This is a genomic window from Pseudoalteromonas sp. AWH4_217 (genome assembly GCF_056161105.1).
Genome location: NZ_JBSWYM010000006.1, coordinates 57,672 through 173,014, shown reverse-complemented (window position 1 = coordinate 173,014; position 115,343 = coordinate 57,672). Strand labels below are relative to the sequence as shown.

The window sequence follows — 115,343 nt, the reverse complement described above, 5'->3', positions numbered from 1 at the left end:
GCAACAGAACTTGCCAACTACATTGTGTCCTTACAACAAGGTGAGTTGGTTAAAGATCTCAACCTCTTATGGACACCCGTTAAACTTAATAACGGACGTACTGAAGGGTTTAACAACAAAGAAAATGGATATGCAATGGGCTGGCAGGTGAACCAGCGAAAATACCACAGTGCAGTCAGCGCAAGCGGTGCGAACGCCGTTACCATGATCATATATCCAGAAGACAAGGTTTCAGTGGTAGTACTGACTAACCTATTAGGCAGCTTGCCCATTACTTTTGTCGACAAAATTGCCGCTTACTACATCCCGGGTTTCAACGATGAGCACAAGCAAATTGCCTACCAACCCATGACTTATTTAAAATCTCTGACAGATAAACAAGGGTTTAAAAACTTCGCCACTGTATTAGCAAAAGCGCAGCTAGACACAGGCGTAACATATGATTTGGAAATCCTGGTTGAATGGGGTAATAGTCTGGTTAAAAGTGGTCGAGTTGATGATGGCATTGCCGTTTTTGAATTCGCGCTGATGCAAAATAGTGAACAAGTTTACTACCACAGTAGTGTTGCTGAAGCCTATGAGCTAAACAAGCTATATGCACTGGCATTAAAGCACTATCAGCAAATACTTGAGATAAACCCACACAGTGCGTATGCCAAGAATAAAGTCACTGCTATCAAGGGCTATTTATAACCCAGGCATTTTTTACAGGTCCGTAAAAGGCAGGGCCCACTACATATTTTGCCGCCGTGGAAGATACGCGCAACATGAGCTTGAATGAGTGGCGATATAGCCCCGCCACTCATTTTGGCTATAACCGTATAACAGCGGCCAGCCGCTTTCTAATTATTGGGTGCGTTGTTGTTTGATAAAATTCCGTTAGCTTCTCAATATTCTCTTTGGATAGCGCATAGTCTGCCCGTTCATACACTCTTATAAATGCATCGATGGCATTAACATCAGACGTACCTGCCAGACTGGCAATGACCTGATCCTGATACGCTTCGTTGTGTGCAAGCGATTTAATCGCATTTCGCCTGACTTGAGTATCCACGTGGTGCAAATAGTCAGGTAGCTTTTCGATCAGGGCTGGATTTTTGCTATTCGCAACCGCGAGTATGGCCGTTGACAGTTGGTGAGGCTCTGTCAGTTTACGACTCAGGAAACGCGCTACCTGCTGAGATTGCTGCGGTGAAAACTTGCTCATTGTGCCAATACTGAGCAGTGCCACATCGGCAAGCGCCTGCTCGGCAGTATCGTCTGCAACTGATTGCAAACTTGCAAATGCGACATTAGATGCATCTTCTATTCGCCCAAGCGCCATCGCGACTTTCTGCAATGATGACTGGCTAAGATCGCGCTCCGTCAGCAGATCAGCAAGCGTTTGCTCAGCCTCCAATGTCTGCGCTTTTTGCAATGAGTAAATCAGTGCTGAGCTCAGGTCTGCGTGTTCCTTCAGGTACGCTTTTAGAGTGCCGTAATCATAATTTTCCAACATAAACTGACCTATCGCTTTTGCTAAAGCGGGATCTAAAGAGTCAGCCAATTGTTCCAGCTGCTTCAGAAAGTTTTCAGCGGTGATCACAACAAGAGCCGATTGATTATCCGGTGAAATAATGCCTTTATTATGAAAGGCGTCCCAGTTCGTTTGACCTGTATGCATATGCTCGATAGGCAGGATAGTGACCGTCTGTATGACTTCATACTGTTGAGTACCCTGGTGCAAAATTTGTTGATTGCTATAGTCCAGCTTTTTCAGATTGGGCTGATTTGCTACCCTGTTATCTGAGGGTTTTAAGGTAAGTCCCCAACTTTCTTGCTCCTGTTGATCTTGCTGTCTTTGTTGTTCAATTTTTACCCGACTTATTGTATTACCACTCTTTTGAAAACGATATGTGCTCTTACCCAACGCATCTGTAAACGTCAGTGGCTCTGTTAGTGAATAACTCATTAAATCGAGCACTTTAGGCAATACCCACAATGGGTGCGCTTGAGTCAGCCCGAGCATATCTGATTGGGTAAATTGTTGCCCGTTATAAGAAAAGTAAAAAGGCAGCTGCTGGGGCATCGGCTGTATTTTGCTGTCAGAAATAAACTCAATATCCGTTAACAATGCGGGCGATACTGAAGTGGGATCGGCATTGGGATAAAAGTACATTTTCCAGGATAAATCCGAATGCGCAAACGCAGTGCCTTTCTCGCTCAGTACCGCAGATTGAATAACGACCTGATAACCTGAAGTCTGTACCTCACCTAAGGTATTTTTAATATCACCAGTTCCGAGCGAATCAACTTCTGAATGCTCATTAACACGCTGGTATGTCCCACTGAATACAAAAAACACGATCCCCAACAGACTTAAGAAAGCCAGTGTAATAAATATTCTTTTCATAACGCAATCTCGACGTGGTGGCCTAGTTCAGGCCACCCTTAACAACGGTTTATAAATTTTCCCAAACAGGGCTCGCGTACTCGTAAAGGACGGTTTCACGCTGGTACAACGGATCCCATTTCATTACATCTACGTTAAATTGCAGCAGCCCCCAGAGCTTTTTGCAGTAAGCCTGAATTTTGCCGTCTCCACCTGTCAATTTAGTGCTTACCTTTAACTCCAAAAAGCCTTGCTCTATCACCGCCTCGTCTTCAACGATACGGCGCACACCAGCCTCTACATATCCTTTGCCTTTTACTTTAAGCAGATTAACCTTACCTTTTACGCCGGCCTCTGATATGCCGTGACCGAACGAACCATAAGCGGAACTAGATACAACACCACCAACAAATGGCTCTACAGATGCATAGATATAATCTGGACGTCTGACGCCTCCGGCTTCGAAAGGCACTTCATTTCCATGCCCACCAATTACTCCACCTACTGTGAATTCAGCACCAGCTTCGATACCCGCACCAAACTTCACGCCAAGCTTTAGCAAGCCCAACGGGTCTAGTGGCAATTCCACTTTAGGCTTAACCGGTTCAGGGATCAGATCAAAGTAGTACTCAACGGGGTAGGTGATCGAAGCATCCAACAAATCATCGCAGTTTGGTTTAATACTCGCGACAGTGTCATCTCCAACTGTGAAGTTGAAGCTCATGCCCTGAGTACAATCAAGCTTGCTGGGATTAAATGAAAACTCCAGCTCACCAACCGACATCTTAAAATCACGATTGTGCAGCTTTAACCAGTTCCCTGCTTGATAAAACCCCTGTGTTGCCCCATTCTCAACCTTATCAACATACATCCAGCCTTGTTGATCTCGATATTGATGAGACTGGCCGATTACCCGATTCTTCTGAATGGTCCGGGCGTTACGTTCAACATAACCCGGGTCTTTGTACAGATACGCCTCCGCTGCCGGAGATAGTGTGGTTGCACAGAGCATGCCCAACAGTGCAGCAAATTTAAACTTCATAAGTTCCTCATTAATTTATTAGTATTTTCGAATTTCATTTCTACAGATGTTGCGCAACGGGAACAAAATAACCCACAATCTTTACATTTATTTTTCAAATTTACCTTTTAATGGGAAATGAGGTGTTTGTATATATGATGTGCAAAAAAACTAGCACTATAGTGCCACACTTGTTTTCTTTTGAATTTATTAGAGTTTTTATCCTACCGAATACACTTTCAGCAGCGCTGTGCCGTCACTTTTGTAGTATGCAGCCTTGCAGCCAAACCAAAAGTTGCAATAAAAAAAACAATGCTCAATTACAAAACAGCATGGCATAGGTTTTAATTTTCAAAGACACCCAGCCTTAAATTCACAGCCTAGTTGGGAGCGTGACACCAACAAAAATACAATTGGTTTGCTGCGCCACTATATAAGCCACTGATTTGATTAAAGTATGTGATGCTGATGTCGCGGGACAAATTATCGGCCAATAAAGTGCTGGGTTCTTAGCGGCCTGCTGTGTTGTTCAGGGAAATGAAGCTGGCAGCTTAAATTTGGTATATAGAGTGTCTCACTGCAGATTAGAATGAAGGAGAACCTAATTTCTGGTTTCTGATAAACCGACCAGTCTCTTCCTTGTCATTGGTACAATCCATCACCCTCAATCCATGAGTATTGTCTAAAGGTAGACGGCGTACATTATGTACGCCAATTTGGGGTGGCTGTCCGTGTAAACTGCTCTACTTACTTTGTAACTTACTTGTGCCTATCTGCGAGTGTGGTCCCTTAATTTACAATAAATGTAACGAAAGAGTCCGGACAAAACAGCTAATACCAGACCAATAATTAAAGGTTCTATGAAGTCGTCACATATCTTAGTTTCAGTATGTTTACACCCTACTTCCTCACCACTGTAAATAGCGTAAGATACGTAGAAAAAACCCAAGCTAGCTGCAAACGAACTAAAAGAAAACCTTCCAAAGATTTTTATAACATCACTAACTTTATTCACCTTGCCTAAATGCCTTTACTCTGTTGTCAATGGTTCTTCTAAAGCTTAAATCGCCGGGTAGTGTTGATACACTGTACCATTCATAACATTTTTGGCACCGACAATTTTGACTCCCAGCAATTGAACCAATCCATATTCATGTGTCAGCTCAAAAAAAGTAATTCGCTTCTGGCTGCGATGAAGCAGCTACAGAAGCCGAGTAGTCATAAAACAAGCCACTGAATAATAAAATAAAAATTTCTAAATCAGTTTTACGAAGACCCAGTTTACTCCACACCTTTGTCACCTTTGCTACCAACCTGTCAGTCAGTGATAGCTCTCCCTTGTGAAGCGTTTTGGAGTTCATAACAGCAGGTATTAAGGAGATTGTTTTACCCGCGCCTTTATGAAAGTCGATAAACGGATGCAGGCAACTTAGCAAGCAGAGTTTGTAAGAGGCAACGGCCACCAGGGAGAGTGACCGCCACCGAATACTGATGACCGGAGATCCGGTGTTAGTGATTAGAAATTGCTGTAACTCGCAGTCGATTGATTAAATTCAAACACTGAGATTTGTCCGCAACGAGCGAAATGGTTATTACTGCTGTATGGGGTGTCGGTCTGGTTGATATCACCTTCCCAGCCCTGGCCATTTTTCACAAAGGCTTTGATCTCAAACCAGCCATTGTGTGTCTGAGCGCAGTCCATATCAACGTCCAGCATCCAGTAATGGGCACCCCACTGGTTTAATGGCGTTTCGCCATATCCATTGCTTTCAACCGTAGCTTTGGCTCCCCACTCTGCGGGCCACAAGTTGGTGGTCCAGTCCAGTGCGCTACCCTGCGCATCAGTGCTTTGTGTGGCCTCAGCTCCGTGCCAGTCGAGGTAACTATCGCCCTGTTTCCAGCCTTGTGTTGTTGGATTCTTCAGGTTGTTATGGCGGATCGGCATCGCACATTGCATCGGGTCTTGTGCACAGTCTCGGCCCAATGTCGCGGCAAAAGCATGATCCAGTCCGCCGCGGACAAACATATCCTGCCCTGCCGCCGTTTCGGCTTTAATGAAGACCACAGTTCGCTGCCAGTCACCCGCAGGAACATCCGGGGTATCACCAATTTTACTGTTGTGGTGTATTGCAACTGCACTCATGGGGCTGACATTGATGCTGGCAACGCCACTTTGCGATACCGTAATTTGACTACCTAAGCAGCCATTACCTGCAGTATTTTTTCCACCGCTCAGTACATCGCAGTACACACCTTCAGCAAGACCGGTTTGTAACGTTTGATTGAGCGACCCACCTTCACGGTTAATCGCGACAAAGCCTTCACTGCCACGCGAAAATGCAATCTGGTTATTACCATTGTCCCACCAGTTGTTTACGGTCCAGTGGCCCGTGGTGTTATTTCTGAAATCCATGGCTCCTGCGATCATGCCGCGACGGTGCTCACACTGCCACTCGTTAGCAAAGCAGTTAAGGGTGCTCCCCTGGTGTACAGAGCTTCCCGGAGGGCCAGCATCACCGTCGTGGTTAAAATCATAGCTCGACATCACTTTGGGGTAGCCATATGGGAAGGCAAGCATAAATACGTTAGCCAGATCATAAAGTGCGCCATCCTCATAAGTCACCACATTTCCGGCCCCGCCGTGACCTCGTTGGTTATCATGATTGTCTACAAAGACCACAGCAAGATGACTTGGCATCATACCCCAGGCTTCACCAAAGCTGTTTAGCCAGGCCAGTTTGCCCGACTTAAACGTATCCCCTAACTTGGTGCTGTACTTGAATTCTGTCACCAAGCCATTACCAAAGTATTCATCTGCTCGCACAGCCTGACCACCCTGGTCGATCACTTCCTGAAAGACCAGAGGCTCACCATTAACCTTGTTCATGATTGTCGCAATGTCCGATGCAGCCATGTGCTTACTGGCATCGAGTCTGAACCCGGCTACACCGATTCCAACCAGATCGTTTAGGTAAGCTGCCAATGTGTTTTGAACATAAGTTGAGGAGGTGTTTAAGTCGGCCAGACCAACCAGTTCGCAATTCTGTACTCGCCATGCATTGTTGCCATAATCAGCGTCGTTAATTGCACACGTCTCGTGGAAGTCCTGCGGACTGTAAATAGGGTAATGTTTGTCACCAAAAGTGCTGCCAGCCACACCCGTGCCACTGCCGTGTGCCATATGGTTGATCACTGCATCAACGTAGATATTTACACCAACAGCTTTACAACGCTCCACCATATCGGTGAACTGGGCACGGTTGCCACTGCGGCTCTCAAGCTGATAGCTGACTGGCTGGTAACGTGTCCACCATGGCGCTCCGGTAATGTGTTCACTCGGCGGAGAAACCTGAACCGCAGCATAGCCTTTTGGACCAAGGAAAGTTTCACATTCGGTGGCGATGTCCTGCCAGGACCATTCAAACAAATGAACAAAAGTTGTGGGGGTTGCCAGTGCCTGAGCGGACATGCCCAGTCCAGCAGTGATCAGCGCAGTGTTCAACGCTTTAAGTGACTGTTTAATCATTGTATGCTCTCTGTTGTTGTCATAACGATATTATTTACATCACGGTAACAATATAGAGAGATCCGATTAAACGTCTATTGAATACGTATGCATAAAAACACGCTAGTCTATTCACCACACAATTCGTTCAAAAAGCACACAGGAAGGTGCTGTTTCAGCCAAACCGGATATTTTGAGCAGCCGAACGATGTAGTTCTGGAACGCTTAAAAAGCTTGGTCTATTTGCCTGATTAAGTATTTAGGAAAAACCTTAACCTACTGATATTTATACTTTGTCACAAAAAAGCCGACTGTAATTTCTTGCCTGTTGCAGAGCTTCTGGTCACACTTTTCAACATCATCGTGTAGCGAGTCACTTATGATCCTAAAACAACTCAGATTAAGCAAGCACCTGACTCAGGCCCAACTGGCCATGATGTCGGGGCTAAATATCAGAACCATTCAACGCATCGAACAGGGGCATAAGCCAAGCATGGAGTCATTAAAATGCCTTGCTGCTGCACTGGAGACCGATATTGATACATTACAAAAGGAGTCATTTATGCCAAATCAAGACGCATCTATCCGCCCACTGCCTTTATGGCTCAGAGTGTGGTTTTTTCTGGGGACGTTTCAAAGCCAACCCGACAGACAACTTCTGACACGCCTTGAGTTTATACTACATGGCTTTGGTTTGAGCTTTTGCCTTATGGGGCTGTTCAGCGAAGCGGCGCTTGTTGGTGGATTGCTATTGCTCGTCAATGCGTATTTCATTCGCTACAGCAAATATCTGGGAGATAAATTCGCAATCTGGCAGGGAAGCTAAGTTAACAGGCAATATGTTTTAAATACTTATTTCACTTCCCATCTGTACCTGTAGCGATTACAAATTTATACACTTATTAACGGAATATTCCGCCCACACCTATTAACTTAAGACGCACTGAACGTGCAAGTGGGAACACTAATGAGTAAGCGGATCCATGGTATTGACCTTGCCAGAGCATTGGCAATTTTTGGTATGGTGGTCGTTAACTTTAAACTCGTTATGGGCGCGACCACGGGCAGCACTTTGTTGATATCAGCAAGTGCATTATTCGAGGGTCGCGCTGCCGCTTTGTTTGTGATACTTGCCGGAATTGGTCTGGCACTGAGCTGTCGAAAAGCCCATCACCACACCCTGCTGCAAAGGAAACAACTGCAAAATAAAGTGGCCATGCGTGGCATCTTACTACTCTGTTTGGGGCTGCTTTACCTGCCCGTCTGGCCTGCTGATATTCTGCATTTTTATGGCTGCTATTTTATTCTGGCGTCCTGGTTATTATTTGCGTCCCATCGTACCTTGCTTGTGCTGTGTGCAGTGATTGTCTCAACGTTTCCAGCTCTCTTACTGATCATTGATTATTCCCAGGGCTGGCACTGGGAGACCCTGACTTACCTTGAACTTTGGACTCCCGAAGGGATGCTTAGACGTATTTTTTATAATGGCTTTCATCCTGTTTTCCCCTGGTTCGCGCTGCTGCTGTTTGGCATGTGGCTTGGCCGCCAGCCTTTGCATCAGAGCGCAACCCAGAAGCGATTGTTTAAAGTTGCACTACTGGTGTTGATACTCATTGAAAGCGCATTTTACCTCTTACGTATGATGGCGCAAAACGTGGGTATACAGGGGGAAGAAATCGCCTTTTTACTGAGTACAGGCCCTATTCCCCCCTTACCCCAGTACCTGATCTCTGCTATCGCCAGCTCAGTGATCGTCCTAATCGTATGCATCAGGCTGGCACAAAGCTATCACCACACAGCGGTATTTCGCTCTCTGGAAGCGACTGGTAAGTTATCACTCACATTCTATATTGCACATATTCTAATTGGTATGGGTACATTAGAAGCACTGGATATGATTGGAGGCCAATCCATAGAAAATGCCTTGGTGAGTAGTCTGCTTTTTTGCTTGTCATCCTGGCTGTTTGCCACTCTATGGCACCGACGATTTACTCAGGGACCCGTCGAGTGGCTATTCAGACGCCTCATTGCACGCGCAGAAGCCTGTTCAACCCGGATCATGCGCGTAAATAATACCGAGTAAAATATTCTCACACTGAGTAAACGCTCCCTGAACCAATCTTCACAAACACCTAACATCATGATTAATAGATATATTTTATTTGGCAAGCCACTTGCAGCCTGAGTATGTTAATTCTCGCAATCAAGGAGTTATTATGAGTACTAATAAATCGGCTGCTAACCGTCAGACAAGCAACGACCCCACACACCCTGTTTCAGATCAATTGGCTGAGTCACTACATTCCACCGTCGATGCCTTGCATAACACGGCAGCCAAAACGGAAGAGCAGTTAAGAAGTAAAAGCGATGCATCAGGTCAGGCCATACAAGCACAAAAACGCCTTCTCGAGAAAAAATGGAATGCCTCGGGGGTCAAACAATACGCAACAGAAAACCCAGTGAAAACCGCGGGTATTGCATTTGGTGCCGGTGTTCTTCTTACCATTTTGTTACGGAGTAAGTAACATGAGTGCGTCATCAGATAATAGCGCAAAACAACACCGCTCGGTAAGTGTAGGTGCACAGTTGAAAGGGCTATTACGAGAGGGTAAGTCTGTTACCACCAGTTATGTTGATGTCACCCGCGCTTGTGCAGCATTGCTGAAGGCCAAACTTCGTGCCCATTTTAAAACCATTCTGGCCTGTATCATCCTGATGATGATATCTGCACTACTTATCACTGCAACCTGGTTGTCTCTTCAGGGCTTGGTTGCCTATGCAATGATACAGGCCGGCCTGAGCTGGTTTGTATCTGCCGGGCTACTGATGGCGCTTAACCTGGCACTGATTTACTACCTGATCGCAGCTGCAATACAGCTGTTCGATAAAACCACCAGCGATCTGCTTGATGTGTTTTGATTCATGATTTTCAAAGGACGCTATGATGAACAGGCTGGCACGTTTCATTTACCAAAATGCACACAAAGAGGCACAGCAACAACAACTGCGCCTGATGAAGCAGTTGTATCATGCGCAGTTTAATAAAAGGCGCTTTTGCCACAAAGCCAACGCTATGGCGAGCACACCTGAAGGTATTGCATTGTTGGTACTTGGCGGTGTGCTGTTGTTCAAAAGCAAACACAAAATTTCAGTATTACGAAAGCTGGTCATGCTCAGGCGCTTGATCCGGCAAACATAGGCGGCCATGCGATTCTACGTCTGCAGTCTAACCCTTAACAGAACCTGGCCTGAGCATTTTATAAGCTATCTACATGATATAAAAACTAATAAAATGTACCTTTATTGCTCCAGATCAAAAGGTGCTGTTATTTCACCTTATCGATTAATACTTTTTTCTGTCATTATTAATGGGTAATTTTAGTCTCAACAGATTACAAAACCCGTTCTTTATCATTAATGTAACTAAAAGGAGTATTAAGATGTATTACATTAAGTCTCTCACAACCACGCTGATCGCCAGCACCGTTTTTTGCACTTTCTCTGCCGCAACTTTGGCTTCTGAGTCACCCTCATACCGATTTATCGATCTGGGTACACTGGGAGGAAGTGAATCGGCAGCGCTCGATATAAACGACCAGGGCGTTATAGTCGGTTGGTCCACCCGTGATAACAATATGGACTGTACTTCCCCGGTCAGTAAACCAATGAACTGTGAATATGCGTTCAAGTATCAAAATGGCGCCATGATTGATCTCGGCCACAGCCAGGACACAGTACAGTCTTCACATGCAGTAGCCATAAACAATCACTCAGTCGCCGTGGGGTATGAGATTTTACGCGGCGTTAACGATGACACAAAAATGGGGGAAAGTTATCATCAACCAGTCAGGTTTGAGCAAGGCGCTCCCCAAGCTCTGCCGGTACTGAGTAGCAAACCACTGGACAGTGCCATGGCTGTTGATATCAATGACCAGGGCAAAATCATTGGCTGGGCAGACAATCAGAGCGGCCAGGATACTTTAGTATCCTGGCAGGACAATGCCATTTCGGCAGAAGCACCACACAACACCTATTATCGTCGTGCAACTGGCCTGAATAATCTGGGTGATGTTGTCGGCTTTGAATATGAAGCCTGGTCGTACAAACCCAACAGAGCCTTTATTTATAAACACGGACAGGTATCAGTGATAGATGAACGTGAAGGCGTTATGAGCGAAATGAATGCAATCAATGATTATGGCATGATTGCCGGCGCTAAGATGGTCCGTGCCATGACTCCGCTGAAAGCTACCATCTGGTATCCCTCTATGCTTGGGGGTGTTGCAGAACATGTTGTAGGCGGACTACAGCAAACATCACGCGAAGAATCAGCCTTCAATGACATTAACCGCTCAGGTACTGCCGTTGGTTTTTCATCGACCTCTGACACCATACAGGCCACTGTTTATTATCGAGGCAAGCTCTATGATTTAAACCGCCTGGTTTCAGCGCCGGGCTGGCTGCAAACAGCTGAAGCTGTGAATGAACGTGGAGACATTGTGGGCATTTACGTTAGCAAGGACAACCAGCGCCGTGCCTTTTTGTTAGAAGTACTGTAATCACGCGCCTCTGAGGCGTTAATTAGCAACTGGATCCCTGGCCGTGAGGTTTGGTCAGGGATCCCACCATACTCCCTACTTCCCTCCTCTCTCAAATAAAAAATTTTCGACTAAACTGAAATGAAACTTGGTCAGGGCAGGTCTTGTCGTTACAGCAGCATGTTCAGGTGGCAATTGGCTACCAATAAGTACGGGCATTGAACATGCTGCTGAACTACCTTTCCACGCTATGACAACAGTAATTATGGATCGGTAACCGCCATACTCTGTTTGGCACACACTCAATGAGGAAGATAAAATGAAAGCACTAACGGGGGCCGCTATGGCGGTCATGGTTGCAGGCCTGGTAGGTTGTAATGCAACAGACAATTCATCATCCAATGCAGCAAACACAGGTACGAGCGGTGCAAGCACCGATCTGGTACATTGCTATGATGTGAACGTTTGTGGTGGTCACAATGACTGCAAAACTGCCAACAATGCCTGCTCAGGACAAGCCAGTTGTAAAGGAACTGGTTTCGTCGCTATGCCAGGTAAAGCGTGCGCAGATGTGGGCGGTAAAGTAAAAGACAAATGGGTCGGTTCTGTTGCCAAGTCAGATCTGGTGAAGTGCCATGATGTTAATATCTGCGGTGGCCATAACGACTGTAAAACTGCCAATAACGCGTGTGGTGGTCATGCCTCATGTAAAGGCACGGGCTTTGTAAAAATGCCTGTCAAAGCTTGTCAGGATATCGGCGGCAAAGTCGAAAGCTAATCGTTCCGTATTACATTTTACGGCCCAGTTTTAGCTTGCGATACTAATAATTCGCATCGCAAGCTAAACAAAGCCACTAGCCCAAATGGACCTTACTTTGAACACATCACCTCCCTATCTGGGTTTTGGCCTGGGACTACGCACCTGCTACTTTGAAGACATCATAGACACTCAGCCTGAAGTCGACTGGTTTGAAATTATTTCAGAAAACTACTTTGTTGAGGGTGGCAAGCCCTGGCACTATCTTGATCAGATAAAAGAGCGCTACCCCATAGCCATGCACGGTGTCTCGATGTCAATTGGCAGCACCACAGAGGTCAATTTCGGCTATCTGAGAGATTTGAAGCGCACCATAGAGCGTATCCGCCCTGTCTGGGTATCTGACCATCTGTGTTTTTCGTCTATTGGCGATTTTAATAGTCATGACTTGTTGCCACTCCCTTACACCGAAGAGGCACTCACACATTTATGCGATCGCTTGCGAATTGTTCAGGACTACCTGGAGCGCCCACTGATTCTGGAGAATGTCTCCAGCTACCTGACGTATCATCAATCTCAGATGACTGAATGGGATTTTCTCGCATCGTTACATCAACAATCGGGCTGTCAATTTTTGCTCGACATCAATAATGTCTATGTCAGCGCCAGAAATCATGGCTTTGATGCCATGGATTACCTCAATGCGATTCCACAGCAGGCCGTTGCACAGATCCACCTGGCAGGCCACAGTGATTTTGGCAGCCATATTGTGGATACACATGATCAACCAGTCTGTGACGCAGTATGGCAATTATTTCAGCGTTACGCACAATCTCGCTTACCTATCAACACGATGATCGAAAGAGACGATAACTTTCCGTCTTTTGATTCTCTGATGGCCGAGTTAAATCAAGCAAGAAAGCTTGCCCCTTTGAATTGGAGATCTAATGACTGAACTGGCCAGAATTCAACAAGCGTTTATGGCCTTGCTTAAAGGCACTGATCAGGATTTGATTAACCATATTGCGCCACAACCCGGTTTGGATGCCGAGCACCGAGCCCTGATATACCAAAATGCTTACCGCATCCGCCTCACCAAAGTATTAGAGCAAGATCATGAGATGCTGGGGCGCTATCTGGGTGACGATTTGTTTGATGAAATGGTGACAGGATATTTGGCTCAGTATCCCTCAAATGACCCTTCTTTACGGCATTTTGGCGACAAACTTCCCCACTTTCTTGCCAGTCAGCTACCCTTTTCTGAACATGGGATCCTGAGCGAAATCGCGTTGTTTGAGCGCCAGCTGCTACAGGCGTTCGATGCCTCTGACACAAAACGCCTGACACTGTCTGAAATTCAGCAGATCCCCTCAGATTTATGGCCGAATGTTGTTTTTTCTTTGCACCCAAGCGCACGACTGCTGCGTTGTCAGTTTGCCGCGATTGAAAGCTGGCAGGCACTTAAACACGGGAATCCGCCCCCTTCGCCAGAGCTTGAGTCTGAACACTTTTGGCTGGTTATTCGCGAGGCCGATCTGCGCACTGCCTTTCATCCTTTATCTCAACATGAGTATCAATGCCTGCAATCGATGGAACGGGGTTTGCCCTTTAGCTTCGTATGCGAGGCCGCAGCTAATATTCATCAAGATGCTGAGACAGGTACACTCGCAGTCATGCAGTTATTACAAAAAGCCCTCACAGCAAAATGGCTAGGTGACTATCAGCTGCCATAAAACGCCACTTTTAAATGGACCAGGAACTCTATGAAGCTTAGTGAAAAAATCCGTCTATATCAGCTCAGCCTTATCGCCAGTATGTTATTTGCCTTTGTCGGTTTTGCCTATAATGCCTGGCGGCTGGAAGTCTCGGAGCAAAACAACAATATACGTACCGCTTGTTTCGAGATGTTGAAGGAGCTCGCACAATTAGAGCAGCTGATTTATGTCGCCCATTACGATCAAAATAAAACAGAGGGTAGCCCGCGAAAAGGGTGGATCAGTGTCGGGTTAATCAATGACTTCAGTTATCTTACCAATGGCGATCTGCAACAAAGTGCCAGAACACTGAAAACGACCTGGAATAACAACTGGCAAAATATTTACGCCAGCACCCAGGCTGTCGACCTGGTCGTTAAGGACATAGATAGTGCTCGCAGTGAAATCAAACTACTACTTAATGACCTGGAGTGATTTGACCATGTGACTCGTTCATTACCGGCAATCTGACTTCAAAACATGCACCGCCCAGTTCAGCATTTTCGTCACTAACCCGAACCGTGCCATGATGCTTTATAACAATCGACTGAACGATTGCTAAGCCAAGCCCACATCCACCAGAATCTCTGGAGCGACTAGGATCCAGCCGAGTAAATGGCTCAAAAATGCGCGCCTGTTTTCCAGGTGGAATGCCTATGCCATCGTCAGCTACGCGAACAACGACTTCGCCCCCTTGAATCCCAGCCTCTATGCGCACGCGAGATCGAGCAAAACGGCCCGCATTACGCATTAAGTTGGTGAACAGACGTCTCACCTGTGCCTCATCCCCCTGCCAGTGTATATCGACGCTATCCAGTTCAAAACCGATATGGGGGTAAAAAGGCACGACTTTGTCCAGCGTTTCCTGCAATACAATATCCATATTCAGCGCGGTCAGATTTGGTTTGACTGAGTTGTCTTTGACTCTGGCATAATACAACAACTCACTGACCAGACTTTCCAAATCGTTCAGTGACTGACTCAGGCTGGTATGAAGCTCACCTCGTTCATCTTCACCGGCTTCCTCCAGCATATCCAGTGCAAACTGCATCCGCGCCATTGGACTACGGAACTCATGTGCCACGCCATGAAGCAGATCTCGCTGTAAAGTGATCCTGGCTTCTCCTTCACTGAGCTGAGCATCAACAAGCTGCGAAAGCTGTTGCAAACTGGTGTTCAAATCCTGTGGTTGGCTCAAAGGTACAGGCATCGTGTTCAATCGTGCCACTAAAGCCTGACGCTCTTTATTGATCACATACCAAAATATCAGGAGTAGTAACAGGTTAAGGCAAGCTGATACCAACCAGTCAAACCAGTCGACCAGAAAATAATACATGTTCTGTTCTACCAGTGGCCCAACCTCGAGCACATCCCTATCGTTTAACACAAAATAGACGGTTGCGTTTAAGTAATCCACCAGCCCATGCTGATTGTGAGGCAAGGCTAACTCGGCCAGTAGATCCTGTGGGAAGTACTCATCATCACGCGCCACCAGTAGCGCGGATGTGTCATATTGCGCCTCCAGCTGCATTTGAATACCCGATAAAGGTAAACGCTCAGGGTCTGTAAGGGCTGCAGAAATCTGAGCTTTCACATCTTCCAGAAACTGATTTTGTGTTTCGATATACTGGGTTTCTATGTCAATAAGTAAGGTATTACGTACCGTAAAAGCGACCACACTATTAAGCACAATTGCTACGGCAATAAAGGCGAACACCCGTAAAGTGTTAACTTGCAATCAAATATCCCTTGTTTCTTATAGTTTTAATTATTTTAGGTTCCTTAGGATCGTCGCCAAGCTTTTTACGCAACCTGGAAATACGTAAATCAATCGAACGATCCATGCCGTCAAATTCCAATTTAAAGAGCGTTCGATACAGCTCATCCCGCGATAGAATTCGCCCGGGTGAGCTGGCAAGTAACCACAGAAGCTCAAATTCAGCACTGGACAGAAGAATTTCTTTATCACCACAGGTTGCCTTACGTTTGGTCAGATCCACGCATATCTCGCCTTCATGGATGGTTCTGATATGCTGACTGCTTTGCGCCAAGAGCATATCATGACGCCTGAGCTGAGCCCGAATATGTGCAAGCAGTACCCGGGGTTTAACTGGCTTACACAAGTAGTCATCTGCACCAACTTCCAGACCGGTGACTTCGTCTATGTCGTCTACCAACGCAGTCAACATGATAATTGGCCCACTGAAACTCCCTCTAATCTGACGACAGATACTTAAGCCGTCTTGGCCTGGTAACATCAGGTCAAGTACCAGTAAGTCCGGAGCAAATTCTCTTACACGCTCCACTGCGCCGCTCCCCTGGGCATAACATGAAACACAGTAGCCATTTTTTTCAAGAAATAGAGACATCAACTGGGTCAGTTCTGTGTCATCATCTACCAGTAGTATTTTTTGTTCTGTTGTCATTTATCGCCTGTTCAAACACGCTTCGTACATTTTGATATTAAACTCCCTGGCGTATCGATAAGCCTCTGAGCGCGCTTTTTTATCAGCTTCGCTACGTAGGGTATCTCCTGTTCCGGGCATAACTTTAACACCGCACTGAGCCTCCAGTTCTTTGAACGCTAGCTGCTCAAACCCCGGCACAACAGGTCTTCTTCCCGTCGTATAGTACAGGCGGAAATCTTCCACGGCCAGGGCCTGAGACACCGCCTGCTCCAGTTTACTGTCTGTATTGGTAGCGTGTTTGCTCATGCCCTGACACCCCGTTGTTATGCCTGCGGCGAACAAAGCGATCGCTGTCGCAAGTTTACCTGCCATACTTTTTTGCTCCTAATCTGATACCACAACACAAAATCACGATCCACAGCACACCAAATAAAGTACCTCCAGAGCCCCCATTATCAAGCGATTGCGCTGGAGGTTCAGGTAGCGGCTCCGGATCTGGCTCTACTGGGGCTGCCGCCACTGTCACTTCAACCTCGCCAGTAGCACTGCCGCCATTGCCATCGCTCACTGTATAGCTAAAGGTCTCTACGCCTGAAAATGTGCTGCCTGCGGTATAGACTAAACTGGCAGACGCAATCGTTACTGTTCCCTCTCCCTGATAATCCACACTTGATATGCTCAATATATCGCCATCAACATCACTGTCATTACTGAGCACAGGCAACACAACCTGACTGGCCTGAAACGCAACTTCGACTCTGTCGTTTAGCACTGTCGGCTCATCATTCACCGCAACCACTGTGATTGTTATGTTGAACTGCTCACTGATTTGATTGTCTTTGGTCGCAGTAGCAGGCACAAGCAATTGCCCATTGAAATGCTCATCCGGGATCACTGTCGTACCGTCAAGGGTATAATTGTCGCCCGCCATCAAAGTGACAGAGTCAATAGCTAAGTCAAGCGCAAAGGTTAAGTCCTCTTTCTTGACCGTTAACCGCTCATCCTCATTAACTGAAAGCGGATCCTGTGACTGAAATACAGGAATGATGGGCTCTGCCGGGCCATCAAAGTTAACGGTAAAATTTCCTGAATTGATCGCAAAAAAGATATTGTCCGAGCAATTCACTCTTACTCTGGCTTGATTTGTACTGATGGCGGACGTGATCAACACATCCTGTTGCCCATCATTATCTACTCCGTTTGCCAGTGAAGTCGGAAAGCTCGCACCACCATCCGTTGAGAGGCTAATGCTGACTCTGTTGCACGACACCGGTGCATTTTGGGTATTTGCTGTATCCCAGGTAACAGAATGAGTTGCGGAGTCCCACTGGCTGCTGCTATCAGGCTGCGTCACTCTGAATCCGTTGGTCGAGTTCACAACGGTCACCTGCATCGCATCACTTGCAACGTGCCCCTGACCATCTCTCACAGCAAGCCGAAAATTAAGCGTTCTGTTGGTCGTCGGGTAAGTCTCACCAAGCACGGTGCTGTTGGTCAGAATATCTATTAATCTGGGAAAGGTTCTTACAGGTTCAGAAGTTGGGTCAAACACCCTGAATAATGGGCCCGTCCCTCTGTCAATGGCGTCCTGATCAGGACTGCTGGTTGACGCTCCCAAATCGAATTGTTGCCAGCTGAAACTGAGCGTGTCTGAATCAGGATCTGTTGCACTGCCAGTCAGGGTAAATGGTGTACGTGCCGGAATGAAATAATCACTCCCAGCGTTAACCACCGGGCTTTGGTTTGTCAATCCAGTTCGGCTACCACAGGTATTTCCAACCCCCTGACGAGTGACTTCAACCATCTGTTCGATAGAGTGCAAATGAAAAAAGGGATCTGAGTTTTTTTGTAGGTCCTGAGTACCACATATACCTGTGTATCCCATAATGGTGGAACCACTGGCCGGCTCAAACGCAGAAAGTCCGGAGCGATTTCCCTGGCAGGCTCCTACTAAGCCGTTGAAGGTATGCTCAGCGCCAAGTTGATGACCAATTTCGTGGGCTACATAGTCGATATAAAATGCGTCTGATTCAGGTACGGGGCTACCAGTCAGGCCCGCTGCTTTTTGAGAGGTGCACACCACCCCTAAACCTGCGACTCCACCCCCCTCGGTTACCACTAAATGCCCGATATCATAATCTGACGCACCAATCACCGCCTCTATGGCATCAGTAATGGTATCACCATCAATATCCTGGTCTGAGTTAGTAAAGGGATCAGTCGCTGCATCAAGAAATATCAGTTGATCATTATTTGCCACCAGTTGGAATGTAAGTCCCACATCTCGCGCATATACCTGATTGACCCGATTCACCATAGTGACGAGCGCAGCCAATGCAAGTGCGCGTGTGCCGCCATGATAGGCGGTATATTCCCCCGTCGCTGTAACAGCCAGGCGATAGACAATCCGTTCAGTGATCTGGCTGGTTTGCATCAAGTCGTCTGGTCTTTTTTCTAAAGCTTCTGATAACTCAGGGAAACGTATTGGTGGATGGCGCTTAATTTTAACCGGATTGGCCTGCTTCATAGCATGTGTGAAATAATAACTGCGGTACTGTTCAGTCCCTTTTACTGGGTCAATGTATACCGTTTTTCCACCATGCTCAAACATCCCAAAGAACCCTTTTGGTGATATATCAAAGGATCCCAGGTTATCCGGTTGGCCAACTTCCGCCCCATGAAATGTCATTATCTGGGGGTATTTGCGAGCAAGTGCCGGGGCCATAACCTGGCTGGGTTTAAGTCGATATGTGACGAACTGACCTGAGGGTAAAGGGAGTGCCATATCAACAAAGTCGGAGGTTGTAAGCAATGCCTGGACGCTGGCTTTATCTAACATCAGAGTTTGCTCTGTACTCTTAAGATTGATTTGCGGGTTTTGCTCAAGCAAGGTCCAGTGAGCCTGGCCGATAGAATGGACCGCGATTGCACTTTGGCAGGTGAAAATCAAAAGCAGGCACATCAGTGAGAGTTTATTCATGGTAAGCCCCGTCGGATTGTTGTCATTGCGGTCATAATTCAACCATACAACTACAAGCATAGACTGTAAGTAACCATTTGTAGGCGCTTTGTATCAGGATTGATAAATGTACCTAAAGCAATAACTAACTTGATAATATTACGCAAACCGACTAAGGCGTATTGAACCCTTTTCGTTGACAGCCCTCAATAAGGAGTTGCATTTTACTGCACAACGCCCTTCATTTCTGAGCTGCCTTTATCAACCTCACCAGGTGCCTTGCACCTATTCAGACTTCTGACCCCTGTAGAATTTTTCGCGGGCGAACGACCTACCGGTAGCGACGTTTAGTAATGACTAACCCAATAGTTCCGATAACTGTGGGGGCCAACCAGGCCATCAGTATCGCTTGTTCACCAAGTAGCTCAACGAACAGGTAACGCCCTCCAACTGCACTAAATGCGGTGTAAGCAGCAATGCCAGATCCAATCATCGCACTGAGATGTTCAACCACCCACTGGTTCTGTTTGACCGTCTGAGCAAACGAGTAACGCATCATCCTGATAACAATAACGAGACTGACAACACTAAATACCGTATACAAAACATGGCCGCTGCGGCTTCCAAGATATCCAACGTAGAGTGCACTGCAGCATAGCGCAATATAGTTGGCTATCATATCCGGTCGCGTCAGCGATTGACGAGATGCCTTATCTTGGAGCACGCGGACACCGTGCATGACCGAAGTTAACACCAGGAAGGACAGCATAAGTAAGAAACTGGCTCGCTCACGGGCTGTCTCGATAAAGAGTCCCTTATTTTGAGCCTGTGAATAGCTCGCCTGATATATCGTAATCGGGTCGAGTAACACCAAAAAACAACACAAGATGCCAGACAATGCGACCAACTGCATACTGTATGTATATGCTCTGCCAGCCTGATTATGAGTCTTTGATCCCTTTTTAGCCAGAATTGGCACCCAAAACAGAATTAACGCACAACTGCCAACAATAATGTGAATAACGAGAGAAAACTGATGAAGATATTGCATGATTTATAGTCCTCAAATTGATGTGCATTCAGACTATGAAAAAGCGATACTTTGTTCATGTCACGAATGTCATGAAAAATCAGTGACATTCGTCATGCTTTTTTTCATGTCAGGATCTGATATAAGTACAGAGTCTCAATACAAAATATGAAGTTATCGTGCAGTCTTACTTTAAATATCAACCGTCTATGCTAATTACGGCACTCGTCACCTGGTGCGCTGTGGCCATTCCAAGCCTGCTAGCCTTGTCTGCTTTGCCAGCCTGGGCCTGGCTGCCACATGTCTTACTGTTGCCTTTCATTCTGTTGGTCACCAATGAATCACAGCACAGTTATGGTTACACAGTCAGGTATTGGCTACTCGCTGTAATGGCTATTTTAATTCATAGTGCTGGCTTCTTATTACCCAGCTCCGTGTACCTGATATACAGTGTGATGTTCATTGCAATCCTGACCTTTTATCTCACACCCACGCTGTCTTACTGCTACATCCTGCTTGCCTGCCTTGCTTATTTGCTTACTCAAACCCTATTTTGGGAGCGCTCCTGGCCTTGGGCAGAAGCTGGGATGTTTGCTTCATTTCACCTTTTTTCCTTCGTAGTTAGCCACAGAATGCGGCAAGAGCGCCTTGCCAAAGAGCAAGCACAGCTCGCCAACAGCCAGCTACTGGCTACACAATCTCTGCTCAGTCAGTCTGTTTCCAGACAGGAGCGGCTCCATTTAGCCAGAGAGCTGCATGATGATGTTGGTCATCAGTTGACCAGCCTAATCGTGAACCTTGACGTTGCCAGACGAACCGCTGAAGAACCACAGAAATCTCAATTACAACAAAGCTATACTCTGGCACGAGAAACATTAGAGAAAATCCGGACTCTGGTCAGTGACAAACGTACTGAACAACCGCTTGACCTGGAAGCCGTGCTAACAGAGCTGATTGGCCATATACCCAGAATTGACGTCTCTTTGCAGTTTCGTACGCACCCACTTTTGCAGAGCTTAAGCCACGCACACTGCATCTTACGAGTCTGCCAGGAAAGCATCACAAATACACTCAAACACAGCAATGCAACACAAATGCGCATTGAATTTAGTGACTCTGACAGCATGCATTGGAGCATGAAAATTGCTGACAATGGGAATGCAACCCAAGCCTGCCAACCTGGTAATGGCTTACTTGGTCTGCAGGAGCGTGTAACTGCGCTGGGCGGCCGGTTCGATTGGCAAAGCACTCGTGAAGGTTTTGAAATACAAGTTCATTTTAGGGAAGTCCAGCAACATGATTAAAGTAAAAGTCCATATCGTCGATGATCAGGCATTAGTAAGGCAGGGTATGCAAGCACTGCTGGGACTATGTGAAGATATCCAGTGCAGTGGTAGTTCGGCAAATGGCCTGGCGTTTATCAACGACTATCAAGCTGGTCAGATTGAAGCTGATGTTGTGCTACTGGACATGCGTATGCCGGAATTGGATGGTCTGGGCGTGCTTGAACAACTGAAGCACACGCAAAACGCCCCCAAGGTACTCATTCTGACAACCTTTGATGACACGACCAAACTCCAGCACGCCCTTGCACTCGGCGCAAACGGCTGCATGTTAAAGGATGCCGAGCTGGAGGAGCTGCACTCAGCCATCCATTCAGTGCACTCAGGCAAACTGGTGATCCAAAGCGCTCTGAGCACCGTGTTCTCTCGCACAGCAACCATTCTTGACGACCTGACAGAGCGAGAAAAGCAAATACTGGTGCTCATTGCACAGGGTCACTCTAACAAAGAAATCGCTGCCCAACTTTTCAAAGCCGAAGGCACGATCCGCAACCATGTGTCCAATTTACTCAGCAAGCTGCAGGTCAGAGATAGGACCCAGGCCACGCTCAAAGCCGTCGAGCTGGGTCTGGTGCAGCAAAGTGGATAACGTCAGCGTAACAAACTGTGAGACATAACCTACACAGTTAGTGAGAAAAATAGGTTAAACCTGTAATTTTTTCATTTTGGGGACAATTGGCTTGCAAGATTAGACCTCAAGCTCTAGAGTACAGCATGACTCTACTATTGCAACGGACGCATTATGACGTATTTATTAAGATGGATCGCGAGTATCGCATTGTTCACTCTGGCAGTGCTCACACTCACAAAAGGACAATGGGTAAATTCCGGCCTGCTCGCCACTTTAGGATTGCTGACCTTTCCACGACGCAATCAAACACATACTAATATCAACGCAGGTTATGGGCGCCAGTTATATCATAAGCATCTGGTCGCAGAATCTAATGAACGCTCTACACCAACGCTTTACTTAATCGTTTGTGTGTCACTTATTCTGATAGTTGTATTGTATCGGCTACTGGCAAATTCACCGGCATGAGGCCTGCCCGCAGACAGGCCCCATTAACCATGGTTAAGGTTTACGGGTGTCTAGTCAAGTAAGTGAGTGCCATTATGGAACTCCAGTACCAAATTGTCACCTTCACCACAGACGCCACCTTGGTCGTATCGACATACCTCTAGCGAATCCCGGGTTGAATGCGTGATTTCCAGAGTGTGTGTGCCCTGAGGTGTTTCAAGCTGTAACTTACCGTCCACAACTGAGAATTTCCCCTCTACATTGGAGGGCGTCCCCTTTGAATACATATATTCCCAGGCGCCGGTTGCTGAGGGCATCATTGCAAAAAAGTAGGGAGTCGAATCACTCTCCGATTTGAATGTCATAGTCGTCATACCCAGCCAGCTATAGTCAAAAGCGGATACGCGCTGATGTGGTTTAACTTCGAACTTTGCAACCGTTTTACCCATAAAGAAATGTGGACCACCTTCGACTAGCTCTGAGTCAGTCTGTATCGAGACATACATAGCTTCTTCGTCTCGTGCCAGGAGTTTTAGTGTGAAAGTGCATGACACATAACATGTGTCGTCCGGGCACACAGGCACAGTGCCCAGCACAGGATGGACTATTTTCTGCCGCTCTATTTCGCCTGCCTGAGTGAATGTCCAGGTTGCCGCCTGAAAGGCAATATTTGGGATATATACATGATCGTCATAATAGTCATAGCGAACAGTACCATTCAACCAGGTGCCTACCGCATTCTCATAACTAAACCGCGTACCTTGATCTTGGAGCATCAGCCCAGTGCGGACCATTGGCGCTGTATCAGTTTGGCTTTTTACATGCATAACAACACGTAACCCAATATCCGCCAATGTCTCTGCGATCCTGAATGAAAGCTTCCTTTTCAGGCCATCCTGCCGATATTTCAGCACTAACTGATTGCCCTTTATACGCCACTTAAAACGGCTCAAGCGCTTGTCGTGATGCACCATTTGACCAGTTCCGTCGACGAAGAAGCGCGCGTCAACAGCACCAAACGCTGGAATATTAAACGCATTGTAAAAGGCATAATCTACGGCCGGAAGTGACCAGGTTCCCTGTGTCAGATCAACCTGCCATTCATTCATTTCGTGCTCTGGCAACAAAGTCCCGACAAAACCTCGTTCCGCAGTATCCACAACGTCCATTGTATCTGTGCGAACTACCCGTGTATGCTGGACATACTCGACACCCTTACGTGTTTGTGCTGGATGAATACTCCATTGATAAACTTCAGCACGAAATACCACTCCCTGCTCAGTGTACTCCCCCAGAGTTTCGGGAGATAGTAACCTTATCTGAAGCCCATCAGAGGTTTTGTACCATTCAATCGGGCTTACGATATTACCTTCATATTGACCCACTTCGTGCTTGTTTAAGACTAAACGCACCACCGGTTCAACGAGTCCGTCACCAGTAAGAAAAAACTTTCCCTTCTTAATTTGGTGTAACTCGGACAAACTCATTGCCATCCCGTTGAAGGCAACAGCCACTACCATACATCCCAGCAGCGGGAGTATTGTTCTAACTATATTCATTCTCTGACTCCTTGATTATATTTTTATATAACGACAACAATGCTTGTTGCTTTGCCACTGTGACAGAGCTACAAACATTGTTCAATAATCAGACTACCTAAGTAATAGAGAAAGCGAAAATACGGTACTTTAAGGACCAATATAGCGACGGTTGTGCTCGGCCAGTGCGCGGCGTACTTTGTTAATAATTTCACTGTCGGTGTTTGGATGAAAAGCCATACAGGCTCTTTCTCCTGATCTGTCGCGTACCTCCAGCGCAGAGGTGACCACCTCATATGGCTGGTCAATCAACCGTAAGGCCTCATAGATTGTAAACTCAGTGGTCATCAAAAAATCGACCCGCCCTGCCAGCAGTTTTTTGGCAAGTGAGCTGGGGTCAGCTGATAAATCCAAATTCACTCCCCCTTTAAACCCTCTGGCAATCAGATATTCGTGTGTCACACTGCCTCTTACCATGGCGGTAATATAGCGTTTGGCATCGTCTAAAGAGTTGAGCTGTATATCATTACGAGAAGTTAATCTAAACAGATGCTCTTTGACAGGTCTTAACAAGGGACATGCCCACTCAAATCTTGCTTCGCGCTCAGGGGTGCGAAAAATTGAATAGATCATGGTGTTAGGCTGAGTTTGTGCTATTTTCATCGCTCTGGTCCAGGGAAATAGCAATATTTCATACCTGATCCCGGTGGCATCAAGCACTTCGCGCACTTTCTGAGTGGCCCGTCCGTCTACTTCTCCCTGCGGGTTGATAAAGTTATAAGGTACCCACTGCTCTGTAACAACATGAAGCTGAATATCAGGTTCTGAGTCCGGCACAAGCACAGGGCGTGGTTCAAGACTTGCGAAGGCCAAGTGACTGAAAGACACTATGGATGCCAGTAAGGTGAAAAATACTCCCCGAAATACTGTGCAATTCGTCATGCAATCTACTTAACCTCAATACCCGCTGTCTCGACCAGATTTTGCGCAAACATGCCAACCATCTTTGCAATTTCTAAGCCTCTCATGCACCATGCTAGACCAAACTCTCAAACAGATCACTGCTATGATTAAAAATATCCTTCTTTTCGTCTCTTTGATGTATTGCTGGACACTTTCAGCAAACACTTCATCCCCGACAACCACTCTGACTGAACAGCAGCAAGAACAAGCATTACAACAGCTGAAAGAGCCCATGTACCGACCGTTGATGGAACGCTATGTTCTTGATGAATTAAAATCCTTACGGCAGGATCAGCAAAAATTACGTGAAGATGTCACCTTACAGCTTACTCACAAACAGCTGGATGCAGCTGACCGAGCACTAACCTATACCACCGACACCATTAACAACGTGCTGTTTATTATTACCGCCACCGCATCACTGTTGGTCCTGGCCGGTTGGAATTCTTTACGTGATATCAAAAATAAAGTAGAAGAAACGGTCAATGACCGGGTAGGTGATATCACGGCAGAGTATGAACAAAGATTAGGCACTTTAGAAGAAAAACTCAAAGAGCGCTCAGAAGAGATACTAAATAACCAGCGGAAAATCACCATTACCAATGAAATCCACTCACTATGGATGCGAGCTAATCTTGAAAGTGATATGCAGGGTAAGATTGAAATGTACGACGAAATTCTCAAACGCCATCCGGATGACGTTGAGGCGCTGGTGTACAAAGCCGATGCACTGCTGGAGCTGGAACAAACGGGCCCTGCGATCAACTTGTGTAATCAGGCACTGGAAATAGACAGTGACTATGGCTACGCCTACTGGCAACGTGCCTGTGCTTACGCCATGCTGGAACAACAGGCAGATGCCATAGCAGACATTAAAATGGCCCTGGCTTACTCACCAAACCTGAAAAACGAACTAACACACGAGCCGTCATTTAAGGTGCTGGAAAGTAACCCAAGCTTTAAGGAGCTGGTAGAGCACTGGTAAGTCTGTCTAGCACATAGTCAACACTTGCTCAGCGCATCAAAGGTACCTATTCTGGTAGTCAGAAGGTGCGCTGAGAGACTGGGACTAACGAAAAAACACGACCTTTTTAATCTTACCGTCTTCAATCTGATAGCTGGTCACAAATTCAGAACGCTTATCCACAACGCCAGCTTCTTTACTACAGATTTCAGATGTTTCATGGTCAATAACAATGGAGCCATGCGTGACCCGCTTTATGGATGTTGCTTTAAGGCAGTGCATTTTCTTAAACATCAGCCCGTAGCGCTCAATCAGTTTTTCTTTTCCCGTAAACATCAGCGTTTGCGGATACATATAAAACTCGACATCTTCCGCATACAGTTCAAGAAACAAACGTATGTTTTGTGCGTTATATGCCTGTATAAGTTTGTCTACGACCGCCTCGGCAGCAAGTTCCTGCTCTGTCTTTGCCAACTGGTAATCACTAGCCTGATCATCCAGCGCGGGGTTGGCGCTTCCCATAACTGAGTAAATAAGTAAGATCAGGGCGCATAGGTATTTCATAAATTACCTTTTGATGGGACAAGTTGCCCAGCAAGATAGCAAATTCGGCCAATAGAATACAGGTTCTGGGCCAGCTGGGCGCAACATTCACAGAGCTAGGTGTCAATATCGCGATACATGATTACCAGCTTACCAATACTGTTCTACCGTGATGTGCCCGGGTTTTGCACGGCGATTGCGTGTAAAGCCTAAGCTCTGTAACAATGTCGCTGTATCTTTCACCATATCTGGATTACCGCACAACATAAACTGACTGTCCTCGGGTATCTGGTCAAACCCACAATGGTGACACAACTCTCCACTCTCCAGTAAGTTTGTAACTCGTCCGGTCAACATGTTCTCGACTGGCTCGCGGCTAACTAAAGGCACATATTTAAATTGCTTAAATATTTTTTCAGTATCCAGCAGCATATCCTGATAACACAAGTCCTGTGCATAACGTACGCCGTTAACCAGCACGACTTTATCAAACCGCTTCCAGAGCTTGCCATCCCCAATCATAGACAAAAACGGACCAATCGCAGTACCGGTGCTTAGCATCCACAACACACTGGCGTCGGGCACCTCATCCAGCGTGAAAAACCCACTCGGCTTTCCTGCTACCAGAATATCATCACCAATGTCCAAAGCGGCTAACGGAGAGGATAACTGACCGTCCGGGACTTCAATCAAAAAGAATTCAAGCAGCGGGTCCTGAGGTGCATTGACGAAAGAATAGGCACGAGATACTTTTTTGTCCTCAACGGGTAATGCCAGTTTAGTAAACTGCCCTGCACAAAAAGGGTCTATGTCAGCCGCTACCTTGATACTAAACAGGCTGGGTGTCCACCACAGCTTTTCGACCACTTTACCATTTACCCAGTTCGCCATATGTGCTCCCGTTCATTTTGTTATGTCAGCCTCTTAAATCTGGCATAAAGTGGGGTAAAAACAAATTTTTAAGTTAAAACCGTCAAAACGCTATGTCTTTACATCGACGCACACCAGTGTCTGGCAAGCGCGCCTGATAAAGGTAAATCGTGACTTCTTTTTAAAATACGTTGCGCCACCCCCTGATTCAGGCCGTAGCGCGACGACAGCAATGCGACAAATTCGAGGTAATCAGCTGCAATAGCCTCTGTTTGCTGCAACTTTTGCTGCTGCATCTTACTCAGGTTTTTAACAGAACTATATGACCGAAAAGTGTCCAGCCACTGAATAAAGCGCAATCCATGGTCTGAGATTAGATCAGGTTCAAACGTACTCAACGGACGTAATTGATCATAGGTACTTAGATCATGAGTGGCCAGCGCCACAACCAGCATATTGGCAACCACAGCCTGGGCATTACGATTGTCTTTCATTGCAAGATAATGGTCGCGCGCTTGCTGATAAGCATGTTTTGCCTCGTTATATCGGTTTATCTGCAACGCCGTATTCCCCTTGGCAACATGTAATCCAGCCAGAATTACACTTGGTAAATACCCTTCTTCTATGCCTTCTAACAAGCGAAAACCAATCGCGGGCTGTCCTGCATTACGATGAACTATCGCAATGTTAATTTTAATCAGCGCTCTGGCATCATGGGTATGAGCATAGGTTAAGGCACAACGATAATGCGCCAGCGCATCATCAGTTTGACCTGCCTTACGATATGCAACACCAATGTTATTAATGATGTTGAGCTCTTTTCCTTCCACATCAGAAGCCAGTTTCTCGGACTGAAGTGACTGCACTACCTCCTCCACTATGGGCCAGTTTTGCAGTCGAATGGCAGCCATCAGAACATAGCGATATAACAGTGCCGTTTCAGAGCAAATTTCTCGTTGCAGGCTTTCTTTGTGGTTTTGGTAGGTTTGTATTGCTTGATGCGGCTGGTTATAGGCCTGTATTTTAAGCGGTTCAATGGGTATAGCACATGTTGTAGGTATGGAAGTGGCCATCCCCCAAGCCAATAACATCATCGAAAAAGCCATTCTATCTGGACCTGATATTAGATACATTACCCTGAGTTTATAGCAGAGATATTAGAGCAACAAATTTCAGGCAAAAAAAAGCCGCACCAAGTGCGGCTTTTTGGGTGTGATTCGCGTTGTTTTAGGCGTGTCTCCAAAACTCTGCGATTACGTTACCAAGGAACAGGGAGGCCCTGTTAAAGGACCAAATTCTTTAAATTGATTCTAGTGCAATTTTAACCATTTCATTGAACGTGCTTTGACGCTCTTCAGGCGGCGTTGCTTCACCAGTGATCACGTGGTCACTTACTGTGAATAATGCCATTGCCTTTGCACCGTACTCAGCTGCAACGCCATACAGACCCGCCGTTTCCATATCAACAGCCAGCACGCCCAACTTATCAAGCTCAGGGTAAAAGCTGCTGTCAGCCTGATAGAAAGTGTCTGTGGTGTATACATTACCCACTTTCGCTTCAATACCAAGGCGACGTGCTGCGTTAACACCGTTCTCAAGCAGGCCAAAGTCAGCTAGCGCTGCAAAATCATAACCACGCACACGAGCGCGGTTTACGTTTGAATCTGTACTGGCACCTTGTGCGAAGATCACATCACGGATTTTTGTATCCTGATTGATACCACCACATGTACCGATACGAATTAGGTTTTTAACACCAAAGCTGACAATCAGCTCGCGAGCGTATATAGACATGGATGGAATACCCATACCTGAGCCCATAATACTAACTGGCTTACCATTGTATGTGCCGGTAAAACCAAACATGTTGCGTACGTCCGTTACCTGACGTGCGTCTTGCAAAAAGTTTTCAGCAATGTACTTGGCACGCAGTGGGTCCCCTGGCATTAGCACCGTTTCTGCAAAATCACCTGGGTTAGCATTAATATGCGGAGTACTCATAACATGTTTCCTTTAAATCAAGCCTTAGCGAGTTTGGCTGCAAAGCCGTCACCATAATCACAAGCAGATAAGTTAAACCATTGAGCCAGTGTCTGGCCCATATCTGCGAAGCTGTTTCTTTCACCTAACGGAGTATTGTTCATTCCGTTGCGATACGCCAATACTGGCACATATTCGCGGGTGTGGTCTGTGCCCGGTGCGGTCGGATCACAACCGTGATCCGCCGTAATAAGCAGCAGATCATCGTCTTTTAACTGGTCGAGTATAGTCGGTAAATAGGCATCAAATTGTGCCAGCGCTTCTGCATATCCAACCGCATTGCGGCGGTGACCGAACTTTTCGTCAAAATCCACCAAATTGGTGAAGATCAGGCTATGGTCAGGTGCACTGTCGATGACTTCGCTGGTTTTTTCCAGCAGATTCATCAACCCAGGTGCTTTATGCTTTTGCGTAATGCCCTGATGTGCATAGATATCAGCGATTTTACCTATACTAATTACTTCACCACCATCATTCGCCAGCTTATCTAACACTGTTGGCGACGGTGGCAACACTGAGTAATCGCGACGATTACCAGTACGAATAAAGTCGGCACTCGAAGTGCCTATAAATGGCCGCGCAATCACTCGTCCTATATTCATTTCATCAAGCAGTGCCCGTGCGATTTCACATACCTGATAAAGTTTGTCAAGGCCGAATGACTGCTCATGTGCGGCTATTTGAAACACACTGTCAACTGAGGTATAGCAAATAGGCATGCCAGTTTTGACGTGCTCTTCACCCAGTTGCTCTAATATAGTTGTACCTGATGCATAGCAGTTGCCCAAAATACCTGGGATTTCTGCACGCTTGCACAACTCATCAATAAACTCTTGCGGGAAACAAGGCTGTGTATTTGGGAAATACCCCCACTCAAATAACACAGGTACGCCTGCCATTTCCCAGTGTCCAGACGGTGTGTCTTTACCGCTGGATAATTCTTTTGCGTAGCCCCAGGCAGCTTGTGGCTCTATGCGCTCGGCGACTTCACACGTTTCTTTGCCTGCAGCTTCACATGCGGCAATCAAACCTAACTTACTTAAATTAGGTAAAGATAAGGCTTCGCCTTTCTCTTTTTTATAAGCTGCTAACAGATGAGCTAAGGTATTGGCACCAGCATCTCCAAATTTATCGGCATCAGGTGCAGCCCCTATTCCTAAGCTGTCTGCCATTAATATGATTGCTCTTGCCATAATCTACCTCTTATCTGTTTATTCTGACGCGCTGCGATTTTGTTTTTTTATCATCGATTCTCGTCAGAGGGTGTTACTTTATTTGTAGCCAAAATTAACGTACAGGACATAAGTCCGCTGTCATAAAAGCATAACAAAAAACCATTTGTACCTATATTAATTAAATCTCATCACTAATTGGACCAGCGGACATAAGTCCTGTTTTGTTATAACCAAAACAATTAAATTTGATCCTTAAGCGAGGCAAAAGAGATTAATCGTGTCTTTTTTGCTATTGTGATCTTCCAACATTAACAACTGCTGGGTGTGAACTTTAGTGACACGAACAATTATAGCCATCGCCGGCGCATCTGCGTCCGGTAAGTCTCTTTTTAGTCAAACTATTTATAACGAATTAGTAAACGAACTTGAATCGGGTGCAATCGCCGTTATAGAAGAAGACGCCTATTATAAAGATCAATCGCATTTGCCGTTTGAACACAGAACTCAAACGAACTATGACCATCCGGATGCGTTTGAACATGCGTTAATGAAAGAGCATCTGACGCAACTGCGTCAAGGTAAGTCTGTACAAGTACCGACTTATGACTATGCTCAACATACACGCAGTAGTGAGACACGCACGGTAAACCCGGCAAAGATTTTAGTCGTTGAAGGGATCTTACTGTTAAGCGATCCAGCATTAATCGAAGAATTTGATATCAAGGTTTTTATTGATACGCCGCTTGATATCTGTCTGCTGCGAAGAATGCAACGAGACATAGAAACTCGCGGTAGAAGTATCTCTTCGGTGGTTGAGCAATATCAGGCAACGGTAAGACCTATGTTTTACCAGTTTATTGAGCCTTCAAAGCACAATGCCGACTTGGTCGTTACCCGTGGCGGTATGAATCGCGTTGCGATTGATATTATTAAAAGTAAAATAAAATATTTACTGCAAGAATAATACGGGAACAATCTGGCATGACAACAATAATGAGCTTAGTCGGCATGTTAATGCTACTAGCCATCGCCTACGCAGCTTCCACCAAGCGTAGTGCCATTAATTATCGAACCGTGGGTATCGCATTTATCATGCAAATACTCATTGGTGGCTTTGTACTTTTCGTAGAAGCCGGTAAAAACGCGCTTGCGGCCATGTCGAAGGCGGTTTCATCTGTCATCGGTTACGCCAATGACGGGATCAGTTTTCTGTTTGGCCCGTTAGCGGGAGCAGACAACATAGGGTTTATTTTTGCGATCCAGGTATTGCCTGTAATCGTATTCTTCTCCGCCTTGGTGGGTGTGTTATACCACATCGGCATTATGGAGTGGATCATCAAAATCTTAGGGGGTGGTCTACAAAAGCTGCTGAAGACGTCCAGACCAGAATCTTTGTCGGCAACGGCAAATATTTTTGTGGGACAAACCGAAGCACCTTTAATTGTAAAACCTTTTATCCCTAAGATGACCCAGTCAGAGCTTTTTGCCGTCATGGTAGGTGGTCTGGCAACGGTAGCAGGGTCAGTCATGGCTGGCTATGTAGCTATCGGGGTTGAACTTAAATATCTGATCGCGGCCAGCTTTATGGCGGCGCCAGGTGGTTTCCTGATGGCCAAGATGATTGTGCCGGAAACCGAAAAGCCGAAAGAAAACCTGGCAGAGGTTGATAGCGGCGACGACAAACCGGTTAATGTGATCGATGCGGCAGCAGCTGGCGCGTCAAGCGGTATGCATCTGGCACTGAATGTCGGTGCAATGCTACTGGCCTTTGTTGCTTTGATTGCACTCTTAAACGGTTTATTAGGCGGTATTGGTGGTTTCTTTGACCATCCGACACTGACATTACAAGAGATTTTAGGCTATGTATTTGCTCCGGTTGCCTGGATGTTAGGCGTACCTTGGGCAGAAGCCACTCAGGCGGGCAGCTTTATCGGCCAGAAACTGGTTGTGAATGAGTTCGTTGCTTACCTGGACTTTATGAATTATCGCGACACGTTAAGTGAGCACACACAAGCGATTGTCACATTCGCGTTATGTGGATTTGCTAACTTGTCATCGATAGCCATCTTACTAGGCGGACTGGGCGGTATGGCGCCAAGTCGACGAAAGGATATCGCACGCTTAGGGCTCAGGGCGGTTTTAGCAGGGTCTATGGCTAACCTAATGAGCGCAGCAATTGCAGGGTTTTTCCTCTCGCTAGCTTAGAAACTTAATGAGATAAGCCTCAGTTGCAAAACAATTGGTTGGTTGCTTTAAGGGGTTAGAGTAACCAAACTAACTTGAACGATACTTCACCAAAGGGCCTTTATGGCCCTTTTATCGTTTCTGAAGCACTATTCTTCACCATCCGATAGGTTTCCTGTGCATGCAGGTACAGCCCTTTCACAATACGATAAAACCCCCAGATAAGCAGCAATGGCATTAAGATCAGGTCAAACAGGTTCACCGCCAGTGTACTCACCAGGTAGTGTGACAACGCATTTTGCTGATATCTGACATGCTTAGGCGATACTTTCTCCAGCTCATGGATACTCGACTCTGCTTTATCTTTTAGTGACGCTTTGTTTTGCCCGTGCGTGACATCCTGATGATATTGCAGTAATGCTGTGCGACCCGTAGTTTTGTAACTGGCACTGACGGAGTGACTAATGGCCCCACTAATATGAATAGCATAAGGCAGCATCAGGTGGAGTAAAACAAAAGTGAGCAGTAAGCCTTCACACACCCGCTTAAGCACCGCACACATAACGAGGGGCAAACCAAATAGTTCAGCACACAGCCATATAGTCGAGCCGCTCAAAGTGACCACCAATAACGGCATAACGATGACATGGGCCGCTTCACTGAGTAAGGATAGGATCTCCACGGCAACCAGTGACGCAAGGTTCAGGTTGATGCCTTGTTGCAGATAGTGTGTAACCGTCGCAATCATATTGCCAACATCCACTTTAAACTCGGCAATAAACGACACTCCAACCTGACTGCTTTCGACGACTTTAAGCAGACCATTGATCTCGGCCAGATAAAACAAATCGTCTAATGCCTGCACCTCCACATGATGCAGATACGCCTGATTGCTGAGGTATAACGCATCCGGACGGTGCTGCCAGTCATGGTAGTGAAGCATGACCAAAGTTAAAAAGCTCACCACAACCAGCAGTAAAAGAGCCCGCATTATTGTGTGCTCATGTTGCCAAAGCTGTTTTGCAAAGTTCATGATTTTGCTCCCTTACTTGAGCACTTCATTGCAGCAAGCCCTGATTCACCGGCTATCACCACATCAATATCAACCTGAGTCTGCACCCCGGCAACTCGTGCAGAATCTGAATATTGCCACAGCCACCAGGCATGCGCCTGCTCTGGCACACTGGGACTGTCGGCGTAATCGGCTAACCAAAAAGGCTGGTTGGCAAATTGATCCGATAAATTCTGTTGCCAATAATCTCCATAACTATAGAGGATAGTCTGACACCCGATACGCTGCTCAACGGCCGCAATGAATTTGGCAACTCCGCTGCTGATCTGCTGTGAAGATCGATTACTGGTGATCTCCACATCCAACATAGGCATCAATGTCAGTTCAAGCCCCTGCACGGTCGTCACAAAGTTGTCTACCTGCTTAATGGGATCATCATCTGGTTCAAAGAAATGGTACGCCCCGACCTTCAGGCCTGCCGCCTGAGCGCCTTTGAAATGTGAATAGAACTCCGGGTCCCGATAAGTAATGCCATCAGTCGCCTTGATATAAACAAACTGCACTCCGGCTTGTGCCACCTGCTGCCAATCGACAACCCCCTGATAATGTGACACATCGATCCCCAACACGGCCTTGGTATCTGGGTTACTGAGATAGTGCTGCAAGTTTTTTGGAAACAGGACCGGACTGGGTTTGTCTGTCTGTGGCGCTGGCGGCATAAACCCAGGCCGAAAAAAATAGAAAAAGCAGGCAATGACCGTGAAAAACACAAACACCATAGGTGAGTCGTGTTCAAGGGTTTTGCTGGAGAGCATTGTGTATCCTTATTCTTAAAATTGTGCTACCACGCGGTTAGCATCTAGTTTAGTCAAAGGAAACAAATTTGTCTGATGAGAAGTCGGAAAAAATTCGAGCACCGAACAGGCTGGATAGGATCTCCAGCCCATTTGTACTGATGTGATTACTTATTGTTTAAGCTGTGCTTTTGCTTGCTCAACTTTATCATAATCAAGACCAAGCTCCTGTACTGCTTCTTTTATCAGTGCTGGATTTTGCATCACAAGCGCCATCAACTGCTGAAGTTTGTCAGCAGGAATGTTCAACTGCTGAACAACGGCCATGGCCATTAGCGGGTTTTCGGTCAATGCCTGAAATACTTCATTGATTTTTTCGTCACTGATGTTGTGCTCTTTGAGCAAGGCAATAATTGGATTCATGTGTTTTATCCTATTTTAATCTTGTGTTAGTTCGTTACGGCACAATACGGCGCCATAAAATCCGTCAAACTCTGAGTTTATTCCCGGCAGCAAACTCAGTTCCTGTTGTAGAATCCAGTCAGGATTTGCATCCAAAAACTGAGCGACTTGCTGTTGATTTTCAACCGGCAATACTGAACAGGTTGCATACACCAGCTTGCCACCTGGGCGGCACATTTGACTGTATCTTTGCAGCAGATCAGCTTGTAGCGCAATAAGCTCATCAACACTCGGCTCCGTCAGGTGCCATTTACTGTCTGGGTTGCGTCGCAAAACACCCGTTCCTGAGCAAGGCACATCAAGTAAAACCCGGTCAAATTTATCTTTAAGACGTTTAATGGTCTTATTATTTTTAATAAGCCGCGTCTCTATCATATGACAACCGGCACGCTTGGCCCGCTTTTTCAGATTATCAAGCTTGTGCTGATGAATATCCATAGACAATAAACGGCCTTTGTTTTTCATCAAGGCTGCCAGGTGCAGGCTCTTTCCTCCCGCTCCGGCACAGGCATCAACAACCTTCATGCCTGGCGCAACATCTAATAGAGGGGCAATCTGTTGAGACCCCGCATCCTGCATTTCGCATTCACCCGACTGAAACGCGCTGGATTTAAACAGCTTATCGACTGCCTGAATAGTCAGTGCATCCGGCAATTCTGGAGAAACTAACTCACAGGAGATTTGGTCCTGCTCTAACTTACTGACCAGGGCGCCTGCCGAGGTTTTTAAGGTGTTAGCCCTGAGGTAATAAGCCGTTGGGCGGTTTAAAGCTTCAGCTACAACAGGCCACTGCTGTCCAAGTTGAGAACCTCCCAGTGTATCCAGCCAATCAGGATAACTAAGCCGGATCGCCTGCGGTGCATTCTGAAATCGCTCTTGCAGGTCAGCCTTTGACAAGTCGCGCATTTCTGGCCAGTCAGGGATGTGCTCATCATTGAGCAGCTGATACGCCTGCCAGATGGGCCAAAACTCCTGCTCACTAACGTTACTAAGGTATGCCAGCTTGCGTACAAAACGCACTAAATCATACAGGGTCGTTACAAAATAGCCTTTGTCTTCACGACGCCAATGCGGATTATCATGTATATGGTGCTGAATGACTTTATCGGCATATAAAGATTGCTGGAAAATACTGTTAAATGCGGTGTGTAAAGTACTGATAAGTTGACGATCAACGGTCACGCGGTGTTCTCTGCCTGCAAATACTGAAGGGGAATTGTAGCGCTTTTATCGAGCTCAGACCATATGTGGTTTACTGCCAGACAGTGCCATATTTAAAGGACCTATGTCTTTTCAAAAATCTCCTCAGCAAAATTACGTATTCGCTCTCACTGAAACAATTTGACAACATATCGAATATCATGCCAAATTAGTTGTACCTACAGCAGGAAAGTCGTAGGTTACTTATAATATGAATAATTAAGGAAATAAGTCATGAAATTACAAGTAAAAAAAACCAAGCTAAAGGCGTTATCTCAGTCTCAGCAGTTAAACCTGGCACAAACGCCTAACGTTGCAGGCGGCAACATCGAACCTGATAGCAGCTACCCAAGCTACCGAAATTGCCCGCCACCAACCGACACAGACACCATTGCGACAAGCCCGGGCCCTGGTCAGTATTGCGTAGTCACGGGTCCGTGCACTGACTTCAACTAATCACCGGACAATGCAACTTCTGCCAAAGAGGTTGCATTTCCAGAGTCTTGCAGAGTATCCCCGCCAGCAAAGTGAGCGCCTATTACCTTTCCTAACCTACTCAGTGAACAGTGTATCAGCACCTGAGCAAGCTACTTCTAGCATGCTCTAGGATCCCTGCAACGAGTTTTAATACCAATTTGCTTAATTAAGTGTTCTGTTTTGAGGCGAGAAAATATCGTCGATAACCAGGCAAAAATTTGTGAACTCATACCTTAGGTAAAGGTTCTAAATGAGAAATTTTTAACGCCGTTAGCGGCATATTTGCTCCTTTAAATTGAACAGGTATTAAGTGAAATTGGTATAAGTCCTAACTGATTCAAACGACACGAGAGGCGGCGTTTATTGGTATTTCTCATACGCTGCCTTCATTTACATCTGAAAACAAATCAGCCAGCTTTGAATACAAATAAAACCTTTTGTCCACAATACAAGAACATCCATATCTGTTAGAATGCTATTTAGCTTTAATGTGCACGGAAATAACTATTATAAATTGGAGAAAAGATGAAGTTTAAAGGACTTTTTTTAGCTGTCAGTACTGCAATTACGCTCTCTGCTTGCGGTGGATCATCCGGCGATAAGGCAGTTGTGGGTAATGAACAACAAACAAAAGCCAATGCCTCAAAACCGGATCAAGGCAATTCAACCACAGCGTTTTCAGTGACAACTACGCTCATCAACGACTGTAGCGCAATTCCTAACCCCACAGTTGCCGATGTCATTTTCCATAATGCCAGTGGCCAGGTTCTTGCCAGTGCTAAAACAGGTGCAGACGGCAAACTCGCGCAAACGCTACCTGAGAACACACATCATGTCTCTTTAGTTGCCAAGAGTACAGATGGCCAGACACTGCACACTCAGCTCTATACCTTACTGGATGTAACCAACACAGATTACGGCATAATCGAGTTTGATCAAAAGCCAAGCTGTGACTGCCCTAGGAAAAATGTGGACCTCAGTGCCCTTTCTGCCAGTCAGCCAGACTACTATATTAGCGGCTTTATCGGAGACGAGATCTCGTTGCAAAACCCAAATCCAGCTACGGCCTATTTATGTACCGATAGTAAGAATGCAATCCTGCATATCAGCAATGAAGACTACAGTGATGTACGTGGCGGCCTGTTTAATCTGGAAGGAGACGGGCTACTTGAATTGACCGATGACGCCTTTGATAGCCAAGGTGTGAGGGTAAACATAGCCGCTTTACCCTTCGCGAACACAGATTATCCCAATTCTCGCGTATTTCTGAGCTCATTTGATGATAAAGAAGAGCTCAGCGCTCAGTTCACCCTGGGCTCAAACCAGCGAAATAAGTTTATCTTCCCGGACCTTGCCACCATCAGCTATGCTTACAACTCAGTTACTGAGCATACTTATTTGCCGGGCTTTGATATGTACACCTCATCAGCGACCGTAAACACCATTGCTGATGACGGCCAGCCTGGTAGCACGGCGCCTTTGCTATTCAATAGCGCTTTTCAAAATGCGTTCGAGCAATTTGCACAGTCCATGGCGGACCAATACAGCGGGAATCTGTTCGATTATGATTTTTCGGGCGTGGATTCGCGAGTTAACATGGTTGCCATTACATTGCTATGGGAAGACACTGTCAATGGTAAAGTCCGATGGGAAGTCATGAGTAAACCTCAGGCGACCATTCCCGATTTCGAATTTGGTACCAGTGTGAATACCAATATCACCTCAGTTGAGGGGATTGAGATAAACCTGGATGTCGCTGCCCTGAATTTTTCGGGTGAATTTGAGGCTCTCAGGCGGGAGTTTCAAAAAGGGAATGCTGGTAACGTATACACAGATACATCGCTCTTAAAAGGTGCAGCCGTTTACAGTTTTGAAATCGAAGTATCTGAATAATTGTCTAACTGCACCAAAATATATGACATTTCCCGACACCAACAGGGTTGCTGATTAAATGAACACGACACACTAATGACGGGATAAAGACGGCCAGATCGCACAACGACTGGCCGTTTTCTTTTATGTGCTCCAGCCGCGTTTAGCAAAGCCCGGTAAAACTGGCTTAGCCCTATCACATCACCGTAAAAAAGACATGCTATCTTGTTGACACAGCTGGTACCTCGACGCCATTGATAAAAAATGAATGTGACGATGCGCTGTTGCGCTTGCTAAGATTAACTGAACGGGGCACAACAAGGACAAAGACATGCCATCTGCATTGATCGAAATCGGCTTACCTGTCGCACTGATATTTATTATGGCTGGCGTGGGCCTTAGCCTGAAAATGGCAGACTTTCAGCGCGTTTTTTTGCAACCTAAAAGCTTTTTCATCGGGGCACTGTGTCAGTTGATTCTACTTCCCTTGCTTGCCATTGCTGTTATTGCGATCACAGGGCTTACAGGAGAGCTGGCAATTGGCTTATTTATTCTGGCTTTATGCCCGGGTGGGACAACCTCCAACCTCTATTCGTATCTGGCCAAAGGGGATGTGGGTCTGTCGGTATCTTTAACTGCCGTGATAGGGTTTATCACCCCATTTAGTTTGCCATTTTTGGCTGCATGGGCAATCGGATATTATGGGCAAAACGATACCCAGATTGAGTTCCCTATTTTAAAGGCCTGGATGCAGCTTATTGTGGTCGGTGTTCTGCCAGTTCTGGTTGGCATGGCTGTCAATGCAAAGTGGCCTCGCTTTGCTAAATCAGCCAGCCCCTATATCAGCTGGTTTTCAGTCGTAGTATTGCTTCTGGTGATAGTCAGTATTTGTATTCAACTGGGCGATAAGTTGGTTGATTACCTGATCAAGGCGGGTCCTTCTGTGATCACCTTAAACCTGATTTCTATGATTATGGGGTTTTTGGTCGCGCGTATTTTATTGCGCTGCGATACACAGACCCGCACCATTACCCTTGAGGTTGGCCTGCAAAATGGCACTCTCGCCCTTTTGGTAACAACTGGCCTGTTGGGCAATGAAGTGATGTCTATTGCACCAAGCATCTATAGCTTGTTTATGTTTATCAGTGCCGGGCTGTTTACCGCCTGGGCAGTCAGGCAGCAAAAACAATCCTAGTACACAGTGCAATTACTCATTGTCACAGCAACCCGTGCAGGAGTTTTGGTCTGGCTTCATACCAGCATTCAAAGATATGGGGCTGGCTGTGAGGCCATATTTTTCCCTCACGTCATCAACGAAACGACGCCTTGAGCTTCTGTCCCGCTCGTGCGGAGCAAATGGAGCACTCACACCGTCTAGTAAATCAACGGCAAAAGCTAAAGCTTCACGGTCTGCTTGGCCCAACTTCTTCAGGTCACAAAGCTCGTTTATTTTGATAATGGCAAACTCTTTAGCAGCGATGTCTTCTGGCAAGCCAGTGCAAGTGCACAAGCCATAAGTGCCATCTAAAAAGTGTTGCCACTCTTGTGCAATATGATCAGAAAGAAAGGTCGTTAACTTAGGGTGATTTGAACTATATCCAAGACAATTAAGTCGGATAAGCATATTTCGGTAACGGGCAGAAAATATCTCATAGGCCTGTGCTTTATTTTGTTCCTTTCTAATAACATTCAACCACAGCGCGTAGCCCTTCGCGTAATACTCCAGTGTGTGATTTTCTTTAAAATGACCAAAGAACGAATCACAGTTTAAGTTGAGACTAAGCGTATAAGAAGCTCTGGGCATCAATTTGTTATCTTGGAGTGCTTTGAGCATTTGGTCAGAAATATCTGCTATCTCAAGCAACTTTTGTGTCGTGTAAAATGTGGTATCTAGGTATTTAAACAGTACCAATGTCATTACTCCTTTGTGCCTCAATTAGCCTCGTAAGCAAGTGTTCAAACGGGCTGTATTTTTTACAGTGAAACTCAACTGATCAGCGAAGTGAAAGCGTCATAACCACCGAGCTTTTTGACAGTCTACAAAATGACTCAGACCATGCTTCGATGGTGGTCGTACTATGGCTGGATGAAAATCGGATATAGTCACGGCCAATGCTGTTATTAACTTACAACCACCAACCCAAGTTTGGGACATGACAGGCACGATTAGGCAATACCGCGATAGATTGGCCGCAGCTATTGATAGCAGAGCTTAAAGCGCTAAACTTAGAGAAAGCTTGGCAAATCTTTTGGGGTGAGTACGCACGTCAAACCTGTTGCCGTCTCAATACTGACATGACTCAATGGCTAAGGAGGCTGTATGACGGTGAATAAATCAGACCAACGACATGCTCATGTTAAGCAGCTCCTTGGCAAAATGGACCCTGAGATTGCAGCAAGCTTTACTTATAAACAACGCAAAGCACTGCAAAAAGCAATCAATACCCGGGACTGGAACAATCATAAAATAGATTTCAGACCCACTCTGGCATTACCCTTTTTACCCTGGAGCTTTTATTTTGTCTTTCTGGGTGGGGTGAACAAACGTCGCCTGAGCCACACAGAAAGAGTCACAGCAGCAATTATGTTTTTGATTACCTTATTAGTTGTTGCCATGATCTTGTTGGGTATTATACTCGTTGTTCTTTATCTGCTTAAATCCTGGTTAGGTATAGATATTTTTGCCAATGAGTCGCTGGGCCTGTGGGATCAGTTTAAAGAGTTATTTTGGTAGAGTGCGGACTTACATCTAAGTTTAATGGTTGCTCATTTAACTGTAAGATTGATACACCTTGCGGCGAACTGTGCTCTGACAGTAAATCAGGCTTTTCTTCAATAATCCAAGCACAATCATAAGCACTTAGTTACAGCTATACAGACCCCTAAAACTGCTTTATTTTATTAGAAAAAAGCTCGCTGACACACGCGGTTTCATAAAAATGCCGCTCACCCGCATTACTTTAATTGTCTCGTTAAAATTTATCTTTCGCTATTAGATCAGGCTTACAAGCCACCACGACTAAAAATAGAAATATGGCAGCTTTGAAAGAAACGGCCAGAACGAATTCCATTCCATCATGTTCAAAACTCAAAACCTTATATTTTGTCTCTATTTCACCAGTCAAATAACACCCATATAGCACTTTCCCAATTACGGTACTATAGGTTAAGCACAAGGCTCTAAGAGTGAACCCAAGACCTCTATTCATTTTTCTGATAGCCTTAAGTTGTTGTTTAAGTGGATTTTACCATTCAATTCACTTTCTGACCACCGACCGGAACTCCATTTACGGTTATTCCAGAATACTCTTCAGGCAATTCAAATACCCTATAATAAGAGCACCCTATCACTGTTTTAAACCTATCTAATACCTGACCATTAACTGTGGAAATGACGTTTATTTCATAAGGTTTAAAGTTGCTCATGTAGAGGGAGACCTTACCACCATCTTGAGCGTCAATATGATGCCAAACATTGTTATCATCGCAGAGCCCGGGGTAGTAAGTTTCAAAGAGCTCCTGCTCACCGTCATTCACATAATATAACTCTACAAATGACACGCTTTTTGAGACATCACACCTGTCTATTTTAAACTTCGTGCCCATTGCACTCGTACTTTTTTCATATACCTGACCACAAATGTGAAACTTAAGCACCTGTGAACCCGGGCGGCCAGCAAATACATGAAGAGCATAGATGTCATATTTTCCATCAAAGCGATCATACACAACAAAGTCTGTCACCCCAACCTTACTACTTGCATTAACATTCAGTGAGTAAGCCAAAATAGCAAATAGCGTGCTTAATTTCGCAATTACAAACAAATTAGGATATACAATCATAAATCACAATTTATAGTTTCAATATATATAGTGTCAACATGAGGGATCAACGTACCCTTTAACAAGTGACAACCTTCAAAATCCAACTCATAATCTTCTTTCTTAAACCCCATAGAAGCTAACATGCTAAAAATACTCAAATGGTGCTTGCTTCCCATGTAAATTTTATTAAGCCAAACTTTATTGCAAGGATTGAAATCTTGGTAAGTGACATAACGCTCAACGCTGGACGCCAGAGATTGCCAACTTTGGTCATTCAGCGTAGGCCGTTTAGACCTAAACGCGATTCCATGCAAAGGTTTTAATCCATTGCTAAGCGCATATTTCACTAATACCCTTAGTTCTCGAAGGGAAGTGTTTACCTCCACACTATACACATTCATATAATCAAGAGAGCTGCTATCAAACTCAATTGAATTATTATAATTGCTTTCACTGCCTTTAACTCCCTTTTCAACTTCATTAAAATCATTAACAAAGAAAACACCACCTCCCAAGTCTAATTTGGCAAACGTGGCTTCACTGAAGAGCAATAAAAAACTTCCTAACAACTTAAAAAAATTAAAAACCTGACTCCTGCCAGAACTCAACATAAATATAACCCTTAACAATCCTCAAACCATTAGAAAATTTTAAGAAAACACACTAACACACCTGAGACAAACTCCTGTAAGATAAGTGCTGTGATAAAACTTCTCTACCACCTTGATTTTAAGTCATAAATAGTGATTTTTAATCAGTGTGTGGATCGGCCTGATTTCCCATGACCAATTGCCAGATACGAGATACATCAAAATAACGATAGCACAGAAGACAAAGACTGCTTTAATTAGCAACTCCACACTCACGAGACCAAAGCTGGCATGGTTAACTTCTCTGCACTTTATAACCTCAAACAATATAGGTACTGACCCTATCAACAGTATTATCAGGACACACCCAAAATACTTTGAAAAAGCGATGCCTAAGATTCCGGGCACGATCATGAGCCAAAGCATAAATAAAAATGCAGTCATATGAAGCGTAAAGTCTAACGGCAGATTATCCTCTTGCTCAAAGTATCCAGTTATCTTTTCTGAGTATAGTAAGTACAGAAAACATACAAACACCTTAACATTGAACAAAAATTCAAAGTTCAGGGTTTGACTCTCTCCATAGAACAATAATTTAATATCTAAAGCCAGGTAAATTAAAGCAATTACGAAGCAATGCACGGAAGCTCTTTTATTGAAGTAGTTTTCTCTAATCAAGGATACCTCCGATTTAGTCCCACAGTGTCTAAGTCGTCTATTTAAGCAATAAGGCTTATTGAACGATATACATCCAAACCTGAGTGATGGCTGGCCCCTTGCGCATGCCTGCACTTACTTTCACTGCACACCGCGTTGGTGTTATTACACAAAAACGTTCAATGAGCGCCAATTTTGAATAGATGTCTCGTTAAGCCATTGGGTCACTTTGCTTGTTCGATAAACGCCAAATCCTTCTCTTCCAAACCTTGTTTTACTTCTCCAGTCTTTGTGTTTATATAGAAATAGCCTAGTTCATCTTCATTTCTATCATTGTGATCAGGATGGTCAGAAAAAACCCTTTCCCCAATAATAAAGTCACCTCTTATTTCTGTATATACGACATCAGAATTTATCACCATGCCAAATCCCTTTGTAATATAAGTGTTACTCGCATTTGTAGATGACAGGTAATAATCATTCAGCAACTCCTGAGGAACAGGATCTCCACACCCCGACAAATTAATAAAGACAAATAAGTAAAAAGCTCTCTTCATTTACATTTAACCTCTCGACTAAAACCATATCGCACCTCATATTTACTTGAAAATGGCACGCCCCTTGGAGCGGCCAATATATACTGTGATTAAAACTAATTATACCTTCAAAATAATCTAAATATGAGAAGCTAAAGTTACATGCCCCTCCACTACAGGTGCCAGTTGATTTCATCCACTGGCTCCCAAAACCATACAATGAGTAACTTCTGTTTTGCTCGTCCATTACGTTACAAACTGTTGCTGACAGACAACAGTTCACCAAGGTAAGCTGTTGTATCCGCTTAGTTTAGAGAGGTGCCCATGTAACTCTTCCTTCGAAGTAGCTCAGTTTTCTTACCTTGACATCGCAGAAGCTTTCATACAATTCATTGTTGCTCAAAATAAAAGTAAACAGGATCTGCACATATGATGACACTTATTGTTCTGCCTTTTCCAAAAATACGCAGTCGGACCTCGAAAATTTCAGATTTATATAATGCAAAGCTTAAACAATTTATGTTTCTATAGAGTTCATCTATATTCATATGATATGTAAATTGATTTTTTATGACTTTTTCTTTAGCAATAGACTTTAAACCCAGACTATCTTTACTGGCAAGCTCAACACTCTCAGACTCATCAATCAGGAACTTACTTTTTGCAAGATTAAATGCTTTCTGAAATCCATTCTTAAATCCACTTTCGTGTTCCTGCTCTCCTACATTTCTCAGCTCATCGAATTCTATAGAAAGAGAATATAGATGCTCATTTATTTCCATCTCTACGCCGTTCTGCTCTTAAGCTATTGCTTATAAATTAAATTTCCTTACTGTGAAGAGGGTATCTTGGCCCGACATGCCGGCCAGGAATATATCGCTCCAGCAGTGTCACGTTAAATAAGTTTTCGGTAACTACATCACCCATGTAACTTCATTACTCAATTGCAATTCAAAACAGCATTGTATTCAAAGCCAATGGAGTAATATTCCTTATTGAGGTTATCACCTGTCAAACCATAGAAATCTAACAACTTGCTCCTTTTCACTAAATACATTCTTCCGTCTCCAACAGAATCATAGCCAGGAAACGACGTTATTTCGCATCCATACATCGAAAAAAATGATTTCAAGCCAACAAACCAGGAGAAATGTGACAAATCCCCTAAAAACACCTCTTTATATAGGGAGTTATAAAGTAAAACTTTACCAGAAAGCGCCTTAACTCTTTCCTGTTCTTTTAGGTATTTCAGCAAATTTTCATTAACCTGTTTATTTTTAGATTGATGAAAGCTATGAAAACCAACCATTATGTAGGTTAAATAAAGTTCTCTATCAAATAAACTTTCGTCAAACTTTTTATGAAGCTCATCAAATAAGGAAGCGCTTTCACATCTAGTGTTAACAGTAATCCTGGCACTCCCAAAATCGCTCCTCGACACATCAACACCACAGCTTTTTAATACGCCTCCATTAATCTCCTTCGTTATTGCTGGCAGGCTTAACGAAAGAAGTGCCAGAATACATAAAAAACCTTTAATCATTTGACCTCCCTGAAGCCAACAACCTTGATTGTATAGTCAGATTAACCGTAAATTCCGTATTACCAACCAAAACTTTCCCGCCCCATAAACCCACAGGGTAGCTTTCACAATATATCCAGCCAACTTCACCCTTAACATTATAACAGCCTATTATTACAAAACCCTGGATCATATAATTTGACTGGCCTATTTTAAAACTTCCTGGCTCCGTAAAAATAGTTCCCGTTGTCAGAAACGAAAATTAGTATGTCACTTCTATCATCACTAGAATGGTTGGGCTAGGTATACCTGAATATCAGGAAAAAGCTGAAATTAAAGTGTTGCCTAATCTATCTGGATTTGTTCAACAAGACCATAGAATAGACGTGCATATCGAATCATTTCTTCAATTAAGTTTACAGCTCGATATATCTGTAAAGAAACCACCCAATGCTCGATATACCAACAAAAAGGCCTTCAAAAGATAGAAGGCCCTTAAGAATGAGAGGGCCTAAAAGGCCCGCAGTAAAAAACGTGATAGATTACTGTGCTGCCGGTGCCAGCTCCCAAGGCCCAGTGCCGTTTGGCTCATCACCGCGAGTCCACCACTTCGCAACATACACTTTGCCGTTGAAGCTGGCTTTATCACCTTTCAGGTAAACCTTATTCGCTTCCCATGCAGCAACATTATCAACCGGAGGTTTGTCATCTGGCGGCGGCAAGTTATCAACCACTGTGACAACCGGCCATCCTGTGTGTGACCCATAGAAGTTGGTCACGCATTTTTCATAATCGCCTTCGACAAGCGCAGAGTAAGCCGTTTGATAACCCACCAGCTTACATTCAAACGAAAAACCACCGGGACGATCGGCATAATATTCCCAGTTTGCTTCCCAGTTGGTGTAAAGCACTTCACCGGCACCATCCAGATTCAGACTACCAAATGGCGTTTGCTGCCAGCAGGTATTTTCTTCATCGCTTTCTAGCGGAATATTGTAATAGTGAGACAGGCCCTCCCAGTAACGAATACGATTGACTGGCTGGCCTTTATTTTTGTTGTGCTCGCCACATTCAATACCGCCATTAATCACGTTAATGGTGGTACCAAAACCGTAGCCAATACCGGCATTCAGCTCAGTCTGAGACGGCACCCAGGTACGGTCAATCACATGTAGCATTGCCGGCTTTGGTGCCTGCGGTGTCAGGAAGAACCAGATTGCAGAGGCCAGGTTGAGCCAGGAATCAGCAACCAGGGCCGGATTATTCAGCAGCACAGTCGCATCACCATCAAACATGGCTTCAGAGAACATGCCATAGTTAAAATGGTAAGACAGCTGTTTAGCGCCGCGACCAAAATACCCTTGCCCGTCTGCACAAGGCCAGCGCCGGTTTTGCCAGTCATTCTGACCACACCCTGTAGTATAGCCAGGTTGCCCTTCAGACCAGCCCATTTCACGCACATGGACCAGCGCCTGCTGCCACTCTTCTAATCTCAGCGGGTTATCAGAGACATTATCTTTCGCAATGTGACCACCGGTTTCCTGCGCAAAATGAGCAAACGCGGTGACGATAGACTTTTTACAAATGGCGTCCGCATTGCGACCATCTGTATAGTCACCACAAAACGCCGGAAACTTGCCTATAGCACGCAAAAAGCGCGTATAAGTGTATTCAGGTGCAGCCATTTGGGTCAGAAAATCCCACTCACTCTGGCCAAATACCCGCTCTACGCGCTTGACGTTTTCGGGGTTAGAGGCAGCACCAGGCACAATGGCGTCAACCACAGTATTGCTGCGGGTTTTTAGTGCCTGTGCCCACACGCTATACATTGGGTTTGAGGTCAGGGCAGCTTCGGCTGCCTGAAGCCCGGTTCGATCCAGTAGATAAGCACCAGAGTTGTTCGGATCTGGCTGAACATTGAGTGCCAGTGCGGGCGTGCTGATACACGCCATAACCGCCAGGCAAACGGAGTTTAGTTTTTTCATAGGACATCCTTTACATGTTGTTGTGGCTCAGGGTGCGAAAGTCATATCGCGCCCTGAATTATGTTGTTATCGTTCTGTTTAACAGTACGACATCACGGATAATTGCAGCGTACGCAACCATCATTCAGACACACCATTGTCACAATTATTACCAAGATGACATCGCTGTCAACGGCAAATGAACATAAAACACACTAATTTTGTACCTATTATGTACAGTTTTTTTTGAACGCCTTTGTTTTCAATTAATAAATGCTGCAAAATGACAACTCAGTAAATGACACTAGGCAGTAGCGCATGATTTCTATCCTTCCTCTCGATACCTCCCATTATCAGGCAGTCATCGACCTCGGCAATCTGGTCCACGGGGACAATTACCTCGATATGGCGGGTATAAAAATGATGCACCAACGGGGCACAAAAGATGATTTGAATGCCTCATTTGTGGCGCTCGACGAGTCGCAACAAGTAGTTGGGTTCCGAACTTCCTACAGCGCAGGTCAGTGGCCTGTCGACAAGTGGTGCTCACCTGCACTGTGGCCAGTTGATGAGGAGCACATGGCATACTTTAAGTGTATTGCCATTCGCCCCGAGGCGCAGGGACAAGGGATTGGACCTAAGTTACTCAACGCATCTGTCGAGGTATTGAAACAACAAGGCGCACAAGCCGGGGTCTCCCATCTGTGGATGCAAAGCCCGGGCAACGGAGCCGTGAAATACTTCACTAAAGCGGGTGGCAAGCTCGTTAAAGTTCACGATGATCGCTGGTTAGATCTGACCTTATACGAGGGATATCGCTGCACGCTTTGCGACACTGAATGCCATTGCCAGGCTGCTGAAATGGTATTGGAGTTCTGATGCAAACTTTCGATCCCCTAAGTGCAGCCCATTGTCAGGGTCAGGATTTCGCGCCAAGTTACTGGGCCGCAACACAGTCCCTGCCAACAGCAAACCCCGCACCCGAAACATCAGAACATTTTGATGTGGCTGTCATTGGTGGCGGATTTAGTGGGTTATTAAGTGCTTACTATCTGGCCAAAAACTATCAGCAAAAAGTGTGTGTACTGGAAGCCAACCAGGTTGGTTTTGGCGCCAGTGCGCGTAATGCAGGGTTTGCACTGCCCGGCTCGGGACGGCTTGGTTATGGCGATTATGCAAAACGTTGGGGGCTAGACGTTAGCCGTGGCATTTACGATGAGTTTCAGGGTGGCGTCAACCGAGTCAGATCACTCATTGATGAACACAAAATCGACTGTGACGCACAGGCATCGGGTTATCTGAAAATAGCGCATAATGCTCAGGCTTATGCCAACTTGCAAAGTGCTGCGCGATTTATCTCAGATAATTTTGGCGGTGAAAGTAGTCAACTGCTCAGCAAGGCAGAACTTGACGCGCAGTTTATGCTGAATCACCACGCTCATGGTGCCATGCGCTATGAGAATGGCTTTGGTTTGCACCCGCTCAAGCTCCTGCTTGGCTACCGTGACATGGCTATTAAAGCTGGTGTTACCTTGTTTGAACAGAGCCTGGTCAGCCAGGTTAAACACGGTCAGCGCCACACGCTGAGTGTAAACGACCAGGTAATAAGTGCAGATAAACTGCTATATACAGGCAATGCTTACAATAATAAACACAGCCATCCGTTTATCGATAACCGCTATTTGCCCATTCTCAGCAGCATTTTCGTAACTCGCCCTCTGAGCGAGCAAGAGCTGATGCAAAGTGGTCTGAAAACACACCAGGTAGTAATGGATACGCGCAGGCTGAAATACTATTACAGGCTGCTACCTGACAACCGCCTGCTCTTTGGCGGCAGAGGTGCAGTGTTTGCAAAAGATCAGAACAAAGCCAAATACCTGAACCACCTCAAAACCGCACTTTCGGCATGCTTTCCCTGTTTATCGGGAATTAAACATGACTACTACTGGCATGGTTATATTGCAGCAGCGCTGGACGATATGCCGCATGTCTTTTTTGAGGATAATGTCGGATTTATTTTGGGGTACTGTGGCTCAGGTGTTTCGTTTAGCTCACAGGCAGCATACAGGCTGGCACAACTAGCAATGAACGATACCGTGCCTGATTTACCCCTGTTCCAGCGGCCTTTGCCCAGGATCCCCTTTCCTCAGCTTCGCCGCCTTGGTCAGCTGGGTTACTATCATTTGGCGCAAGTGCAGGATAAGTTTTCATAACAATTATTGACCACGCATCAATATAAGGTTAATGTGAATTGCGAAGTTTTTTCGCTAAGGAAAACACAAAAACCATTTGGAGGTGAAATAACAATGTTAAAACTAAACAAAAAACCACTAAAAAGCTTATCTCATAAACAGCTGCAGCATGCAGAGAAGAACACACCACATGTTGCAGGTGGTACGGGCACGACAAGCTGGACTTGCCCCGGCTCACGCCCGTGTCAGGATAAATATGAGTAATATTATCTAGCGTCGGTAGCTGGCTGCTCGCAAAGCCCAGCTACTTTAAATTCATGTTAAAAAAAGGTCCATCTGCGAGACCAATTCAAACATCGCAGCATTACTCCAATTCTATGCCTAGGAATTAAACCAGAGGTATTTGCTACCAAGGTATTGCTAACCCCTGATAGTCATAAAAGCCACCACTTTGCGCTTCGTGTAATTCATCCAGCACCTGTTTCAGGCCTTTTGCAGATTCTTCGGCAGAGATCAATGCATTAGGGCCACCCATATCGGTTTTAACCCAACCCGGATGCAGCGCCACGGTTTTTATTCCTTCAGGTAACAGGTCATTGGAAAGGCTCTTGATCACCGAGTTTAACGCCGCCTTTGAGCTGCGATAGATATACCCGCCCCCTTTAGTGTTGTTGGTCATGCTGCCAACTTTCGATGAGAGTACAGCAAACGTCTTTAACTTACCCAGTCTTAGTTGCGGGGTGAATGCCTCCGCCAATTTAAGCGGTGCAATCACATTGACTTCCATAACACGTTGCCATTGCTCTACATCACAGTCGCCAAACGCATAGCCTTTGGGTCCATAAATGCCTGCATTGTTAATCACCAAGTCTATCTGTACGTCATGCAATGTACCAGACAACTTAGCCATCTGTGCATAGTTGGTAATGTCCAGAGCAAGTATTTGTAAGTGACTAAACTGCTGTTCCAGCTGCCACAATGCTTCGGCAGCTTGTGGGGCTCTGCAGGTTGCCAGCACCCGCCAACCTTGTTCGAGATATAACTTGACGAGTGCCAGCCCAATACCACGATTTGCACCTGTGATGAAAAGTGTATTCATAACTTTATGTCAGCCTTAACATTACCACTATATGTTTCATTATATACGTTTTACTTGGCAGCGCAGCCCACTCAGTCTAGCAACCAGGATAGGGCTTGCCCTTTTTCCTCAAAGTACCGGGACTCCCCTTCTACAAACCAATTACCGACCATGGCTGCAAGCTTTTGCCAACGGCTATTGCCAAGCACCGCAATCTTATAGAAGTCATGACTATGACGCTGGGCCAATGCTACGTCGTCCCAGGCAGCATGCAACTCCCACCCTTCAAACTCAGTCACATCAACCAGTACTCTGATCTTTTGCCCTACAGCCGCTCTTAACGCACTGTCGATTACAGCCTTAATGGCCATATAATCAGCATGGTTTACCCTGCCCAACGCTGTAAAGCTCATGAGCAGGTCACCATTTACTCGCTCCGTATCAACAGAGATTGAATGAAAGCACGCCATCACTCCCTCAGCTAAGAATTTGCGTCGTAGTGATCCAAATTAGCAGAGAGGTTAACAAAAAGGCAAAAAACAAACGTAAAATACGCAGCTGTTCGGGAGTTTTTATGAATCGATGCAGTACACCGCCAAGTACCAGCCACAGACTATCCACCAGAATAGCAATGACAAAACACGTTATTGCTGCAAGTAAAGCGCCGATAAACGGGCTGGTATCGGGCACACTGTTGTTAGCAAATATGGCAATACAAGCTGCGTAGGCTTTGGGGTTGAGCAGGTTCAAAATAAAGCCATCCCGAAACCCAACCTCACCGCCTTCTACATGAGATAATCCACTGCGATTGGTCGCAATTTTATACGCGACATAAAACAAATAGGCGATGGCTGCAATCTGACATCCGGTGCTCAAGCTCGGGTAGCTTAAGAGTAATGCACCCAGGCCCGTCGCCGCAGCCATAATTGCCACTAATAATCCGAGTAAGATACCAGATAGAAAAGGGACTCCCTGCCGCACACCTGAGCTGGCACCAACAGCGGCCAATGCTAAGGGTGCAGGACCCGGCGAGCCAAGCAGCAGCGCAGTGGTCAGGGCAATAGAAAGTAACGCTTCATACATCTTTTTCGTTCCTTAAAAAACAAGGCCCGGACTAACCGGGCCAATTTTCATCACTAAATTTGCTCTTGCGGGACTCGCACATGTCCCTCCATCACCACTCGAGCGCTGCGGCTCATCACCGCTTTTTTTGCCAGCCAGCGGCCATTTGCCAGTTCGGCTTCTGCGCCCACTTTCAAAGTGCCCGAAGGGTGGCCGAAAGTAACGCTGTTACGCTCACCACCACCTGCCGCCAGGTTCACCAATGTACCAGGGATAGCAGCAGCCGTGGCAATCGCCACTGCGGCCGTACCCATCATGGCATGGTGCAGCTTACCCATTGACAGAGCCCGAACTGACAGATCAATATCCTGCTGCGAGATGGCTTTACCACTGGATGCAGTATAAGCCTTAGGTCCGCATACAAAGGCAATTTTAGGGGTGTGCTGACGTACCTTAGCCTCGTCAATGTGGTCAATCAGACCCATTTTTACGGCACCGTAGGCGCGGATCTGCTCAAATCGCGCCAAAGCCGCGTCGTCACCATTGATCGCTTCTTGCAGCTCCACACCGGTGTAACCCAAGTCCTCGGCACGGAAAAACAAGGTTGGGATCCCAGCATTGATCATAGTCACATCAAATGTGCCAATCTCCGGTACTTCCAGTTGGTCGACCAAATTACCGCTTGGGAACATATCTGCATCGCCGTCGGCTGGGTCTATAAATTCCACCACCACTTCGGCAGCAGGAAAAGTCACGCCATCAAGCTCAAAGTCGCCACATTCCTGCACTTCACCATTTGCCATAGGCACATGAGCAATAATGGTTTTTTCTATATTGGCCTGCCAGATCCGTACTACGGCAATGCCGTTTTCAGGTATTCTGCTGGCATCTACCAGACCATTGCTAATGGCAAACGCACCCACCGCTGCGGTCAGATTGCCACAGTTGCCACTCCAGTCGATAAAAGGTTTGTCTATCGCGACCTGGCCAAATAAATAGTCGACATCATGGCCCGCTTTATCACTTTTCGACAGGATCACGGTTTTGCTGGTGCTGGAGGTCGCGCCACCCATACCATCGGTTTGCTTGGCATAAGGGTCCGGGCTGCCAATCACTCGCAGCAGCAGTCTGTCGCGCGCTTCACCCGGCACTTGTGCCGCCTCGGGCAGGGAGCTGAGATTAAAGAACACGCCTTTGGAGGTACCACCGCGCATATAGGTCGCTGGCACACGTAGTTGAGGTTTGAAAGTCATAGTTTTCATCCTAAATAGCAGAGTAGACACCCTTTGCGGGTGCACTCTGCTCAGACAGGCTCCACATTTAGTGCGGAGCAAGAATGCAGTGGTTAAGCGTTTGCTTCCAAAAAGTCTTTGGCAAAACGCTGAAGCACGCCACCGGCTTCGTAAATTGACACTTCTTCTTCCGTATCTAGGCGACACAACACCGGCACTTCAAGCTGAACGCCATTGCTGCGATGGATGATCAGGTTCAGTGTAGCGCCTGGAGTACGTGTGCCTTCGACATCGTAGGTTTCAGTACCATCCAGCTCCAGCGTTTTGCGCGTTGTACCATTTTGGAACTCCAGCGGTAACACGCCCATTCCGATTAGATTGGTACGGTGAATACGCTCAAAGCCTTCAGCCACAATGACTTCTACACCGGCTAAACGCACGCCTTTGGCTGCCCAGTCGCGAGACGACCCCTGGCCATAATCAGCACCGGCTACGATGATCAGCGGCTGCTTGCGCTCCATATAAGTTTCGATGGCTTCCCACATGCGAGTGACTTTGCCTTCGGGCTCAAGACGCGCCAGAGAGCCCTGCTTCACTTCACCGTTTTCCAACACCATTTCATTAAGGAGTTTAGGGTTAGCGAAGGTAGCACGTTGGGCCGTTAAATGGTCACCTCGGTGGGTTGCATACGAGTTAAAGTCTTCTTCAGGCAAGCCCATTTTCGCCAGATATTCACCGGCGGCACTGGAGGCAAGAATCGCATTCGATGGAGACAAGTGATCTGTGGTGATGTTGTCACCCAGAATCGCCAGCGGTCGCATACCTTTCATGGTGCGCTCACCTGCTAACGCACCTTCCCAGTATGGCGGACGGCGGATATAGGTACTCATCTCACGCCACTGATAGAGCGGGTCATTGTCTTCACCATAGTCGACGCTCAGGTCAAACATAGGTTCGTAAACGGCACGGAATTGCTCCGGTTTCACGCTCTGTGCGATTACTGCATCAATCTCTTCATCGCTTGGCCAGATGTCTTTTAACGTAACCGGGTTGCCAGCCTGGTCATGACCCAGCACGCCATTTTCGATATCAAAACGCACTGAACCGGCAATGGCATATGCTACAACCAGAGGCGGTGATGCCAGGAAAGCCTGCTTGGCGTATGGGTGAATACGACCATCAAAGTTGCGGTTGCCCGATAGTACGGCAGTGGCATAGAGGTCGCGGTCGATCACTTCTTGCTGAATTTTTGGATCCAGTGCCCCACTCATGCCGTTACAGGTGGTACAGGCAAATGCCACGATACCAAAGCCCAGTTGCTCAAGCTCAGGCAACAACTGCGCTTCTTCCATATAAGATCGCACCGCTTTAGAACCCGGCGCAAATGAGGTTTTTACCCACGGCTTGCGGCTCAGGCCCAGTTTGTTGGCATTACGTGCCAGCAAACCGGCTGCCACCACGTTTCGCGGGTTACTGGTGTTGGTACAGCTGGTAATGGCTGCGATGATCACCGCACCGTCTGGCATTTCGCCCTCTCGCTGCTCATAATCAGCCACAATGCCTTGCTTGGCCAGGTCTGCCGTTGCAACACGGCGATGCGGGTTTGACGGGCCGGCCAGGTTACGGCCAACCGAAGATAAATCGAATTTCAGCACACGCTCGTACTGCGCACCTGTCATGGCATCGGCCCATAAACCAGTGTGCTTGGCATATTGCTCAACCAGCTTGATTTGCTCGTCATCACGACCGGTCAGGCGCAGATAATCAATGGTTTGCTGATCAATATAGAACATGGCAGCCGTCGCGCCATACTCAGGTGTCATGTTCGAAATAGTTGCCCGGTCACCCAAAGACAAGCCCTCGCAGCCTTCGCCGAAGAACTCAAGGTACGAAGAAACCACGCGCTCCTGACGTAAAAACTCCGTGATGGCCAGCACGATGTCTGTGGCGGTGATCCCCGGTTGACGTTTGCCGACCAGCTCTACACCCACGATATCTGGCAGGCGCATATATGAAGCACGACCCAGCATCACGCTTTCGGCTTCAAGACCACCGACACCCACAGCAATTACACCCAGTGCATCAACGTGCGGGGTATGGCTGTCGGTACCGACCAGGGTATCCGGGAATGCCACGCCATCACGCGCTTGGATTACCGGTGACATTTTCTCCAGATTGATCTGGTGCAAAATACCATTGCCCGGCGGGATCACATCAACGTTTTTAAACGCTGTTTTGGTCCAGTTGATAAAGTGGAAGCGATCGTCGTTACGACGGTCTTCAATCGCCCGGTTTTTCTCAAAGGCATTTTCTTCATAGCCGGCGTGCTCGACAGCCAGGCTGTGATCAACGATCAGCTGAGTTGGCACCACCGGATTTACTTTGGCCGGATCGCCGCCTTTTTCAGCAATAGCATCACGCAGACCCGCAAGGTCTACCAGGGCCGTCTGGCCTAAAATATCATGACAGACGACACGCGCCGGAAACCAGGGGAAGTCCAAATCGCGACGACGCTCAATAATTTGGCTCAGATAGTCGTTGAGTTTTTCAGGCTCGGCGCGGCGCACCAGGTTTTCTGCCAGTACTTTAGAGGTATAAGGTAAGCCATCATACGCACCGGGCTTGATGGCTTCGACCGCTTCGCGCGTGTCGTAATAACACAGCGAAGAGTCAGGTAATTTTTTACGAAATTGGCTGTTCATAACTACTTCCAGGATTGCTCATTGGCTCAACGGCACAGATCTTTATGATTATTGTCGGTGATCGGTGCCATACTGTGACGGTGTGAACGTTCAGGTATTAACGCTCAGACATAGCAGGAACCGGACGCAGTTCCTCGCCTGTATATTCCGCTGACGGACGGATGATGCGGTTGTCTGCTCTTTGCTCCATCACGTGACCTGCCCAGCCTGTCAGACGCGACATCACGAAGATAGGCGTGAACAACTTAGTTGGGATCTTCATAAAGTGATAAGCCGATGCATGGAAGAAATCTGCATTACAGAACAGCTTCTTCTCGCGCCACATAACCGCTTCACAACGCTCAGAAACCGGATAAAGTACGGTATCGCCAACATCAGCTGCCAGCTTTTCAGACCAGCCTTTAATGATTTCGTTACGGGGATCAGACTCAGAGTAGATAGCGTGACCAAAGCCCATGATCTTTTCTTTACGCTCCAGCATACCCATCATTTCCTGCTCAGCGTGATCGGCCGACTCGAAGCGCTCGATCATTTCCATTGCCGCTTCATTGGCACCACCGTGCAGAGGACCACGTAGCGAGCCGATAGCACCTGTGATACAAGAATGCATGTCTGACAGGGTAGACGCACAAACACGAGCCGTGAAAGTAGACGCATTGAACTCATGCTCTGCATACAGAATAAGTGAAACGTGCATTACACGCTCATGCAACTCACTTGGCTTTTCGCCGTGCAGCATATGCAGGAAGTGTGCACCGATTGAATCGTCATCGGTTTCAACATCAACACGTACACCATCATGGCTAAAGCGATACCAGTAACAGATAATGCTTGGGAAACACGCCAACATACGATCTGTGATGGCCTGCTGTTGTTCAAAGCTGTGCTCACCTTCCAGGTTACCCAACATAGAACAACCGGTACGTAACACGTCCATTGGGTGTGCATCGGCCGGAATGCGCTCCAGCACCTCTTTTAGTGCCTGTGGCAGGCCGCGCTGAGATTTTAGCAGTGCCTTGTAGCTATCCAGCTCCTGCTGGTTAGGCAACTTACCTTTTAGGATCAGATATGCGACTTCCTCAAACTGACAGTTTTCAGCCAGGTCTTTTACGTCGTATCCACGATAAGTCAGGCCTGAGCCCGATACACCGACGGTTGAAAGTGCCGTTTTACCTGCAACCTGACCGCGAAGGCCTGCACCGCTCAATACTTTAGCCATTTTGTTGTCTCCTGAATTTTACCTGCTGGTTAATTTCATTGTGATAAAAGCCGCAGAAACGCGGCTTCATCTTTAGCTTTTAAACTGTTTATTTGTTCTTACCTTGCGCAAACAATGCGTCGAGCTTTTGCTCATACTCGTGGTAGCCAAGATAATCATACAAGTCCATACGTGTTTGCATGCTGTCGATGACGGCTTTCTGATCGCCGTTTTCTAAAATTGATTGATACACCATTTCTGCTGCTTTGTTCATTGCGCGGAACGCACTCAGCGGGTAGAGCACCATATCGACACCCCACTCGCCCAGCTCTTTTTTGTTCCACAGCTCTGTTTTACCGAATTCGGTGATATTCGCCAGAATAGGCACATCCAGCGCTTCGGCAAATGCACGATAATGTTCTTCTGTCTGAACAGCTTCTGCGAAAATACCGTCTGCACCGGCTGCAACATAGGCTTTGGCACGCTCAATAGCCGCTTCAAGGCCTTCCTGTGCGAATGCGTCGGTACGAGCCATAATAAAGAAGTCTGGATCGGTACGCGCATCTACGGCCGCTTTGATGCGGTCGACCATTTCGTCTGTCGACACAATCTCTTTGTTAGGACGGTGACCACAACGCTTTTGCGCTACCTGATCTTCCATATGCACGGCAGCGGCCCCCGCTTTTTGCATCTCCTGAATGGTTTTAGCAATGTTAAATGCACCGCCCCAGCCTGTGTCGATATCGACCATCAGGGGCAAGTCACAGGCAGACGTAATACGCTGAACATCTGCAATTACATCGTTTAAAGAGGTGATGCCTAAGTCCGGCAGACCATAAGAGGCATTCGCAACGCCGCCGCCAGACAGGTAGATAGCCTGGTGACCGATTTTTTTCGCCATGATGGCACTGTAGGCATTAATGGTGCCCACGATCTGTAGTGGCTGATTGGCTTTTAGCGCGTCACGAAATCTTTTACCTGCGCTGATGATCCCTGTACTCATAAGTGTGTCTCCCCGATTATGACTGATGCTGTTTGGTTAACTTGGTGGCAATATTATTTTTAGAATATTGAATATGGCGGCGCATCAGCATTTCTGCCAGTTCGGCATCCCGATTTGCGATGGCACGCACTATGTGTTTGTGTTCGTCGTAGGCCGTTGTAACGCGTGGCCCGGCCATGCCGAGTTGCACACGATACATTCGCGCCAGGTGATAAATACCATTGCTCAGCATAGCAATAAGCTGCTGGTTTTGGCTGCCGACAATAATGCGGTAATGAAAGTCCAGGTCGCCTGCTTCCTGATAATAAGATTCGCCGCCTTTGACTTCGTCGAACTGCTCGTTCAACAGGCTGTTGAGTTTGGCGACCTCTTCATCTGGCATGTGTTGCGCTGCCAGACGTGCAGCCATGCCTTCGAGGGCTTCGCGCACCTGATACAACTCCATCAGGCCTTCTTCGCTCAGCGAGACCACTCTGGCCCCCACATTCGGACGACGTTCAACCAGATGGCAGGCCTCAAGGCGATTTATTGCCTCACGAACAACCGCTCGGCTTACCTCATACTTTGTCGACAATTCCATTTCGCTCAACTTAGAGCCAGCCGGAATATCACCTTCAACAATCTCTTTTCTAAGCCGGAAAAATGCTTTATCAGAAGCAGTTACGGCACTTTCATGCATAAAGCTCATTATGTCTTTGCCTTCCGGTCTTGTTAAAAGTTGTAGACAATATAGTGCTGCTTTACGTGTACGTCAACCTGATCCGCAGTAGATTGTCGACAATTTAGAATATAGAGGGTATTCATGAAATTTATGGTTAATGAGTGTAAATCTTAGCCATCGCATTTGATAATCGGTTTAAATAACCGGAAACAGTCACACTCTTAGTCGCGCACACCCCGCAGGAAAAACGCTCTTTGTATGGTGCAAGAGATCCCTCAATGACTGTTACGGGCTCAATATCGATAGTTAACAGATAGAAATGCACCAAATCCTTCTCGGGCAGGTAAAGTATTGAGGGGATAAAATACGGGCGTGTCATTAGGTTGATAGACTTGTTCATCCAACAGGTTTTTGAGTTCGAGTGACACTTGGAGATTACGGTTTTGTTTCAAGGTGAACTTACGACTTACCTTTAAAGTAAGCCAATCGTACCCGTCTGCGGGCGGATTAATTAGCTGCCGATTAGGATCAAACACAATATTGTCATGGTATCTTGAGTAGCTTAGCAGGTAGGTGCCGACTTGCCACTGAGAATCATGATACGCCAGCCCTATCTTAAAGCTGTTATTCGGGGATAGATTGATATTATCTATACCCGCATTATCTTCATTCCGTTGGTGAATGGCCGACCATTCTGTATACCAGTTTGAAGTGAGCTGGTGCTTGTACTCAAACTCAATACCGTAGGAAGTAATTTCGCCACTGTTTTTATTTTCTAGCGCGAAATTGGGGTCATCAGACGGTCTCACTAAAATCAGGTCATGTTCTTTACTTCTGTATACTGTCGCACTAATCAATTGTGCTGCGGTTTGATAGAACAGCTGAGCCTCGGTAGTGTTAATTGTTTCCGAATTTAAGTCCGGCGTGCCTTTTTGTATACCGGGGGTTTCTATCGTGCGCTCTCCGGAAGAGGGGTGCCGAAACGCTTTTGCGTGGCGCAGTTTAATACTCCAAACATCATTCAGGTGATAAGTGACACCAAGGCGAGGGATAAAGTTCGATTGATTATCAATGCCATCAATCAGCCGAATGGAGGTGACATACTGTCCGCCAAGTTCAACCTGTAAATTGTCCGTCACTAAATGTTTTACTTGCCCATAAATACTGGCATATCTTTCTTTCGCATCAGGGATTGTACTTGCACCAAACACCCTACGGTGTTCATGGTTGGCACCAATGAGCAAAGTCGTTTTATCCGTTAAATTACCCGTTAGATTAAATTCTAGTAACCTGATATTTAGCGGGGAACGTATGCGGATTATGCTATCAGCGATACCTTCGCTGCTCCATTCCATAATTTTATTAATGTTGGTGTAGTGACTGCTAAGTTGCCATTGCTCACTCAAAGAATAGTCATAACTTAAATTGGTTAATGTGGATGGATGACGCTTGGACCAGGGAATATATCTCTCTTGCGGCGCATCCCAAAAATTCGCAAACCTATCCTGCAAATTTCTGAAGTGAGAAAAAGACAACCCCTGATAGTCCATTTTAAAGTGCATGGTTTTATCAGTTTGAAATGCCTGCCTGCTATAGGTGTTTTGAGTTATCGGGTCAAATGTTTTGGCATGCCATCCATCTACATCTGTATACAGTAAACTCAAACTACTCGTAAGCTCTCCTCGTTTGTAGAGATAACTGGCATCGTATATTTGCGTGCCAAAACTCCCCAAAGTCAAGCCGTGATCAACTTCCCAACCTTCAGCTGACGCACTGCGAGTGATGATGTTAAAAACGCCTTGATAGGCATTTGTGCCATATAGTACCGAGCCAGGCCCGCGGATATATTCAATGCGCTCAATTGAAGATAATGGTACAGATGTATATAGGCTATGAGCGCCAGACAAGTTCCCAAACGGCCTGCCATTCAACAACCCTAAATGCTGCAATAAGCCAGTCCAGGGCTTACTTCCCCGAGTTGTAATAGCAGTAAGTACGCCAAAATTACTGTTAACTGAAACAATACGTTCAAGCACTTCAAAAAGGTTATGTGCACCAAATTGTTCAATCTGTTGGCGCGAGATTACGCTAATACTGGCGTTGGTATCTCGGAGTGTTTCTGCCCGCTTAGAGGCAGTCGTGATTTGCATACTTAACAACTCTTCCAGCGACATGTCAAAAATCACAGGATCATCATCATTTGCCATCGCGTCAGTACACATCAGGGCAGAAAGTATCACTAAATAAGATGACAAAGCGTCTAACTTGAGCATGAAATTCTTCTAAAAATAAGGTACTTAGAAAATATAGCAGAGATCACGCAAAGCAATGCTTAATTTTGGCAATAATGCGAGGAGACCTGAGCCGCATTGCTGAGGAAGTTTAATAATCAGGCAAGAAAACCGGACCCTGCTACACTTTTATCCGTATGTTGATTAAAAGGTATGTTTTTGATGGTAAAAACAGTCGTTACCCTGATGCTAGTCACTCTACTGAGTAGTTTTCACTGTTGGGCTAAATTCACCGTAGTCACTGAGTTATCCCCGCCCAATCAAACCTGGCTCAACGACCAGGTCGCCGGAGTAAGCACCGAACTGGTAAAAGCTATTCTGGAGACAGCTGCACTTGAGGGGGAGTTTTATATGTATCCCTGGGCACGCGCGCTGAACAGTGCCAAAAGCAAACCCAATATGCTCATCTATAGCATGGCAAAAACCCCACAACGAGAGACATCGTTTCACTGGATTGGCCCCGTAGCGCTGTTTCACCTCGGTTTTGTAACAAACCAATCGCCCCAAAAAATCCAAATTGAAACACTGGAAGACGCCAAGCAATATCGGCTTGCCGTACAAAGAGAGGATGTGGCAGCCCAGGTATTGCATAAGCTGGGGTTTGAATTCATCGAGACCGCAGATATTCAACAATCCTACCACTTACTGGCGGCTCACAAAGTGGACCTGGTGGTGGATGACCCGCGCTATATCAGCGCTATGGCGCAGGCAATGAAGTTGCCCGACGATCACTTTCGCTATGTGCTGGATATTGAACCGCTCAGTATCAAAGGCTACCTGGCAGCCAGTTTAGCCACAGATCCGGAGCTGGTTGCTCGGCTTCGCACCGCCTACCAACAGTTGGTTGATACGCCCTTATATCGTAAAGCGCTTTTTGAGTAGGAGAAGCTCATCAGGACATAGATGGTTTAAATTTAGCCCATTTAGTGTGATTTTTCAGTATTGCTTCCTGGACAGGTTTAATCTGTGTTTCACCTGATATTCTGCGAATTCCAATGCGCCTAAGTCACACAACCCTCTTCACTAATCCCACACAAATATTGTATTTCAGGCAAATGTTGGCTCTTCCTGCCATCGCTTAGATCATTTTTATATGTGGGTATTGGCATGCCATCAGTGCGTGTAATGCCACTTTTTCTTGCTCGCTAGCATAGCCTATTACTTCAAGCTGTGTCACACCATTCGCTATCGAAAAACTTATAAATTCAATATACTTACCGGAAAAATCAGATAAAGTTAAACACTGAGGTTTGAAGTCCAAAATTAACGTTTTAATCTCTTGTTCTAGCTTTTGTGCGTGCTCAGAGCACCCAAAGCTAAAGCCCTCGAGAGAGATTGAATTATGCTGGCGAAGATTGTCAATAACACTGTGATATGGACAAATCAGAAGATCACTATTGTCAGCTACCAGCGTGAAATTACCTCCAACTGAGAAATAGCGTAGGCTCCGATCTTCATTCACGGCAAATGAAATATTGCCTGATTCAGCTTCGTCCTCGGAGTTTTGAAATGCGACTTCCCATGCTATTACTTGACCCTCAGAATCCCATTCGTAGTATTCACTTACAAGTAGGCGATCTTCAAATTTTGATTTCAGATAAAGCTCATATCGTATGTTTGAATCATAGTGATAATTGACTCCCTCATATTCCACCCCTTCAACAAATACGTTTTCCCCTGATATCCGGCCATTAAGGGAAACCGTGTAAATGATGCCAGAGTATGGTTGGCCATTCACATGAACAGGCTCGAGTGCGTCTTCCACAATAGTGTCGAGAATTGCCTGATCCGTTTGTTTTAAATATGGCGGAGTATAATCATCAACCTGCTTACCTTTCTCAAAAATAAGCCTGCCAACCACAACCCCATTATTGTGTTGGATTGCGATCCCAGTAAAAAGCTGGTCGTTATAAAAATAACCCGCTTCTTTGTGGGTCAGCGCCTCAAAAAGGACCATCCAATGACTCTGTGCATTCATGTTTTTCCCAGTTTTATAATTTATAAGTGCGCTTAGCGCTTCAATGCTTCGAGGCGCAAATCAATATTGGCCAGATACTCCAGACCATAATGGGGATGATCAAACTGAGCAATTAATGCCTGAGGCAGATCTTTTTCGACCTCGTCATAGCAACTTGCTATACCACAACTGATTGCCGCTACACTATCTGTGTCGCCGCCTAATTTTACTGATAGTTCAAGTATGTGACTCAAACTACGCGACTGGCTCAGCACCATTAAAACCGCGCTCAGCGTATCTTCTGAAATAGCGCGCACTGGCCCTTCCCAGTGAGCATCAAACACACAACCGAAATCAGTAAGATAATCTGGCAAAGTATTCAGCGTTGCCTTTTTATATAAGCCCGCATGAGTGGCCAGAGCAATACACTTGGCCGCGTTAACCGCAATATCGTGGTCGTGTGTTACTCGGGCCTGCTGCTCAGCTCTGCTCATAATTTTTTGCTCGTCAACCAGATAACCCAAAGGCAGAGCACGCATCATAGCGCCATTACCAAAGCTATCGGTCTTAACCAGTCTGGCAAACGCTTGTGCATTAGGCGCCTCGGCAAAAGCCTGCTGCAATCGCTTGGCATAGCCATGAACCGGATCCCTGTGGTACGTATCGTAAAAGGCAGCGGCAATCATTTCGCTGTCCCAGGGTTTGTCACTTAACATCAGCTCAGCCAAAGCCAAAGACATCTGCGTGTCGTCAGTGTAGCAGGCAGACTCACCCGATAATGCATGTGCCCGATAGCCACTGAGATCATTGTGTGTCCGGATAATATCTTGTGCCACAAACTCAAACCCGGCACCGTATGCATCAGCAATTGCCATTTCAACCAACACCTGGCTTCCTTAAATATGTTAAACAGCCCTAATGAGCTGTTGTTATAATTGTCTATTTTAGTTCAGTCAGCCACTTAAATAATAGTTACCCTTTCTATTGGCTCAACCTTCTCTTGATAACCTTCATCATACCGTGTATGCCCATTTATGGTACACCCCCCTATGAATAATGAGTAAAGGTACGTTAAAATTGCAGAGCAATACAAAGAATAAGGCGTTAACATGCAAATAGAGCATCCCAACTCTGAAACAGAAGCTCAAGCACTGCAAGAAGCACTCGCAGCGCAGGTTGTCAGTGAAGATCAATTTGACTCCATCACCACCATTGCTGGCACTGATGTGGCTTATGACGACGCGACAAACCAACTGGTTGGTGCCACTGTGGTGTTAGATGCCAGCACACTGGAGATCATAGAAACACAAGTCGTTACCGAAAGTGTGCGTTTCCCATACATTCCCGGTTTGTTCTCATTCAGGGAGCTGCCGCCATTGCTGTCCGCGTTTGAACGACTCACCCACAAACCAGACATGATAGTGTGTGATGGTCAGGGCCTGGCTCATCCAAGGCGCTTTGGTCTGGCCTGTCATCTTGGTGTCGTACTGAATATTCCCACCATAGGGTGTGGTAAAACACGACTCACAGGCACGCATGAAACGCCACTTGAAACTCGCGGCGCCAGCGTGCCGCTGATAGATGATGGACAAGTAATCGGTGAGGTTTTGCGGACTCAGGACAACATTAAACCTGTGTATGTCTCTGTCGGCCATAAGGTTAGTCTGAGCACTGCAAAAGAGTGGATCCTCAAACTCACCCCGAAATATCGCCTGCCTGAAACGACCCGTCAGGCCGATCAACAAGTGAACAAAGCGCTTAAAGCGCTGCAAGTACAGGGCTAAAAAATACGCCCTACACAATCGGGATTGGCAGGACGCGGATTGGGTACTTTGAAAATAGCAGAGCCTGATAACACAGGCTCTGCCAGCATTTAGACCATTTTGATATGCGGGTATTGCTGAGCCATCAGTGTGTGAAGCTCTGACTCTTCTTGCTCATTGACGAAAGTAACCACTTCAATCTGTGTTACACCATTCGCGATCGCAAAATGTATAAATTCCGTGTATCTACCTGAGAAATCATATAGCTTAAGGCTATTAGGCTTAAATTCCACAATTAACGTCTTGATCTCTTGCTTTAGCTTTTGTGCGTGATCAGAGCACCCAAAGCTAAAGCTCTCGAGAGAGTGTGAATTGTGCTGGCGAAGATTGCCAATAACATGGTGATATGGACAAACCAAACGGTCACTATTGTCAGCTACCAGCGTGAAATTACCTCCAACGGAGAAATAACGTAGGCTCTGATCTTCATTCACAGCAAATGAAATATTGCCTGACTCAGCTTCGTCCCTCGCGTTTTCAAATACTACTGCCCACGCGATTACTCGACCCTCGGTATCCCATTCATAGTATTCATCAATAGACAGGTTGTCTCCTAGCTTTGATTTCAAAGACAGTTCATAACGCATATTAGAATGATAATGGTAATTTGCCCCCTCATCCTCAAGCCCTTCCACAAATACGTTTTCCCCTGATATCCAGCCATTAGATGAAACCGTATATATGATGCCAGTGTAAGGCACTCCATTAAAAACAACGGGTTCACCCACACAATCAAGGATACTGTCTAATATCGCATGCTCTGTTTTTATCAGATAAGGAGGTTCGTACTGTCCTGTCTTTTTCCCATTTTTAAACAAAGATCTGGCAACTACCAGGCCATCAGCATGAGTAATTGCCACCCCCGAAAAGGGAAGGTTATTAAAGTAATAACCTTCTTCCTTACATTCTAATGCTTCAAACAGCACCATTGCTAAACCATGTGCGTTCATTCACTTACCGCTAAAACCTCTGTACCCGTGAAAATACCACTACAATTTTGATAAACTTATACGGATATAAATGGAACCTCAACAATATACAGCCGCTAAGCTGAGTTGGAGGATGATAAGCCAGACACTTAATTAACAAAAAAGCCAGCTAGTAAGCAGGCTTTCGAATCGCAAAATAGCTATTTAAGCAGTGTAGTCAAATGACGATGTATCTGCTGATGTAGGCACTATATAACCGGGCAAGGTTTCTCCCGGGAATAAGACATCCCAGACACAGCACTTGACCAGCAACTTGAGCATCTCAGGATGGTACTTATCAGAGTACTCATCAAGCTTATCTTGATCCATGAACTCCTTACCCAAACCAAAATATTCAACCCAGAAAAAAACACAAGCCCCTTGCACGCCTTGATCATCCTCTTCTTGAGCTTCATGAAGTGGAGGCTTCGCATTGAAATTACAACAATTAAAACGCCACCACAGTTCAATATCTGACTGATAAGCACAAAGCAATACCTCCTTTAAATCTGCGACTCGATGTCGGCCCCCCTGAATATCAAACCCCTGAAGATAATCGTCGATGCCCTCCTGCATCATGCCCATTGGGGTTTCTTCACATTCTCCAGGCACATAATAATCTCTGAATGCTAATATAACCCAATAAATAATTTCTAACTGTTTGGAATCGAGCATACACTTAACCTCTCGGTACAGGGCTTACGCCTTTATTACTTAGATACATGGTATTGATGCACCATGTACCATTGTTATCTTATCTGTAATGAACAACCACTTTAGTCAGGTTACTGACCTTTTTCATTTGGCCATTTACCTTTTTATAGCCCTAACCCATGCTCTTGCCTGCATCAAATGAAACCTTGATAGATCTCGTTGAAGCTTCTACGCCATTGTCACTAGACACCAAGGACATCCAGTCTAATTTTGGCGTATGGGTAATAGGCTATCCTGTACGCCAGTTTGAGGTGGGTGCCCTCGCAACCCTAGCAATAATTAATCATCATAATCTGTTGCCCTCAATTCATTGAGTATTAGCTAACGGTAGACGGCATACATTCTGTACGACAGTTTGGAGTATTTATACACAGCCCAACAACAAAAAAGCCAGCAAATAAGCTGGCTTTCGAATCGCGAAATAGCTACTTAAGCAGTGTAGTCAAAGGACGATGTATCTGCGGATGTAGGCACCGTATAACCGGGCAAGGTTTCTCCAGGAAACAAAACATCCCAGACACAGCACTTGACCAGCAACTTGAGCATTTCAGGGTGGTACTTGTCCCTGTACTCAGCAAGCTTTTCACGGTCCAAAAATTCCTTACCCAATCCAAAATATTCAACCCAGAAAAAAACACTGGCACGCTGCACGCTTTCTTCATCTTCTTCTTGAGCTTTATGAAGTGGAGGCTGCGCATTGAAAGTATAACAATTAAAACGCCACCACAGTTCAATATCTGACTGATAAGCACAAACTAATGCTTCCTTTAAATCTGCGACTCGATATCGGCCCCCCTGAATATCAAATCCCTGAAGATAATCGTCGATGCCCTCCTGCATCATGCCCATTGGGGTTTCCTCGCACTCACCAGGCACATAATAATCTCTGAATGCTAATATAACCCAATAAATAATTTCTAACTGTTTGGAATCGAGCATACACTTAACCTCTCGGTACAGGGCTTACGCCTTTATTACTTAGATACATGGTATTGATGCACCATGTTCCATTGTTATCTTGTCTGTAATGAACAACCACTTTAGTCAGGTTACTGACCTTTTTCATTTGGCCATTTACCTTTTTATAGCCATAGCGCAAAATTTGAGCGACACTCACCCATAACATATGCCAGCTCGAAGGCCGTGTTCTAAATTGAAGTGCACCACTATAGTTTAAGTTAGCGCTATGTACGCCAGTTTGGGGGGCTGTCCATGTAACTTCTAGCTTGGGGTGTGTGCCTACACATCGACACACAATTCTAAATAAATGTATCTGGCTAGTTTGAGGCTAATTTATCTCAGACAAGAGCACCGGCTTCAAAATGGAAAAGTCGAATACAGTCACGGTTTTCAACTGGGTCTTTGATACCATACTTTTCTATACTTTTAGTGCGTTTTTCCAGCATATCTGAAATAGAGTCGAACTTTTTGTAGAGTTCGTCTGCATTACTGTTCAAGTAATAAACACCATCATCGTGCTGCGTATAAAATAAGAAGCTATCAAGTTCTTCATCAAAATCGAAGGCAAATACAGCTTCGGCCAAGTCAGGCCTATCGAATTCTTCCAGCCACTCTCTCAACTCTGTCATTGCATCCAAGTATGAAGACATATTATTGTGTATGGCTGGTATTGGAGGTAGCGCTCCCCCTTGATTTATACCCATTGTATAGAGAAAAAGAAGAAGCTCATCTTTCACTTCAATATTATATACCGCCTCCATTCTGGCTATCTCTTGCATACTGTACCCTTTCAGGTTGGCTATGCCTGGAAAGACCTGTGTATGATTCATCAAATTCAGAAAGTCTGAGACTTGCTTCTCAGTAGGCGCTTTTTTTATGGCTGGCAGTTGCTCAGGAAGAACCTCCCGATAGCGGGTGCAACGTTTAGCGTGATGAAGTTTGGATTTATCTACAGCACAACGTGTATTCAGATATGTGAAGAAATCCCAGCCGGAATCACGAATACTTCGATTTTTATCATCATATACATATACATATACATATACATGCTGATTTTCCTTATCAAAATCAAAGTAAAAATACTCTCCATCAGAGATTTCCAGCAAATAGAAGCCAGCTCTAGGGAGTGAACCAATACAACGTATTTTTTCGTAAAAGTTACGAAACACAGGCATTAAATTAAGAAAACTGTGCCTTGGGTGAAAATGCAAAAAAGTTTCTGAATCCAGTAACCCGCCATCAGCTACCCCCATCTCTGATAGAAACGTAATAAATTGTGTGTACTGTTTCATCGCTGGGGGAATATACGTGAGAACTTCATCGATATCTTGCATTGAAAAGCCGATGCAATTCACCTTAGCCGGGTCCCGAGGACCCAGCAGTTTATTCACTAACACTTTGGACTCACCTATATACTATGTTTCCTTTCAATACAACCCATTAGCCAGAAAGGCGATGTTATTTTTCTTCTACTCCATTAAACTCATCGCTTCAAGTCTTCAAGACGTAAATCAATATTGGCCAGGTATTCAAGGCCGTAATGAGGATGATCAAACTGAGCAATTAATCCCTGGGGCAGATCTTTTTCGACCTCGTCATAGCAACTTGCTATACCACAACTGATTGCCGCTACACTATCTGTGTCGCCGCCTAAGTTTACTGATAGTTCAAGTATGTGACTCAAACTGCGCGACTGGCTCAGCACCATCAAAACCGCGCTCAGTGTATCTTCTGAAATAGCGCGCACAGGTCCTTCCCAGTGAGCATCAAACACACAACCGAAATCAGTAAGATAATCTGGCAAAGTATTCAGCGTTGCCTTTTTATATAAGCCCGCATGAGTGGCCAGAGCAATACACTTGGCGGCGTTAACCGCAATATCGTGGTCGTGTGTTACTCGGGCCTGCTGCTCAGCTCTGCTCATAATTTTTTGCTCGTCAACCAGATAACCCAAAGGCAGAGCACGCATCATAGCGCCATTACCAAAGCTATCGGTCTTAACCAGTCTGGCAAACGCTTGTGCATTAGGCGCCTCGGCAAAAGCCTGCTGCAATCGCTTGGCATAGCCATGAACCGGATCCCTGTGGTATGTATCGTAAAAGGCAGCGGCAATCATTTCGCTGTCCCAGGGTTTGTCACTTAACATCAGCTCAGCCAAAGCCAAAGACATCTGCGTGTCGTCAGTGTAGCAGGCAGACTCACCCGACAATGCATGTGCCCGATAGCCACTGAGATCATTGTGTGTCCGGATAATATCTTGTGCAACAAACTCAAACCCGGCACCGTATGCATCAGCAATTGCCATTTCAACCAACATCTGGCTTCCTTAAATATGTTAAACAGCCCTAATGAGCTGTTGTTATAATTGTCTATTTTAGTTCAGTCAGCCACTTAACCTGTTTTCTGAACTAATTAATCAGAGCAAGACCTGCCAATACGCGGGCTTTCAAATACCTGACCCGCTATCTAGCCGGTGTAGTCAAATGACGATGTATCTGCTGATGTAGGCACAGTATAACCGGGCAAGGTTTCTCCCGGGAATAAGACATCCCAAACACAGCACTTGACCAGCAACTTGAGCATCTCAGGGTGGTACTTATCAAAGTATTCATCAAACTTATCTTGATCCATGAACTCCTTACCTAAACCAAAATATTCAACCCAGAAAAGGACACTGGCGGATTGCACGCCCAAATCAGGCTCGCGTTGTGCTTCATGTGGGACGCGGTCAGTATTAAAGCTATAACAATTCAGGCGCCACCAAAACTCAGTACTCTCCTGATAAGCATTAACCAACGTCTCCTTCGCATCGACAACTCTAAAACGACCTCCTTGAATATCAAACGCCTGAAGATGGTCATTAATCGCCTCCTGCATCATGCCAATTGGTGTTTCTTCACAATCGCCTGGTACGTAGTAATCTATAAAAGCCGAGAGCACCCACTCCAGAATTTCGTGTTGCTTCGATCCAAGCATTTTCTTAACCTTTATCAACTGGGCTGACGCCTGTATTACTTGAATACATGGTATCGGTGTTCCAAACACTACCACAGGACAGCTATAAGCCAATGTATATGTATGCCTCCGTCGGAGAAAAAGTTAGTCTGAGCACTGCAAAAGAGTGGCTCCTCACACTCACTCCAAAATACCGTCTGCCTGAAACAACCCGTCAGGCCGATCAACAAGTGAACAAAGCGCTTAAAGCGCTGCAAGCACAGGGCTAACAATACGCCCTGCGCAATCGGGGTTGGCAGGGCGTTGGATTAGGAATTCAAAGAGTTGCAGAGTCTGAAGGCATAGACTCTGCCACCACTTAGACCATTTTAATATGTGGGTATTGGCTTGCCATCAGTGTATGTAAGGCAGCTATTTCTGGTTCGCTGCATGCGGACACAACCTCGAGCTCAGACATCCCCTCTTTCGCGGCAAAAGCAATCAACCCATTCCACTTGCATTCATAACGACTCATCGCTAGTCGTACTGGCTTCAATGCTGATATCAATGCCTGCAACGCTTTTTGCTGAGCGTAAATAAGTTGGCTACACACTACATGTAACTCAGAGATTGAACCTGTATTAAAACCGATAAGCTCCTCTACCACCTTGTTATATGGACAAACCAATTTTTCGCTGTTGTCGATAATTAAGCAAAACTCTCCGGTAACAGTAAAATGAGATATCTCATTCGATTGACCAACTTTAAATGCAATACTACCTTCAGACTCATTGAGTTTATTTGTTAACGCCACATCCCAAGACAGAATTTCCCCCGATTCATCCCACTCATACATCTCTTTAAGTAAATCCCCTTCACCCAGCATAGAATCAAGTGCAAGTTCACGACGAATATTGCTATCGCCATGGTAATTCGTGCCCTGGCCTTCCCACCCATCAACAAATACATTCTCACCACATACATGGCCATTCTCTGAGACGCAATATACAATCCCGGAATAGGGTTCACCATTAACGCAGATGGGCTCAAGTACACTTTCCAGCATTGTGTCCAGAATCGCGTGTTCTGGTTGATTCAGGTAAGGCGGTACATAATCACCTAGCAGCTCTCCCTCTCGATAAACCAAGCGGCCAACGACCAGGCCCTGCTCATGCTTAATCGCGACCCCGCTGAAAAGCTGGTCGTTATAAAAACAACCAGCTTCGTTGTGAATCAGCGCCTCAAAAAGCACCATCAAATGACTAGCTGCATTCATATTATCAATCTACCCAAAATAACAAAGGCAAATACCTATGATGAAAATGCCTATTTACCATAAAACAAGATTGAGCTAGTAAAATAGAAGAATATACAGTGAAAATGACAAGACCAGCTAAAAGGCTTGCCTTGTCAAAATACAAGATGGATCCAGTATTATTTCATTATGCTGTAATCCAGTAGGGATAAATCACCGGATGTGGGCTCCGTATAGCCGGGTAGGATCTCACCGGGAAATAGTACATCCCACATGCAGCGTTTCACCATGAGTTTTAGCATGTCGATATGAAACTCTTCTTCTGGGTCAATACTGTATAATTGAACTTCTTCTGAAAATGTTTCTTCCCAAATACAAATGGCACTCGGCTGGATTCCGTAGTCAATATCCTCTAGCTTTTTGTCACCAATTCGTGTTGATTCTGAACACATGCCAAACCAGTCAGCTTCTTCTGCGTTAAAAAGGCTAAAGAACTCCTGACGTAAGCGCTCGAAGTCCTCCCCTGTACCATAAAGCTCATTAAACATACTCTGCATATCATAGATGCAAAGTGTTAATTCTCCATAGTAAGCCCGATCAGGAAACTCTCTCTCAAACTCATCTTTTCGACAAATTCCAGGACCCCACCCACCTCTAAAGGGTTTAGAAATATGTGTAATAACAGGATAGTGTTGAGAAAAATACTTCATAACAAAATTTGCAATCCTTAATCCTGCTTTGTTGGAGTCATTGTATCAATGTACAATGATTTAGTTGAACTATCATAGGCATAGTTGACCTGTACTTTATCCATATAATGTCGGTTTTCCGGTGTAACGGCTGGTGCAGGTTTAGTTTGACCAGCTAAAAAGCTGGCATTGTAGAAATGCAAGATGGATCCAGTATTATTTCATCACACTGTAATCCAGTAGCGATAAATCACCCGATGTGGGTTCCGTATAGCTCGGTAAGGTCTCACCGGGAAATAGTACATCCCACATGCAACGCTTCACCATGAGTTTTAGCATATCGATGTGGTACTCTTCTTCCGAGTCAATACTATTGTTTTCAATTTCATCGAAAAATGCTTCTTCCCAAACACTTACTGCGTATGGTTGGATGCCATTGTAGTCCGGATCTTCCTGCTTTTTATCTCCAATCAACCCAGAGTCAGAATTCATCCCCAGCCAATGTACCTTATCCGCATTAAACAGCTTAATAAGCTCCTGTCTAAGACGTCCTCTATCTTCATCACTGCGATAGTTTTGGTAGCATAATTCCTGCATTTCATAGATACACAAAGACAGCTCACCTAAGAAAGCCTTAGATGGGAATTGGCTTTTAAATTCATCTTCATAGCATATTCCAGGACCCCACTCACCTCTAAACGGTTTGGAGATGTGTTTTGTAATAGGGTAAACCTCTGAAAAGTATAGATTCATACTAAAACCTAAACTACTTAGTCTGTCTTTGTTGAAAACATAGTGTCTATCGTAGCAAGATTTGCCTAAACTATCATAGGCATAGTTGACCTGTACTTTATCCATATAATGTCGGTTTGCCGGTGTAACGGCTGGTGCAGGTTTAGCTTGGCCAGCTAACGGTGCAAGTCCTTTCCCAATACGTTTCATCAATATCTTTTACTGGAAAACAGACGCAATACACCTGTGCCAAGTCTCTGGGACCCAGCAGCTTATTCACAAATGCTTTGGGCTCACCCATTTACTATGTTTCCTTTCAACACAATCCAGTAGCGATGTTATTTTTCTTCTACTCCAATAGATTTATCGCTTCAAGGCTTCAAGACGCAAATCAATATTGGCCAGGGATTCAAGGCCGTAATGAGGATGATCAAACTGAGTAATTAATACCTGAGGCAGATCTTTTTCGACCTCGTCATAGCAACTTGCTATACCACAACTAATTGCCGCTACACTGTCTGTGTCGCCACCTAAGTTGACTGATAGTTCGAGTAGGTGACTCAAACTGCGCGACTGGCTCAGCACCATCAAAACCGCGCTCAGTGTATCTTCTGAAATAGCGCGCACAGGCCCTTCCCAGTGAGCATCAAACACACAACCGAAACCAGTAAGATAATCAGCCAAAGTATTCAGCATTGCCTTTTTATATAAGCCAGCATGAGTGGCCAGAGCAATACACTTGGCGGCGTTAACCGCAATATCGTGGTCGTGTGTTACTCGGGCCTGCTGCTCAGCCCTAATCATAATTTTTTGCTCATCAGCCAGACAACCCAAAGGCAGAGCACGCATCATAGCGCCATTACCAAAGCTGTTGGTTTTTACTAGCCGAGCAAAGTCTTGTGCCGTTTTTGCCGCGCGGAAGACCTGTTGCAACCGCTTAGCGTAACCGTGGACGGGGTCTCGGTGAAAAGTATTAAAAAATGCCGCTGCAATGCTTGTATCCTGCCAAGGCTCATCGCTGAGCAACAACTCAGCCAGTGCTAGGGACATTTGTGTATCGTCGGTATAGCAGCCAGAAATACCTGATAAACCATGAGGCTGATAGCCTGATAAATCATTATATTTCCTGATAGTCTCAGGTTCAGTAAACTCAAATCCGGCACCATACGCATCGGCAATGGCCATTTCAACCAACATAGTAAACACTCTTCATTTTTATTTAGGTGTAATAGTAAGCCAATTTCAGTTGTCTTCAAATGGCTTACAGCAAGAAGGCGTGCTGTAAAGCACGCCTTCTTAGTTCGGCTCATTTTAGTGATTAGCTTCTATACATAGCTCAGGTTTTGATATTCGATAACATCCCGTGAAAAATCTCGTCTGCTGTGTCGTTACCATGTCGATGAAACGGATCCGCAGCAATTTCCCGCAGTAATGGAACAAAATCAGGGTCGACTTTTAAGCAATCATATACCTCTTGTGTCAAAAACGCATATAACTCTCCCAACCCGGTTTCACCAACTGCTCTGTAATGCTGGCGAAAACTCGTCACCAGCAATTGCTTCTTAGTGTTGTAATCAGCACTCAGGTATTGTTGAGAAAATATCTCAAATTCAGGAGCTGTGTTTAGGCTTTCTCTGATAGCGTTGACATCAGACTGGATCTCCTCTCTAGCTCCATCATAATCAAACTTAAAGTGATTTTGTGATAAGCCCATTGAACCTATTTCAATACCATTTAGGTCCAACACCCGACATTGCACTGTTTCATATCCATTTGGTTCATTAAGATGCACATAACATTCAACCATTTCGCTATCAAAGTCATAGTTGTACTGGGTATGCATTAGCATTCGTTTTCTTTCTTCGACAGAGATGTGCCTTCCAGTGGCTGATTCAAAACAGTACCAGTTGGAAATGTAGCCACCTTCGCTAAGGCTTACTTTTTCCTGGACGACGTATACGGCCCCATTATCTATGTAATAAACGTTTTCAACATGACTGTTCTCTTTATCCGAATCAAAATCATCAGCTTTTAGTGGATGCTCTAAAGCACTGACTCTATCATTTCCTTTGATCATACTTAATCCACCTGCTTCATATAGATGTGTGTATTCTCACCAACTTTACGTACATTTGTCACCTCAAACATCTATATTAGCGAGGCTAAAAAGGCGAGCTAATGAGTTGAGGTGTAGTTATTTTAAACAAGAGTTATTAGCACAGCTATCGCCAGGTTTAGTTCCTTCAGTTGGATATGTATTAATGCGGTTGGATGTTAGGAGGGCTTGGATAATTCATGTCCAGATCATGTACCAGGTGAGCTTGCAGGCAGCCTTCGCTGCCATGCATAGTGCAAACTGCGGCGGCTAAAAACGTTCAGCTCACCTTATTGCCAAAAAGTTTGCGGCGTAAGAATGTACCAGCCATCAAGCAAACCAAGAAACTCAGACTACCACCTGAGCCACCACCTTGAGTATTGCCGTTATCAGTACCTGGTGATTTATTGCCATTATCGCTGTTGCCATCACCGTTTCCGGGCTTTTCATTGTTGTTATCAGCTTCTACAACTTGCAACTGAACGCTTGCACTGGAAACCGTGGTTTGCTGCCACATTGCATCAACTGATAACTCAACGTTTCCCAGCTCAGCAAACTGGGTTGTTAACTTGCCAGTATCTGCCTGCGATGTTATCGGCTCACCGGCAACATGCCATTGATAGTGTAAGTCTAGCGGCTCACTGGATGTGAGATTTGCCAGAAACTCTACATTCTGACCTAGCACGACTGCATCAGGTTGCAAAATAACCAGCCCAACAATTTTTGGAGAAATAAGATCAACTTGCTTTTGGGAAGATTCCAACAGTTTTCCGTCCTGATACACTTCTCGGGTCACTGTATAAATGCCGGGTTGCGCGTACTCATGTTCGGGCTCTGCCTCGTGAGATACCGAACCATCACCAAACCGCCAGAAGTACTGAGCATCACTCGCAGATACAGTGCAAGTTATTAGAAATAAAAGGCCAGTCATTACTTTGTACATAGTCACTCCCTGATAGTGATATTGAGCCATACGTAACATCAAAACTTCATTGATGAGCCTGCGTATGACGGCGTTCATTGTAACATAATCGTTAAAAAATAAAATATAACACGCTAACTTATCCATCCAATAGTACTACTTACGATGTGTAAATGTATTCACTTGTATTAGGTCTAAGTTCAGTGCCCGACGGTAACTTTGCCTAAAAGCGTATACCTGAAATCAGGCATACGCTTTTGTCCTACTACTGAAATGCAACACCATAGGTACTTAAAGCGGCCTCACACAACCGCCAGTTCAAGATCCCTCGCGCTGGCGCACTGACGTCTATGAAGGTAGGTGCCCACCTCATATTTCTATATCTTACGCTGTCCTCTCCAGAAACAACGCCAGCACGAACGGCCTCTTGCCGGGCAAGCTCACACTGCTTCCAATCCTGGCCGTCACTAGTGGGTAACTGTAAATCCGTTATATCGTAGCTGGCGGGGCAAGATTTACCTCGTTGAACACAGGCGTTTTTCATTTCCTGTACCTTATTTTCACAGGCATAACCGAAGGGGTTATCCCGGCAATATTTGGCAGCATGGAAAGAAAACCAGGCATTGTCATAGGCAAGTACTTTGATACGCTCCACTGCCAGGCGCTGTGCCTCAGGCAAATAAGCATAATAGCTGTTGAGCAGGTTAGTTGCTCTTTGCTCATCCAGAATGGCTTGCTTAAAGTCATCTTCAAGCTCAGTGATCAGCCATTTAGTTGCATTTCTGACTATCTGGTAGTCTGGCACCAATGCGCGCAATGCCAGTGATGATTTGTCGTAGCGAGTTGTATAATAGCGAACGACATTGTAATCACTGAGTGAGGTCAGTTGGCTCGTGAATCCAGATTTTGCATATTTAACCGCTTCATAAAACATATCAAAACACGGCTTTGGATTGTCCAAAGAGCAGGTAATGATATTGTTAGGTATAACTGTGAGCAGTTGTTTTGGGTCGCCCCCTTGTTGTACCGCTCTTACCGTTATTTTTACCGACGATTTTATGTCATGCTGCAAATATCTGAGCTGCCCGCCTACATTGAATACACCACCATACAAGTCAACATCCAGATAGCCGCCTATGTCTGACTTGTCTTTGTTACTACCGAAATCAATCTTTAAGTTAACCAGCACATTTGCACCATACTCAATACCAGTGACAAACTCATCGCCTGCCAATGTTTGTAATTTGCTCTGGTAGTTGTTCGCAATACTCTGCCCAGCTTGTGACAGGGTATATCCTGTATTCTGGTTCACAGGCAAAAACAAACGTTTCTTTGGCGTGCTGGACGCACTAAATGTGTAAGAGCTTGAATAAGTGCTGGATGCCATTTCTTTGGCAAGCGAAGCCCCCGCAGAGACACGCACCACAGGAAAGTTCACGTTGGTGTCAACACTGCCATTGAGAATACTCAGCATATCGTCATAACCCATGTCGATGCCGGTTTTGAACTGCAGCTCAGTATTACCAAAACTCTCATCGACAACACCACTGACTGGCCGCACGTTTAAAAAACGCTTCTTTTGGCTGTCGTATGCCGTGCCCACTTCGATGTGATCATTTATGAGCCCTGAAATGACAGAGCCTGTCAAAGCACTATTCGTCATTTGAGTATCGGCACTCAGTGAATAGCAACTCGCTGCCGCCAGCATTATCGCCAGCAATGTAGAGTAAATTGGATTCATATCATCTTCCTTAACGAATTGTTACCAGATAGTCTTCAACTTCACCGTAATGCACACGAGTACACGCGTTATCCGATCCCCCTCCGGCATCAATAGCAACGCGCATCAGTGTTAAACCTTCAGGCACTTGTGCCTGCACGTCTAGCGAAAATTCAAACACACCTGTTGACGCAGACCGGTAAACCATTTCCGAAGGTTCAAACTGACCGTTATGATCCCAGTCCAGCCATACTCTGGCTGCGACATAAGATGGAAATTCAGGCTCTTTGTGCCCAGGTTTAATGGTGACTTTTGATACCTGATTAGCGCGCAATCCAAGCACTTTACCCGAAACCTGGCTATATCCATGCTTTTCAGACTGGTGAGTAACATCATCCACGGTTACTTCGGAGATCCATTCCCATTCATGTTCATAACTACGGTTGTCACAGTACGATCTTGGCAGTACCGTGGCCTTAAGTGCCACGGGCTTATACTCCGGAGGCATTATAGAACAGGCTTCATCTGCACTGGTGCCTGCATACCACTGATAGGGGTTCGTAAAATCAGTGTTCGCAAACGTCACGTATTGCGCTTTGCCAGCTGCTACAGCGGCGCCAGAGAGCCATAGCTCTCTTAGCTGGCGAAGCTTTTCCTCTTTTGGGACTATTGTGGTCGATTCATACATCTGCTCCCATAGTTCAACCAGCAGCCCGTCATAACACTTGCTCAGCCACGCAAACCGGCCTTGTGCCTGTTCAACCGTAAGTAAATCTCCTAATTCACTGTATCTGGCTTGTTGGTGTGTATCATTATTTTGCTCTGATACTGAAGCGAAGGCTGGACCACCAAAAGCCACAATCAGTACCAGTAACACTAACAAAAATCTGAGTATATTCATGAGATATCCTTATCTTAGTACGTCGCTGATGGCGCTATAATCACGCACATACACGAGATTATCGGCCTCGTAATTAATACAGTGATTACCTTCTGGGTTGCGTTCGCAGTAATCCACTAAATCAGCAAACAAGTTGGCGTTGGCACGGCTTTTAGTCTCAATATCCTGTAACTGTATCAATTGCTCCGCTGAATATTGCGCTGCGTAGTAACGTTGCAGGTTTTTAGCACGGCGATACACCAATAGCTCATCTATCCAGCGAGCCGTCAGCTCTTTGATAATGAGTTGAGTCAGATAGTTAGCTGGCATATAGCCATTATCAGGGATGAGTTGTTGAAGGCCGGCACCAGAATCTAAATACCTGGCTGTATAAGCGTCGCTGATATTGTAATCATCCAGTGAATTAAACTGATTGATGTAGTCGGTTTTCAGGTAGTGTACCGCCGCTTCAAACAAATTAAAGCAAGGCTCGGGGTTGAGCAATGTACAGTGCATGATACCGTTAGGTATTACTTGCAATAACCTGTTTGGATCTCCCCCGCTTTGAATACCACTAATCGTAATTTTGACTGATTTTCGTTTATCTTCGGCGATTTTCTGCAGATCTCCATCGACTTTTACTTTACCTATCCAGTCAACGCTAAGGTACCCGCCAATTGTGCGCTTATCCGTCTCATTTCGATACTCAATTTTCATGTTAATGACAACATTCGAGCCGTAAGCAAAGCCCTGAACAAACCCGTCCCCCAAATTGCGAGCCTTGTTTCCGGGGTACGCCATTGCCAATTCCTTCGCGGCAACTGTAGGCTGAAAGCCTGTGTCATCGTTTGGAATCAATATTCTTGATTTGGGCTTAATTGAGGAGTAGACAGTATATGTACCTGTGTACCTATCCGCACTGATATCCTTAGCATAGTTTGAGCCTGCATCCACTCTAACCGCAGGCAACTCGAAACCTGCATCTACCTTTCCATCGACGAGTTTAAGTGCTTGCTGATAGCTCAGGTCAACACCTACTCTAAAATCTATATGCGTGTTACCCAAGTGATCAACTTGCCTGCCAAGCACAGATTGCAACCCCAAAAACTGCTTTCCTTTGCTCTGATAAGCCGTGCCAAGTGGCACAAGGTCATTACTCTGACCAATGGCCGTTCGTTCTTCTACTTCATGGACAGCTATAGTGTGAGCGTGTGCCTTTACCAACAACAAGGCGGCTCCCAATAACAACATAATCGAAACCACATTACGTATTTTCATTATCATATCTCCATGAAAGGCCCATCGGGCCTTGGTATTTGTCAATCCATGACTACTGCTTCAGGCTGTTCAGATAGTCCTGATGCCAAACCTGTGGCAGACGATTAAGCACATCTTCTGTTGTTTCCACCTCATTACTAAATTCATGCTCGCTTTGCATCGCCAAATCACCCACTTGCAGGCCATTAGCAAACATACTGAAAGACTCACCTTGCTGATAATTGGGATCATCCTTACCACGGCCCAGACGAAGGTTATACACCTTGTCGGCAAACTCAACCTCTTCTATCTGAGTGATCATTTCCAATCCATTTTCGGTCAGAATCTTTGCGCCTTGCTCAATTTTACTGGCCCACACAGCCTTACCAGACTGCATTACAATAGGGTGAGATTCTGTCAACAGCAGCGTTTTACCCGACTTGGTTTTCAGCTGGACCATGGGAATGGTTTCAACACCAACAGAAATATCTTCTATCGTCAGAGCTAAGTGATGATCAGGTGAAAACTCGCTGGCACCAAGCACTTGATCTCCCACGTCAAGCTGCTCTATGGGAAGTTGCTTGCCATTTGGCAGAGTAATTAAGGTGCCTTTAGCCAGGCAACTGTAAACAATTTGCATCTGAGGGTAGCCTATATCCTGCCATCCACTCTCCATCTCAGTGGAACCAATAACAAATGAAGCCGTTAGCGGATCTCTTCCGGGGCGAAGTACGTGATCAAGCGCAAAGTGCATTATCCAGTGAGTATCCTGATATCTGCTAAACAGAGTGGCATCCCCAAAAACCCCTTCACTTTGTGGAATATCCCATGATAGGGTGGTTCGATCTATACCGAGCCATTTATCGTAGCTAACCGTCAGTTGCTTCGCAAAAAAATCACTAATGCTCTGAAAATCAGAACCACCAATCGGCACAGCTCCTCCGCCTTCTTTCGTTTGAATAAAGATATTTGAGCCATGATTAACAAAGGAAGGCTTATCAACCACAGGGTTCTCAACTAAAGTTATTGTGCCGTTTTCCTCTTTTACTTCCAGCGTAGTAAAGTCCGGCTGATAGATACGTGTCACCTTTCCCATGACATTTAAGCTGCCTTTAAAAGGCACCTTAAGCTTGGTTTGGCTAGTAGGTGTATCTCTTGGGTAGATATTCTCATAATCACAATCACCATAATTCCGATTAAGACACATGACTATCCTACCGTCTGGCACCCCCTCTCCGGCTTCGGAGCGATTGTCAATTGGCTTTGTAATGTTACTTCCAAAGCCACTTTGATCGGTCGCTGGAAACATAGAGACACCTGTTTCGCTAGATGCACCCGCTCCTTGATGACTGAGATACCCCAGCTTGGCAAGCAAGGTATCTTTCGAGTATTCCACTACGATATTTCGATCTTCGACTACCTGTTTATTGCTCGTATCCATGTATACGACGGTGACCCAGCCATCAGCAAAGATACGCTCAGAGGTCGCAAGTTTGGAGAGCATGTTTTGCGCTTTGGCATATGAGTAAACAACTTTTCGCTTGGCTTCCTGGCCATCACCAAAGTACTCCTTGTATACGGGCATAGTGAGTTGCTCGCCTTTTTCATTGATCAAGCGAAGGTCTATCAAAGTATAATTCGTTGAAACAGTTTTACTGTATAATGCAGACAACACAACAAATGACTCGCCAGTTGTATTGCTAGTTGCTACTTCAACCCCCATATGCTTGAAAAAAGAACACAGCTCAGGCCTGCCGCTCGCACAGTTTTGTAATGAGCTGAAGCTCGAATGACTTGAACCAGGAGCTTCCTTGACCCTTCTTTGCTCAACCAACGAGAATAAATGAGGTCGATTTTTTTTACTCAGGCCATGCTGCGCCAGTCGCGCTTTTAAGCGCTCATTTTTAATCTGCATACCTTGCTGGAAAACGACATCATGGCCTGCTTCGAATGAGCCAGCGAAAGATTCAGGCGTCACAGATGCCGTCCCCAGTGCAAGTGCAATGGATAAATAGAGAGGTTTCATATTTTATTCCCTTAATATGGAGAGTTATTTGAGCAAACGCTCAGGTCACGCCAGCAATATGCCGACGAAACCCTACAGCAATTTATTCAATTAAGTCGGATGGAATACTTTAGGAGTTTTTTGCGGTGTGGCTATTTTTATTTGACAGGCTAATAAATTTGAAATCTCACTGTGCGTATACATGCGCGAGCTCATGTCAGACCCCTGCTCAATGCAAGTCTTAGCACTGATGGAATACGAAGTTGCATTTGAGAGGGGAATATCCACTGAACCATTTGTATTCACAGGCTGTTCAATGTCACCCGAAGGTTGAGCCGTATTTTGCACGAAGCTGTTGGTAAACTTAACTTTGTTACTGCTGTTAATTTCGAAACTAAAATTTGTAGGCGACCTCGCGCCAGTGCTTGAGAAGCCGATTTTTACATCAAAGATTTGACCCTCATCTACACTTCCACATGAAAAGAAAAAACTATATCCGTGACCAACCACCACACGCATCATTGTTTTACCCGGCAGAAAACTTTCGGGCAAAGTAAAAGCAACCAGCCCCGTATCCATTACCTCTTTTACGAGATAAACTTCCTGCTCTTCATACGAACCATTACGGTTGGTATCCAGCAATACAGTCACTTTTTGACCTATGGCACCTAGCCCCAGGTCAATGATGTTCTGCTGTTTCAAATATAAACGCAGTGGCTGGTCCAATATCTCCTGATAGCTCTGTGGCACTAAGGACAAATTATCACCATTAATCAGAACACGACTCATCAGGTCTGGATTTTCGTCTCCAAATAATGGAGGGCAAACTACTCCCAGAGGGCGTGAATAATAATCCCGGAAGGCAAACAACTCCTTGCCATCTGTTTTGACCACTTTGAGTTGAAACCGAGTAAGCAATTCGGGCTCGACAACGTTCGCCCTCTGTAAGAACGGATAAATCGCATCACCAGACGTACGCACCCAACGTTCAGTGACCTCATTACCCCAGTCCACAGTGATACGTTCTATTTCATCAATAGGTAGTGATTCAATCAAATATCTAAACTCATCATACTGTGGTACTGCCGTGACCGGCAGGCTGGAAATCCCAGATGAGTGCGCCACCAGCCCCACCTGATGCAAAACCGTATCGACATTACTTTGTGCTTCGTGTACTGGCTTATTCACAACATCAGAATCTGCAACAAGTATCAAGCAGGCCGCTGCATCGTCGAAACTGGCATTGGCTGGCAGGCAGGATACATTTGCTTTCAGAAATAGCTTAAACGCTTCTTTAATTGTCCAGCCATAGGTTTTCACTAATTCATAAAACGCTTTTCTGAACATTCCCCCTACGTCGTAAGTTGACATGTTCGCACGATACATGCTCATGTGGTCAATACCACGGCCATCCATAGACGGGAGGGCAAAATAGCGATGCCCTATGTCCTGGATTTTAACATCCCAGCCGAGCCACCACTTTTTATCGTCTTGCGGGCGCCCTGTGCTATCCAATGTTTGCGTTAAAAATGGCTCTGAGGTGCTAAAGCTGCCAGACACTCTGCGCTGTAAGTAATCCAATACGGCAAGGCTAGAAATATCTGAAAACGCTTGATAGAAAGCGCCTGCGTCCCCCTGACTTTTCAGCTGACTATTCCAGTATGTCAAAGCATACGCAGCCTCGTGGGCGACTACGCTCAACACAGTTAGCGAATAATTAGAATAGCTGTCGCCACTACCAAAATTAGTATAGGTACCATCCCAATACGCATTGTTCATGCCAAAAAAATTCTTGTGCACTCTCTGTTTTAGTTTGTGGAGACAATAACCGTTTTCTGCGCAATGAGCGCCTTGTTCTGGAAATAGCTCACCCAGCTGCTTGTGAAAAAACTGCATTGTCAGCCCACCATAAAAGTGGGCTTCATTCACAGAGCTGTAACTAAACCGTTGATAATAAAGTTGATCAACCATGGTCCGGTCAAAATTTTCAAGTTTATCATTGCAGTCAAATTCACTAGGCTCTGTTGTATGAATTGGATAGTTCATTGTCTGCACATAGGGGTTTTCTAAAAAACAGCGTCCCCCCTCTTTTCTGACAATAAAAGGGTAGCCATCAAACTCAGCAAAAATGAGCGGACGATCTATGTCGCTAACATCATTGAACAGTAGTTCAGTTGAAGGGCTGGTTGTTTCATCATACTGATATCTGAGGCAAGCCTCCATGGTCGAAGGCTGTGGAGAATAACAAATTGCCCCCATTTTCTCGTTACCACCTATGCCTCCAGCAGCAACGTATTGTTCGTCGATAGAAAGCTGTTCAACGTCTTGCTCATCACTGGAAACGTGAACGACCCCTTGCTCAGATTTAAGTACACTCAGGGTGTCCGCATCGATGGTGAGTGTGCGTATGCCCTCTTTCGAAGTGGCGATGACCTGAAAAACGCCTATTAGACGGCCTTGCCAAGTCAAATACGCGCGATTGAGATGTTTTAGTTTCGTCTCGGAAGTTATGCCGGCTCCTTCCGCCAGCCGCTGTTCGATATCAGTCAAGGACATGTGGAAGTAACGCCCATCAGTGGCACTCGTTAACTCTTGTGCTCTCAATGTCACACCCAGACCCTGCACGACTTTATCAGTGCCGTCTTTGACGAGGACAAACTGAGCTCCTATCACCGGTATGTCACGATAAAAAACCTGATAATGCTCAAAGCGCTTGGTACTTCCTATCGTTTTTATCCGTTGATAACTCAATCCTTTTTTCGCTTTGTCCGCATTCGTTGAAAGGGCAAAGGTTGGAATCTGCTTGTGCAGTTCATGTTCAATTTCATGCCACAAGTGTTGCTGATTCAATAATGAGTGTGTATCGAACCACTGCGCCTCAGCGTAGCTAACACAACTGAACCAACATAGAAAGGCCGCCAAAAAGGCTTTAATAATAGGCATTCACTCTCTCCCTGAATACGTACTGTTTATAAACTAGATGTTTTCCTTTTAAGCTTGAAACGGGCTTGTCGCTAGCACCATAAGGTCATTGCGACTTTTAATTGAGTATTCAAGCCTATTGCGTTACGTCATAAAAGCGTAATGTACAAACACTCACAATGAAACAAAAAACAAACAACCTGTTAAAATTTCATGTTCACTTCCGCACTTTGAACACGCTCAGTTGCCGCAAATAAAAACAATGCTGAAGCACTATTTAAAACAGTATTTTACCGACTCGATGGAGATTGCTGCCGTTATTTTAATAATAAGGCTCAAAGAATTAATAAGTTAGTAGATATTTCAAATGGCTGAGAAACATACACTAGGGTTTTCATAAGAGAATTATTAGTATTTACAGTACTCAAGCACCGAGCAGAAATACGTCTGTGGTGTACAAAGTCTAATTTGAGCATACGCCTTGTCACCCCTCGATGCCTAAACACAAGGAATATAATGTTTGTACCTGCATTTTGTATCGTGCACTCCGTGGCGTATCACTGAAAACGAAGAAAGCACTGTCAGACCCTCGATGGTACTGGCGGAGCTCACCCCTGCCAGTACTTAGCAAACAACTGTGGGTAGGTTTGCTTTAACACTTTGGGCTTATTTTTAAACTGTTTGCCCTGTGGCGCATAATTCACCGTGTTGTGATAGGGCAGCTCATGCTCCGTTTTTTGCTCGTAGAGCAAGCCTGCTGTCAGGTCCAGTTCGTCGCAGTAAGGGTAAGGCAGGTTATCGCGCAGGGGCATGTCTTCAATGCTTGCCAGGGTATCTGGCTGGGTCAGCACTTGCTCTACCCTTGCTTCGCCCTGGGTTAGTAGCCAATTACAGAAATCCAGAAAGTCATATTCACTGTTACAGCCGCAGGTCACATAAGCTGCCCCCCAAACATCCCAGTGCCATAAGCGTCTGAGCTGCTTGCTGTAGTGAGTGTCAAAATCGGCAATTTCTGTGTCAGACAGCGTTTCCAGCCTGGTTTTTAGTTGTGCCGCTTTATCTTTAGTTTGGTTGTCGATGGCAATGAGCTGCCAGAATTGGGTCAGATCCATAGAATAAAACACATCAGGAAGTAATGATGCGATCTTACCACAGCCTGCTAACTGAAAGGTATGGTGTGACGGTTTACAGGTACAAAAAAAGCAAGCCTTAGCTTGCTTTTTCTCTTAGGCATCAAGCGTCAATTAAAGCTTAACGATTTCTTCTGCCTGAGGACCTTTCTGGCCTTGAGTCAGTTTAAACTCAACACGCTCGCCTTCAGCAAGGGTACGGAAACCGTCACCTTTGATTGCACTGAAGTGTGCGAATACATCTGGGCCATTTTCCTGAGCGATGAAACCAAAACCTTTTGATTCGTTAAACCACTTTACGGTACCTGTTAAAGTATTAGACATAATAGTAAATCCTGAATATTAAAATGATGCCAATCCCTAAAAGCTAACCTCTGCCCTGTTGCAAAGGATCCTTCTATACAAAAAACTGGCAAACCTATGCCCATGTGGGCGCATAGACCTAAATTTTGCCGGTGATAAAACTTCAGGACGGTACTACTACAAGCAAAAACTTATACAACAACGTAATGGAGATTTATAAACACTGACCCAAATTCTGTCTACGTTCATCTTATCGGGCTGCCCCTCTAAGTCAACTAATTTTTAATCATATTTGTTAATTCTTGATGACACAAACAAGTCGCTTTAAAGGCAGAGGAGACAAGGGTGTACCTTTTTTATTTTACCTATTTGACAGGACTATGATCGAGGGCAAATTGTGGTTAATTTAACCGGGTATAACACCTTTGGAGACTACGCTTTGCAACTAAACTGGGTATAATCCTGCGCAGGTTCACTAAGGCGCTTTTTATGCTCAAAGAAATGTTTCTGCTAATAACCAGAGTTATTGTGTTGTGCGCTATCAGTGCACCAATTTGTGCTACACCATTAACAATATCCTACCTGCAACACCCTAGTGTCCGAGATCAGGCCTTGCCATTAATTCAGGCTGCGTATGCTCAGGCAGGCATTAAAGCCAACTTTATTGCCATGCCCGCGCACCGTGTGCTGCACGAAATTACGGCTGAGCATACCGATGGCGACGTCATTCTGGCACAGGAGATATTCGCCCCATTCAAAGATGTTATCTCTGTGGGTCCGGCGTTGACGGAAGTCGACTTTGTGCTCTTGTGCGTCGCAAATGTGCCTTGCGACAACTCTGTGTTAGTAGCAACACCAAGTACCATAGTCGCTACCGACCAATCCAAGCGTGTGCTGCTCACCAAGTACCCGCAAGCGCAAAGGAATCAGTTCTATCAGATTAACAATTTAGGCAAACTGCCTGAGCTGCTAAACCTGCACCGCTTTGACTACGCTGTTTTTGTGGTATCAACGCAGTGGCCGCTTCCCGACTCACTCGCACATTTAAATGTGCACCACTTGTTTAGCTCAAAAGCCTATCACGTACTGCATAAAAAGCATGCGGCAATAGCGGCACAACTGTCATTGGCGATTGCAACCGTCAAGGCACAAAAAGGTCTGTAGCAAAGTCTCTTTGACTGTCAGCTTACGGTTGCGCGATTGGCCCGGACACAGGAAATCGCAGTACTATGCTCAAGCCATCTTGATAACAACTGACGTACACAGTACCCGCCAGATCATTCAAAGCTATACGCTTAACATGTGCCAGGCCTAGCCCTGACCCTGCAACTTGTTTTTTAGTTGAATAAAATGGAGCAAAAATATCTTCCGGGTGAATCAGGTTCACACCCGCACCATTGTCACTCACTTTAAGCTTGAGCTCCTGATTTTTAACCTTGGCGCCAATTCTGACCGTTGGTTTCTCAACGCCATCAAATGCATGTTCAATTGCATTGGTAATCAGATGGTTGAGCGCTTCAATTAAACTGGCTGGCTTGAGGTGTAATAATACGTCTGCGCTTGGATCGATGTCGATTTGAAGCGTGATCTCTTTCTCTGCTAACGAAGGCGCCCATACATCTGCGAGTGAATTAAAAACATCTGTAATACGACATACTGTCGAAACCCCATTGTGGCACTGCACAATAGACTGTTTAAGCCGGTCAATTTTATCGTCAATCTGATAAAGGTTGCGTGCCAGCAGGGCCGCAGCCTGACCAATGCAGTCCGCCTGTTTACGGACTTCATCCATGGACTCGGGTCCATCCTCTAATGCTTGCAAAAGCCGACTGGCCGACTCGACCAGCATAGATGCAGATGTCACACTCACGCCCAATGGCGTATTGAGTTCATGAGCCAGCCCCATGGTCATTAATGTCTGCTCTTTAAATGCCTCTTTATGATCGTGCTCCTTTTGCTCCGCCAGCATTCTCAATTGCAGTTCAAACAAATGTTTCAGTGAGCTGAGCATAGCTCTGGTTTTGCCATCAAAGGTATTTTCTTTGTCGTCGAGTACACACACGGTGCCAAAAACTGAGTCATCAACATTCTTAATTGGCAAGCCCAGGTAAGCTATCATGCCCAGTTTGATATCCGGATTATGATCCCAGTCAGCATCTTTAAGGGCGTTGGGAACAAACAACTCATGTTGTGTCTTTATCACTGTTTCACAATAGAGCCCAGACTGTTCCCAACACTCACTATCACCAATCTCGTAAGGGTTTTTACTGTTGAGGCTCTTATTGAAAACACTCAGGTGGGGACCGTTGAGTTTCATGATCAATGCAACAGGCACCTCCAGTAGCTCAGCCACCCGAGTTAATAACTCATTCCATTGTACAACCAGTTCGTCTGATAAAGTGTTGGTGTTCACGCGCCTGCTCCTGACAAGCCCTTTTCTGGCCGCATGCCCCTCAGACTTGTCCTTTGAGTATAGCCTGAACACACCAATTTAAGTTAAAATTCGAACTCCAGTGCCAGCCTGAAGCTGTGGTCTTTGCTTACCTGGCTCAGCTCAGTAACAAAACCAATTTCCCACTTCAGCTGTTTCTGCCCCTGAAAGCGATGCAACCCTATCACTGCGGGACCTACGCCAAAAAAGTCCTCTCCGGTGTAGATTTCAATTGCAGGCTGAAAAGCGCTTACCCAACGATAGCGATATTGAGCTCGAAACTCAGTTTCCCATTCGTTGCTCACCATTTTTCCCCACTCCCTGGCAATAAAAGCATTGAATGTCAGACTGTTGCGACCAAACTCTTTCTCAAACAACAGACCCACTGTTGCCTCATAAGCAGACTCTTTATGACGTTTCTCGTATTCAAACAGAAGCCCCCAGTCAGCCCAATATCGCCCTTGTTCAACGAGCTGCCAACGTACTTCCGCCTCATATCCTGCCATGTCAAAGTTATCATCCTGATCCCGCTCACCAATGGCATAACCTTCAACTGTCATGGTCTCGGTCAGGCTCCACCCCAGCCCCAGACGCTGCGCCAGCACATTACCGGCATCATTTTGTCGTGACAGCAAACGCCATTCGACTTCCCTTTCCAATGGCAATACGTAAGGGTGGTACACTTTGTCAACCACCATACCATCAGCCAGAACATCGCTCGACTTGGTCACAACCCCGGCAAAGCACCCAATCACGACAGCGTTAAATACTAAATTATGCTTCACGGCCCTGCCTCCAGTTGTAAACAGCCCAAAAAACCCCTATTCCCATTGTCAGAGCCAATATAGACCACATACCTGGCGTCGCCTCATAACCAAATAAAACTTTCAGGATTCGCCCTCCTACGCTGTACTCATCTACCCAACTACGCATATCCAGAAGCGCTGTATACGCAGGAATAACGTCGATTTGGGCGGCCAAATCGCTGGCAAAAACCAATTTGCTGGCACTATGTAAAGCGACAAACATTGTCACTAGAGACAGTTTTATCCGCGTTGCCCAGAGTAAGGAGAAGTACAATAAAACTGCAAAACTGGCGCAGATACTGACACCCAATGCACCTCCCAGAGTCAACGCAAAAACAGCTTCCGTTTGCCAGTACCCACTGAAATAGGTAAGAAAGTTACTAAGATATAAAGTCAGTGTCGCAGCCAAACTGATAACTCGCGCTTCAGTCAACCCGAAAATATAATGACCTGATAGCCCTAAAAATAGTGTGATAAGCAAACAAATCTGAACCAATTCCAGGCCTCGGTAGTCCCACCACACTGAAATGTCAGCGGCAAAAATCAGCAAGGTCATGCATCCCAAACTACCCAATATTGTACCTAGTGCAGCCTGCTTCATCGTTAAAACACTGTTTCCTGTTGCGCTCAGCAAGACACAGACCACTGCGACAGGCAAACATTGATTCAAGGTAATTACGACAGAATTAAGGAGCATTGATATCCTCCTTCGCGATTACCATGCCACGTGCGGTATTAGGAGAAAACTCGCCGAAAAAGCTATACTCATCGGGCTCAAGAGGGCCAATATAAATCACACTTTTACGTCCGGGGAACAACACCTTTTCACGATTTAAATCAAAACTATCAAACTCCTCAGCGGCAGAGTCCTGATTTTCAATAACCAGACGGATCTTCTTGCCCGCAGGTACGACGATTGACTGTGGACTAAACAAATGATTCTTAAGTACAATACTTCGTGTCTCTAGTGCTAACGCTGGTGCGCACATCATGCAAAGGGCCAACGCCAAATGCGAGTTATACATTCTGTGCTCCTTTAAATACCAAGCTGACCTTCAGCCCTCCCAGCTCGGATGGTGACAACGAGAGAGAAGCGCCATATATGTCACAGATCTGCCGTACAATAGCCATTCCTAACCCGGCCCCCTTTTCCCCACTGGGATGAGAGTCGCCGCCAACTCGGTAAAAACGATCAAACACACGCTCTATTTGTGCTTCCGACATACCTGGTCCTGAGTCTTGAATTTGCCACAGTACCTGATGCGTATTGCGAGTGATATCAATACGGATTTCGCCATTTTTCGGGGTATATTTAATCGCATTACTCAACAGGTTTCCCAGTAAGGTCGACAGGGTAAATTGACACCCCAAAATAGACAGGGGCTCAGAGTGCAGGCTTATCTGCTGGGTCTTATCAGCAATTTTGTCATACATTTGTGCAACCAGTTGCTGAGTGATGGCTTCGGTATCAATTGGATGAAACTGTCTGCGCCATACCTGAGGCTCAGTGCGAGCCAAAGTCAGCATCTGCTCAACAATATGATTGAGCTGCTCCGCACTTTTCTCTATGCCTGTCAGGCAGCTTTCTGTTGGATCCGATTTAAGGTTATGTAAATGGATTTTGAGTGCAGCGATGGGTGTCTTTAGCTCATGAGCAGCGTCCGATGCAAAATATCGCTCTCGCAAATAAGCGGCTTCGACCTTGGCAAACAAAGCATTCATCATTGCTATCACCGGAGCCACTTCCTGATCCTGACTGAAGGTTTTCAACGCCGTAAAATCATCAGCTCGTCGTACCTTTAGCTCTGTCGAAAGCTGGGTTAAAGGGCGCAATGCACGATAGATATACCAGGTAATAAATACAGCTAGTAAAGGCATAATAATCACCAACGGCATCATGGCAGACAATACTAAGTTTTCAGCAAGAGAAAAACGTTTGTTCACTGACTCTGCCACCAACACCAGACGTTCGCCTTGCTCAGCGGTATAAGTGCGCAGTCGCATCGCTGCAATATTCTGCGTTCGCCAACCTGGAGAAAGGTCGACTTTAAACTCTGGACTTCCGAGCCGCTCACTGGCGGCAAGTAGCACATTATTTTGCCAAATCTGGAAATAGATTTCCCGGGTGGGGATAGTCTGTCCTAATTCAGTTTCCATGAGCAATACAGCCACTTCTCTAAGCTGTTCATCAAGCTGTTGCTCTGCTTTTTCCATACTGGCGCGATAACCGCTCAAAAGCGCCCAAAAAGTAGACAAAATAAGGCACGAGACCAATATCAACGTCAGTTTTCGATTAATCGAAATCGGTCGATGAGCGGGATGAATCGACACTCAGCTACCCACTACGTAACCAATACCGCGTAGCGTTTTGATAAACCCATTCGGTAACTTTTTACGCAGGTGATGTATATGTACTTCGATGGCATTCGACCCCAACTCTTCACCCCAATGATAAAGCTTGTCTTCAAGCTGACTCTTAGATAAAACACGCCCTTTATTTTCCATTAACGCTTTGAGTAACATGTACTCTTTTCGTGGTAGCAGTAAGGAGTGTTGATCAATCTCCACCTGGTGACTAACAAGATCCAAAGTGACCTGCTCACAACTCAGGCGGCTATCCTGCTGCTTTCCAAAACGTCGTGCCACAACCCGCAAGCGAGCAAACAACTCAAGTGGCTCAAACGGCTTTGCCAGATAATCGTCTGCGCCATGGTCTAACCCGGCAACTTTATCATCCAGCTCATCTCGTGCGGTCAGAATCAACACCCCAACCTGTGCTTTGTGTTGCTTGAGTGCTTTGAGTACATTCAACCCGTCCCCATCAGGCAGCCCTAAATCGAGCACAACCAGCTCTGGTAGCGTCACCTCAATTGACGTTAATGCTCTGGCACAGGTATCAACATGCTCGACCACATACCCTTCTTTTTTCAGTGACTGGACAAGGCCCTGTGCAAGCAGGGCGTCATCTTCTACTAGTAATAATCTCATTTCTTACGTTTTAGTTTCTTCTCTACGAGCGCTAATAACTTAGTCACTTCGGCCTGGCGGTACTGATCTGCTTTTTCGCGGCCAGGGCGTTTTGGCGCAATCTGTGCTTTCTGTAAGTGTATCAGAGCAGTACCATATTCGCGCTCATCATATAGGAATTGAGCATAAAAGTAATTGATATCCAGCCCTTGCGGGTTAATGTCCAATGACTGCTCAAACAGCTCTCGCGCTTTATTGTCATTGCCAAAGCCAATGGGCCACCCCGGTACCTGACTGTATAGAGTACCCAGACTGGTTAATGCAGAGCCATTGAGTGCCTCACGGTCAATGGCTATCGCTTGTTCAAACTCTGCTTTAGCCTGTTTGGCCAGGCCCAAAGCACCCAGCCCACCTTTCGCTCCCGCATAACTGGACTGAATAATACCATGCCAGATATGGCTCTCAGCCTTTTCCGGATACTGCTTCACAACCCTTTGACTGTCTTTTATCAATGCCTTAAAGGCTTTGTCCTGAGCATCGTCTTTCAATTCATAATTGACCTTTGCCCAAGACTGCTGCAACAAAGTTATATCGTCATCCAACGCAGCATAACTCACGCCACTGCAAAACAGACTAATAGATGCACTTAGTGCAATAAATGCGGATTTCATAGTGAGTCCTCCAATCGCGAAGAAAATTTTGCAGATTGTGCTGCGAAATGCGCTCGTATGGTCGACCGCTGCTTAATAATGCTGCCATCAACAAGCTCCGGCAGAGCGCCATTAAGTCGGGCAAAAAACTTCTCAGGGAATCCAAGCCCCTTACGTTTGGCTTTGCCTTTTAACAAAGCCATGAATTCATCTGCTACAACCTGAGGACAATCCATTCTATTCCCCAGTTTTTTGTTAAGCAGACGAACAGATTCATCATTGATGGCTGTATCAGCGGCCCTGGGTGAGAGGTATTTCACTGCAACTCGTCCATCCAGCTCTCGAGATAAAGCCTCACTGAAGCCACGTAAACCAAACTTACTGGCGCAATAAACACTTTGGTATGGAAATCCTATAGCCCCGAGCGCCGAACCAATGTTAACAACCGTTCCCTGATTAGCCTCAAGCTGATTTAACATAGCGTGGGTTAAACAGGCCGGTGAGACAAGATTTACCTGTAGTTGCTGTGTCAGTTCCGCCTGCGTCATATCTTCAAATGCGACCATCCGATTAACTCCAGCATTATTGACAAGCAAACTCGCGCCCCCCATCATCGCGGCTTGGTGTGTAATCTGAGCAGCTGCTTTTTCATCACTTAAATCCACTGCAATAGCCTGATGTTCAGCTCCAAATTGCGCCACCATTGCTTGTAGAGCATTTCGTTGACGCGCTACCAGGAGTAAACGCCAGCCATCTTTTAGCAAACGGTGTGCAAACACTCGCCCAAGCCCACCTGTTGCACCCGTTAACACCGCTAGTTTTTGAGTGCTCATCAGCTCGCCTCCCGTGTAAATGACCCAAGTTGAACGTCCATATCATGAAAAATGGCGCCATAGAGGCGATAAAAGCGTTTGGCGGCGTGAATGATGACCCGCTGCTCTCGCGGGTCTTCAATGCGATTCATTAACCCGGCAAAGAAGTTAATATGCTCAAGGTCCAGAGCGCCATGTGATGTCAGGTAACTGAAGGCACTTTTAGGTAACCCCAACTTAGTGCGGATCTGCGTTGCAGCTTTATCAGCCAGCATGATTGACGTGCCCTCCAGCACATTCACCATGCCAAAGAAACTCAAGGGTGACACACGTTGAATGCTGTCATAGGCATAGCTGACCATCATTTCTGTCGCAAAGCCCGGCTGGCTGTGACGTACCGTTTCTTTATCGAAACCGCACGCAGCTATATCATTGAGGATCCATTCCTGATGCCCTAGTTCCTCTTCAATGTAATGTGCAATCGCCTCACGTAGCCATTCTTTTTCTTCGTTTAATTGGCTGCCACATGCCATCAATAGTGGAACCGTGTGCTTAACGTGATGAAAAGCCTGTGTTAAGAAACCCACATACTGCTCAATGCAGATCTCATCTTCAAATACCGCCTTGAAGATAGGCGCACTTAACAGGTACTCTCGTTCAGCCTGAGTCGCGTCCTGTAATGTTTCATAGAAATTCTTCATATGCTTTTCTCCAATCGTATTTGTTGCTGCGAAGTCTGCTCCTCGGTGTAAGTTTGATAGAGGGCAGTTAATTCAGTTTGGTAGTGGTGGGCAATGGCATCACGCCTGGGCCGACCGTTTGATGTTAGTAATTCGGCTTGTACCGACAAGGGATGTTCCAGCCGATGCCAGGAATCAACTCTGGCGTAATCTGGTAACAGGCTATTGGTCTGAGTGACAAGCTTGGTTAGCTGGCCATCACTGAGTTGCGAAGAGGCATAGATTAATGCAACCAGATGCGCCCTGGCCTCCCCAAAGACAACTGCCTGTAAAACACCACAATGGCTAAGTAATAAAGCTTCGGGCCACTCTGGCGACACATTACGCCCATTGCTCAGGATCAGTTGGTTTTTGAGCCTTCCATGGATAACCAGGCCCGTGGTCTCTTGCCTGGCTAAATCTTCGGTTGCCAGCCAACTCTCAGGGTTGTGCTGCGCTCCATTGAGATAGCCAAGATAAAGTGGCCCGCGAAGGTAAAGCTGTCCATGTTCAATTTTGTACTCCAGATGGGGTAACACCTCTCCGACACCTGTGAGCTTTCCGTCAGCTGTGTTCAGTGCCACCACGGAGCCGGCTTCCGATAGCCCATAGCCCTGAAAAACGGGCAATCCAAACGCGATGGCTTGAGCAAGTAGATAGCTATCAACCCGGGCGCCACCAACGGCGATAAAACGTAAACTGCTAGGTGGTTGCCAGCCCCGTGAGCAGGCATGCACCAACAGCTGCAATAGCTCCGGGACCAGGATCAGCGTATTAGGCTCGAAATCACTGATACAGGCCAATAGTTTGTCGGGGGCTTGTAACTGGCTGCCCTGATACCCCAGGCTATGCAAAGAAGGTGCAAAAATCTGACCGCAGCTCAGTAACGGGGCATACACTCCTGCGATATTTTCAAGCAAGACAGCCAGAGGCAACAAACACAGATGTCTGGGCTTTTCCAGGTTCAAGCGCTGACTGAGACTCTGTGCCACTTGCATCACAGTGGTTTGCGACAAACACACACCTTTGGGAGAGCCGGTCGAGCCTGAAGTAAAAGTGATCTTGCGTGTACCTGCAAAATAGCCTGTTGCTTGACCATTAAGCCGGTAAACATGGAGTTGACGCCCACATACGGAAATGGTTTTACTATGCGGATAGACCTGAAGCACCGCTTCACTAATTAACCAGGTCGCACCTGACTGACATAATGCGTGCTCGCACTGTGCCTGAGTGAAAAACAAAGGCAGGGGCAGCGCAATTTTATTGCACTCTAACAATGCTAGGTCAAGCGCAATCCAGGCTGGTGAATTATCCATATGAAAAGCAATACACGCTCCATCAAGTGTGCTCAGATATTCCATCAAGACCTCACATTGCTGCTGAAAGTCATGCTTGGTCCAGCTTTGATGCTCATCTGCAACAACAACCTCTTGGCTGTGATGTGATGTACCATTCAAGAAATCATGCATAGCGCAGTCCCTCCAGCAAATATTCCGTTTCATCGCGATATTGATTCACATATCGCCGCAATAGCGCTGTTTCTCGGATCACCTGAGTCGCATCGGATAACTCAACCACACACACTTTAGGCTGTTGCTGATAGTAAGAACCATAATCTGCAGCGCCCTCTATATTATCTGTAGCGTCTGCAAGGATATGCACCGGTACCTGCAGCAAAGACAATAGCGCTCTTACCTGAGTGGTTGCAGCAAAGGTTAAATAGCGAATGCCGTAAGCGATAAGTGCCTGAGCAACTATGACAAAATGCAACAAACTGGCTTTGCGATGCGTCGATACCAAGTTTCCCAGCTCGGCAATCTCAAAGCGCGCATGTTGACTTAATGCACTCTGGCCAATTTGATGTGCACCGATAGCCCGCTCAATACTGTGTTGCAGGTACTGCTCGACAAACAACTCGTGCTTGCCAGCGAGCCTCAACCCCAAACTACACTGGCCACAAGTCAGCTTCAGCGTACTCAGTAACGGATAAAAATGTTTGATCTCAGCATCAAATGCTTTACGAAACCCACTGCGAATGTCTTGCTCCAGTGTGGCACGTAAAACACAATGCTCAGCTGCCCAGCTTAATAGCCGAGTAGGGGTCGCAGTTCCAAGTGTTTGAACGAGGGCGGTCATACGCTGCTCCGTGATGTTAACTTAGGTGCAGAATAGAACTGGAAAATTAAGACAACCTTAAGGTTTCAAAATGAGTGAATCATTGGAGCCTAAGAAGTACTTTTCAGTGCTAGGTGCGCAGCAACATCCTCTGCGCTGAGCGGCTCACCCAAATGATAACCCTGCAGCAGAGGGCAACCCATCTCGGTGAGTAATCTGGCTTGTTCAGAGGTTTCTACTCCTTCTGCGCAGCAAATAACACCGAGATTGTTGGCCAGGGTCAGTATCGAACTCACCACGCCCGAAGCCTCACCTGTGATCAGTCCCTTTGTTAGCTCGGGGTCCAGTTTAAGGACATCAAAGTGGAATGCATGAAGTTCTCTAATGCTGGTATGGCAAGCGTCAAAGTCGTCAATTGCCAGAGTAAACCCTGCCTGACGCCATGTGCTAACCACCGAGCTAAGTTCTGCTCCAAGCAACGACAATTGCTTTTCAGCAATCTCAATTTCTATATGCTGAGGCAGTAAGCCATGTGAGGATATGCAGCGTTTAAGCGTTTGCAATGCGTCATCGTGTTGTAGTGTTTTTACTGCAAGGTTGATGCTTAACCTGAGCTTGGGGTACAGAGCCTGCCATTTCACAAAACAGCTCAGCGCCTGCTCCCAAAGCCTGATCTGTAAAGTCATCAAGGCGCCCAGATCTGCTATCTCACCGATAAAATGATTCGCTTCGACTAATACACCTTCTTTGTGCCAACGTGCTAACATCTCCAACTGAACAACCCGGCCATCCGCGGCACTCACAACGGGCTGAAAATGAGGCACAAACTTATCCTGAGATATCGCCTCCAAAATGGCCTGCTCCAGAGCCTGGTTTTGTTCGGCTTCGTCATCCAGTTGTGAGCAGTAAAACTGCATACCACCTTTGCCAGATTTCTTCGCCCGATACATGGCGCTGTCTGCATGTTTCATTAACACTTCGGCGTTGTCACCGTCATCAGGGTATAAAGCCACACCAGCGCTCAAAGTTGCCTGCACTTCAACGCCTTTGATCTCGTATTGGCCACACACTTTATCGAGCACTTTTTTGATAACACTGCCAACGTGCCGTTTATCTTCAATGGCATCAAGCAACAGTACGAACTCATCGCCCCCCATACGAGACACCGTATCACATGCCCTGATAGCATCGGTCAACCGGTGTGCGATCTGCTTCAGGAGCAGATCACCAAAGTCGTGCCCTAATGAATCGTTAATTTTTTTAAACTTATTGAGGTCCATAAACACAACGGCAAACTGATGACGGTTGCGTAATGCACGTTTACAGGCCTGAATCAGCCTGTCTTGCAGCAATAGTCGATTCGGCAAACCGGTCAATGCATCATGGTGAGCCAGGTGATTCATTTTACGTTTAAGCGCCCGCGATTCAGTCACATCCTGGAAAATCATCACGGCCCCAATCACTTTACCTGCGTTGTTGTAGACCGGAGAGCAGGAATCATCAATCGCAAATTCCAGCCCGAGATGATTTCGAAAACAGGTAGAATCCGGCAAGCTGATCGTTTGCTGGTTGCGCATGCAAACCGCCATCTGATCTTCAATAAGCCTGTCACTGCCCTCGTGATAAAGCGGCATGACCTCAGTGATAGGCAGCCCTTTAACTTCTTCGGTCAGTAAGGCTAAGACGGCCTCGGCGACCGGATTCATAAAGATCACTCGGCTCTCTACATCGCAGCAAATTACGCCGTCGCCTATGGAGCTCAGTGTCACGGCTAACAGCTCGCTGTCTGTGTCAGCCTGACCAAGATGAGGAGAAAGATGTAAATAGCGAGCCAGATGAAGGTTACGTTGCTCAGAGCTCTGAAACTCAAACAACCCCGTCACACGTTCGCTCTGGGCACTAACCAGCGTCAATTTAATCACCTGGCCATTTTTTGGCTGTTCCAGCCATGCTGCGAGCCTTGCCCAGCTATCTGGTTCAAGCAATTCGTGGAGGTTGTAAGCAAATAATGCTTTATGGGTTTTATTCAGCGCTGTAGTTAAGCCATCACTCATACTGACTAAGCTCGCATCCGAGCTAAACACAAACTGATATCCCGGGTTCGCCTGAAATGCCTCCAGATAAAAATGATGGGCCTCATGGTGTTCACTACTGCTGATAACTCCCCGTTGGCGATTTAACCCCCACACCACCAACCCCGCCATCAAAGCAAACACGCCCCCTATGACCAACGCAAACACCATTGGGTTGGCCAATAAAATAGCGGGTGATGGAGTTGCTGCGCTTGCCTGCCACCCCATGGCAGAGAAACACAGACAAACTATTGATTGCAACGCAGCGGGTTTCACTCAAGCTCCGATCTTTTTTTATGTCGCACCTGTCAAGCTTAGTCGCAATCTCGTCACTTTGGTAATGCTTAAGAGTACTTTTGAAGCCTTTGTTAATGAAAGGGTTTAAGGTTGTGGAGAACATTTTCACTGGGTGTGCGATTATGCCGATTTCTGGAATTTCAGCGAATTTTATCCTAGTGTCTTGAAAGCAGCCCGTTGCCAGTGGAGTTTCGCATTGAGCGATAAAAATATAGTAGACAGCTTTATTCGCGTTGCGCGTATTATCGCCAACCTGGATGCCATTCTGGCTGAAGCCAAAAACTTATCATTAACCGCTAAAAATGCACGCGTTGTGGCACTTCGGGCGGGAGATTCTGCATCCGGTTTTAAGCCTATCACTAATTTTATTGATGAATTCTCAGAACAAACCATTAAAACCACAACACACATCTCCACATTATCCAACCAGCTGTTCAAAATCGCGCTCGAGGCCGTACGCAGTACACAGTTTGATTTACATGTTGATCAGGCTGCGACGCTGGCTACCACAGTGCAACTCGCAGCCTTACAGCACAAAGCGAAGTCAGAACGACAGCAACAGACTAAGAAGCTCGAAATCGCCCTGCATGAACTGGAGAGTTTTTTTGAAGAAATTAACAAGCAAATGCGCAGTGCTGAATACATTGCAGTAACCAGTAGAGTTGAAGCATCGAATGCAGGAGAATTTAGTGACAGCTTGCAATCCGTCTCCGACTTTATTGCCAGTGCAGCCAGAACAATCAAGCAATCTGTCACCGTAAACTTAAATGAAATTCATACACTAAGAGGCACCTTGCATTGAAAGCGACACAACTGTTTCAGGCTCCCAGCCATACCTGGTTGATGTTTGGCCGGGATGAAGGAAAACCAGAAAAAATCATAGATACCAACCAGTACTTGGTAAAAGGCAAAGGCCAGGCGGTGCTGCTAGACCCGGGCGGCACGGAGCTCTTTTCACCTATGTTAGCCGCAATATTGCAGCATATTGAACTCGAAGAATTGACAACGTTATTCGCTTCTCATCAGGACCCAGACATCATTTCATCACTTGGGTTGTGGGATAAGGCCCTGCCGAATGCAACTCTACACGCTCCCTGGCTGTGGGAAGGGTTTATTCGTCACTTTGGCATGAACAATATCAGATATCAGGGGATCAAGGACGAAGGCGGGGAGATCCGTCTGAATGACATTAGCCTAAAGCTGGTACCAGCACATTATCTTCACTCATCCGGAAATTTTCATGTCTATGACCCCCACGCCAAAATTCTGATGAGCGGTGATGTAGGCGCAGCACTGGAAAAAACGGATGCGCCCATATTTGTTGAAGACTTTGGCACTCATGTGAAACACATGGAGTATTTTCATCGTCGCTGGATGCCCTCTAACCGCGCAAAATCAAACTGGATAGCCCGCGTTAAGGAGCTGGATATCGACATTATGGCACCACAACATGGCCGTTTGTTTAAAGGAGACGCCGTCACCGAATTCCTTGAATGGTTTGCCAAGCTGGATGTCGGGATTGCAAGTTAACGGGGTACTGGTTTTTTGAGTTACTTGTCGCTCCACACCGCTAATTCGTTACCACTTGGTTCAATGAAATGAAACCGTCTGCCACCCGGAAAGCTAAAAATCGCTTTATTGATAGTGGCCCCTGCTTGCTCTACAGCTTGCTGTGTTTGCTCGAGGTCCTGACTGTAGAGCACCAGTAACGGTGCCCCCTGATCCTGACGTGCAGACAACTCACTTTGAAAAAAGCCCCCCTCCAAGCCAGACTCACTAAAAGCAACGTACTCTGGGCCATATGACTGAAACTGCCAGCCAAATACCGATTCAAAAAATGCCTGTGTCGCAGCCAGATCCGACGCTGCAAACTCTACATAATTTAAGGCATGGTGTGTCATGGTCTTTCCCTCTTAATTTTATAATCTTACCTTAATGTTCAAAGCTCGTTCACTGGCACCGGCTTAAGATAGCGCACCGAGCTGAATTTGCTCCATCTTAGCGCCATGGCATGATAGAGTGCCAGAAAAAATAGCATATTAACGATGAATACTTTGCTTCGCTTACTTTTTATAGGTTTGCTCATGACCCTGACAACCCAAAGCCACAGTGCCACGGTATCACCTGAATTACGCCCTCTGATTGGCCAAAAACTGATGCTCGATTTGAGATACTTTTGTGAACAAGGCAAAGGAGCGCAGTGCAGAGCGCCTATGACGTCTCTGCCACCGCAGCTAAGAGACATCCTCCGGGAATATCATATCGGTGGGGTGATCCTGTTTGCCGAAAACGTACAGGAAATTGACCAGATTGTCGCGCTAACAAGTCAGCTGAATGACGCTACTGAAGTCCCTCCCTTTATCGCCATTGATCAGGAGGGTGGCAGGGTCGCCAGAATCAACCGTGCCGAGGCAACCTCATTCACAGGCAATATGAGTATTGGTGCCAGCTATGCGAAACATGGCACCCACTATGCGCATGCAGTCGCCACTGCGATAGGTAAAGAACTGGCTGCGCTTGGGATCAATGTTAACTTCGCCCCCACTGTTGACGTCAATGCCAACCCGGACAACCCAGTCATCAATGTACGTTCATTTGGCGAGAGCCCCGACATAGTCGCAAAACTAGGAGCCGCGCAGGTTAAGGCATTTGAGCAACAAGGGGTTATTTCAGCCATTAAACATTTCCCAGGCCATGGTGATACCAATGTAGACAGCCACACAGGTTTGCCCCGGGTCAATCACACTCCTGATCAAATTTACCAGCAGGACATCGCACCATTTGCGACCATCATCAAGCAACACGCTCCGGGTATGCTGATGACAGCACATATTCAATATCCGGCTTTAGATGATACGCAAATCCTCAACAAACGTGGCGAGAAAATGCTGCGTCCAGCCACCATGTCACGCAAGATAATGCACGATTTACTGCGGGGTCAACTGGGGTATCAGGGTGTCACCATCACGGATGCGCTCGACATGGCCGGGATCAGTGACTTCTTTGCTCCTGAGCAGGCTGTCATAGAAACCTTTGCTGCCGGCGTAGATATCGCACTTATGCCTTTTGCGATACGGAGCACAGAAGATATCAGTGCATTCAGGCAATTTATGGACAAGCTTTATCAAACAGCCTCTACCCAGCTAGCGATCTCTGAGCTCACATTATCAGCCAACCGGATCCGTGCGCTCAAAGCACGCTTTTTACCCGAAAAACGTCGCTTATCAACCGCCATAGCTGAATCCGTCTTGGGTAACCCCCAACATCGAAAAGTAGAGGCCGAACTTGCGCTGGCGGCCATTACCGAAGTGAAAAATGATAATCTATTGCCACTGGCAATTCGCGCTAATCAACACATTCACCTCATCATGCCTGACAAACAAAAAGCCACGGCGCTTAAACAAGCTTTACAGGCTCACTCCGCACACCCATTCACTGTGACAGTGTCCAGTTTGCAAGGGTTTGATCCACAGCAAGCAAAGTCAGATATCCAGCGTGCTGATTGGGTGATTGCCGGGCACGCCTCCCCAGCACAAAGTGCTGCCGAAATTGGCGGGATGGACGACCTGGCAACATTAGCCAAATTTGCGGTAAACGCAAAAGCCCAGCCAGAGGCATTAGAAGAGCTAATGATATTCGCCCAAGCGCAGAATACACCGACGGTTTTCATCAGCTTACGCGCACCCTATGAAATCACTCGCTTTGCTCCATACAGCCAGGCTGTACTGGCAAGCTATGCGTATAACGTAGATGTTGAAACCGAGCACCGGGTGAGTGGCCCCGCTTACACAGCCCTTGCACAAGTGATTATGGGCAAGGCCAAAGCCAATGGTACGCTCCCGGTCAGCATAGACAAACAGGCAGATTAATCGTATCGGCCTATAATATTGGGGAGATGTTGTTAAATCAGCCTGTTATCTGATGAGGACAAATATGGACCCTAAGGCATCACTCACTGCACCTAACGCTATTCGTGCCATGATCCGGGCCGGAGATTACTCCGGCCCCACCAATGGTTTTGTACCTGGTTTTGCCCAATGCAATATTTTAATCCTGCCTGAAGCCAATGCGTTTGAATTTCAGACCTACTGCCAGCACAATGCTGATTGCTGTCCATTGTTGGCAAGCAGTATTTCGCCAGGCTGTTATCACCTGGATCAACTGGGTCAGGACATTGATATAAGAACAGATATTCCACGTTATCGTATACTAAAGCAAGGGCAGCTAACCGAAGAAGTCTCTGATATTACACATCTATGGCGGGATGATTTTGTTGCCTTTGCACTGGCCAGTTATCTGGCATTTGACACTGTTTTACACTCTTTTGGCATTGCCAGCCCACTTGCTAATCCGACTCACTCTTTACCAATGTACATCAGCAATATCGAAAGCCATCAGGTTGGGCCGTTTGGGGGACCAAAGGTGGTCTGCATGCGCCCTATGAATAAGCCGACATTGATCCGTGCAATTCAGGCCGGCTCTGTGAGTCGGGTACCTCACGGTATCCCGGTTCATTTTGGTGACTCCGGCGAAATAGGAGTAACCAACCTGAGTAAACCAAACTTTGGCGAGCCGCTCTGCATTAGCTCGGGTGATATACCCGTATTCTGGACTACCAGTTTAACTGCGCATCTTGCCATCACTCGGGCAGCACCAGAGTGGTGTATTATCAACAGTCCACAACATCTGCTGGTGACCGATAAGGCAGATCTCAGCCTTGTGATCAGCTGAACTTAGCTTGAGAACCCTGCTCATTTCTGTCTGTTGATGCCTAACCTTCAACCCTGATCCGTGTTAAGGTTCAGTAAAAACCAAACAAAAGAGCAACTCATGCTATTAAATTGCGATTTAGGCGAAAGCTATGGCGCCTGGAAAATGGGTCTGGACGATCAGGTTATGCCTCACATTGATCTGGCGAACATCGCCTGCGGATTTCATGCGGGCGATCCCAGTGTTATGGCAGCTACTTTGGCACTTGCCAAAACGCATAAAGTCGCTATTGGCGCTCACCCCAGCTACCCGGACCTGCAAGGGTTTGGACGCCGCTCTATGACCCTCAATGAGCATGAGCTGATCAATATCCTGCATTATCAAATTGCAGCACTAGAAGGTATGGCCCGCGTGCACGACATGACGCTGCAATACGTTAAACCACACGGTGCCCTGTACAACGACATGATGCGCGACGAAGGTATACTTGTTCAGGTGCTCAAGGCAATCTCATTGTACCCTGCGCAACTCAAACTGATGATTCTGGCGACGGCAAAGCAAGAACATCACCTGGGTCTTGCGTCACAATTTGGTGTAGAGCTGCTGTTTGAGGCCTTTGCAGACAGACTATACACAGACGAAGGACTGCTAAGTCCGCGCGCGCAGCCCAATGCAGTCCATAATGAAGCCCAACTTCTGGCGCAGGTGAAACAGCTGGTAACCCAGGGCACAGTTACGACAGCCAGCGGCCGTTCATTGCCGCTCAAAGCAGATACACTTTGTGTTCACGGTGATAATCCTGACAGCATTGCGCAAATTGTCGCCATCAAAGCACTACTTTTTCACACCTAAATAATAATTCATAAGGACAATGTTGTGATAGAAACCCCAAGACTCTTACTCAGGCCTTTGACCAATGAAGACTGGTCATTTTTCCTCTACCTGCACCAGCAGCCTCAGGTGATGCGATTTATTAAAGACCTGCCAGGGCAAGATTTTATTCGCGGCCAATTTAACCGTCGTCTGCCTCGCTGGCGAAAACAACAAAACCACTGGCTAACATTGATGATTGAAGACCGCCAATCAGGGACACCTATTGGCTTACATGGCTTTCTGTGCAACTGGGTCCCCTTCCAACAGGCAGAGCTTGGGTTTATGCTTGACCCCACACATCAGGGTAAAGGGTACGCCAAAGAGTCAACCAAAGCAGTCATTGAATTTGCTTTCAACGAGTGTGGTTACCACAAATTAACGGCAACCGTAACCGAAGGCAATGAGCCCTCTTTTAACTTACTGACCAAGTTAGGTTTTGAGCATGAAGGCACGCTTAAAGATAACTATATGCTCGGTGGAAAGTGGTGTAATGACCAAAAGCTTGGCTTGATCACGCCAAACTAAACGCAAATGACGCAGCCGGAAAAAGATGCCGGTTGCGTCGTTTTGCCAAGTTACATTAGAATGGTCCTGTCGTTACCTGTGGCGTTTGCCACAGACTTGACCAGACAAAATTGCCATGCACGTAGTAAATATGATCGTCATGTATCACGCTACGATCATCTCCTGACCAAACATAACCCTGAAGCTCTATGTCGGATTGCGGTTCAATAACACTACTGCCCATATACTGTAGCTTGGGCGTTTCACCACTGTGCACTTCGAATGCGGCTAACTCACTGCGTATATACCAAGACACGCTATTATCGCCCTCATCCTGAGTGAGCCAGCTTTCTACAGGTAATGTCATTCTGAATACGTCTTCGCTGTGTTTTACGTAGCTAAATGCATGATAGTCAAACTCCACGGGGCTATATCCGCCGGGAAATACTTTTTCCTGCAGCAAAGCCGGCGCGCCAATGTCACTGACATCGAAAAGGCTTACCTTTGCGCCTATCTGGTCATCGTTCAGCGCAACAGGGTCGATAAACCAATCCTGCACATTCTGACCAACCCCAACCAGCAGGGTGTCTGAAACCGGGTGAAGGTATGCAGAGTACCCGGGGATTTCCAATGCACCGGTTATTTTAGGATCATTTCGATCGCTGAGATCGAGCACATACAGAGGATCAACCTGGCGAAATGTCACGATATAGGCTTTATCACCAAAAAAACGCACCGCGTAGATATCTTCCTCCACCAAACCATTGTCAGAGACTTTTCCGATTGGCGTGGGTCGAGTGTCGTTGGGCAACTGGCTGATCAGTGCCAGATTATCGCCTAGCCTTTGCAGTATGTGCAGTTTGTGCACCATGCCATTTTCTTCAGTGAAGCGTGACGTTACTACACGCAGTAAATCATTGTGTTCACTAAAGCGAAGGTTTGTATTTCCACTTCCTAATCGGCCGGCAACTCTGCCTGATGCACTGTAAGTCACGGCATTTTCTGTCAGACTAAATTGATGCATAACTGTCTGGGTTGTGTCATCAAAAGTCACGTCCTCTGGATCGTAATAATAGCCGTAGAGGTAGAGATTTTTCTGTGACATATAGATCCCCTGTGTTCTACTCGCAACACAGGTTGAAGTCAGAGAGTTGGGATCGCTTAATGACACACGCGTTACAGAGGTAATTTGATGATAACCATTGAGCTCTGAAGCTTGCTCCGGCACGTAGCAGGTTGCGGGGTCTACCATTAGCCTTTGTGTTCCGGTCTTGATGTCGGTCACTTTGGGTAACAACTCGGAGATATCCGTCGCTATTATTTTCTGGTAGTTGGTCAGGTTAAGATCTTCTCCTTGTCGCTCAAAACCTTCAAAACGCGCAGTAAATTTACTAACCAAATAAAGCGAGTCACCTATAACGCGCGAGTCCACCAGCTCACCATCAAAGCGTAGCTGATGCGTAATATTACTCTGTGTGGGATCTTTAACATCAACACGTACCAGCGTAATACCTAGCTCTGCCGGATAAGGCATCACGGCTATGGAAAGGGCTCCATCAATGCCAGGCTCTACCCCGAACATGCCCCCCTCGTTACTGAGTACGACGGCGAGGTTATCTTCCTTTAAATAAAGACGTTGATTAAAATAGTAATCCCTACTGGTTATCAAGCTGGAAAGTGGCGTAAGCTCTCCCGCTTCTGTGCGTTTCAGAATGCGTACAGACTGCTGGTGCTCTCCTTCTGCCGCCTGAAAATCCGTCGTGTTGGCAATATACAAGTATTCTCCGTCATACTTGATCCGGTCACCTTCATCTACTGCTGATTCCTGTACATTGGTGGTGGAAAAAGTAGGAGATTCTCCAGAAGTTGGAGATGTGCCTGCTTCGGAGCCGTCTGCTATATTTGACGCATCTGATGTCCCCTGAGATAGATAAACACCATTTTTAAGATAAGTAGCAAAGTCCTGTGCACTGGCTTTTCGCAACTTCTTCGCACTGGCTTCACCAGTAGACAAGTCAGGCACTTTATCGGCTGGAGTTTGACCCCCCCCATTGCCCGGACCCTGGCCGGAAGAATTACCGTCGCTCCCCGAACCACAAGCACTGAGCAACGCTAACGAGAGCGCGGCTGCTGTGACTTTTAACTGATTAGAATTTAACATTGGTTATCTCCTTGGGATTAAGTATGTGCATAACCATACCTGTTTGCAAAAGAGTTGCTGTTACTCCAGCCAGTGTAAATGTTATTTAATGTAACTCTTTCTGGTAATTGGTAATTTAATTGGTAAAGTACCTCTGTGTAAAATAGGGAGCGGTGGAAAAGTGAAACGTCTGACAGGTGTGATTGGCTTAGTGTTGTTTAGTAGTATGGCTTTTGCTAACTGCGACACACAGCCTGAAAACTGTGTTGAGGTGTCACAGTGGGAAGTTTCAGTGGCAGTGGGCGCCGGTGTCGCAACAAACCCACTTAAGGACGGAGAACACTCCCCATTGATCGTATTACCTTATGTCAGCTACTACGGCGATCGCTTCTTCCTTGATAATACTGCAGTTGGTTATACATTTATCAATCAGCAATCATTCGACGTCAGTTGGATTGCAGAACTCAATTCGGAACAGGCATTTTTTTCCCGTTCCCGGCCTGGAACCCTGTTACGCTCAAATACACTTTCTCCGGACATCAGTGAGCGGGTAGACTTTCCGGAGTCCCGGATCCCTTCGAGCAATGGAGACGTATCCCCTGATGACGGTGGAAATATTAGCCTGCCTAATGAAATCAGTGGCTATATCCCAGTCATTAACAGTGACCAGACTCCAGTAAAAACCAAGCCACCGTCCTTAACCTTTGAAGATCTGGCTAAGCGAAAATGGGCAATAGACAGCGGTATACTGGCACATTGGTACATCTCTGAACAACATAAGCTGACAATACGTTTACTGCACGATATTAGAGGGATTTATAAAGGGTTTAATGGTTCCCTTGGCTATAGTTACAAATTGCCCTTTGGCCACCCCAAATATGCGCAGTTACAGCTTAAACTGGGTATAGACTACAAAGATGCCAAGTTGGGTAGCTATTACTACGGCATCACTGACAAAGATACCGATCTCACGCATTTCCACTATCACGTAGACAGTACCTTTAACCCCTACATAGGTATCGCTTATAATCATAAACTAACTGATAGCTGGCAGTTTAAATTTACCGCAAAACACCAATGGCTTGGTTCTAGCATCGCTAACAGTCCAATTATTGAGGAAGGCTATACTACGTCAGTCTTCATCGGAGGCCTTTATGCGTTCTAGTCGTCCTCCGTACGGCCTGCCTGTTGGGGTGCTTTTATGGTGCGCCGGCGCTGTACAAGCCAGTGCTGAACCGCAACCATTATTTGAGATTAAACCCATGGTATGTATGGTTAAGACACAAGGCCAAACCTGCCAAATGACCATTCGGGTAAACTGGCATCATTCTGTGCCAGAAGACCTATGCTTGTACCAGGAAAATAAGCAATTGCATTGCTGGGAAAGCAGCAATCAGGGAACCGCTAAACTGGCAGTTAAACTTGCACAAAATATGGAGTTTAGCCTGAGGGATGCAAAGCAGCATACCCTTGCCAAGAAGACAGTGAAGGTCAATGCTGTGGTAAGTACTAAGTATCGCAGGAAACTGAAAACCGATTGGAGTTTATTTTGATGACTAAAGTCATTCTGGTAGAAGACGATGAAAGACTCGCTCAACTCACTGGGCAGTTTTTACAAAGCAACAATTACGATGTCACCCTGATCCATGATGGCGCTTTAGCGCCGGAAAAAATCGTGCAAGAGCAGCCCGATGTGGTGATTCTCGACATCATGTTGCCCAACCTTGATGGCTTTGAAATATGCCGTAGGATCCGACCAGAGTACTCAGGGCCTGTCTTATTTCTAACCGCAAAGGACAGCGATTTCGATCATGTCCGAGGACTGGAGATTGGTGCGGATGACTATGTTATTAAGCCCGTTGAGCCCTATGTGCTGCTTGCTAGATTGAACGCTTTGTTGCGTCGCCAGGGAAAACAAACTGATAACACAGATACACTGACCTTAGGCCAGCTTCAAATAGATAAAGCGGCCAGAAAGACTTACCTGTGCGAACAAGAAATCGAACTGACCAGCTATGAATTTGATCTGCTTTGGGAGCTTGCCCGACACGCAGGAGAAACGCTCAGTCGCGAGCACATATACACGGAAGTGGTTGGCAGACCTTACGATGGCTTAGATCGCAGTGTCGATGTACGGATCTCCAGATTGCGTAAAAAGCTCAATGACAACCTGGAGCAACCCTACCGACTTATTACCGTTTGGGGCAAAGGCTACTTGTGTTCTAAATCTGCCTGGGAATAAAGCCAGTGCTGCGTTTGCTTGTTAGCTTGTATATTGTGGTGTTTGCCAGCATTATTGCAATTAATCAGGGCAGTGAAGCTATCTGGCGTAACTGGGTTGAGCAGGCACCTGATGACTTACGTCATGCAACGGCGGTCGCCAAGCACTATAAACAAGCATTAACACATCTAAACGAAGAAGATTTAACCTCGTTTTTCGATACTCAAACTCAGTTGGCTGTGTTTCCGTACGAAGATGTTGCCTGGTTGCCTGAGCAGCTGGCAGCACTCAAGAACGGGGAAATTATCACCTCTTTTGATGATACTGGAAACGCTCTGATTCTGTTCGTTATCAATAGTACATCGGTTGTTCAACTTGGTCCTTTTGCGCCAGCACAATCCGCGACGATAAAGCAGTACACGATTAAATTTCTGTCATTTTCCTTATTGGCACTGCTTTTGGTGCTGTGGCTCAGACCACTGTGGGTAGACTTGGTGCAATTAAAACGCACGTCGGAAAAACTCGCCTCAGGCTCTCTTGACCTTACTCCAACTCGCTCGCGGTTTTCTGCTATCTATACTCTGACCCAGCAAATTGAAAAAATGGCGCTTAAAACCGCCAGCCTGATGAATAACCAAAAGCAGCTTGTCAATGCAGTGTCTCATGAACTCAGAACGCCTCTGGCGCGGCTAAAATTTGCACTGGCCATGCTGGCACCTACAGACCCAAAGCAAGTTGCTGCCATGGAAGAGGATGTAACAGAAATGGAGGTGCTGATTGACGAGATGCTCAGTTATGCTCGGCTGGAATTTGCTAATCAACAACTACATATGCAAAAGTGCGACCTGGCCCCTCTCATCCTGGACCAACTTGACAAACTTGGGCGTACAACGGACAAACACCTTGTCACTGACATCAAGCCAGATATTCCGGTAAAATGCGATCCACATCAGTTATCCAGAGTGATACAAAACCTGCTGCAAAATGCCGACAAATATGGCCAAAGTAAAATTAAAGTCACACTGGCAATGCAACAGGGAATGGCGCAATTCACAGTTGAAGACGATGGACCGGGCATACCTGAATCAAAGCGCGAACAAGTATTTCAGCCATTTTCCAGACTGGACAAAAGCCGGAGTAAAGAAACCGGCGGATTTGGCTTGGGGCTGGCCATTGTCAGTAAAATCCTGTCCTGGCACGACACCTCCTGTCAGGTGGGCGAGTCTGATCTCGGCGGGGCCAAATTCACGCTGGCGTTGCCACTGATTGCTGACTAGCTCATTGATATTAGAATTTAACCGACCCGCGCATCGCTTTAGTCTGGCCACGTTTACTTTTACTGTCCAGACGCTTGCGCTGAGAACTGCGTGTTGGTTTAGTGGCCCTGCGCTTCTTTTCTACCTTGATGGCGGCGAGGATCAAAGTTTTCAGTCGCTCTAATGCATCCTCGCGATTCTGTTCCTGAGTGCGAAAACTCTGCGCTTTAATGATGATTACCCCCTCTTTACTGACCCTGCTGTCTTGCAAGGCCAGTAACCGCTCTTTGTAAAAAGCAGGTAAAGTTGAGCGCTTAATATCAAACCTCAAGTGAATTGCAGAGGACACCTTGTTGACATTTTGCCCACCAGCCCCCTGAGCCCGGATCGCTGTCAGTTCAATTTCCCACGCAGCCAGTTCAACATTATTTGATAGCTTTAACATAGTTACCACGATTCGCTTCTATAGCCGCTATCATAACAATTTGCGCACAGGTGAGTCTATCTCAGCTCCCCAAGGCGAGTCGTAATGGCTGGTGATACGCTGGCGGCACGACAAGCGGGTGCCAAAGTTGCAGCCTGACCGAGCAGCAGCATACACACTCCACCAATTACCAGGAATTCCACAGGTACAACGGCCAGCTCAAACCAATTACTAAATTGCACATTAAGCAGCATAGCCGCAATACATCCCAGGCCGATGCCTACTATCGTCAGAAGCGCATTCTCCAGCATAAAGTACCTGACTATGTGCTCTTTTTGTGCTCCAAGAGCTCGTCGGATACCTATTTGCCTGCGACGCCGGGTAACAGCAAAACGCGCCTGACCAAACACGCCCAATGCCGTAACCAAAGACAAGCAAACAACAACCCACAACAGTGTCATACTGGCCGAATATTCAGCCTGATAGCTTTGTTGCTTTATTTGTTCGAACGTTTGTAATTCTTCGATTTTTCTCCCATGACGACGCATAAGATAGTCAACTGTTTGTGCCATAGCCTCAGCCTGCTGGCCAGGTTCAGCACGTACCAGGTAATAAACATACTCACTGGTCTCTATTACCTGTGCAAGCACACTGTGTTCCACAACGGCCCAAAAACTCCAGGCAGCCTGCAAGGTTTTGACTACCCCTCGAACCTGTTGTGGTCGCTTGTTAATATAGATGGTCTGCCCTACAACCTGACGCCAGTCATCGGGATAAAGTGCCTGTGCGAGCGCTTGTGTGATGATGATCTCAGTTGCGACCCGAAACCCGTCTGTGTCTGCAAACAGTGGGGCCTGTGAAAAGCCTTCCCCCGCGACCAGCTCTAACCCCATCGTCTCGAGTAACGCGTTGTCGCCTCCATAATAGCCACTGAAGGTATCGTACTCACTGTCGGCCTGAGTGGCCACTTCCAGAAAACGCCCCCACCCAGTTAGTGGCACTCCCGATGTAACTGATACGGAAGTGACACTTGGTAAGTCATTTATTGCCGATAAATCTTGGTCAATATCCGCAGCCCTTGCGGTGGCTTCCGAGGGTAAATTAGTTAGCACGTAAAAGGTATGCTGTTCATCCAGCCCACTTGGACGAGATAATAAACTGTGCTTGTGCAACGCCATGTAGGCTGCATTCACTAATATCATAAACGTCAACGCGATTTGCAGCACAAATAACAGAGGAGCAGTGCGACTATAATTCCACGTTTTAATAATCGGTAACAGGTCTCTCATGATTGCCCCTTTACACACTGTTAAGCTGACTGGCGGGCTCAATACGGCTGGCACGAATAACGGGTAACAAGCCAAATAATACGCTGGCAGAAATCGCAATTAAGGGGGTTAACACCACAATAAACAGATCCATTTGCATCAAATCGCTACTCAGATGTTGATAAACCTGACTACACACCTTCAGTCCCAGCTGTGCCAGTATCAACCCTAGCGCGCCCCCAAGCGTTCCGAGCAACAGGGTTTCAATACAGAACTGATAAAACACCTGCCGTTTGCTGGCACCAACGGCGCGGCGCAAGCTTACTTCAAGCGTCTTAGTGTGAAACTTAGCCATCATCAGATTCGTACTATTCAGCAGGCAAAGTATCAAAAAACACAGTGACAGCCCCAGTGCCATATGGTTGTCCTGAGAGATGGCTTCACGCTGAGTCAGATACTCCACAGGGGTGCTCAGCTTATTGATGATTTTGCGTTGAAATCGTCCTGACGCTCGCTGTTCCTGAACATAGGAATACAGAAACTCTTCATATTCCAGGCGCTCAGAGGGCCCATTGAGCTCAACCCAAAAGTAAACCCAGACACACTCCGAGGACAAGAACGCCTCGAATGAGCTATCTTCCGGATCACGCCAACACTCAAAAGCCTGTAAATTCGATGACCATAGCTCGTTACGCACTTGCGCCTCAAAAGGAATAAACACATCTCTTGGTTTGCGAAAAGCACGCATCGCCTCGCCGTAAAACCGTGGCAGAATGGGCCAGTTGTCCAGAACAGCAACGATTCGGTACTCCAACGCTCCCAATCGAATAGATTGTCCAACTGAGTTTTGTCCGTTAAATAGTCGCTGGTTCACATCAGCACTGATAACAGCAACCAGCTCACCTTGCCTGTCCGCTTCAACTGACCAGGGACTGCCAAACCGAATTGGCGCGTTAAATGCGTTGAAAAAATCCCGACTTGTCGAACGTACCAATGCTGTTTTTGCATCAGAGTCAGCCTGCTGTGGCAACTTAAGTTGATCTCTATAACCGCTGATGGGCACATGACGTTGTGCCTGATTGGCGCGCCATAAATTTTGCATGTCCTGATAGGTAAGGTAAGGGGGAACTCGTTCTTCTTCTCCCTGGCTGTAATAGGCTTTTTGAGGGTCCCAACTATTGAGCTGAACCAGATAAAGAGAGTCGGCTTTGCCCGGCACCGGCTCTTTGTTCATCATGTAGCTGATGGTATAAGTAATCATGGTTGCGGCAATCCCCACCGCAATTGTGACCACGATTAAGGAACTTAATAGTGGAGTTTGTTTGAAGCTTATCCAGGCCAGTTTGAAATAATATCTCATCAGCATGCTTCCTCCACATATTGTTACGCTTATTAATCGCGCAGGGCTGGCGCGAACATTGTCTTATTCGCGCTCTTGATTTTACTTTTTACTGAACGACCCTCACACGTTCTGCACTATTAAACATGCGAGTGTCAGAGATAATGACGGTATCACCGACTGCCAACCCGGACAGTACCTCAACCTGACCCAGACTTTTTGAGCCAAGGCTGATTGACTTTTTCACTGCACTGCCATCATCAAGAACATAGGCATACTTACCACTGTATGCATCGACAAACTGACCACGAGGCAAATAAGTCACGCCCGATTTTTCTTCCAGTACAATTCGACTAGTCAGACGCTGATTTTGTCTGAGACCGGTAATGTCAGCTTCTTTGAAGCGTATCTTGCCTTCGACTTGTCCACGTACAATTTCAGGTGAAATGGCAGTCAATTCACCAGCATATGCCCGACCATTAAGTGTAATTTGTGCCGGCATACCCAACGCCAGGTCATCTGCATAGTTTTCAGGGATGTTGACCTCAACCTCATAGTGAGACAAATCCACGACACTCAGCAATGGCTGGTTTTTCGCAACCGAATTCTTCTGATCAACACTCAGATTGCCGACAATACCACTCACCGGAGAGCGAATTTCCAAAGATGCAACTCGTCGCTGCAGTTCATCTACCAGTACCTGCTGCGCTTGCAATTCAATTGCACGCGTCTGGATTTCAAACTTCTGACTTTCTTTTAATAAAGCCACTTCTTTGACCGCAAGGCGATGTTCTCGCTGTGCATTTTCCAGTTCATCTTTGGCTTTTTGATAGTCAATGTCGCTGACAACCTGGTTCTTTTTACCTTCTTCATTACGGCGCATTTCTCGCTTTGCTGCATTTAACGCCACCATGGCTTTGCCCAGGTAGTTTTCTTGTGCCAGGTCTTGCTTCTTCGCCTGAATTTTTTCCCGCTCTAACTGAGTGCCCAAACGCGTTAATTCAGCCTGTTCTTGTGCCAACAAGCTCTTAAGTTCAGGACTGTCTATCTGAGCCAGCGGCTGGTTAATTTCGACAGAATCTCCGGCTGTCACAAGATAAGTAACAGTCCCTTCTGCCGGGCTATATAATGTGGGCCTGCGCGCTGCAATTACCCGCCCCTG

The 115,343-nt window shown here is 46.1% G+C and carries 112 protein-coding genes (2 of these 112 cut by a window edge); 38 read left to right on the top strand and 74 right to left on the bottom strand.

What is annotated here, in order from left to right; genetic code table 11:
* A protein-coding gene (locus ACXAH1_RS09155; protein WP_475196184.1) for a serine hydrolase domain-containing protein crosses the window boundary here: on the top strand, positions 1 to 693 show its 3' end. The gene continues 771 nt to the left of window position 1, outside the view; only the last 693 of its 1,464 coding nucleotides appear in the window; its start codon lies off the left edge, out of view; its stop codon occupies positions 691 to 693.
* Positions 694 to 811: 118 nt separating this feature from the next.
* Here the strand turns inward: ACXAH1_RS09155 and ACXAH1_RS09150 are convergent, their stop codons facing one another.
* The 3 genes from ACXAH1_RS09150 to ACXAH1_RS09140 form a co-directional block, all read right to left on the bottom strand.
* Positions 812 to 2,392, bottom strand: coding sequence for a HEAT repeat domain-containing protein (locus ACXAH1_RS09150; RefSeq protein WP_475196183.1), 1,581 nt, complete (start codon positions 2,390 to 2,392; stop codon positions 812 to 814).
* Between the two features lie 49 nt (positions 2,393 to 2,441).
* Entirely contained in the window at positions 2,442 to 3,413 is a 972-nt protein-coding gene (locus ACXAH1_RS09145) for a hypothetical protein (RefSeq protein ID WP_475196182.1), read from the bottom strand.
* A 1,495-nt stretch (positions 3,414 to 4,908) separates the two neighbouring features.
* Entirely contained in the window at positions 4,909 to 6,918 is a 2,010-nt protein-coding gene (locus ACXAH1_RS09140; RefSeq protein ID WP_475196181.1) for an alpha-amylase, read from the bottom strand.
* 358 nt (positions 6,919 to 7,276) lie between these two features.
* On the opposite strand from ACXAH1_RS09140, the gene ACXAH1_RS09135 reads away from it, so the two are divergent.
* The 10 genes from ACXAH1_RS09135 (at position 7,277) to ACXAH1_RS09090 (ending at position 14,381) form a co-directional block, all read left to right on the top strand.
* Positions 7,277 to 7,723: a helix-turn-helix domain-containing protein gene (locus ACXAH1_RS09135; RefSeq protein WP_475196180.1), complete on the top strand. Its 447-nt coding sequence runs from the start codon at positions 7,277 to 7,279 to the stop codon at positions 7,721 to 7,723.
* A 141-nt stretch (positions 7,724 to 7,864) separates the two neighbouring features.
* The gene (locus tag ACXAH1_RS09130) at positions 7,865 to 8,980 is read left to right on the top strand and encodes a DUF418 domain-containing protein (RefSeq protein ID WP_475196178.1); all 1,116 of its coding nucleotides are present in this window, start codon (positions 7,865 to 7,867) and stop codon (positions 8,978 to 8,980) included.
* Between the two features lie 133 nt (positions 8,981 to 9,113).
* Positions 9,114 to 9,422, top strand: a complete 309-nt coding sequence (locus ACXAH1_RS09125; RefSeq protein ID WP_475196177.1) for a hypothetical protein — start codon at positions 9,114 to 9,116, stop codon at positions 9,420 to 9,422.
* Between the two features lies 1 nt (position 9,423).
* Complete coding sequence (locus tag ACXAH1_RS09120; protein ID WP_475196175.1) at positions 9,424 to 9,816, top strand: hypothetical protein; 393 nt, start codon at positions 9,424 to 9,426, stop codon at positions 9,814 to 9,816.
* 22 nt (positions 9,817 to 9,838) lie between these two features.
* The gene (locus ACXAH1_RS09115; RefSeq protein ID WP_475196174.1) at positions 9,839 to 10,096 is read left to right on the top strand and encodes a hypothetical protein; all 258 of its coding nucleotides are present in this window, start codon (positions 9,839 to 9,841) and stop codon (positions 10,094 to 10,096) included.
* A 241-nt stretch (positions 10,097 to 10,337) separates the two neighbouring features.
* On the top strand, positions 10,338 to 11,456 hold the full coding sequence (locus tag ACXAH1_RS09110; RefSeq protein WP_475196172.1) for a DUF3466 family protein: 1,119 nt from the start codon (positions 10,338 to 10,340) through the stop codon (positions 11,454 to 11,456).
* 298 nt (positions 11,457 to 11,754) lie between these two features.
* Positions 11,755 to 12,213 (top strand): BufA2 family periplasmic bufferin-type metallophore, encoded by a 459-nt coding sequence (bufA2, locus tag ACXAH1_RS09105; protein WP_138552731.1) that lies wholly within the window; start codon positions 11,755 to 11,757, stop codon positions 12,211 to 12,213.
* Between the two features lie 97 nt (positions 12,214 to 12,310).
* Positions 12,311 to 13,147 carry an MNIO family bufferin maturase gene (gene bufB, locus ACXAH1_RS09100; RefSeq protein WP_475196170.1) on the top strand — a complete coding sequence of 279 codons (837 nt, stop codon included), beginning with the start codon at positions 12,311 to 12,313 and terminating at the stop codon, positions 13,145 to 13,147.
* Complete coding sequence (locus ACXAH1_RS09095; protein WP_475196168.1) at positions 13,140 to 13,925, top strand: HvfC/BufC family peptide modification chaperone; 786 nt, start codon at positions 13,140 to 13,142, stop codon at positions 13,923 to 13,925. Before bufB ends, ACXAH1_RS09095 begins: the two co-directional genes overlap by 8 nt.
* Before the next feature lie 30 nt (positions 13,926 to 13,955).
* The gene (locus ACXAH1_RS09090; RefSeq protein ID WP_475196167.1) at positions 13,956 to 14,381 is read left to right on the top strand and encodes a hypothetical protein; all 426 of its coding nucleotides are present in this window, start codon (positions 13,956 to 13,958) and stop codon (positions 14,379 to 14,381) included.
* Here the strand turns inward: ACXAH1_RS09090 and ACXAH1_RS09085 are convergent.
* The 5 genes from ACXAH1_RS09085 to ACXAH1_RS09065 form a co-directional block, all read right to left on the bottom strand.
* Positions 14,365 to 15,684 carry a sensor histidine kinase gene (locus ACXAH1_RS09085; protein ID WP_475196166.1) on the bottom strand — a complete coding sequence of 440 codons (1,320 nt, stop codon included), beginning with the start codon at positions 15,682 to 15,684 and terminating at the stop codon, positions 14,365 to 14,367. The genes ACXAH1_RS09090 and ACXAH1_RS09085 overlap by 17 nt on opposite strands.
* The gene (locus ACXAH1_RS09080) at positions 15,674 to 16,372 is read right to left on the bottom strand and encodes a response regulator (RefSeq protein ID WP_475196164.1); all 699 of its coding nucleotides are present in this window, start codon (positions 16,370 to 16,372) and stop codon (positions 15,674 to 15,676) included. The genes ACXAH1_RS09085 and ACXAH1_RS09080 overlap by 11 nt, the downstream gene beginning before the upstream one ends.
* A complete protein-coding gene (locus ACXAH1_RS09075) occupies positions 16,373 to 16,726 on the bottom strand; it encodes a hypothetical protein (protein WP_253050221.1) in 354 nt (117 codons plus the stop codon).
* Positions 16,716 to 19,334: a reprolysin-like metallopeptidase gene (locus tag ACXAH1_RS09070; protein ID WP_475196162.1), complete on the bottom strand. Its 2,619-nt coding sequence runs from the start codon at positions 19,332 to 19,334 to the stop codon at positions 16,716 to 16,718. The genes ACXAH1_RS09075 and ACXAH1_RS09070 overlap by 11 nt, the downstream gene beginning before the upstream one ends.
* Before the next feature lie 310 nt (positions 19,335 to 19,644).
* Positions 19,645 to 20,364, bottom strand: coding sequence for a hypothetical protein (locus ACXAH1_RS09065; RefSeq protein ID WP_475196161.1), 720 nt, complete (start codon positions 20,362 to 20,364; stop codon positions 19,645 to 19,647).
* A 158-nt stretch (positions 20,365 to 20,522) separates the two neighbouring features.
* On the opposite strand from ACXAH1_RS09065, the gene ACXAH1_RS09060 reads away from it, so the two are divergent.
* From ACXAH1_RS09060 to ACXAH1_RS09050, 3 genes are all read left to right on the top strand, one after another.
* Complete coding sequence (locus tag ACXAH1_RS09060) at positions 20,523 to 21,647, top strand: sensor histidine kinase (RefSeq protein ID WP_475196160.1); 1,125 nt, start codon at positions 20,523 to 20,525, stop codon at positions 21,645 to 21,647.
* A complete protein-coding gene (locus ACXAH1_RS09055) occupies positions 21,640 to 22,275 on the top strand; it encodes a response regulator (protein ID WP_475196159.1) in 636 nt (211 codons plus the stop codon). The genes ACXAH1_RS09060 and ACXAH1_RS09055 overlap by 8 nt, the downstream gene beginning before the upstream one ends.
* Positions 22,276 to 22,428: 153 nt before the next feature.
* A complete protein-coding gene (locus ACXAH1_RS09050) occupies positions 22,429 to 22,725 on the top strand; it encodes a hypothetical protein (protein WP_475196158.1) in 297 nt (98 codons plus the stop codon).
* 50 nt (positions 22,726 to 22,775) lie between these two features.
* On the opposite strand, the gene ACXAH1_RS09045 is transcribed toward ACXAH1_RS09050, so the two are convergent.
* Both ACXAH1_RS09045 and ACXAH1_RS09040 read right to left on the bottom strand, forming a co-directional pair.
* Positions 22,776 to 24,263, bottom strand: coding sequence for a hypothetical protein (locus ACXAH1_RS09045; protein ID WP_475196156.1), 1,488 nt, complete (start codon positions 24,261 to 24,263; stop codon positions 22,776 to 22,778).
* 129 nt (positions 24,264 to 24,392) lie between these two features.
* On the bottom strand, positions 24,393 to 25,184 hold the full coding sequence (locus tag ACXAH1_RS09040) for a substrate-binding periplasmic protein (protein WP_475196154.1): 792 nt from the start codon (positions 25,182 to 25,184) through the stop codon (positions 24,393 to 24,395).
* Between the two features lie 157 nt (positions 25,185 to 25,341).
* Here ACXAH1_RS09040 and ACXAH1_RS09035 point away from each other — a divergent pair, with 157 nt between their 5' ends.
* Complete coding sequence (locus ACXAH1_RS09035; protein WP_171045399.1) at positions 25,342 to 26,190, top strand: tetratricopeptide repeat protein; 849 nt, start codon at positions 25,342 to 25,344, stop codon at positions 26,188 to 26,190.
* 84 nt (positions 26,191 to 26,274) lie between these two features.
* Here ACXAH1_RS09035 and ACXAH1_RS09030 read toward each other — a convergent pair whose 3' ends face one another.
* The 5 genes from ACXAH1_RS09030 to ACXAH1_RS09010 all read right to left on the bottom strand — a co-directional run bounded on the left by ACXAH1_RS09030 (position 26,275) and on the right by ACXAH1_RS09010 (position 30,815).
* Positions 26,275 to 26,733 carry a nuclear transport factor 2 family protein gene (locus tag ACXAH1_RS09030; protein ID WP_253050205.1) on the bottom strand — a complete coding sequence of 153 codons (459 nt, stop codon included), beginning with the start codon at positions 26,731 to 26,733 and terminating at the stop codon, positions 26,275 to 26,277.
* Positions 26,734 to 26,862: 129 nt separating this feature from the next.
* Positions 26,863 to 27,603, bottom strand: a complete 741-nt coding sequence (locus ACXAH1_RS09025) for a ferredoxin--NADP reductase (protein ID WP_475196152.1) — start codon at positions 27,601 to 27,603, stop codon at positions 26,863 to 26,865.
* 98 nt (positions 27,604 to 27,701) lie between these two features.
* On the bottom strand, positions 27,702 to 28,688 hold the full coding sequence (locus ACXAH1_RS09020; RefSeq protein WP_475196150.1) for a hypothetical protein: 987 nt from the start codon (positions 28,686 to 28,688) through the stop codon (positions 27,702 to 27,704).
* Positions 28,689 to 28,881: 193 nt separating this feature from the next.
* The gene (deoD, locus tag ACXAH1_RS09015) at positions 28,882 to 29,583 is read right to left on the bottom strand and encodes a purine-nucleoside phosphorylase (RefSeq protein ID WP_054013530.1); all 702 of its coding nucleotides are present in this window, start codon (positions 29,581 to 29,583) and stop codon (positions 28,882 to 28,884) included.
* Positions 29,584 to 29,600: 17 nt separating this feature from the next.
* Positions 29,601 to 30,815 carry a phosphopentomutase gene (locus ACXAH1_RS09010; RefSeq protein ID WP_054013531.1) on the bottom strand — a complete coding sequence of 405 codons (1,215 nt, stop codon included), beginning with the start codon at positions 30,813 to 30,815 and terminating at the stop codon, positions 29,601 to 29,603.
* Positions 30,816 to 31,131: 316 nt separating this feature from the next.
* Here ACXAH1_RS09010 and udk point away from each other — a divergent pair, with 316 nt between their 5' ends.
* Complete coding sequence (gene udk / locus ACXAH1_RS09005) at positions 31,132 to 31,761, top strand: uridine kinase (protein ID WP_049865267.1); 630 nt, start codon at positions 31,132 to 31,134, stop codon at positions 31,759 to 31,761.
* A 17-nt stretch (positions 31,762 to 31,778) separates the two neighbouring features.
* A complete protein-coding gene (locus ACXAH1_RS09000; protein WP_054013532.1) occupies positions 31,779 to 33,002 on the top strand; it encodes a NupC/NupG family nucleoside CNT transporter in 1,224 nt (407 codons plus the stop codon).
* Positions 33,003 to 33,102: 100 nt separating this feature from the next.
* Here ACXAH1_RS09000 and ACXAH1_RS08995 read toward each other — a convergent pair whose 3' ends face one another.
* The 4 genes from ACXAH1_RS08995 to ACXAH1_RS08980 all read right to left on the bottom strand — a co-directional run bounded on the left by ACXAH1_RS08995 (position 33,103) and on the right by ACXAH1_RS08980 (position 36,431).
* Positions 33,103 to 34,014: a hypothetical protein gene (locus tag ACXAH1_RS08995; protein WP_475196140.1), complete on the bottom strand. Its 912-nt coding sequence runs from the start codon at positions 34,012 to 34,014 to the stop codon at positions 33,103 to 33,105.
* Positions 34,011 to 34,808, bottom strand: coding sequence for a glycoside hydrolase family 25 protein (locus ACXAH1_RS08990; RefSeq protein WP_475196138.1), 798 nt, complete (start codon positions 34,806 to 34,808; stop codon positions 34,011 to 34,013). Before ACXAH1_RS08990 ends, ACXAH1_RS08995 begins: the two co-directional genes overlap by 4 nt.
* A gap of 150 nt (positions 34,809 to 34,958) precedes the next feature.
* Positions 34,959 to 35,210, bottom strand: coding sequence for a DUF2999 family protein (locus tag ACXAH1_RS08985; RefSeq protein WP_046004601.1), 252 nt, complete (start codon positions 35,208 to 35,210; stop codon positions 34,959 to 34,961).
* Between the two features lie 15 nt (positions 35,211 to 35,225).
* Entirely contained in the window at positions 35,226 to 36,431 is a 1,206-nt protein-coding gene (locus ACXAH1_RS08980; RefSeq protein ID WP_475196135.1) for an RsmB/NOP family class I SAM-dependent RNA methyltransferase, read from the bottom strand.
* A 252-nt stretch (positions 36,432 to 36,683) separates the two neighbouring features.
* On the opposite strand from ACXAH1_RS08980, the gene ACXAH1_RS08975 reads away from it, so the two are divergent.
* The 3 genes from ACXAH1_RS08975 (at position 36,684) to ACXAH1_RS08965 (ending at position 39,993) form a co-directional block, all read left to right on the top strand.
* Positions 36,684 to 36,905, top strand: coding sequence for a hypothetical protein (locus ACXAH1_RS08975; RefSeq protein WP_138545906.1), 222 nt, complete (start codon positions 36,684 to 36,686; stop codon positions 36,903 to 36,905).
* A gap of 546 nt (positions 36,906 to 37,451) precedes the next feature.
* Positions 37,452 to 38,819: a hypothetical protein gene (locus tag ACXAH1_RS08970; RefSeq protein WP_475196133.1), complete on the top strand. Its 1,368-nt coding sequence runs from the start codon at positions 37,452 to 37,454 to the stop codon at positions 38,817 to 38,819.
* A gap of 310 nt (positions 38,820 to 39,129) precedes the next feature.
* On the top strand, positions 39,130 to 39,993 hold the full coding sequence (locus ACXAH1_RS08965; protein ID WP_475196129.1) for a bile acid:sodium symporter family protein: 864 nt from the start codon (positions 39,130 to 39,132) through the stop codon (positions 39,991 to 39,993).
* A gap of 12 nt (positions 39,994 to 40,005) precedes the next feature.
* On the opposite strand, the gene ACXAH1_RS08960 is transcribed toward ACXAH1_RS08965, so the two are convergent.
* Positions 40,006 to 40,716: a DUF6058 family natural product biosynthesis protein gene (locus tag ACXAH1_RS08960; RefSeq protein WP_475196127.1), complete on the bottom strand. Its 711-nt coding sequence runs from the start codon at positions 40,714 to 40,716 to the stop codon at positions 40,006 to 40,008.
* A 402-nt stretch (positions 40,717 to 41,118) separates the two neighbouring features.
* Between ACXAH1_RS08960 and ACXAH1_RS08955 the strand changes: the two genes are divergently transcribed.
* Positions 41,119 to 41,532: a hypothetical protein gene (locus ACXAH1_RS08955; protein WP_253050183.1), complete on the top strand. Its 414-nt coding sequence runs from the start codon at positions 41,119 to 41,121 to the stop codon at positions 41,530 to 41,532.
* A 518-nt stretch (positions 41,533 to 42,050) separates the two neighbouring features.
* On the opposite strand, the gene ACXAH1_RS08950 is transcribed toward ACXAH1_RS08955, so the two are convergent.
* The 6 genes from ACXAH1_RS08950 to ACXAH1_RS08925 form a co-directional block, all read right to left on the bottom strand.
* Positions 42,051 to 42,641 (bottom strand): hypothetical protein, encoded by a 591-nt coding sequence (locus ACXAH1_RS08950; RefSeq protein ID WP_475196122.1) that lies wholly within the window; start codon positions 42,639 to 42,641, stop codon positions 42,051 to 42,053.
* Positions 42,638 to 43,234 (bottom strand): hypothetical protein, encoded by a 597-nt coding sequence (locus ACXAH1_RS08945; RefSeq protein ID WP_475196119.1) that lies wholly within the window; start codon positions 43,232 to 43,234, stop codon positions 42,638 to 42,640. The genes ACXAH1_RS08950 and ACXAH1_RS08945 overlap by 4 nt, the downstream gene beginning before the upstream one ends.
* Before the next feature lie 860 nt (positions 43,235 to 44,094).
* The gene (locus ACXAH1_RS08940) at positions 44,095 to 44,427 is read right to left on the bottom strand and encodes a hypothetical protein (RefSeq protein ID WP_475196117.1); all 333 of its coding nucleotides are present in this window, start codon (positions 44,425 to 44,427) and stop codon (positions 44,095 to 44,097) included.
* A gap of 368 nt (positions 44,428 to 44,795) precedes the next feature.
* A complete protein-coding gene (locus tag ACXAH1_RS08935) occupies positions 44,796 to 45,188 on the bottom strand; it encodes a hypothetical protein (RefSeq protein ID WP_475196115.1) in 393 nt (130 codons plus the stop codon).
* Positions 45,189 to 45,346: 158 nt separating this feature from the next.
* The gene (locus ACXAH1_RS08930; protein ID WP_475196112.1) at positions 45,347 to 45,949 is read right to left on the bottom strand and encodes a hypothetical protein; all 603 of its coding nucleotides are present in this window, start codon (positions 45,947 to 45,949) and stop codon (positions 45,347 to 45,349) included.
* A 521-nt stretch (positions 45,950 to 46,470) separates the two neighbouring features.
* Positions 46,471 to 47,913: a chitinase gene (locus tag ACXAH1_RS08925; RefSeq protein ID WP_475196110.1), complete on the bottom strand. Its 1,443-nt coding sequence runs from the start codon at positions 47,911 to 47,913 to the stop codon at positions 46,471 to 46,473.
* A 300-nt stretch (positions 47,914 to 48,213) separates the two neighbouring features.
* On the opposite strand from ACXAH1_RS08925, the gene ACXAH1_RS08920 reads away from it, so the two are divergent.
* The 3 genes from ACXAH1_RS08920 to ACXAH1_RS08910 all read left to right on the top strand — a co-directional run bounded on the left by ACXAH1_RS08920 (position 48,214) and on the right by ACXAH1_RS08910 (position 50,348).
* Positions 48,214 to 48,771 carry a GNAT family N-acetyltransferase gene (locus ACXAH1_RS08920; protein WP_475196371.1) on the top strand — a complete coding sequence of 186 codons (558 nt, stop codon included), beginning with the start codon at positions 48,214 to 48,216 and terminating at the stop codon, positions 48,769 to 48,771.
* Entirely contained in the window at positions 48,771 to 50,105 is a 1,335-nt protein-coding gene (locus ACXAH1_RS08915; protein WP_475196107.1) for an NAD(P)/FAD-dependent oxidoreductase, read from the top strand. The genes ACXAH1_RS08920 and ACXAH1_RS08915 overlap by 1 nt, the downstream gene beginning before the upstream one ends.
* 93 nt (positions 50,106 to 50,198) lie before the next feature.
* Positions 50,199 to 50,348 carry a hypothetical protein gene (locus ACXAH1_RS08910; protein ID WP_475196102.1) on the top strand — a complete coding sequence of 50 codons (150 nt, stop codon included), beginning with the start codon at positions 50,199 to 50,201 and terminating at the stop codon, positions 50,346 to 50,348.
* 142 nt (positions 50,349 to 50,490) lie between these two features.
* On the opposite strand, the gene ACXAH1_RS08905 is transcribed toward ACXAH1_RS08910, so the two are convergent.
* The 9 genes from ACXAH1_RS08905 to ACXAH1_RS08865 form a co-directional block, all read right to left on the bottom strand.
* A complete protein-coding gene (locus ACXAH1_RS08905) occupies positions 50,491 to 51,183 on the bottom strand; it encodes an SDR family oxidoreductase (protein ID WP_475196098.1) in 693 nt (230 codons plus the stop codon).
* Between the two features lie 71 nt (positions 51,184 to 51,254).
* Positions 51,255 to 51,632 carry a SpoIIAA family protein gene (locus ACXAH1_RS08900; protein ID WP_253050173.1) on the bottom strand — a complete coding sequence of 126 codons (378 nt, stop codon included), beginning with the start codon at positions 51,630 to 51,632 and terminating at the stop codon, positions 51,255 to 51,257.
* Between the two features lie 7 nt (positions 51,633 to 51,639).
* Complete coding sequence (locus ACXAH1_RS08895; protein ID WP_475196095.1) at positions 51,640 to 52,245, bottom strand: LysE family translocator; 606 nt, start codon at positions 52,243 to 52,245, stop codon at positions 51,640 to 51,642.
* Positions 52,246 to 52,298: 53 nt separating this feature from the next.
* Positions 52,299 to 53,477, bottom strand: a complete 1,179-nt coding sequence (prpF, locus tag ACXAH1_RS08890; RefSeq protein WP_475196089.1) for a 2-methylaconitate cis-trans isomerase PrpF — start codon at positions 53,475 to 53,477, stop codon at positions 52,299 to 52,301.
* Between the two features lie 92 nt (positions 53,478 to 53,569).
* Positions 53,570 to 56,158 (bottom strand): Fe/S-dependent 2-methylisocitrate dehydratase AcnD, encoded by a 2,589-nt coding sequence (gene acnD, locus ACXAH1_RS08885; protein ID WP_475196087.1) that lies wholly within the window; start codon positions 56,156 to 56,158, stop codon positions 53,570 to 53,572.
* A gap of 97 nt (positions 56,159 to 56,255) precedes the next feature.
* Positions 56,256 to 57,377, bottom strand: a complete 1,122-nt coding sequence (gene prpC, locus ACXAH1_RS08880) for a bifunctional 2-methylcitrate synthase/citrate synthase (protein WP_475196086.1) — start codon at positions 57,375 to 57,377, stop codon at positions 56,256 to 56,258.
* Positions 57,378 to 57,465: 88 nt separating this feature from the next.
* On the bottom strand, positions 57,466 to 58,344 hold the full coding sequence (gene prpB, locus ACXAH1_RS08875; RefSeq protein WP_125717407.1) for a methylisocitrate lyase: 879 nt from the start codon (positions 58,342 to 58,344) through the stop codon (positions 57,466 to 57,468).
* A 31-nt stretch (positions 58,345 to 58,375) separates the two neighbouring features.
* On the bottom strand, positions 58,376 to 59,047 hold the full coding sequence (locus tag ACXAH1_RS08870; RefSeq protein ID WP_475196085.1) for a GntR family transcriptional regulator: 672 nt from the start codon (positions 59,045 to 59,047) through the stop codon (positions 58,376 to 58,378).
* 266 nt (positions 59,048 to 59,313) lie between these two features.
* Positions 59,314 to 61,293, bottom strand: coding sequence for a TonB-dependent receptor plug domain-containing protein (locus tag ACXAH1_RS08865; RefSeq protein WP_475196083.1), 1,980 nt, complete (start codon positions 61,291 to 61,293; stop codon positions 59,314 to 59,316).
* A 180-nt stretch (positions 61,294 to 61,473) separates the two neighbouring features.
* Here ACXAH1_RS08865 and ACXAH1_RS08860 point away from each other — a divergent pair, with 180 nt between their 5' ends.
* Positions 61,474 to 62,193: a substrate-binding periplasmic protein gene (locus tag ACXAH1_RS08860; protein WP_475196082.1), complete on the top strand. Its 720-nt coding sequence runs from the start codon at positions 61,474 to 61,476 to the stop codon at positions 62,191 to 62,193.
* Between the two features lie 196 nt (positions 62,194 to 62,389).
* Here the strand turns inward: ACXAH1_RS08860 and ACXAH1_RS08855 are convergent, their stop codons facing one another.
* Positions 62,390 to 63,289, bottom strand: coding sequence for a hypothetical protein (locus tag ACXAH1_RS08855; RefSeq protein ID WP_475196079.1), 900 nt, complete (start codon positions 63,287 to 63,289; stop codon positions 62,390 to 62,392).
* A gap of 32 nt (positions 63,290 to 63,321) precedes the next feature.
* Positions 63,322 to 64,155 (bottom strand): ADP-ribosylglycohydrolase family protein, encoded by an 834-nt coding sequence (locus tag ACXAH1_RS08850; protein ID WP_475196077.1) that lies wholly within the window; start codon positions 64,153 to 64,155, stop codon positions 63,322 to 63,324.
* A gap of 222 nt (positions 64,156 to 64,377) precedes the next feature.
* On the opposite strand from ACXAH1_RS08850, the gene nfi reads away from it, so the two are divergent.
* Positions 64,378 to 65,052 carry a deoxyribonuclease V gene (gene nfi / locus ACXAH1_RS08845; RefSeq protein ID WP_475196076.1) on the top strand — a complete coding sequence of 225 codons (675 nt, stop codon included), beginning with the start codon at positions 64,378 to 64,380 and terminating at the stop codon, positions 65,050 to 65,052.
* Positions 65,053 to 65,141: 89 nt separating this feature from the next.
* On the opposite strand, the gene ACXAH1_RS08840 is transcribed toward nfi, so the two are convergent.
* The 6 genes from ACXAH1_RS08840 to ACXAH1_RS08815 form a co-directional block, all read right to left on the bottom strand.
* Positions 65,142 to 66,041 carry a hypothetical protein gene (locus tag ACXAH1_RS08840; protein ID WP_475196073.1) on the bottom strand — a complete coding sequence of 300 codons (900 nt, stop codon included), beginning with the start codon at positions 66,039 to 66,041 and terminating at the stop codon, positions 65,142 to 65,144.
* Between the two features lie 183 nt (positions 66,042 to 66,224).
* The gene (locus ACXAH1_RS08835) at positions 66,225 to 66,734 is read right to left on the bottom strand and encodes a hypothetical protein (RefSeq protein ID WP_475196072.1); all 510 of its coding nucleotides are present in this window, start codon (positions 66,732 to 66,734) and stop codon (positions 66,225 to 66,227) included.
* 468 nt (positions 66,735 to 67,202) lie between these two features.
* Positions 67,203 to 67,712, bottom strand: coding sequence for a hypothetical protein (locus ACXAH1_RS08830; RefSeq protein ID WP_475196071.1), 510 nt, complete (start codon positions 67,710 to 67,712; stop codon positions 67,203 to 67,205).
* Between the two features lie 359 nt (positions 67,713 to 68,071).
* On the bottom strand, positions 68,072 to 69,130 hold the full coding sequence (locus tag ACXAH1_RS08825; RefSeq protein ID WP_475196069.1) for a hypothetical protein: 1,059 nt from the start codon (positions 69,128 to 69,130) through the stop codon (positions 68,072 to 68,074).
* Positions 69,131 to 69,216: 86 nt separating this feature from the next.
* The gene (locus ACXAH1_RS08820; RefSeq protein WP_475196068.1) at positions 69,217 to 70,050 is read right to left on the bottom strand and encodes an ADP-ribosylglycohydrolase family protein; all 834 of its coding nucleotides are present in this window, start codon (positions 70,048 to 70,050) and stop codon (positions 69,217 to 69,219) included.
* Between the two features lie 149 nt (positions 70,051 to 70,199).
* Positions 70,200 to 70,709 carry a hypothetical protein gene (locus tag ACXAH1_RS08815; RefSeq protein ID WP_475196067.1) on the bottom strand — a complete coding sequence of 170 codons (510 nt, stop codon included), beginning with the start codon at positions 70,707 to 70,709 and terminating at the stop codon, positions 70,200 to 70,202.
* Between the two features lie 56 nt (positions 70,710 to 70,765).
* Here ACXAH1_RS08815 and ACXAH1_RS08810 point away from each other — a divergent pair, with 56 nt between their 5' ends.
* Positions 70,766 to 70,957: an endonuclease V gene (locus ACXAH1_RS08810; RefSeq protein WP_475196065.1), complete on the top strand. Its 192-nt coding sequence runs from the start codon at positions 70,766 to 70,768 to the stop codon at positions 70,955 to 70,957.
* Between the two features lie 89 nt (positions 70,958 to 71,046).
* Here the strand turns inward: ACXAH1_RS08810 and ACXAH1_RS08805 are convergent, their stop codons facing one another.
* The 13 genes from ACXAH1_RS08805 to ACXAH1_RS08745 form a co-directional block, all read right to left on the bottom strand.
* On the bottom strand, positions 71,047 to 71,943 hold the full coding sequence (locus tag ACXAH1_RS08805; RefSeq protein WP_475196063.1) for a hypothetical protein: 897 nt from the start codon (positions 71,941 to 71,943) through the stop codon (positions 71,047 to 71,049).
* A gap of 158 nt (positions 71,944 to 72,101) precedes the next feature.
* Positions 72,102 to 72,632, bottom strand: a complete 531-nt coding sequence (locus ACXAH1_RS08800) for a hypothetical protein (protein WP_475196062.1) — start codon at positions 72,630 to 72,632, stop codon at positions 72,102 to 72,104.
* 195 nt (positions 72,633 to 72,827) lie between these two features.
* On the bottom strand, positions 72,828 to 73,553 hold the full coding sequence (locus ACXAH1_RS08795) for a hypothetical protein (protein WP_475196058.1): 726 nt from the start codon (positions 73,551 to 73,553) through the stop codon (positions 72,828 to 72,830).
* Between the two features lie 153 nt (positions 73,554 to 73,706).
* On the bottom strand, positions 73,707 to 74,540 hold the full coding sequence (locus ACXAH1_RS08790; protein WP_475196056.1) for an ADP-ribosylglycohydrolase family protein: 834 nt from the start codon (positions 74,538 to 74,540) through the stop codon (positions 73,707 to 73,709).
* Between the two features lie 139 nt (positions 74,541 to 74,679).
* Positions 74,680 to 75,420: a hypothetical protein gene (locus ACXAH1_RS08785; RefSeq protein WP_475196050.1), complete on the bottom strand. Its 741-nt coding sequence runs from the start codon at positions 75,418 to 75,420 to the stop codon at positions 74,680 to 74,682.
* A gap of 298 nt (positions 75,421 to 75,718) precedes the next feature.
* The gene (locus tag ACXAH1_RS08780; RefSeq protein ID WP_475196046.1) at positions 75,719 to 76,381 is read right to left on the bottom strand and encodes a PKD domain-containing protein; all 663 of its coding nucleotides are present in this window, start codon (positions 76,379 to 76,381) and stop codon (positions 75,719 to 75,721) included.
* A 244-nt stretch (positions 76,382 to 76,625) separates the two neighbouring features.
* A complete protein-coding gene (locus tag ACXAH1_RS08775) occupies positions 76,626 to 78,101 on the bottom strand; it encodes an internalin (RefSeq protein WP_475196041.1) in 1,476 nt (491 codons plus the stop codon).
* 10 nt (positions 78,102 to 78,111) lie between these two features.
* Positions 78,112 to 78,981 (bottom strand): GEVED domain-containing protein, encoded by an 870-nt coding sequence (locus tag ACXAH1_RS08770; protein WP_475196038.1) that lies wholly within the window; start codon positions 78,979 to 78,981, stop codon positions 78,112 to 78,114.
* 9 nt (positions 78,982 to 78,990) lie between these two features.
* Positions 78,991 to 80,238: a hypothetical protein gene (locus tag ACXAH1_RS08765; RefSeq protein ID WP_475196036.1), complete on the bottom strand. Its 1,248-nt coding sequence runs from the start codon at positions 80,236 to 80,238 to the stop codon at positions 78,991 to 78,993.
* A 52-nt stretch (positions 80,239 to 80,290) separates the two neighbouring features.
* Positions 80,291 to 82,243 carry a Hint domain-containing protein gene (locus ACXAH1_RS08760; protein ID WP_475196035.1) on the bottom strand — a complete coding sequence of 651 codons (1,953 nt, stop codon included), beginning with the start codon at positions 82,241 to 82,243 and terminating at the stop codon, positions 80,291 to 80,293.
* Between the two features lie 90 nt (positions 82,244 to 82,333).
* On the bottom strand, positions 82,334 to 85,165 hold the full coding sequence (locus tag ACXAH1_RS08755) for a M4 family metallopeptidase (protein ID WP_475196033.1): 2,832 nt from the start codon (positions 85,163 to 85,165) through the stop codon (positions 82,334 to 82,336).
* A 587-nt stretch (positions 85,166 to 85,752) separates the two neighbouring features.
* Entirely contained in the window at positions 85,753 to 86,256 is a 504-nt protein-coding gene (locus ACXAH1_RS08750) for a DUF4240 domain-containing protein (protein WP_475196031.1), read from the bottom strand.
* A 132-nt stretch (positions 86,257 to 86,388) separates the two neighbouring features.
* Positions 86,389 to 86,598, bottom strand: coding sequence for a cold-shock protein (locus ACXAH1_RS08745; RefSeq protein WP_010380108.1), 210 nt, complete (start codon positions 86,596 to 86,598; stop codon positions 86,389 to 86,391).
* Between the two features lie 468 nt (positions 86,599 to 87,066).
* On the opposite strand from ACXAH1_RS08745, the gene ACXAH1_RS08740 reads away from it, so the two are divergent.
* Positions 87,067 to 87,741 carry a hypothetical protein gene (locus ACXAH1_RS08740; RefSeq protein WP_475196029.1) on the top strand — a complete coding sequence of 225 codons (675 nt, stop codon included), beginning with the start codon at positions 87,067 to 87,069 and terminating at the stop codon, positions 87,739 to 87,741.
* 22 nt (positions 87,742 to 87,763) lie between these two features.
* Here ACXAH1_RS08740 and ACXAH1_RS08735 read toward each other — a convergent pair whose 3' ends face one another.
* The 12 genes from ACXAH1_RS08735 to ACXAH1_RS08680 form a co-directional block, all read right to left on the bottom strand.
* Complete coding sequence (locus ACXAH1_RS08735) at positions 87,764 to 88,990, bottom strand: ATP-binding protein (RefSeq protein WP_475196028.1); 1,227 nt, start codon at positions 88,988 to 88,990, stop codon at positions 87,764 to 87,766.
* Positions 88,991 to 89,073: 83 nt separating this feature from the next.
* Positions 89,074 to 89,763, bottom strand: coding sequence for a hypothetical protein (locus ACXAH1_RS08730; protein ID WP_475196370.1), 690 nt, complete (start codon positions 89,761 to 89,763; stop codon positions 89,074 to 89,076).
* 19 nt (positions 89,764 to 89,782) lie between these two features.
* Entirely contained in the window at positions 89,783 to 90,511 is a 729-nt protein-coding gene (locus ACXAH1_RS08725; RefSeq protein ID WP_475196027.1) for an iron transporter, read from the bottom strand.
* Positions 90,501 to 90,806, bottom strand: a complete 306-nt coding sequence (locus ACXAH1_RS08720) for a cupredoxin domain-containing protein (RefSeq protein WP_475196369.1) — start codon at positions 90,804 to 90,806, stop codon at positions 90,501 to 90,503. The genes ACXAH1_RS08725 and ACXAH1_RS08720 overlap by 11 nt, the downstream gene beginning before the upstream one ends.
* Positions 90,807 to 90,831: 25 nt before the next feature.
* Positions 90,832 to 92,049, bottom strand: coding sequence for an ATP-binding protein (locus ACXAH1_RS08715; protein ID WP_475196025.1), 1,218 nt, complete (start codon positions 92,047 to 92,049; stop codon positions 90,832 to 90,834).
* Positions 92,050 to 92,145: 96 nt separating this feature from the next.
* Complete coding sequence (locus tag ACXAH1_RS08710) at positions 92,146 to 92,802, bottom strand: response regulator (RefSeq protein ID WP_475196023.1); 657 nt, start codon at positions 92,800 to 92,802, stop codon at positions 92,146 to 92,148.
* Entirely contained in the window at positions 92,799 to 93,452 is a 654-nt protein-coding gene (locus ACXAH1_RS08705; protein WP_475196021.1) for a tetratricopeptide repeat protein, read from the bottom strand. Before ACXAH1_RS08705 ends, ACXAH1_RS08710 begins: the two co-directional genes overlap by 4 nt.
* Positions 93,449 to 94,264 (bottom strand): SDR family oxidoreductase, encoded by an 816-nt coding sequence (locus tag ACXAH1_RS08700; RefSeq protein WP_475196018.1) that lies wholly within the window; start codon positions 94,262 to 94,264, stop codon positions 93,449 to 93,451. The genes ACXAH1_RS08705 and ACXAH1_RS08700 overlap by 4 nt, the downstream gene beginning before the upstream one ends.
* Positions 94,264 to 94,944 carry a TenA family transcriptional regulator gene (locus ACXAH1_RS08695; RefSeq protein ID WP_475196016.1) on the bottom strand — a complete coding sequence of 227 codons (681 nt, stop codon included), beginning with the start codon at positions 94,942 to 94,944 and terminating at the stop codon, positions 94,264 to 94,266. The genes ACXAH1_RS08700 and ACXAH1_RS08695 overlap by 1 nt, the downstream gene beginning before the upstream one ends.
* Positions 94,941 to 96,431 (bottom strand): AMP-binding protein, encoded by a 1,491-nt coding sequence (locus ACXAH1_RS08690; protein WP_475196013.1) that lies wholly within the window; start codon positions 96,429 to 96,431, stop codon positions 94,941 to 94,943. The genes ACXAH1_RS08695 and ACXAH1_RS08690 overlap by 4 nt, the downstream gene beginning before the upstream one ends.
* Positions 96,424 to 97,098, bottom strand: a complete 675-nt coding sequence (locus ACXAH1_RS08685; protein ID WP_475196011.1) for a thermostable hemolysin — start codon at positions 97,096 to 97,098, stop codon at positions 96,424 to 96,426. The genes ACXAH1_RS08690 and ACXAH1_RS08685 overlap by 8 nt, the downstream gene beginning before the upstream one ends.
* Positions 97,099 to 97,187: 89 nt before the next feature.
* Positions 97,188 to 99,425 carry a putative bifunctional diguanylate cyclase/phosphodiesterase gene (locus tag ACXAH1_RS08680; RefSeq protein WP_475196006.1) on the bottom strand — a complete coding sequence of 746 codons (2,238 nt, stop codon included), beginning with the start codon at positions 99,423 to 99,425 and terminating at the stop codon, positions 97,188 to 97,190.
* Between the two features lie 217 nt (positions 99,426 to 99,642).
* Between ACXAH1_RS08680 and ACXAH1_RS08675 the strand changes: the two genes are divergently transcribed.
* Together ACXAH1_RS08675 and ACXAH1_RS08670 are read left to right on the top strand one after the other, a co-directional pair.
* Positions 99,643 to 100,248, top strand: coding sequence for a chemotaxis protein (locus ACXAH1_RS08675; RefSeq protein ID WP_475196003.1), 606 nt, complete (start codon positions 99,643 to 99,645; stop codon positions 100,246 to 100,248).
* Entirely contained in the window at positions 100,245 to 100,976 is a 732-nt protein-coding gene (locus ACXAH1_RS08670; RefSeq protein ID WP_475195999.1) for an oxygen-binding di-iron domain-containing protein, read from the top strand. Before ACXAH1_RS08675 ends, ACXAH1_RS08670 begins: the two co-directional genes overlap by 4 nt.
* Positions 100,977 to 100,996: 20 nt before the next feature.
* On the opposite strand, the gene ACXAH1_RS08665 is transcribed toward ACXAH1_RS08670, so the two are convergent.
* Complete coding sequence (locus tag ACXAH1_RS08665; RefSeq protein ID WP_475195994.1) at positions 100,997 to 101,347, bottom strand: VOC family protein; 351 nt, start codon at positions 101,345 to 101,347, stop codon at positions 100,997 to 100,999.
* Positions 101,348 to 101,530: 183 nt separating this feature from the next.
* Between ACXAH1_RS08665 and ACXAH1_RS08660 the strand changes: the two genes are divergently transcribed.
* The 4 genes from ACXAH1_RS08660 (at position 101,531) to ACXAH1_RS08645 (ending at position 105,554) form a co-directional block, all read left to right on the top strand.
* Positions 101,531 to 103,315, top strand: coding sequence for a glycoside hydrolase family 3 protein (locus tag ACXAH1_RS08660; protein WP_475195990.1), 1,785 nt, complete (start codon positions 101,531 to 101,533; stop codon positions 103,313 to 103,315).
* Between the two features lie 64 nt (positions 103,316 to 103,379).
* A complete protein-coding gene (locus ACXAH1_RS08655; RefSeq protein ID WP_475195987.1) occupies positions 103,380 to 104,177 on the top strand; it encodes a D-glutamate cyclase family protein in 798 nt (265 codons plus the stop codon).
* A 99-nt stretch (positions 104,178 to 104,276) separates the two neighbouring features.
* On the top strand, positions 104,277 to 105,008 hold the full coding sequence (locus ACXAH1_RS08650; protein ID WP_475195985.1) for a 5-oxoprolinase subunit PxpA: 732 nt from the start codon (positions 104,277 to 104,279) through the stop codon (positions 105,006 to 105,008).
* Between the two features lie 24 nt (positions 105,009 to 105,032).
* Entirely contained in the window at positions 105,033 to 105,554 is a 522-nt protein-coding gene (locus tag ACXAH1_RS08645) for a GNAT family N-acetyltransferase (protein WP_475195982.1), read from the top strand.
* Positions 105,555 to 105,609: 55 nt separating this feature from the next.
* On the opposite strand, the gene ACXAH1_RS08640 is transcribed toward ACXAH1_RS08645, so the two are convergent.
* Complete coding sequence (locus ACXAH1_RS08640; RefSeq protein ID WP_475195979.1) at positions 105,610 to 107,694, bottom strand: beta-propeller domain-containing protein; 2,085 nt, start codon at positions 107,692 to 107,694, stop codon at positions 105,610 to 105,612.
* Between the two features lie 160 nt (positions 107,695 to 107,854).
* Between ACXAH1_RS08640 and ACXAH1_RS08635 the strand changes: the two genes are divergently transcribed.
* The 4 genes from ACXAH1_RS08635 to ACXAH1_RS08620 are packed head-to-tail and all read left to right on the top strand — an operon-like array spanning position 107,855 to position 111,171.
* Positions 107,855 to 108,838, top strand: coding sequence for a MipA/OmpV family protein (locus ACXAH1_RS08635; protein ID WP_475195976.1), 984 nt, complete (start codon positions 107,855 to 107,857; stop codon positions 108,836 to 108,838).
* Positions 108,828 to 109,226 (top strand): DUF3019 domain-containing protein, encoded by a 399-nt coding sequence (locus ACXAH1_RS08630; RefSeq protein WP_475195974.1) that lies wholly within the window; start codon positions 108,828 to 108,830, stop codon positions 109,224 to 109,226. The genes ACXAH1_RS08635 and ACXAH1_RS08630 overlap by 11 nt, the downstream gene beginning before the upstream one ends.
* Positions 109,226 to 109,915 (top strand): response regulator, encoded by a 690-nt coding sequence (locus ACXAH1_RS08625; RefSeq protein WP_475195971.1) that lies wholly within the window; start codon positions 109,226 to 109,228, stop codon positions 109,913 to 109,915. The genes ACXAH1_RS08630 and ACXAH1_RS08625 overlap by 1 nt, the downstream gene beginning before the upstream one ends.
* Positions 109,916 to 109,920: 5 nt before the next feature.
* On the top strand, positions 109,921 to 111,171 hold the full coding sequence (locus ACXAH1_RS08620) for an ATP-binding protein (RefSeq protein WP_253050105.1): 1,251 nt from the start codon (positions 109,921 to 109,923) through the stop codon (positions 111,169 to 111,171).
* 10 nt (positions 111,172 to 111,181) lie between these two features.
* Here the strand turns inward: ACXAH1_RS08620 and arfB are convergent, their stop codons facing one another.
* The 4 genes from arfB to ACXAH1_RS08600 form a co-directional block, all read right to left on the bottom strand.
* Positions 111,182 to 111,595, bottom strand: a complete 414-nt coding sequence (gene arfB, locus ACXAH1_RS08615) for an alternative ribosome rescue aminoacyl-tRNA hydrolase ArfB (RefSeq protein ID WP_253050102.1) — start codon at positions 111,593 to 111,595, stop codon at positions 111,182 to 111,184.
* Positions 111,596 to 111,651: 56 nt separating this feature from the next.
* Complete coding sequence (locus ACXAH1_RS08610) at positions 111,652 to 112,863, bottom strand: FtsX-like permease family protein (RefSeq protein ID WP_475195967.1); 1,212 nt, start codon at positions 112,861 to 112,863, stop codon at positions 111,652 to 111,654.
* Between the two features lie 10 nt (positions 112,864 to 112,873).
* On the bottom strand, positions 112,874 to 114,202 hold the full coding sequence (locus ACXAH1_RS08605; protein ID WP_475195965.1) for an ABC transporter permease: 1,329 nt from the start codon (positions 114,200 to 114,202) through the stop codon (positions 112,874 to 112,876).
* Positions 114,203 to 114,290: 88 nt separating this feature from the next.
* Positions 114,291 to 115,343 carry the 3' portion of an efflux RND transporter periplasmic adaptor subunit gene (locus ACXAH1_RS08600; protein ID WP_475195962.1) on the bottom strand. The gene runs 216 nt beyond the window's last position, so only the last 1,053 of its 1,269 coding nucleotides appear in the window; its start codon lies off the right edge, out of view; it ends in the stop codon at positions 114,291 to 114,293.

Bases quoted from the DNA above. Each gene is read 5' to 3' on its own strand.
- ACXAH1_RS08785 (WP_475196050.1), bottom strand. From the start codon at position 75,420: ATGATCAAAGGAAATGATAGAGTCAGTGCTTTAGAGCATCCACTAAAA.
- ACXAH1_RS08610 (WP_475195967.1), bottom strand. From the start codon at position 112,863: ATGAGAGACCTGTTACCGATTATTAAAACGTGGAATTATAGTCGCACT.
- ACXAH1_RS08605 (WP_475195965.1), bottom strand. From the start codon at position 114,202: ATGAGATATTATTTCAAACTGGCCTGGATAAGCTTCAAACAAACTCCA.
- ACXAH1_RS09020 (WP_475196150.1), bottom strand. From the start codon at position 28,688: ATGGCTTTTTCGATGATGTTATTGGCTTGGGGGATGGCCACTTCCATA.
- ACXAH1_RS08915 (WP_475196107.1), top strand. From the start codon at position 48,771: ATGCAAACTTTCGATCCCCTAAGTGCAGCCCATTGTCAGGGTCAGGAT.
- ACXAH1_RS08805 (WP_475196063.1), bottom strand. From the start codon at position 71,943: ATGAATGCAGCTAGTCATTTGATGGTGCTTTTTGAGGCGCTGATTCAC.
- ACXAH1_RS08755 (WP_475196033.1), bottom strand. From the start codon at position 85,165: ATGCCTATTATTAAAGCCTTTTTGGCGGCCTTTCTATGTTGGTTCAGT.
- ACXAH1_RS09150 (WP_475196183.1), bottom strand. From the start codon at position 2,392: ATGAAAAGAATATTTATTACACTGGCTTTCTTAAGTCTGTTGGGGATC.
- deoD (WP_054013530.1), bottom strand. From the start codon at position 29,583: ATGAGTACTCCGCATATTAATGCTAACCCAGGTGATTTTGCAGAAACG.
- ACXAH1_RS08840 (WP_475196073.1), bottom strand. From the start codon at position 66,041: ATGAACGCACATGGTTTAGCAATGGTGCTGTTTGAAGCATTAGAATGT.
- ACXAH1_RS08995 (WP_475196140.1), bottom strand. From the start codon at position 34,014: ATGAACTTTGCAAAACAGCTTTGGCAACATGAGCACACAATAATGCGG.
- ACXAH1_RS08950 (WP_475196122.1), bottom strand. From the start codon at position 42,641: ATGATTGTATATCCTAATTTGTTTGTAATTGCGAAATTAAGCACGCTA.
- ACXAH1_RS09140 (WP_475196181.1), bottom strand. From the start codon at position 6,918: ATGATTAAACAGTCACTTAAAGCGTTGAACACTGCGCTGATCACTGCT.
- ACXAH1_RS08650 (WP_475195985.1), top strand. From the start codon at position 104,277: ATGCTATTAAATTGCGATTTAGGCGAAAGCTATGGCGCCTGGAAAATG.
- ACXAH1_RS08685 (WP_475196011.1), bottom strand. From the start codon at position 97,098: ATGACCGCCCTCGTTCAAACACTTGGAACTGCGACCCCTACTCGGCTA.
- ACXAH1_RS08760 (WP_475196035.1), bottom strand. From the start codon at position 82,243: ATGAAACCTCTCTATTTATCCATTGCACTTGCACTGGGGACGGCATCT.
- ACXAH1_RS08870 (WP_475196085.1), bottom strand. From the start codon at position 59,047: ATGAGCTTTATGCATGAAAGTGCCGTAACTGCTTCTGATAAAGCATTT.
- arfB (WP_253050102.1), bottom strand. From the start codon at position 111,595: ATGTTAAAGCTATCAAATAATGTTGAACTGGCTGCGTGGGAAATTGAA.
- ACXAH1_RS09090 (WP_475196167.1), top strand. From the start codon at position 13,956: ATGAAGCTTAGTGAAAAAATCCGTCTATATCAGCTCAGCCTTATCGCC.
- ACXAH1_RS08780 (WP_475196046.1), bottom strand. From the start codon at position 76,381: ATGTACAAAGTAATGACTGGCCTTTTATTTCTAATAACTTGCACTGTA.
- ACXAH1_RS08855 (WP_475196079.1), bottom strand. From the start codon at position 63,289: ATGAATGCACAGAGTCATTGGATGGTCCTTTTTGAGGCGCTGACCCAC.
- ACXAH1_RS09120 (WP_475196175.1), top strand. From the start codon at position 9,424: ATGAGTGCGTCATCAGATAATAGCGCAAAACAACACCGCTCGGTAAGT.
- ACXAH1_RS08970 (WP_475196133.1), top strand. From the start codon at position 37,452: ATGAAGTTTAAAGGACTTTTTTTAGCTGTCAGTACTGCAATTACGCTC.
- ACXAH1_RS09135 (WP_475196180.1), top strand. From the start codon at position 7,277: ATGATCCTAAAACAACTCAGATTAAGCAAGCACCTGACTCAGGCCCAA.
- ACXAH1_RS08665 (WP_475195994.1), bottom strand. From the start codon at position 101,347: ATGACACACCATGCCTTAAATTATGTAGAGTTTGCAGCGTCGGATCTG.
- ACXAH1_RS09095 (WP_475196168.1), top strand. From the start codon at position 13,140: ATGACTGAACTGGCCAGAATTCAACAAGCGTTTATGGCCTTGCTTAAA.
- ACXAH1_RS08955 (WP_253050183.1), top strand. From the start codon at position 41,119: ATGACGGTGAATAAATCAGACCAACGACATGCTCATGTTAAGCAGCTC.
- ACXAH1_RS08790 (WP_475196056.1), bottom strand. From the start codon at position 74,540: ATGTTGGTTGAAATGGCCATTGCCGATGCGTATGGTGCCGGATTTGAG.
- ACXAH1_RS09055 (WP_475196159.1), top strand. From the start codon at position 21,640: ATGATTAAAGTAAAAGTCCATATCGTCGATGATCAGGCATTAGTAAGG.
- ACXAH1_RS09010 (WP_054013531.1), bottom strand. From the start codon at position 30,815: ATGGCAAGAGCAATCATATTAATGGCAGACAGCTTAGGAATAGGGGCT.
- ACXAH1_RS09065 (WP_475196161.1), bottom strand. From the start codon at position 20,364: ATGCAATATCTTCATCAGTTTTCTCTCGTTATTCACATTATTGTTGGC.
- ACXAH1_RS08765 (WP_475196036.1), bottom strand. From the start codon at position 80,238: ATGAAAATACGTAATGTGGTTTCGATTATGTTGTTATTGGGAGCCGCC.
- ACXAH1_RS08725 (WP_475196027.1), bottom strand. From the start codon at position 90,511: ATGCTCCTTAATTCTGTCGTAATTACCTTGAATCAATGTTTGCCTGTC.
- ACXAH1_RS09050 (WP_475196158.1), top strand. From the start codon at position 22,429: ATGACGTATTTATTAAGATGGATCGCGAGTATCGCATTGTTCACTCTG.
- ACXAH1_RS09145 (WP_475196182.1), bottom strand. From the start codon at position 3,413: ATGAAGTTTAAATTTGCTGCACTGTTGGGCATGCTCTGTGCAACCACA.
- ACXAH1_RS08860 (WP_475196082.1), top strand. From the start codon at position 61,474: ATGGTAAAAACAGTCGTTACCCTGATGCTAGTCACTCTACTGAGTAGT.
- ACXAH1_RS08865 (WP_475196083.1), bottom strand. From the start codon at position 61,293: ATGCTCAAGTTAGACGCTTTGTCATCTTATTTAGTGATACTTTCTGCC.
- ACXAH1_RS08775 (WP_475196041.1), bottom strand. From the start codon at position 78,101: ATGAATCCAATTTACTCTACATTGCTGGCGATAATGCTGGCGGCAGCG.
- ACXAH1_RS08720 (WP_475196369.1), bottom strand. From the start codon at position 90,806: ATGATGTGCGCACCAGCGTTAGCACTAGAGACACGAAGTATTGTACTT.
- ACXAH1_RS09025 (WP_475196152.1), bottom strand. From the start codon at position 27,603: ATGGCGAACTGGGTAAATGGTAAAGTGGTCGAAAAGCTGTGGTGGACA.
- acnD (WP_475196087.1), bottom strand. From the start codon at position 56,158: ATGAACAGCCAATTTCGTAAAAAATTACCTGACTCTTCGCTGTGTTAT.
- ACXAH1_RS08960 (WP_475196127.1), bottom strand. From the start codon at position 40,716: ATGACATTGGTACTGTTTAAATACCTAGATACCACATTTTACACGACA.
- ACXAH1_RS08930 (WP_475196112.1), bottom strand. From the start codon at position 45,949: ATGATTAAAGGTTTTTTATGTATTCTGGCACTTCTTTCGTTAAGCCTG.
- ACXAH1_RS09035 (WP_171045399.1), top strand. From the start codon at position 25,342: ATGTATTGCTGGACACTTTCAGCAAACACTTCATCCCCGACAACCACT.
- ACXAH1_RS08710 (WP_475196023.1), bottom strand. From the start codon at position 92,802: ATGAGATTATTACTAGTAGAAGATGACGCCCTGCTTGCACAGGGCCTT.
- ACXAH1_RS09125 (WP_475196177.1), top strand. From the start codon at position 9,114: ATGAGTACTAATAAATCGGCTGCTAACCGTCAGACAAGCAACGACCCC.
- ACXAH1_RS08630 (WP_475195974.1), top strand. From the start codon at position 108,828: ATGCGTTCTAGTCGTCCTCCGTACGGCCTGCCTGTTGGGGTGCTTTTA.
- ACXAH1_RS09130 (WP_475196178.1), top strand. From the start codon at position 7,865: ATGAGTAAGCGGATCCATGGTATTGACCTTGCCAGAGCATTGGCAATT.
- ACXAH1_RS08660 (WP_475195990.1), top strand. From the start codon at position 101,531: ATGACCCTGACAACCCAAAGCCACAGTGCCACGGTATCACCTGAATTA.
- ACXAH1_RS08690 (WP_475196013.1), bottom strand. From the start codon at position 96,431: ATGCATGATTTCTTGAATGGTACATCACATCACAGCCAAGAGGTTGTT.
- ACXAH1_RS09030 (WP_253050205.1), bottom strand. From the start codon at position 26,733: ATGAAATACCTATGCGCCCTGATCTTACTTATTTACTCAGTTATGGGA.
- bufA2 (WP_138552731.1), top strand. From the start codon at position 11,755: ATGAAAGCACTAACGGGGGCCGCTATGGCGGTCATGGTTGCAGGCCTG.
- ACXAH1_RS08985 (WP_046004601.1), bottom strand. From the start codon at position 35,210: ATGAATCCAATTATTGCCTTGCTCAAAGAGCACAACATCAGTGACGAA.
- ACXAH1_RS08830 (WP_475196071.1), bottom strand. From the start codon at position 67,712: ATGCTCGATTCCAAACAGTTAGAAATTATTTATTGGGTTATATTAGCA.
- ACXAH1_RS08795 (WP_475196058.1), bottom strand. From the start codon at position 73,553: ATGAAACGTATTGGGAAAGGACTTGCACCGTTAGCTGGCCAAGCTAAA.
- ACXAH1_RS08695 (WP_475196016.1), bottom strand. From the start codon at position 94,944: ATGAAGAATTTCTATGAAACATTACAGGACGCGACTCAGGCTGAACGA.
- prpF (WP_475196089.1), bottom strand. From the start codon at position 53,477: ATGACTTTCAAACCTCAACTACGTGTGCCAGCGACCTATATGCGCGGT.
- ACXAH1_RS08975 (WP_138545906.1), top strand. From the start codon at position 36,684: ATGAAATTACAAGTAAAAAAAACCAAGCTAAAGGCGTTATCTCAGTCT.
- ACXAH1_RS08900 (WP_253050173.1), bottom strand. From the start codon at position 51,632: ATGGCGTGCTTTCATTCAATCTCTGTTGATACGGAGCGAGTAAATGGT.
- ACXAH1_RS08820 (WP_475196068.1), bottom strand. From the start codon at position 70,050: ATGTTGGTTGAAATGGCAATTGCTGATGCATACGGTGCCGGGTTTGAG.
- ACXAH1_RS08815 (WP_475196067.1), bottom strand. From the start codon at position 70,709: ATGCTTGGATCGAAGCAACACGAAATTCTGGAGTGGGTGCTCTCGGCT.
- ACXAH1_RS09040 (WP_475196154.1), bottom strand. From the start codon at position 25,184: ATGACGAATTGCACAGTATTTCGGGGAGTATTTTTCACCTTACTGGCA.
- ACXAH1_RS09075 (WP_253050221.1), bottom strand. From the start codon at position 16,726: ATGGCAGGTAAACTTGCGACAGCGATCGCTTTGTTCGCCGCAGGCATA.
- ACXAH1_RS08910 (WP_475196102.1), top strand. From the start codon at position 50,199: ATGTTAAAACTAAACAAAAAACCACTAAAAAGCTTATCTCATAAACAG.
- ACXAH1_RS08895 (WP_475196095.1), bottom strand. From the start codon at position 52,245: ATGTATGAAGCGTTACTTTCTATTGCCCTGACCACTGCGCTGCTGCTT.
- ACXAH1_RS09080 (WP_475196164.1), bottom strand. From the start codon at position 16,372: ATGACAACAGAACAAAAAATACTACTGGTAGATGATGACACAGAACTG.
- ACXAH1_RS08940 (WP_475196117.1), bottom strand. From the start codon at position 44,427: ATGAAGAGAGCTTTTTACTTATTTGTCTTTATTAATTTGTCGGGGTGT.
- ACXAH1_RS09110 (WP_475196172.1), top strand. From the start codon at position 10,338: ATGTATTACATTAAGTCTCTCACAACCACGCTGATCGCCAGCACCGTT.
- ACXAH1_RS08705 (WP_475196021.1), bottom strand. From the start codon at position 93,452: ATGAAATCCGCATTTATTGCACTAAGTGCATCTATTAGTCTGTTTTGC.
- ACXAH1_RS08905 (WP_475196098.1), bottom strand. From the start codon at position 51,183: ATGAATACACTTTTCATCACAGGTGCAAATCGTGGTATTGGGCTGGCA.
- ACXAH1_RS08800 (WP_475196062.1), bottom strand. From the start codon at position 72,632: ATGAAGTATTTTTCTCAACACTATCCTGTTATTACACATATTTCTAAA.
- ACXAH1_RS09045 (WP_475196156.1), bottom strand. From the start codon at position 24,263: ATGAATATAGTTAGAACAATACTCCCGCTGCTGGGATGTATGGTAGTG.
- ACXAH1_RS08770 (WP_475196038.1), bottom strand. From the start codon at position 78,981: ATGAATATACTCAGATTTTTGTTAGTGTTACTGGTACTGATTGTGGCT.
- ACXAH1_RS08625 (WP_475195971.1), top strand. From the start codon at position 109,226: ATGACTAAAGTCATTCTGGTAGAAGACGATGAAAGACTCGCTCAACTC.
- ACXAH1_RS08945 (WP_475196119.1), bottom strand. From the start codon at position 43,234: ATGTTGAGTTCTGGCAGGAGTCAGGTTTTTAATTTTTTTAAGTTGTTA.
- ACXAH1_RS08655 (WP_475195987.1), top strand. From the start codon at position 103,380: ATGGACCCTAAGGCATCACTCACTGCACCTAACGCTATTCGTGCCATG.
- ACXAH1_RS08965 (WP_475196129.1), top strand. From the start codon at position 39,130: ATGCCATCTGCATTGATCGAAATCGGCTTACCTGTCGCACTGATATTT.
- ACXAH1_RS08750 (WP_475196031.1), bottom strand. From the start codon at position 86,256: ATGGATCTGACCCAATTCTGGCAGCTCATTGCCATCGACAACCAAACT.
- ACXAH1_RS08835 (WP_475196072.1), bottom strand. From the start codon at position 66,734: ATGCTCGATTCCAAACAGTTAGAAATTATTTATTGGGTTATATTAGCA.
- ACXAH1_RS09115 (WP_475196174.1), top strand. From the start codon at position 9,839: ATGATGAACAGGCTGGCACGTTTCATTTACCAAAATGCACACAAAGAG.
- ACXAH1_RS08740 (WP_475196029.1), top strand. From the start codon at position 87,067: ATGCTCAAAGAAATGTTTCTGCTAATAACCAGAGTTATTGTGTTGTGC.
- ACXAH1_RS08745 (WP_010380108.1), bottom strand. From the start codon at position 86,598: ATGTCTAATACTTTAACAGGTACCGTAAAGTGGTTTAACGAATCAAAA.
- nfi (WP_475196076.1), top strand. From the start codon at position 64,378: ATGCAAATAGAGCATCCCAACTCTGAAACAGAAGCTCAAGCACTGCAA.
- ACXAH1_RS09000 (WP_054013532.1), top strand. From the start codon at position 31,779: ATGACAACAATAATGAGCTTAGTCGGCATGTTAATGCTACTAGCCATC.
- ACXAH1_RS08640 (WP_475195979.1), bottom strand. From the start codon at position 107,694: ATGTTAAATTCTAATCAGTTAAAAGTCACAGCAGCCGCGCTCTCGTTA.
- prpC (WP_475196086.1), bottom strand. From the start codon at position 57,377: ATGGCTAAAGTATTGAGCGGTGCAGGCCTTCGCGGTCAGGTTGCAGGT.
- ACXAH1_RS08990 (WP_475196138.1), bottom strand. From the start codon at position 34,808: ATGCTCTCCAGCAAAACCCTTGAACACGACTCACCTATGGTGTTTGTG.
- ACXAH1_RS08925 (WP_475196110.1), bottom strand. From the start codon at position 47,913: ATGAAAAAACTAAACTCCGTTTGCCTGGCGGTTATGGCGTGTATCAGC.
- ACXAH1_RS08700 (WP_475196018.1), bottom strand. From the start codon at position 94,264: ATGAGCACTCAAAAACTAGCGGTGTTAACGGGTGCAACAGGTGGGCTT.
- ACXAH1_RS08935 (WP_475196115.1), bottom strand. From the start codon at position 45,188: ATGGAAATAAATGAGCATCTATATTCTCTTTCTATAGAATTCGATGAG.
- ACXAH1_RS09070 (WP_475196162.1), bottom strand. From the start codon at position 19,334: ATGAATAAACTCTCACTGATGTGCCTGCTTTTGATTTTCACCTGCCAA.